Source organism: Acidiphilium sp. PA, assembly GCF_026191915.1.
Classification (GTDB): domain Bacteria; phylum Pseudomonadota; class Alphaproteobacteria; order Acetobacterales; family Acetobacteraceae; genus Acidiphilium.
Genome location: NZ_JAIMBY010000009.1, coordinates 1 through 113317 on the forward strand (window position 1 = coordinate 1; position 113317 = coordinate 113317).

A 113317-nucleotide genomic window follows, 5' to 3' on the forward strand; every position below is an offset into this window, starting at 1 on the left:
GCATGCTCTATGAATTGATCCCGAACATGCCGAAGCACCGGCTACTGCCCCTGATGCGGCGGTTCACGGAAATGCTGCGCAGCAGCGGCATATTCGGCAATTCCATGCCGGCTACGTAATGAGGGGATGAGTGAGGTAATTCATCGCTGTCCGAAACCGATGCGGCGGCCGGCAACTGTCCAATTGTTGGCATGTGTTCTCCTTCAATCCGCAGTAATTGGCTGACCGGCCGGGCTGGTCAGCGGTACGCCGCCCAATGTTGTAATCGCGGTCGGCGGTGCCGGGACCGAAGCAAGCGCCACGACTGGCAATCCAATGCTGCGCGCCAAGCTGCGCCCACATACTGTCGAAATTCCAATCGTCACGGTGTAACTCGTGCCGGCTTGGCCACCACTCAGCCACAGGACAGCCCGAGTTCCATCCGCAGCGGCCGATGCCAAGGTCAGATCACCTGGATTGTCGGGGGAAATCGCAACGCTCATCGTCGCGATCGTATCGCCTGGATTACCGGTCAGCGCAGGTGCGATCTCGAATACATAATCCAGCGTGTCGCCAGGATCCTTCTCAGGCCATGTCAAAGGCTGTGGCGGCAGCAAGGCCAGGCCGCGCGGGGTCGGAATAAAGCCCTCGATTTCGATTAGCCTTGCCGATGAAACCTGCCAGGCATGGTTAATCTGCGTTGTCGTTCCGCTCATGATGGCTGATCCCGCTCAATATTCGACGATCACGCGACCCGGCGCCCCAGCACCACCCGGGCTTCCCGCCGGATTACTGGTCGAAGTTGTGGTGCCGCCGCCGCCGCCGCCGCCGCCAAATCCTGTCGCCGCGAACCCGGCAACCGGCCCGCTGGCACCCCGGCCGCGACCGTCACCGCCACCGTCGCCACCGCGGGACGCGATCGTTATGCCGTCACAGCCCATTGCCCCTGCTTGAACGATCCGCGCGCCCCGACCGATGCCCCCAGCACCGCCCGCCGTTGCGAATAGCGCGGTGGTACCGCCCTGCCCACCGCCGCCACCCGATGCCGACAAATAAGCCCCGAAACTCGATGTCCCGCCGTCCCCGCCATCGCCTACGCTGGTCGGCGGGATCCCGGCTGAGCCAACGCTAACAGCGATCACTTGCCCGGGGACCAAGCCACCAATCACATCGATTGCGGTGCCACCCTGGCCGCCGCCGCCGCCCGGCAAGGTCGCGTGATAGCCGGCAGCACCACCGCCGCCCATCGCTGTAACCTTCACTTGGGAGACACCGGCCGGGACCACAAAACTGCCAGATGATTCAAAAACCTGCATCGAAGAAAAACCGGGACGCAGCTGTGGCAGTTTGAAACTTAAAAACGGCGCGGTTGGTATCGTCACGATATCCGCAGCTGTGATCGCGGTCTGACCATAATTGACCGTAACCACATACAACCCGACCCATCCTGCATCGACCGCCGGCGTCGTCTGCGTCCCAGCTCCCGCGGCGGCTCCTGGCTTGACCTGCAACTGCACCCGTTCGATCCGAACGGTATTCTGCGCCCCACCGGAGTTATTAGGTCCGGAGTATGGCACGGTAGGATTGGCAGCATTCACATATGGCAGCACCACAGGTACGGTGTCGAGTTCCGAAAACGTCGCTTCGATCAGATAATTGACCGACTGGCCGGAACTGCTGGGCGCCGCGAACGTGAATGTCACCGGATCGAGGTTAACCCCGGTCTTGACCGTCTGTTCCGTCACATCCGCCGTCAGGCTACCGTAACCATTGGCATCCACGGGCCCATACTGCGTAATCGAACCAGGCGCGACCGTAACCGTCAATGAGGCAGGCACAGTCGGCAGACAGGCCAACCCATCGGCGACGACGTCAGTACCGAACACCGCTGCGTTCAGCGCACCGATACCAACCAGCACGTTACGATTGATGTTCAGAATATCCGTATCGAGCGGAATGGCGCCCGGATAGACGATCGTGCGATCCATGAAATATCCCTTGATTGATAGCGAAAACGTTTCGAAACCCAAGCCTGCTCAGTCGGAGAGCCGGGTCCAAGCAACACCGTTCGCCGGCAATACGCCGACAATGGCAGCGTAGATCTCGGCATCCGTGATCAAACCGGGATCGTCGACCAGATCGCTCCACGCCATCGGCGCGGTCGCATAACCCCCTGGTCCATAGTTGTAGCCACCATTATTTCCCGAGGCCGTGACAACCGGACGATACGCGGTTACGAAGCATTGATACGGCAAGATCACACTACCGTAGCCGCCCCGTGTGTTGTAGCCGAGCGTATTACTTGAATAGCCGCCGGTATCCCCGGTGTTGAACGGTTCGAAAACAACAGGCACCCGGCCGGTCTCGACCACCAGTGCCGTAATCAGCGCGTCCCTCGTCGCACGCGGCGCCAGCAGATTTGACCTGATCCGTGCGCCGAACGCTGCATCGGTCTCACCAGCCCGTCTTGTTAACGCCGTACCGAAATAATCCTGTGCCGCGATATCCAAAAATGGCCCGTTCGCAGTCGCAATCCGCGTCTGTAGTGCGGCAAACCCAATCAGCGAATATAGAGTCGACCAAGCCGCAGCAATGCCACCGAGCACGGCATCGAGCACTGGCGTAGCATCACCAAACCACCGTACTGGCAATACTGCTTTCAACCGCCCCAGCATGTCGGCTGAACTACCGGTCGGAACCTGTGATCCGCTCATCGCTCAGGCCACACTAACCGTGCCGACCCGCACGGCACCAAACAACGGCGGCACCAAATCTGCCGTCGCGCCGTTCACGATCGTATCGGTCACGTTAACAACAGCGCTCGACGCGTCGTAAGCGATCTGCGCAAGCCGTGAGTAAGGCAACCCAGCCCCCACTGGAAGCGCCTCGATGTAGGCGGAAATTGCGTTGCTCACAGTTGCAATCACAAACTGTGCTTGCGCCCCCGGCGCAAGCGTCAGTGTCATCGATATATTGGCATTAACTACCACCGGACCCTGCACTGCAAACCTTGTGCCCACCGGCCGCACTGCGTTCACCGCGGCAGCAACGCTTGCCAACAACCCGGCCGGCGGCGCTCCGGTCCCGTTATCGACCGTAACAACAAAGCTGCCCATGCTCACGGCGCCCGTCTGATCAACATTCTCGGCAATCGAAACCGACAGTCCCTGCTGCACACCGGCTACACTTTCCTCGATCGCACCCGGTGTCGCGCGTGACAAACTGGCCAGATAATTGCCGAATCGGGCCTTGAATGCCGCGTCGCTTTCTGCGTCCAGTCCGCCGGTCATCGGTGCGGCGTTGCTCACGGTATCGATCCCGGGAATAGCGCTTGTCAGCAGCCCAATCGTCCCAGCAAGCACGTCGCCTGCCGCCCCCGGCACCACAGCCACCACCGGCACATCGATCGAGGCGATGCCCGCTGCCAGTCCATAACCGCCCGCAGCAGCGCTGTAGGCAGGGTTGCTCGTATCCGTGCTGACGATGAAACTCTGGCTACCATCGCTGGTCATCACCGTCGTTCCAATCGGCACGAAAGCCGATAGCACGGGCGCAAATCGACCGAATGTCACGACGCCGGCCGCCGCCGAGGCCGGCAATCGCACGAACCCGAAATCGGCCCCGAAACTGTCACAGTCAGTCCCGCTGCTGGTTGCCAGTCGCGTTGTCTGCAAAACCTCGACGATCAACCACTGCAACCATAATCCAAGCGACGCGTTCGCCTCCAGAATCGCGCGCAACACCGAGCCAACTGTCAGATCCAACACCTGCGTTGCGGCCCCCTGCACGGCAGCCGCCATCTGCTCCACCATCGCGGTGAAATTCTGTAACGATAATGGCATGAAATATCCTCTAAATCGGAAAGCAACCATCCCGCGGGCGACGCCGCACAACCGTCTCAAACCGAACTGGACATCAGACGGGTAACGTCAGCGCGGTCGCCTGACCGGTCATTGCGTCCTGATACGCGATCGTGAGCGCAATCCCCGAGGTGCCGGTCTGCTCAAGCGTAATCTGCGGCAGAGGCGATTGCGCAACGCGAGCCTCTGCGAGAATCTGTGCTCGCGTCACAGCCCCAACCGCGCCAGCCGCCCCGGTTACACCAACAAACTGGCCTAATCCGGCACCGTAGGACAACTGCCAGATATAGTCGCCAGGATTAGTCAGGAGCCGGCGCAACACCCGTTGCTTGGTCAAGTCTGATCCGCTGGCCAGCGCTAGATCCCCCGACACGCCGATGGTCAGGTCGCCGCCAAACACCAAAGCTGCATCCGCCATCATACCACCACTGATGGTGCACCGGTCTGCCCACCCTGGGGATCGGCATGTACGTGCCCGTCGTAGGCCTGGCGGAGTCGATCGAGGCTGCCATGTGCACCCGCCAGATCCGAGATCTCACCACTTACCATCAAATCCCCCTGGATCGAGACCGTGCTTGCCTGCAACGCAATTGTGCCGTCATTCTTGAGCTTGATGAATGACCCGGTCTGATGCACCAACCAGAATTCACCGACCGGTGCCCCCGGCGGCGGCTCGGTATCCGACCAGACGCGACCGATCACCACGGCCTGCTCGGCATCGCCCTCCTGCCCAAGCACCATGACTTGATCCCCCGGCGACAATGGCGCCGCCATGCCCCAGCCAGCACCAATCCACGAACTGAGCACCGGAAGCCATCCGGAAAGTGCATTCTCCGGTTGCAACATTACCCGCGCGGCGTAGGCGGATGCATCGAAACTCGCGACGATACCAAACCGCGCCTGACCGCTCATCCCGTCCAATGCCGCGGCACGCGCCTTCACAGCATTCCAGAATCCATCCATCATGCCACCTGCAATGCTTCAAAACGCTGCACGAAGCCCTCCCGAATATCGATACTCCGCTCGATAGTCCGCACCACGTACGACGTGTCGAATTCTGTTCCGGTGCCTTGCAAGGTGAACAAACTATCTGGCACCATCGTCAGTTCCCCAGGCATACTGGCCCGAAGCAACACCGCCTGTGCCGCCAGCGCCGCCTGCCGCGCCGCTGCCTCCCGATTCACCTCCGCTTGAGTCAGATTAGGCCGCACCAGCGTCACGCCACCGGCGGTGGCGCCAGAAGGCCCCGCTGTGGTCGAAAATCGTTGCTTTAACTTGGGATTCCAGCTGGTTACGGTCACCGGCGGTGCCACCAGGCCAAAGGCACGATCCACCACCAAGGTCAGTAAATCACGCCCGAACATCACCAACGAGGGCGGTGTCGGTGCTGGAGGACCAAAAGTGAGCACAGTCCCGATCACGGATAACGAATACCGTTCGAGTGCCGCCAATCCCGCAAGTAAGTCCCACCGCGTCGCATGCCGCGTGTGCATGCCCAAGCCGGTCCGCATATGGGCCAGCTCATAATACTGCCCAACCGGCGTGGTCGTAGCCGTCACATTCGCCGCCAGCCCCGCCTCCGACGCGAACGCTTCGGCAATCTGGCTGGCCGTATGATTGGCAAAGCTCTGACCGACCTCGGCGTCAATCAACCGGGCCGACAAATCCCGCCCCGAGAGCACGATATGCCCGGCTCCGAAATCCACCGCAATATTGTCGATCTGCCCTGTCAATATGGGATCGCCCGGTACAACCCCACCACCCAGCCCGATTGCAATCGTCACAGTGCCACCCTGAAGTCCAGAAAACACTGCCGCCCCCCCCGGGGTCGCGCCGGCAGCGAGCATCACCCGAAACCGGTCGGCTGCGAAATGCCCACACTGCAAGAGTTCCAACCGTTCGGCCCCGGCGACCGGCACGCCACCGATCGCCACCGTCAGCGACACCGGACGCGCCATAACCGCCGATGCAAGCGTGTCAGACATTCGGAACACCACCTGTCGCCAACGGATCAACCGGCGGTAGCGCCAAGGTCACCACCCCACTCAAAACCGGGTCACGCAGACCATTCGCCTGCGCAATCCGGATCCACTGCGTGGCATCGCCCAGATACTGCGCCGCGATCGCGAATAAATTACCGCCGACCACCGTCACCATGGTTTCGCTCATAACGCTCCCAATCCGATATTCACCGCAGCCCGTCCGAGGTATGCCTGTGCCGCCGCGGCACCCGCCAGCGTCGACGATGCGGCGCCCAGGGTTGTCAATGCGCCAATCGGCTGCGCCGCGCCCACCCCACCTGAAAAAAGAGCCGTCGCCCCGCTCAGCGCCGATCCAGCCCCGCTCACCGCCGCCGCAAGGCTCGCCTGGCCCGCTGCGATACCAGCAGAACTGCCCGCGGAAACACCCGCCAGCGAAATACCGCTCAATCCGCCAAGTCCGGCCGCACTCGCAATATCAAGCCCGGCCTGTGCGAGCGCGGTGGGTATCGCCGTCACTAGATTCTCGACAGACAACAAGGTGATCTGAAACGGGATCCACCAAGGCTTCTGATACGTCGCCGTGAAAGCGGTTATCACGACGCTGAACGCGAATCCGTCCCATGCGAGCGGCAGGGTTGCACCAATGTTCAGCGCCACGTCCAGCGCTTGCGCCCGGAGCGCCGCATCCGGTCCGGAAAATGTCCCGCCGAACGTAATCTCTCCCGCTGCTGCACCGAGCACATCCACTATGCGGCTCCCACCAACCGGCTGATGCACCGCCAATCGCTGCGTACCCCCAAACTTGATCTCGGCCGGTACCTCGAAATCCCGAAATGCGACACCACCAAGCGTCACCGCAACCGATGTCATGCCAGACTCCTGATTTCAAAACCCCGGTTTTCGTCCCGGAAATATCGGCGAAAGTGCGCTATCGAACCCGGTCACGCCCGAAGGCGGCCGCCGTCCCTCATCCGCAAACAGATCACGCACCATCCGCGCCATATCGTCCGGCACGAGCGCCGCACCGCCTAACCGCTCACCAAAGGGTCGTTTAGTCTCGACCGGCCGTACCGTCTGCCCATCAAGGGTCCGGCCCACCAGACCCTGGTGGGTGACAAGGCCGCGCCGCTGTTCGTCACCCTTAATCGTTGCGCCGAGATCCGAGGGACCGCGCCTATCAAAGCCCCGATCGCCCAACTGCCCACCCCGATCCCGCGCCACCGGCGCCATCGCCCGTTTACCAACCCCGCCACTTTGAGGCGCATCCTGATATCTCAGTATCAGGCGGCGCGAAGCAAGCACAGGCGGGATTGTCCGGATCTTTCGGACAATCCTTCTTGCACGATATCCGCTAACCCGATGATCAATCCGTCGCGCCACCATCCCCGCGGACTTGTCAACGCCACTCGCATCGCCATTGGGCAGAGCGCCACCAAAAAGAAACCGCGGATCTGTCTTTCTAAGCTGTGCCGCGACCTCAACCCATCTGATTCGCCCCGGCGTGACTCCCCGCAGACCCCCAGCCCATGCCTGCACGTCGGGTCGCGCACGCCCCGACCGAAAGCCTTCAAACGGCGAGTTTGAGCGCCGTACGCCCCCCCCAACCGATCCTCTGACTGACCTAGTCCGCCGCATCCCGAGCCCGATGCCACTGGCATGGACCACATCATACGGGCGCATTGCAGCGAGGTGAAAGGTCGTACCGGGCGATGGACGCAAGGTCTGCCCGAACGCAGCACCGGCGCTGTCACGCCCTGGCTTGAAGCGCGCCGGACGCACACGAATTGTCCAAACCCGGCGCGGCGCCAACCGCAGCCCCAGCCCCAACGATTTCGCCAAACGCCGACTAGCTGTCCTGACAAACCGCGCATAGCGAGCGCCAGCCCGGTCCCGCGGCACGATCATGGCGTCCCCCACAGCATGGTCTTCCAATCGAATTCCAGCCCATCCAACTCGCCACACGCCACAACGAATGCCAAGCGTTCCGCCTCACCTAACGAAAACGCCACATCAAAAGGCACCCCACGCCCGACCAGATACAGGCAGTCGATCAACGCGGGGTGCCGGCTCAGTTTCCCGCCAGCGCCTTCACCGCACCAGCGTCATCACCATCGAGCGCAAGGGCGACCGCTTCAATGCCCTCCTCACCCAACCGCTCGACCGCATGTTCGACCGCCGCCTCGCTCGCCGGAAACAGCAGTGGCACGCCATCCACCGCCGTCACCGAAGCCGCAAGCGATGCCACACCGAGATACGCGTCGTTCATAGACAAATTCGCGCCCAGGGCCTTGAACAGACGCAACCGGTCCAGCATCGTCAGCGTTCGCAGGCTCAGCTGCCGCCCGCGCGAATCCTCGATCACACGATCGCTCATACCCGCTTCCTGGTCGATGCGAAGAAATCGAGCTTCTGGGCAACCGGGGCATCACCCCGGTACATGCCGGCCGAGCTGAGCTTGAATACCACGCCCTCGTACTGATAGGTCGATGTCGAGCCATCGACTTCACTGACATACTGATAGAGCGTACCCGGCGAGATCGCCTGCCCCGCCAGGTACGCCTGCTCGATCTGCGCCATGAAATCATCCGCGACCGATGTGCCCCGATCAAGCGCGAAACTGCCCTGCCACCCGCGCGGCAGTTCAGCACCCAGCTGCACCCCATCGAGCCGATCGATCCGGACGCTCTGCGTCACCTGGCTCACCTCGAATCCGGTGACGAACGCCAGATCGATGCGACCAAATGGTCCCATGCGTGGACGGCCCGTTGAGTTCAAGTGGGAATTTGCAAGATTTGATGGCGGTTCGAAAGCGGTCATGCGTTCGGCCTGTATATGCGGCAACATGGCCGCCGGCCCAGATGGGTTCCGCGAGCAACATCCAAACATAACCGCGGCATATAATATGCCGGGGACCTTCGCGGATTTTGTTGCTCGTCGGTTCGACCGATCATCATCTCTTGCTCTGCCCTTAAACCCTCGGCACCGGCGCGCGGATCAGACTGCTACCGGCTGACGCCGATACGCTTCACCCCGCGCCATCATGGCCCAGATGATCCGGGCCATCTTGTTGGCCAGAGCGATCGCCGCGACCTTGCGCGGCCGCCGCTCCAGCAATTGCAACAGCCAGGCGGTTGCCGACTTGCTGCCTGGCTTAGCGTAGCGGATCACCGCCATTGCCCCAACCACGAGCAACTGTCGCAACCTCTCATTGCCTGCTTTACTTATCTTTCCCATACGATGCTTGCCGCCGGTGGAATGTTCGCGCGGGGTCAGCCCAAGCCAGGCGGCAAAATGTCGCCCGGTCTCAAAGTTCGCTGGGTTCACGCTCAGCGCCATGGTGATCGCGGTGATTGGTCCAACGCCTGGAATCGCGACCAGGAGCCTGCTCACCGCGTTAGCCTTGTGCTGTTCGAGCAGCTGTTTCTCGAGCATCTCGATCTTCGCATCGAGATCAGTGATATGCCGGCCCATCTGCTCGAACATCGCCTTTGCAATTGCTGGAATTGCCTCCTCAGTAGACAGAACGGCAAGCAATGCTGTGACGTTCGCGCAACCCTTAGCGGCAACAATACCAAATTCCGCCGCGTGTCCCCGCAACGCGTTGATCGCCTGGGTCCGCTGGTTCACCATGAGTTCCCGATGCTTCACAATGATCGTCGCGGCTTGCTCCTCTGCCGATTTGACCGGAACCGTGCGCATGGTCGGACGCGCTGCCGCTTCACTGATCGCCTCCGCGTCATTTCGGTCATTCTTGCTGCGCTTAACGAAGGGCTTCACATATTGCGGTGGGATCAACCTCACCCGGTGGCCCATAGCACCGAGCACTCGCCCCCAATGGTGCGAGCCAGCGCAAGCTTCGAGAACCACCTCCGTCGGTGCCAGTTTGGCGAAGAACGGTTCGACCTGAGCCCGCCTGATCTCGCGCCGCAGTACCGGGCGCTCCTGGTCATCGCCCCCGTGGATCGTAAAAACATGCTTGGACGTGTCGATCGAAATGCGTTTAAATTCCATTGGGCGGCCCTTTCATTGGGTTGGTTGATCGACCCTATATTGGCACATTCGATGCCGTTGGGCCGTCCACCCCAACATAACCACGATCTGACAGTCATTGCCGACTGAAAAACTGTTATATGGCATGCTCTATTGTCCTCACACGGTTCCCAGCGGCAATATCTGCTGACTGACCTGCACGGTCTGTCCGCCTTCGACATTGACGATGAATTTTTCATTGATTGCCTGGTACTGCACCTGCACGTCTGCCTGCACGTACCCCAGACCCGTGCGCGAGGGCGGATTGTTCGAGATGTCGCAGACAACGGCAAAAGGCAACGTGCCGTTGGTCGAACCCAACATGCCCTGACCCAGCATGGCGTTCAGAAACGACAGTAACGTCGAGCGAATATTCTGGAATAGCGTGGTATTGACCAATTGGCCGACATACCCGCCCATCCCAGCCGACAGCGTGTCGGCAATATAGTTAGTCATCCGGGTATAATTGTCACCATTCGTAGCAGTGTTGGACGATGAATTATGGCCGCCCCGCACGCCCCAGAACGCGCCACCCGGCTGCGGGTTACTGATGACGTCAATCCCGGCCGAAAGCAGTGCCGCGAGGTCCGCCATCGAATACGTATTGCGGGTCCCGGCGACCGCCTGCCCGGACTTCTGACTCCCGACTACTCCATACAGCGGCTTGTTCAGCGACGACTGCTCCGGGGACAAATTCGCGAGCCTCCCGGCAACGAATCCCTGCGGCGAAACGAGACGCGTGATGCCATTCGCTTGATCATACCACCACAGCCAATCGCCAAACATCAGCTTCGCAGCATAAGAATCGATACCCGCAGTCTGCTTTGTCAAAACCGCATTCGCAATCGTATCGCCAGGCGGTCCCGCGAGGATCATGTAGCAGCCTTCGTCGAGTCCGAACGCAACCTCAGTGCTCCATTGTGTCGGATCATCAAGATCAGCGAGCACAATGATGCTGCAACCCTGGCCCCGTAGGGCATACATCCCCGATCGGGGCACCACATCCTGGCCAATGACCATCCCCGAGGTCATGCCAGTCGCACCGTCGGTGCCCGGCGAACCAGCAAGGAATGGAAAAGCCCCTACCGATGGCGCCAAGGAGGACGTTCCGGCACTCGCCACGACCAGACGCGATGCACCGCGCATCGGGCCCGTACCGACATTGATCGCACTCGCCACTGCCTGCCAAAATGCGGCTCCACTGCCGACAATGTTGTCGAATACCTCCGGCGTCTGCCCCGGCAACGCGATCGTCACCCTCCAGGAATTCGCCGCCGATCCGACCGAAACAGTGGCAACCAGCGCATTGCCCAGGCTCCCGGTATACAAAGCCGTCAAGGTCAGCGCACCCAGGATCGAGACTGACGCGGCTGTATCGGTCCCGTCGGTCACCCGCACGCATCGGAAGTTTGAAGCCCCCTGCTGCACACCGATGGCTACGACTGTCCCGATATCATACTGACGCGCCATTACCGGACCAAACGCGGTCGCGTAGTCACCCATCGAGCCCACGATCATCGGCTCGTTCACCGGCCCCCAACTCGCACTTCCAACCACACCCAGCACATTGGTCGGCACACCATTGAGCAACAAGCTTTGCGGCGGCACGATCTGCACGTACAAATCCGGCACGATCAATGCGGTTGTATTCAACGCACCCGCTTGTGAAATCGGCATTGCTCAGCCCTCCGCCATGACGCGTACGACCGATTGCGCATGGCCATCCGCCACGACCTTCGCCATCGCCGCCGGATCGGTAATCATGTCACCCCGTTTGAAGCCGCTGAACGGCTTCACCACTACCATCTTGATTGTCATGAAATCTCCTTAACCGGATATACCGGCAATAAACGCGCCATTCGCTTCGATATCGCCAATTCCAAACAGCATTGCTGGCGTGATCGCAGCCAAAGTTGTTGGGTATTCGACAGTGTAAATCAGATCACGCCGATAGAGCGCGGCATCAGCACTCACGTCCGTGGTCGTCCCGCCAGCAAAAACCAGATGTCCGCAAGACCCATCTGCCAGCGGAATGAAATTTGGAGTGGCCAATGCCTGGTCGATCACGGCCGCCGCAGAATCGCGCGTTAGCGGATCCCCGCACCATAGTGAAATCCGAAATGCCTGGACCTGCCGCTTGATCTCCTGCAATGCCACCCCACCCGCAACCACCCGTGCAGTAAACAGCCGCGCTGCCGGCACCGTCACGGTCGTGCCGGCATAATCGACCAACCATCCCGCCGCGCGCAGCTGCGCCGCCAGGTTACTTGCAACCGTCGGCGGCGTGTCCCGCGCCTGCACCGCATAGGGAAAAATCGCCCCGTCAACCGCAATTCCGGCCAGTTGCCCGGCCACGCACACCCCCGCGAAAGTCGCCGCGCCGTTCCCAATCGTCACCGAAAGTGTGGCAGGTACCGGCGCCACAGCCTGCCACACCCGGGGAAACCGCGTCGTATTCTTCACGACCGTGTCGGCCGTGAACACGGTTGCATGCATCACCCCCTGCGCCAGATCAGCCTCCAGCGCCGGCCCGTTTGGCAGTCCCCGATATACCCGGCATGTCACAAGACCCCCAGGCCCCGCCACGGCCGAGACCTCGCGCGTTCCGTTCGGATAAACCGCATTCGCGACCAGTGCGGCCAGTGCGTTTTCAACATCCGCCTGGTCTGCCATCACATCACACTTTCGGTCAGCGCGAGCCGCCAGATCCCGCCATAAGCGATCACCGCATCCACCACGAATTGCCGCCCCCGCGCGTCGCGCACAATATCGGCCACCTGTGGCGCAAGCCCGGCAACCGCTGCAACCGCACCCACGTACCCAGGCAGCTTGGTATCATCCGGCAAGCCGACCCGCCCACGATCACTCACGCCACCTGGCAAGAGCGCCGCCGGAAACCCCGCAAGGATGGCGGTCGCCGTCCCCGACAGAACTGCCCCATACGGATTAACCCCCGCCAGCACCTGCGAACCTGGCCGCCACAGGGTCACCGTCTCATTGCATTGCACCCCCAGCACCGGCGCCGGCGGCTCGTTGGTCGCCACGAGCATGACTCCCAATGGACCGGCAATGTAATCTCCCGCCGTGACGTAAGCCTGATCCAGCACAAGCTGCCGATACGGCACGCCGAACGGCGCCGGCCCCCGCGCCGAACCCGACACCGGCACCGATAGTACCGCGAGCCGAACCGTCCGGTTCGCGGCCACGATCGGGCAAGCCCCGTCCCGCGGTCGGTACGCATCACAGATCACACCCGCCTTGCGCGCCGCCATCCCCCCGCCATACGCGATGCGGTCCGCTAGCCTGACACCGTCCATGCGGTCCTCAAACAATCAAAGTGATGCCGGCAGATTCCAAGGCAGGCCCCGGCGGCACACCGATGAAACCACACAGCCGCCGCCGCCACCCATCGAACAGCGCATCGCGATCGCGCACTTCCCGCTGGTTATGCTGCCAACTCGCCGCCGCATCGGTATCAAGATTGCCGCTCGCCAGTGGTACTGCCGCCTCCAGCCCGTTCAAGGCAGCCAGGTAATTCACCACAACCACGACTTCGGTCGGAGCAAAATTATTCATGCGGTACTCGAGCGAGCCATAGGCCTGGAAAAACCGCCAGGACTGAAATCCAGACGCCCCCGCGCCATAGGCAGGGTAGCCACAGAACCGCCGCACATCGACCTTCTGCGCCTCGGTCAGTACGCCAGGCGCGCTGTCATAGTTGCCCGACATCTCAATACACCGAACCATCACCACGCGTGAAAAACACCGATCCGGTGCCCGATCCCAGTACTGCACTGGCGGTCGTCGCCAGTTGCCCGGCATCCACCAGCATTCTCGCGCCAGGGGGCACGGGAGTGTCACTCACCCCCGCGGTCACGCCCGTCATGCCGAACCGCACGAAGGCAACCGATCCGGCCGCATTGTACACCAGCACGCTCGATCCCCCACCGACCAGCGCGACCGAAGCTGCACTGGTCGACCCGGCCACCGAAGCCGTCCCTGCTGGTCGAAACGGTAACGAAGCTCCTGACGACATGATCGATCTCCCTCAGCCGATATGCTCGATCATCACCGCCCGCTTGAAATTCGCATTGGTCGCGGTCGGCACCACGACCGGCGTGGTCGTCGTATCCGAAGGTGCACAGAACCCGCCGATCCAGTACCAGGACTGCGCGATGATCTGCTGCAACCGATCGATCGGCTCACGCGTCACCATCGCCACACTGTCGATAATGTTCACCAGTGCATCCTTCGGTGCCACATCCTCGGCCCCGATCCCGGCAAAATCCGCCTCGATCAACGCACCTTTCCCGCAGATGATCGGTCGCCGTATAGCCAGACCACCCGAATTCGAGATCGGCTGGACGATCGCCTCGGTCGTGGTGATAAACCGCAGGCCGAGGAAATCATTGACCATCCCCTGACGGAACACGGGGTTGTTCGAGGTCGCACCCTGAAACAACTGCCGGAAGTCAGGATCGGAAAACAACTGCCGCGCTGAAACCGGGTCGAGATAACAATTATACGCGCCGTCAATTTCCGGCACCGCATTCTGCCGCAACGAAGCGACGGCATCCAGCAGCACCGACATCGTCAACGTATTACCCGCCTGCAAGGCCGATGTCGTGAGCAAGCCGGAAGGACGGATAATCTTGCTTGCCGTTGCGGCAATCACCGGATTACCGGCTGTGCCGTCACTGACAACAACGTCAGTGGCAAACGTCAGTTGGCCCGAAAGACCACCCGGTGTAGATGATGTATTGTTCAAATCCGGCGTCACCGAAATTATCGAATACACGCTGCTTCCCACCGTCACCTCCAACGGATAGGAAGCCGAGACCGCCGTCTGCACGCCATTGACATAAATTGTCGTGAACCCGCGCACATCGTCAACGGCAATCGTCGGACCGGGGCTGCCCAGCGTGGTCAGCACACGAGTGTTGCCGCCAAAATACGGTGCGAACAAAGCGTTACGTGCTAACTCATCAAGGCTGCGCGCCGCCTGCTCGCCATTCGTCGACGCATTCTGTAGAAACTGCGACGCGATTCCCACGCGGCTCGTTACCATATTCAAGTCCTGTGTCGCCGCATAGAAATTCAGCGTCACAGTATATTGCTCGACACCCCAACCCTGCGGCGTCAAACCATTGTCCAGATTCGTATTTGTGCTGGCCGCCAGTGGGGTCGTGACGGATGGTTTCAACCCTGCCCTGGTCTTGGTCAGAGTCTCGCCGATCCCGACCGCGAAACTCTCGCGATCCGCCACCATCCGATAGCCCAGCCGCGACCGCAACGCCTGCTCGAACTCACGCTCGAGAAACCCCTGCTGAATAATCGGCTGCAAAGATGCCGGAAAATTTGAAATACCCATGTTTGTCCCCTTGCGATGAACGCAAAAAAACGCGCTTCCCATGGAAGCGCGGCGAAAGAAGAAAGGTGTTCTTTTTTATGAAAAAGAACCAAAAAAACTTCCGTTAGGTCAGACTGCAGAATTGGAATGGTGCTCACCCAGACGAACGAGAGATTTGCCTCTTCGCTCGAAAAAAGATGCCCCTTTCACTAACTTCCCGCCCGCCGCAATAGCGCAGCCCGCGCCGACCGCCACTCTTCTTCACTCAACTCCCGCGCGTGCCGCGTCCGCAGCGGCTCAGCCCGCGGCACCGCCGCCGTCGAGGATGACGACCCGACCCCGAACAACCATGGCTTGGCGCGCTTCAGCGCGGCCATGATACCGGCCGGATCGGTAACCGATCCGTCATCGGACAACGCCACGGCATCCAGATCAATCAGCTTCAATCCATCAAGATCAACCATCCCCGCGCGCACAGCCTCCACCTTGAGCTCCGCACGCTTCAGCCGCTCACCGGATTCCCGCTGAACCGCGCCCAGTGCCCGCTCGGCCGCCTCAGCGCGCGCCTGCCAATCAGCCGGCGGTGATCCGTCATCACTTCTGTCTTCACTCATGCCACATCCTGTTGAGATTGATCTTGTTCCGCAACAATTCGGTCAAGTTCGGCTGCCACATCGACCACCGCATGGCTCGACGCGAGCGATTTCACAGCCGTCTCGCGCGACATCTGCCCGGCATTCACCAACGTCGCAATCGCCTGCGCCTCCTTCAATCGGTCATCCGCTGAAGCCGGATACCACCGCGGCCAGCGTAAACTCAGCCGCACATCCGCATCCACATCGGGCATCGCCTGCCCCATCACCCGAATCGCAAATCGCGCGCGTGCGCGCAGCACCATGCGCAGCAAAGCGAGCAACCCACCCTCGCCATACGAAATCCGCAGATTGTCCGCGAGCCAGATCAAACCCTGGTTCATCAACTCCAGCGCCCGACCCGATTGTGCCGCACTCAGCCTGTCCGCATTGGCCCGGTTACCGTGCACGCTTTCCAGCGCCATCTCGCGCAGGGTCCGCACATAGTCGATCACTGCCGCCGAAGCCGTGCCACCAATCTCCAGGAGCTTCGCATCACCCTTTTCGGAAACAATCAAGGCATTTCCGGCACCTTTGACCAGTTCACGATCAGTCGTAACCGGCTCCTTAATCAACAGCGTCGGATCAGACGCATATTTCAAGCCACGTCCGGCCTGCGATAACTGATAATCGATCTCGATGCCGGTATCGATTGCCGCCCTGAACGTGCAGGCGCCGTCGACCCCGTCGCCACCCGGCAAGTTCTTGATCCACACGATCGGCACGAACCCCAGCCCATGCCGCACACTCCGCATTTCGTCGATCTGGGGCGATCCCTCATCAACAACGGCTTGGGGCAAAAACCAGGTCTCACCGCCCCCGTCCCAAACCCGCTGAAACCAATAGAATTGCGCCGGATCAACGTCGGGATATCCCTGCGCCAGCAACTCGGCTCCACGGACCTTGTAGCGCTCCGTGACCGATGCCAGCGTGTCCGGCGCATCCTCTTGCCATACCGGCGTCAGATGCTGCGTCTCCAACACTGAGCAGAACAAACGCCCTTTCAAAACCCGTAACAGAATCGCGACCGATCCAACCGATCCGCGCAGCGCCGCGTCGATCATCACTTCGTTCAGGCGGCACTCGCGCATCACATCGCCGAGTAACGCTTCAATCGCCGGATCTTCGCACACAATTGCCGGAAAATGCCCGGCGCTGAACAGCAGGGCCACCGAATCTTCGACCACGATGCGGCACAGCCCGTACCGAACCGATGGCCGGCGTGCGCGCAGCGGAATATACTCGCCGGCACCGTTTCGCTCATCGCCGAATGCGTACGGCAACGCGTCGTAAATCGTTCCTTCCAATACCCGCCGATAGAGTTCAATCCGCCGTGCCCTGGGCGCCAGCAGCGGATCGGCAGGGATCGTCTGACAGATCGTTTCAAACATCGCCTATCGCCCCATCAGAGTATGCAGAGCCGTCCGACTGATCACAGGCATCTCCCCAATCGTCGTAACTGCCCGGGACAGCGCATCGACCTGGTCATCCTTGTCTCCGTTCGGAAATAATTGCAGTTCTTCAATAAAGTCGGCGGTCCAGCGAGCCTCAACGAGCAACATGTCACCACGGCCGATCACCGCTGAGGACTGCAGGGCTCGCACCAGTTTTGAACCCGTCTCCGGGCTCGACACGACGTTGAAACCTGAAAGCGCGCGCTTCAAATAAGCAATTTGCGCCACGCCGGCCTGCCCGGGGTCCTGCGCCAGAGAGATGGTCGTCGCGGCGCCGTCGCCACGCGCGGTCTCCACCAATAACCGCTCGACCTCTGCCGGCCCCACCCGCATCCGAATGACGTCCAGCACCACCAACCGCCCGTCCTCCAGAGCCCCCAGTTTCAGCCCCACGGTCCAGTCAGGATCACGACCCGGCGAGGCAACAGTCGCGGCAAGATCCCACGCTCGCACCGTTCGCGCCACTGCAGGCGTCCCCGTAAACCGGCCAAGCAGCGGAACATCAAACGCCGCACATTGATCGAGCGTGGGGCTTTGCTGATAGAGCGCGCTGAAAACCCGTTTACCGACTGTATCGCGCCGGCGGATGATTTCCGCCGTGGTCTGCCACTCAGGCCAGAGCGCCTCGCCAAGCACCCGGCCCAACGGATCATCGGCCTCGGCCAGCGCCGGAAACCGGAGCGTGGACCAGTTTTGGTCTTCCTTCATCAATCGGCCCGCCAGATCATCAACATGCCAGCGTGTCATGATCAGTACGACCCGTCCCCCCGGCTTCAGCCGCGACAGCAATTCCGCCCGATACCAATCGAACAGCGAGCGTCGCGCTACCTTGCTATCAGCTTCCGCCCAAGACTTGATCGGGTCATCGATCAGGATCAGGTCAGCCCGCCGCCCGGTAATCGGCCCGCGCACACCTGCCGCGAAATATTGCCCACCACCGGTGAGCGAAAAGCGCCCGGCCGATCGGCTGTTCGCCTCGAGGGCCAGACCAAATGGCGCTCCTTGCTCGGCAATCACACCGCGGAGCCGCCGGCCGAAATGTTCCGCGAGCGAGGCGGTATGGCAGGCGGCGATCACCTCGCTCTGCGGTTTGAAAGCAAACCAATATGCCGGGAACAAGACCGACGCATAGGTCGATTTCGCCGCTCCCGGTGGCATCTGTACCATCAGACGATCAGTTGACCCATCAGCCACACGCTGCAGAGCGTCGATCAATACTAAATGATGCCGCGCCGGTTTGTGTCCCCATGCCGCACACATGGTTTCGGCAAAAGCCCTGAAGCCCTTCATGCCATCCGACGGGGCCCCAGGGCCAAGATCGTCGTCGCCTGCCGAACACCTCAACGCTGTGTCCGTACATAAAACCTCATCATGAAAGAATGGATAGCCCAACTTGGGGTGGGTGGGAAAGCAAAAATAACTTACTGTTAGAATTTATTTTTCCGACCCTGAAAACAGCCCAGCGAATTTGATTCATTGGCAGGCCTCATTGAAAGCCGAACGCCACCCCAACCTCACTACGCACAACCAACGTGCTGCTCGGCGGTTCGTAAAAGCCATTGTTCAACGCGGAGCCCGCATAATTGAAATGCCGCACCCCGAGACCGGCGAACAGGTGCAGCGCATTGCTCAACTCCCAGTCGGCACCGAGATGAACCGTCTCTTCACCGCTGGTGCCAAATTCTGCCGCAAACCCCAAAGCCGGCGCGGAGGCACGCCCGCGAACAACCGCAAACCCTGCTGCGGTGGCCGAAATCACCAAGCGATCACTTAATGCAACGTCGAACCGTGCGCCGGCACCTGCGATCCCCGCGCGGTAGAACTCAGCGTACCCACCGGCACCCCCGACATCGCGATACCATGTCTGATATCCAGCTGCGACAAACGGAACGACATCAACGACCGTTGACAGGGTCAACGCTCGCCCCAATCGCACTTCAACCGTGTTGAAACGGGCGTGATCGGTCGAGTCATACGGCGACAATCGCGGTACCGCATGGCCCTGGATAAATCCATTATAGCTCAGCGGACCGCCGGCAAAGTCATACACCAGGCCCGAATAAATGCCCGGTAGTCCCAGCAGTGGTCCCAACCGCGATGCCTCTGCGGTAAACCCCGGCAACATGCCGCTTTCCCGGTCCGATACACCACCGAAACCCTCGCCATACTGTGTACCTTGCATGACAAACCCAAGCGCTACCCGGGTTTCCGCCGCAACGACGGTTGGGTTGAGCGCGGCTGGCACTCCATCGGCCCACGCGACGATCCCTATCATCGCCAACAGAAACCGCACGCTCAAAAATCGAAAGATGAATGCCAACCGACTCATTGCTCGCCCTTGGAAGACGAGCGCTTTATCGCACTGACTCGTTAAAACTTACTGACGAAGCAAGGCCGGGTATTCCAAAAACCATCACCGTGTCCACCGCGCAACGCTAAACGTCCGCGGCGTCCACGTGAGCTTCTGATGCCCGAGCTTACTGCAACGTCAACAGACTGCCATGTCGCATCTCACTGGGCGAGATCAGCGACGCGGAACCTACCCGTACCGAATGCAACCGTCCCTCGATCTGCCGCGCCCAAAAGGCCAAAAATCTGTTCAAAACAGGATAGCGCGGCGCAATGTCCAGTTCCTGCCAGACAAAACTTTGCAGGACACCCGGGTGGTCCGGCATATGATACAAAATTTCCGCCGTTGTCAGCCGATACCCTTGCAATTGCTTACTCAAACTCATGGCTTAACCCTCACGAAACTGTTGAAAAAGCCCCGCGCCACCGCGCCCTCCGTTTCATGAACATGGCATGACAACCGGGGGGTCTGGCAAGAAAAATCGGCGATATCAATGCATTAGCACTCAGCGCCTCGAAGTGCTGCCGGGCTTGACATATCACTACCCAAGATTTAAACCGCTGGCACTCTCCCGATGAGAGTGCTAGCAGCGCTTGATGCCTCTTTAGGGTCAGCGCGGGCTGAGCCGTTTACGTCCGTAACCAAATCAGGAGCGATCCGATGAAATTCCGTCCCCTCCACGACCGCGTGGTCGTCCGCCGGCTGAACGCCGAGGAAAAGACCGCCGGTGGCATTATCATCCCCGACACCGCCAAGGAAAAGCCGATGGAAGGCGAAGTCATCGCCGTCGGTGCAGGCGCGCGCAATGAAGCTGGCGCCATCGTGGCGCTTGACGTCAAAGCCGGCGACCGCATCCTGTTCGGCAAATGGTCCGGCACCGAAGTCAAGCTCGACGGCGAAGAGCTGTTGATCATGAAGGAATCCGACATCATGGGCGTCATCGAAGGTACCCCGGCCGCCAAGAAAAAGGCCGCCTGAACCTTCCCGATCCCATAATTTTCTAAAAGGAACATAAACATGGCTGCTAAAGACGTTCGTTTTTCAGCCGATGCCCGTGAGCGTATGCTCCGTGGCGTCGACGTTCTCGCCAACGCGGTGAAAGTTACCCTCGGCCCCAAAGGCCGCAATGTCGTGCTCGAAAAGAGCTTCGGCTCGCCGCGCATCACGAAAGACGGTGTGACCGTCGCGAAGGAAATTGAGCTTTCCGATCGCTTCGAGAATATGGGCGCTCAGATGGTCCGCGAAGTCGCTTCGCGCACCAACGACCTCGCCGGTGACGGCACCACCACCGCCACCGTTCTCGCCCAGGCCATCGTCCGCGAAGGCGTCAAAGCCGTCGCTGCCGGCATGAACCCGATGGATCTGAAGCGCGGCATCGACAAGGCCGTCATCGCTGTCGTCGAAGAGCTGAAAAAGCGCACCAAAAAGATCAACAACCCGACCGAAACCGCCCAGGTCGGCACCATCTCCGCCAACGGCGAAGCCGAAATCGGTAAGATGATCTCCGAAGCGATGCAGAAGGTCGGTAACGAGGGTGTCATCACCGTCGAAGAAGCCAAGGGCATCCAGACCGAGCTCGATGTGGTCGAGGGCATGCAGTTCGACCGCGGCTACGTCTCGCCCTACTTCATCACCAACCCGGAAAAGATGGTCGCGGACCTGGATAACCCCTATATCCTGATCCACGAAAAGAAGCTCTCCGGCCTCCAGCCAATGCTGCCGCTGCTCGAATCCATCGTCCAGTCCGGCAAGCCCTTGCTGATCATCGCTGAAGACGTCGAAGGCGAAGCCCTCGCGACCCTGGTCGTGAATAAACTCCGTGGCGGCCTGAAAATCGCAGCCGTCAAGGCACCGGGCTTCGGTGATCGTCGCAAGGCGATGCTGGAAGACCTCGCGATCCTCACCGGAGGTCAAGTCATCAGCGAAGACCTCGGCATCAAGCTGGAAACCGTCACGCTCGCCATGCTCGGCCGTGCGAAGAAGGTGTTGATCGAGAAGGAAAACACCACAATCGTCGAAGGCGCTGGCAAAAAGGCCGACATCACCGGCCGCTGCAACCAGATCCGCGCCCAGGTCGAGGAAACCACCTCGGACTACGATCGCGAGAAGCTCCAGGAACGCCTCGCCAAGCTCGCTGGTGGCGTCGCGGTTATCCGCGTCGGTGGCGCGTCGGAAGCCGAAGTGAAAGAGCGTAAGGATCGCGTTGATGACGCCCTGCATGCAACGCGCGCAGCCGTCGAGGAAGGTATCGTCCCTGGTGGCGGTGTTGCCCTCGCGCGCGCCTCGCTGGTTCTCTCCAAGGTCAAGGCCGATAACGACGACCAGCGCTTCGGCATCGACATCATCCGCAAGGCAATCCTGGTGCCGATGCGCCAGATCGCCGAAAACGCTGGTGAAGACGGCGCCGTGATTTCCGGCAAAGTGCTCGATAAGGATGACTACGGTTGGGGCTTCGATGCCCAGTCCGGCGAGTTCAAGGATTTGGTCAAGGCTGGCATCATCGACCCGACCAAGGTCGTCCGTACCGCTCTGCAGGACGCCGCCTCGGTGGCCGGGCTGCTGGTGACGACCGAAGCCATGGTCGCCGAACGCCCCGAGAAGAAGTCACCCCAGGGTGGCGCCGGCGGTGGTATGGGCGGCATGGGTGGCATGGGCGATATGGATTTCTGATCCACGTCCATCCGCTGATATGGCAGAAAGGCCGTGGAGAAATCCACGGCCTTTCTTTTTGCCAAACCGCCTCCCCACGTTGCACCGGTTTTGAAACCATGAAAAAGTTCCGGGAATGGAAAAAGACCGTCTGGCCGCCTTCAGCGATGGCGTCATCGCCGTCATCATCACCATCATGGTACTCGACCTGAAAATCCCCCACGGTACCAGCCTCATGGCACTCGCAACCGCCGGCCCGACTTTCGTCAGCTACATCCTCAGTTTCATCTACGTAGCAATCTACTGGAACAACCACCATCATTTCTTCCAGCTCGTCCCGCGCGTCACCGGCGCAATCCTCTGGGCCAATTTGCACCTGCTGTTCTGGCTGTCACTCATCCCCTTCGCCACCGCCTGGCTCGGCGCACACCACACCGCCCCCATCCCAACCGCCCTTTACGGCCTCGCCCTGCTGATGCCCGCCGTCGCCTGGTACATCCTGCAAACCACCATCATCCGCGCGCAAGGCAACAATTCAGCCCTCTCCAAGGCTATCGGGCGCGACCTGAAAGGCAAAACCTCCCCCATCCTCTACACCATCGGAATCATCCTCGCCTTCATCGATACCGCCCTGGCCGATGCCCTCTACGCGATGGTCGCCCTACTCTGGCTTATCCCGGACCGCAGGGTCGAACAGGCAATCCCACGAGAAGACTGATGCTGATCACGTCGTGGCGCACCCCTCAGGCGATCCGCCGCTCAAGCCGGAAGGTCAACATTGCAGCGCCCAGGCCCAGCACCGCCATCAAGGCGCCCACGAGTGGCAGATCCACATAGCTTACGCCAGCGCCCAGCGCCGCGCCGCCAAGCCACGCCCCTGCGGCATTGCCCAGGTTAAACGCGCCCTGATTGATGGTAGACGCCAGGTTCGGTGCATCCCGCGCATAATCGATCACGCGCGTCTGCAAGGGCGATACCATTGTGAACACCGCAATCCCCCACACCAGCAGCACGCCAACCGCCAGCACACCATTGAAACTTAACAGCCACAGCGCGACCAGGATCACCGCCAGCGCCGAAAACGTCAGCATGATCGTCCGGGCCGAATGCCGGTCCGCCAATCGCCCTCCAAGCAGGCCACCGGCCGTCAAGCCCGCCCCGAATATCAACAGCGCAACGCTTACCCAATGCGGCGAAAGGCCGCTCACTTTTTCGAGCAGCGGCGCGATATAGGTGAATACGCTGAACAGGCTCATCGAACTCAGCACGGCCATCAGCATCGCCAGCAAGACCTGTGTGCGGCCCAGAATCCGCACCTCGTTCAGCAACCGCCCGCTGCCGCCGGGCATGCCCTTCGGCAACAAAACGGCAATCGCCGCCATCGACAGCAGCCCGATTGCCATCACCGCCCAGAACGTCGCGCGCCAGCCTGCCGCCTGCCCCAGAATCGTCCCCGCCGGCACACCCAACACGTTCGCCATGGTCAGGCCGAGAAACACCAGCGCGACCGCCCGCGCCCGTTTTTCGCGCGGCACGAGATCCGCCGCGACCACCGAGCCGATCCCGAAAAACGCGCCATGCGACAGCGCAGTGATGACTCGCGCCGCCATCATCGTCCAATAACCTGGGGCCAGCGCGCACAGCGCATTGCCCAGCACGAACACGCCCATCAGTGAAATCAGCGCGGTCCGCCGCTGCCATCGTCCCACCAGGACGGCTACGAACGGTGAGCCGAACGTAACCCCGAGCGCATAGGCAGTTACCAGATATCCGGCTTGCGGCACCGATACTGCAAAATCCCGCGCCAACTCGGGCACTAGGCCAACAATCACGAACTCGCTGGTGCCGATCGCGAAACTCGCGACGATCAGCGCTATCAAGGGTAAGGGCATACGCAACCGAAAAAAGTGAAGCGCGCAGAAGGCGCTACTTTTTCAAAAAACAGAAGCAGAAAACTTCTGTTAATTTCGCGTCTGAGGGTTGTCGAAACGCGGGGAGCGCAGGCGCGCGAACGCATCACCCAGCGCCGCCGCCAGATCCCGCCGCTCCGCCTCGCCGAGCGCCATGCCGACGATATGCCGCCCCTCGCGGTTGGCGATCGACAGGATCGGATTGCTGCCGGCGTTTTCTTCGAGTTGCACCCGCAACCACCCTGGCGCCATCGAAACCTGGGTCCGTCGCCCGCGCGGCGTTGTTCGGGTAATGGTCAACCCGTCCGCGGTGAGCAGAATCACCTCCGAAGCCCGCGCGCCGCGCATGTTCATCGAGTACAGGACAACCGCGAGGATCAGGTCGGCCCCATTGAACCCGATCACCGGGAACGCCCCAAGAAAATACATCAGGCTGGTTACCAGCAGCGATCCGGCGGCCATCACGGCGAACACCACATACATCCCGCGCCGGCTCATGCTGCGATGCGGCGTCAGAATGGCTTCGAAAATCGGGGGCGGCCCCAGGTCAGCGGCGATCGTGTCGGACATATCGCTAAATTCGCATCGATTTGACCGACCGCAAGAGCCGAGCCCGACTTGCCAAACCCACCCCGTCCCGACAGTAATCCGCCATGCCGACCGCACAAGCGCCAAAACCCAGACAAATCAAACCGAAATTGATGAAGCGGGCCGATATCCCGCTGTTCCTCACCGCCATCAGCCAGAACAACCCGACGCCCCAGACCGAACTCGTCTATTCCACCCCGTTCACCCTGCTGGTCGCCGTCGTCCTCTCCGCGCAGACCACCGATGCCGCGGTCAACAAAGCCACCCCTGCCCTGTTCGCCGAAGCGCCCGATGCCGCCGCCATGGCCGCCCTGGGGGCAACCGGCATCGCGCGGCACATCCGCTCGATCGGCCTCTGGCAGGCAAAGGCGAAAAATGTCGCCGCTTTGTCCCATCTCCTGCTCGAACGCCACAACGGCAACGTCCCTGCCGATCGCGACGCGCTCGAAGCGCTGCCCGGCGTGGGCCGCAAGACCGCCAACGTCGTGCTCAACGAAGTGTTCGGCCACGCCACCATGGCGGTTGACACGCACATCTTCCGCCTCGGCAATCGCACCGGCCTCGCGCCGGGAACCAATGTCCGCCAGGTCGAAGACGGCCTGGTCGCCCGCATCCCACCGGCGATGCTCCGCCCCGCCCACCACTGGCTGATCCTGCACGGTCGCTATATCTGCAAAGCCCGCAAACCCGAATGCTGGCGCTGCCCAGGTGCCGCGTGGTGCCTTTACAAACCCAAATCCACCTCCGCCGCATCACGATCTCCGGCCGCGACATCGAAAGCCAAATCATGACCGCCGCCACTCCCACCTACCGTCTCGAAAAATCCCTGGGTCTGATCGCCATCGTCGCCTCCGCTGTGACGCAGGAATACGGTGCCGGGATCAATTTCGTGGTCATCCAGAGCATCGGGGTCTATCCAGCCATAAGAAATCTTGTCCCGTTGGCAATGTTCGTCACGGGCGTCGTCATCTTTCTGAAAGTATTCCTGTATGCGCGCTTTTCGCAGGCCATGCCGCGCGCGGGGTCGTCTTATGTATGGACGGTCCGTGCCCTCAACCTGCCGCTCGGCTTTATCCTTCATTTCGTCTGGTGGGCGAGCATCACCGCTGCCATGGGCTTCATTGCGTTCGCCTTCGGCAATTTCCTTGGCAATGCTCTGATCGCTGCCGGCATTTCGGGTGGCCATGCCATCCTGACGCCGCTCGGTCACGTCGTCACCGGCCTCGCCGCCCTTTGGTTTATCTACGGGATTCATATCGCCGGCATCCGCGACTACGGCCGTCTCGTCACGATTCTACTGATTCTCGTGGCGCTTACCGCTCTCGCCGTCTGCATCATCGGGTTCACCACCAGCCCCGCCACCTTCGTCAGCACCGCAGGCGCCCGCACCGGCCTCACCTTGACCGCACCACCCCATCCCGGCCCGTTCGATGCCCACGCGTTTCTGGCCGTATGCACACTGTTCATCTTTGCCTATGGCGGATTGTCCGGCGCACCCGCTTTGTCCGGGGAGACCCGCGATGCCGAACACACCATGCCACGCGGCATCCTGCTCGCCTGGGTCACCTCCGTCATCCTGTTCACCCTGGTCAGCGCCGCACTGCTCCATGCCGCGCCGTGGTGGGCCGCCGAGGCCTTGATCAAGCACAAACACGCCAATCTGGTCACGGCGCCGGGAATTCTCGGGCTTGCCGCCCCGCATGACGTTGCTGCCGTCATCGGCCTGATCATTGCCCTCATCGTCGGCAAAACCCTCGCGCCGCAAATGGTCGTCACGTCCCGCATGCTGTTCGCCTGGGCCGAGGATGACCTGCTGCCGCCGATCTTCGCGCAGACCTCGCGTCGTCATGCGCCGGTCGCAGCCCTTACGCTCACTGTAGTGCTCGCCTCGCTGTTTCTCCTGCAAGCCACCTATATCGGCTGGGCGTTCGGCGTGGTCGCCCGGTCGATCACCATTCTGCTCGTCTGGCTCGCCGTCGCGGTCGCCGCCCTCAATCTTCGGCTCAACCCGCGATTCCGAACCAGCCCATGGTCGCACCCCTTCCGCAACTCAATCTTCACGATCCCGATTGCACTGCTGTCAATTGTCGTAACCCTCGCGTTCATGCGTTCCGTCATCATCCTGCCGCACGCACCGTTCTATGTGCAGCCCTTGTTCCAGGGCGGGGTCATGGCGATCATCGGCGCAGTGCTCTACCTGCGCGCGAAAGCCGCCCATCCGGACCTGGCCGAAACCACCGCAAGCCTCCCCCTCGAATAGCCACCCTTCCAACCACCGCCCCAACGCCATATACCGGGGCACCATGGACGCCAGCCTCTCCTTCGTGAAAATGCACGGCGCCGGCAACGACTTCGTCGTGCTGGACGCCCGCACGCACGCCATTCCGCTCACGACCGCCCAGGCCACCACCATCGCCGACCGAAGGCGCGGCATCGGCTGCGATCAGATCATCCTGATCGAAAACGCACCGACGGCCGACGCCTTCATGCGTATCCTCAACGCGGACGGCTCGGAATCCGGCGCCTGCGGCAATGCCACCCGCTGCGTCGCCGCCCTGCTCGCGGCCGAAACCGGGGCGCGCACCCTCACCATCCAGACCAGCGCCGGCATCCTCGCCGCCACCATCAAAGGCCCCAACCTCGTCGAAATCGACATGGGCGAACCCCTGTTCAACTGGCAGGACATCCCCCTGCTCGAACCGATGGACACACTCAACCTCCGCCTCGCGCTCGGTCCGGTCGAAAACCCCGCCGCCTGCTCGATGGGCAACCCCCACGCGACGTTTTTCATCGAAGACTTCAAGCATCTCGCGCTCGACAGCATCAGCCCCCGCCTCGAACACGCCCGGATCTTCCCCGAACGCGCCAATATCGGCTTCGCCCGGATCGACGGACCCGACCGCATCCGCCTGCGCGTCTGGGAACGCGGCGCCGGCCTTACGCTGGCCTGCGGCTCCGGCGCCTGCGCCGCGCTGGTTAACGCGCACCGCCGCGGCCTCGCCGACCGGCGCGCCGAGATCGAAATGGACGGCGGCAGCCTCACCATCACCTGGCGCGACGACAACCACGTCCTGATGGAAGGCCCGGTCGCCCTGGTCTACGAGGGCACCATCGCCCCAGAGCTGCTACCCGCATGAGCATCGACATCCTCACCTTCGGCTGCCGGCTCAACGCCTTCGAATCCGAAGTCATGCGCGGCCACGCCGAGGCCGCGAACCTCACCGATACCGTGATCGTCAACACATGCGCCGTCACCGCGGAAGCCGAACGCCAGGCCCGCCAAGCCGTGCGCCGCGCCCATCGCGCCAATCCCGGCGCCGATATCATCGTCACCGGCTGCGCCGCGCAGATCGACCCGGACTCCTGGCGCAGCATCGCCGGTGTTACCCGTGTCATCGGCAATGTCGAAAAACTCACGCAAGCGGCCTGGACCGCGACCGAGCCGGTCCTGGTCGCCGATATCATGCAGGTCCGCCAGACCGCAGCCCATCTGATCGATGGCTTCGGCAGCCGGTCTCGCGCCTTCATCGAGGTTCAACAAGGCTGCGATCATCGCTGCACCTTCTGCATCATCCCCTACGGCCGCGGCCCGTCCCGCTCGATCCCGATGGGCGCAATCGCCGCTCAAATCCGCACCCTGGTCGCCAACGGCTATCGGGAAATCGTCCTCACCGGCGTCGATCTCACCTCCTATGGCGCCGACCTGCCCGGCACACCTAAACTCGGCCACCTCGTCCGCCGCCTGCTCGCCGCCATTCCAGACCTGCCGCGCCTGCGCCTGTCCTCGATCGACCCCGCTGAAATCGACGATGATCTCTGGCACGTGATCGAACACGAACCCCGCCTGATGCCGCACCTTCACCTTTCGGTGCAGGCCGGGTCGGATATGATCCTCAAACGCATGAAACGCCGTCACCTGCGTCACCACGTGATCGAAGCCACATCCCGCGCCCGCGCGCTGCGCCCCGGCATCGCCTTCGGCGCCGACCTGATCGCCGGCTTCCCGACCGAGGATGAAACCATGTTCAACGACAGCCTCCGCCTGATCGACGAAGCCGGACTCGACTACCTGCACGTCTTTCCCTACAGCGCGCGCAAGGGTACGCCGGCCGCCCGCATCCCCGCGCTGCCGATGGCCGAACGCCGCGCCCGCGCCGCCCGCCTGCGCCAGGCCGGCGAACGCCGCGCCGCCGCCCGCTTCAAATCCATGATCGGCAGCACCATCACCGCCCTCGCCGAATCACCCTCGAACGGCCACTCCGAGACCTTTGCACCGGTGCGCTTCGCCACCAACGCCGTCCCCGGCAGCCTCGTCACCGGCCGCGTCACCGGCGCCGATGCCACCTCGATCACCCTGGAAACCGCATAATGGCGCTCGGCTTCTTCTCCCGCCTCAAGGCCGGCCTCTCCCGCAGCACCACCAAACTCACCACCGGCATCGCGGACACATTCACCAAACGCAAACTCGACGAGTTTGCCCTCGAAGAACTCGAAGAATTGCTGATTGCCGCGGACCTCGGCCCAACCGTCGCCGCCAAAGTCATCCGCGCCTTCCGCCGCGCCCGGTTTGGCCAGGATGTCTCACCGCCGGAAATCCGCGCCGCCCTGGCCGATGAAATCGCCAAAATCCTCGCCCCCGTCGCCCAACCACTCACCATCGACGAGACCAAAAAACCCTTCGTCATCCTGATGGTCGGCGTCAACGGCACCGGCAAAACCACCACCATCGGCAAACTCGCCCAAATCTATGCGGATGCCGGGCAGAAACCCATGCTGGTCGCAGGCGATACCTTCCGCGCCGCCGCCGTCGAACAACTGCAAATCTGGGGTAACCGCGCGCAGGCGCCGGTCGTCATCGGCGCACAGGACGCCGACCCCGCAGGACTCGCCTTCGACGCCATGACCCGGGCCGAACGCGAAGGCGCCAAAATCCTGCTGATCGACACCGCCGGTCGCCTGCACAATAAAGCGGCACTCATGGAAGAATTGCGAAAAATCATCCGCGTCATCAAAAAACGCGATCCGACCGCCCCCCATGCAATCCTCCTCACCCTCGACGCCACCACCGGCCAGAACGCACTCACCCAGGTCAAAACCTTCAAAGACATGGTCGACCTCACCGGCCTGATCGTCACCAAACTAGACGGCTCAGCCCGCGCCGGCGTCGTCGTCGCCCTCGCGGAATCGACCGGCCTGCCGATCCACGCTGTTGGCGTCGGCGAACAAGCCGCCGACCTGCGCCCCTTCGACCCCACCGAATTCGCCCGCGCCCTCACCGGTGCCGATCCGGTCTGATACTTCAGGGGTTCCGGAAGTGATGGCTAACTAAGGAAAGCCAGGGGCTTTGCCCTGGCACTACTTACCGTCACGACCACCCGCAACACCCCCTCAGTACAGCGCCGACCGCGCCCGGGGGGGCACGCGCGTGTACTGGGCCGCGAGGCGCAGGAGGCTTGGGAACGTGCCGGCGAAGCCGAACAGGACACGTTGCGCCAGCGGCATGCGAGCGAGGCGATAGAGGGCGGCGGCGCGCCTGACCTGCCCGCCGATGTCGCGCTGCAGGGCGCGGTGATAGACGGATGCGGCATGTCCGGCGATGATCGCCGTTGTGGCGCGGGTTGCGCTGTGCAGGGCAATGGCCATCCCATCGCCGGTGAACGAGGGGATCACCCCGGCCTGGTCGCCCAGGCGGTATACGCGGTCCGGATCGTTCGCGGCCGCCCGGTGGACAAAGCCGTAGGGCACGCGAAAAATCGTCAGCGGTTGATCGAGCAGCGGCGTGGCGCCGATCAGCCGGTCCGCCAGCAGGGTGTTGCCTTTTACTAAATTGGCCAGCAGTGCTGACCACGTACCGCCGACACGCTGCAACCGCGCCCGGTCGACCAACAGCGACAGGTTGGCCATACCGTCCTCGACCATCTGCAACCCCGCGTAGCCGTCGTCGAACAGGATCAGGTCGATATGACCGGCCAGCGCCTGCCGCGCCGCCGGGTTCAGCCGGAAATACATCTTGAACCCAACCAACGCGTCCGGTTCGGCCGTCTGCCGCCGCACGCCGCGCAGATCGTGCTTGCCGGTAGCCAGCAGCAGCAAATCCGGGCGGATTGGCGCCTCTCCCGCCAGATCCAGTCGCAACCCGTCGCTGCAATCCGCGCCGCGGACGGCGACGCCGCGCCGCACGACCGCGCCGCATAATGCCGCGTGGTCGAGCAACGCCGCATCGAGCCGCCGCCGGGTGATCCCCAATCCCTCGAATGGCAGCCCGACGCACACCGACGCGTCATCGCGCACCAGGCGCAGCCGTGAAATCCGGTGGCCACCCAGCGCCGTGACATTAAAACCGATCGCCACCAGCGAAGCCTGCGCCTCGACGCTCAGAAACTCCCCACAAATCTTGTGTGCCGGCGCCGCATTGCGCTCGAGCACGGTGACATCCCTGCCCGCTCGCGCCAGCGCAGCGGCGGCGGCAGCACCCGCCAATCCCCCGCCGGCCACCACGATCGACGTCATGGCAAGCTTGATACGCCGTAGCGGAATGGAAACTGCCAGCGAATATCACCCTGCACGTCCGCCGCTGCGAGCGCTGCCTGCCAATCGGCCCGGCGAAAACCTCGCGCGATCGAAACCGTTCCGTCGGAAGCCACAATCCGGTGCCACCCCATCAGCCGCGCCAGCACCCGAAACCCGTAATACGGCACCGCATGCCGATGCAGGTCCGTGATGTACCACCCTCGTTGCGCCGTCCGATCCAGCCAGCGCAAAAACTGCACCAATTGCCGGTCATCCAGATGATGCGTGAATTGCGACGTCACGATGAAATCGGGTTTCGGGTCCGGCGCCGCCTCGAACACATCGCCGGTGCGATAGACAATGTCCATGCCTGCCGGCGTCGCCGCCCACGCGGCCGCGGCGCTGCGCGGATTGAGATCGATCCCGCTCAACCGCATCGCAACGCCGCGCTTGTCCGCCCAGCGTGCAATCGCCCGCAGCAAATCTCCATCGCCAAACGCGACATCAAGAACTGAAACCCCGCCCGCCGGCGCCACCGCGGCCAGCCAGCGCAACACCGGTCGGTGCGTGAACGTCACCCGGTTCACCTTTGCCAGATCGCCGATGCAGCGTGCATAAACCGCAGGATCAAGTCCAGGATCGTCCATGATTTCGGGTTCGGTACTGCGGTAGGTCAGGGTCATGCGATATCCCGTCAGCAAGCAAAACGAAGCAAAAGCCGCCTTGTTCCAGGGCGAACGGTGTGGCGCACCGTCACACCACGCTGAACCGGAATGTCTCGGCCACCATACCGGGGCCGAACGCCATCACCATACCCCGCGCGCCCGCCGTCGCCCGCTCCATCATCCGTTTGAGCACGAACATCACGGTCGCCGACGACATATTGCCATGCGCCGCAAGTACTGCGCGGGACGATGCCAAAGCCTCGGGGGCGAGGCCGAACCCGGACTCGACCGCATCGAGCACCGTGCGACCGCCGCCATGCACAGCCCATAAATCGACTGCCTGGGTGCCTTCGCCGCGCAGTAACCCGCCTGCATCCGGTCGCGCCAGGTCCGCGCGCAGCGCCTGGGCAATCTTGCCCGGCACCCCGCCAGAAAGATGCATCAGAAACCCCTGCGCCCCGATATGCCAGGTGATCAGGTCCTCCGTTTCGGGAATCGTTGTCGCCCGGAAATCCGCCATCGCGAACCCTCCGGGCTCTGCGGTCACCAGCGTCGCCGCACAGCCATCGCCGAACAGCATGAACGTCAGCGCGGTTTCCAGGTCGTCTGTCTCCTGCAGATGCAGGGTGCAGAGTTCGAGGTTGACGACCAGAACCCGCGCCGCTGGATCGGCCAGCACCGCCGCCTGGGCAATCCGCAGCGCCGGTACGGCCGCCGAACACCCCATGAATCCTACCAAGGTCCGCTGCACATCCGCCCGCAGGCCCAATCGCCACGCAATATGCTGATCCAACCCTGGTGCGGTGAACCCCGTGCACGATGCCACGACGAGATGCGTAATCCCATCCGCCGCTCCATCCAGCCCCAGCGCCTCGATCGCCTGACCGGCCAATTCCGGCGCGGTCCGCTCATATTGTGCCATCCGCTTGCCGATATCGGGAAATGCGCCACGCCGGTAGAAATCCTGCGCATCAACCTCCCCGTCGACGAGATCGCCCATCGCCAGATGCGAATACCGATGTCCAATGGCCGCGCGCTCCGCCATCCGCGAAAATACCGCGGCCTTGCGCGCGTCCAGCATGGTACGTGCGTAATCAACAAATCCTTGATGAATATCGTTCTCCGGCACCGCAGTGCCAATCCGGTTGATATAGGCCGTGGTCATTGCGCTCGCTTCCATGAGGTTAACGCGGCACACCGCACCGTCCTCAATAAATGAGCATCGTCAAGGCAAAGACAAGCAAGCAGTATCAAATCGATCCATCGCACCCGGCGAAGCACACCACCTACCAACCGTGATGGTGCCAATGATCGCCGTGATATGCCGGATATCGACGCGTTGGCCGTGAATTATCCGGCACGGACCCCAGATACCGCCGGTACGCCGCCACCCAATTCCCGGCCATCATCGCCTGCGCCTGATGGAGGGATAACTGATGCCGGCATACCAGCCTAACCATCCGCGCCTCCAACCGATCCTTGGCATAGGAGCCCCATTCGCCCGGTCCAAAATGCGGCTCCGGCCACAGGTTGAGTGGTGAATCCGGCGACCCTCCCAAATCGAGCGGAATGAGGTGATCCTCCTCGTATTTCCAAGGTCGGGTATCCGCATAACCATAAGCCCGGATCTGCGATTTTTTCAGCCGCTCGGTATACCGCACCCCCGGTCGCACGGATTTCGTCCAACCTCGTACGCAAATCGTCTGATCGATCGTCCCCGCCGTCACAGCCGGATTGATCGCCCCGGGCGTCATCGCCCGATCTGGCAACGAAGCCGCCGGCAAGATACCATGCGTCCAACCCATCGCCGGCAGTAACAGCGCAAAAATGATGAATAAAATCTTCACACGCACTCTGTAGCGCAAATGTCTTAAGATCAGGTTAGCGCCGCCAACCCTGTCCGCAACCGATCCATCGCGCATGCCAGTTTCTCCGGACTCTGCGCAAAACACACCCGCAAATGCCCTTCCCCCGCAGCGCCGAACGCGATCCCCGGCGCTATCGCCACTTTATGATCCAACACCAGGCGCCGCGCCAACGCCAGACTGTCATCGACACCATCGATCCGCGCGAAGGCATAGAAACTCGCCGCCGGTGCCTGCAATTGCACCCGGTTCAACCCCGCCAGCCCCTCCAGCACGATCGCCCGCCCGCGCGCACAGAAATCGCGGAAATCCGCCACGAAATCCTCGCACTCCAGCGCCGCCAGTGCCGCCTCCTGCGAATAGGGCGCCACGGTCGAATGCGTCGCCTCGGTCAATTCGCCCATGGCATCACGCAGCCCCGCCGGCACCACCAGCCAGCCCACCCGAAACCCGGTCATCGCCCAGGTTTTCGACACCGAATTCGCCACCATCACCCGATCATCCGCCCGCGCATGATCCAGCACGGAGGGTGCTGCCACAGCCCCATCGAAGGTCAGGCGCGAATACACCTCATCGGAGAGGAGCCACACGCCATGCCGCCGGCACAGCGCCAACACGCCTGCCACCTCGGCATCGCTCGCCATCCAGCCGGTTGGATTGTTCGGCGAATTCAGACAGAACACACGGGCGCCGGCCAACACCGTGTCGAGCCGCGTCAGATCAAGCCGAAACCCGCCCGCGCCATCCTCATCCAACCCAAACCGCGTCACCTCCGCCCCGCGAGCCAGAGCCGCACCGGCCAAATTCGGCCACTCCGGCTCATGAATCACCACGCGATCCCCGGCCCGCACGATAGCGGCAAACGCCACCGCAATCGCCGCCATACCCGAAGCGGTCACCAGAATGCGCCCTTCCTCCACCGGCAACCGATGCAGCCCCGTCAGATAATCCGCCAGCGCGGCCCGCAACGCCGGTTTGCCACGGCTATCGACATAATGCGTATCACCCGCCGCCACCGCCCGCATCAAAGCCGCCGTCGCCGCTTCCGGCGGCGCGAAATCGGACTCGCCGAACGCCAGATTGACCACCGAAGGATCACCGAACGCGATCCGCCCGATATCGCCGATCTTCGAGCGCGGAATCTGCGAAATTCCCATCAGATCCTTCATCCAACCCGTCCCTCCATCCTGATGACCCCAAGCTCCGTCGCAACCGCATCCAACCGCTCATCCCGCGGCCCTACCGGTACGGCCGGAACTTCCTGGCACGCAAATCCGCAACCCAACCGAAACGCACCGGGCAACCCGGCCAGCGTCCGATCGTAATATCCGGCCCCATAGCCGAGCCGATTCCCCGCCCGATCGAACGCCAGCAACGGCACCAGCACGAAATCCGGCACCACGACATCTCCGACCGGATGCGACGTCCCGAACCGGCCCGCCAGCAGTGGCTCCCCTGGCGCCCAGCGCCGGAATATCAGCGGCAACCCGCGCTTCGGCGTTTCCGGCAAGCACAACGCGTGCCCTCGCGCCACCAGCGCCAGCATCAATGGTCGTACATCGATCTCATCATCGATCGGCCAGAATCCCGAGACGATCGCACCCGCCGCGGGCGCGCACGCATTCATCACCAAATCAGCCAGCCGTGACCCTACTGCAGACCTGAAACCGCCACGTCGCGCCATCGCAACGCGACGCAGGCTTGCCTTTGCAGCAGCTACCGATACATCATCCACGGAAATACATTTGAAAGTGCGAAGCCACCCTGGCCGTTGACGATGTCATCCTCCCAAGGCCTGCAGAGCAGGTGGGCGCCGGAAATACCGGAACCACGGTTCCGACAGAGCCAGCTCCCTGGGAGTACTTATTGGCCCCGGGGATGAACGTGCCTGACGCACCGGGCAGCCTCGCCACCATAACTTAGGACTCTGCGAGGTCCGCTGCAATCTCCTCCGCCCGCGCGGCAATGCGCCGCAGCCGCGCGTTATGCTCGGGTGAGGCGGACTTGGTCGGGCTACTCGCCTTAGCCTTGTCCAGCGCCGCCTTGGTATCGTGCAATTCATCGGCGAGCAGTAGCGACGCCAGGACCAGCAAGCGCGATTCGCCAGACTGCCCACCAATCGCCTTGATACTGGTAATCCGGCGATCGATTTCGGATGCCATCTCCGCCAAATGCGGTTCCTGCCCATCCTCGCAACTGACGGCGTATGAATATCCGTTGATCCGAATGGTTACCTGCGCCATGTCACCCGTGCTCCGTTTCGCCGATCGATGCCAGCGCATCGCGTAACTGCGCGATCAACCGATCAAGCGCCTGCGCAACATCCATACGCGTGCAGGCCGACGGCGTCGTATCGGTTCGCGCCGTCCGCGCGGCAATCTGGCCCAGGGCAGCCTCCAGGCGGTCGAGTGTGTCGATTTCGGTTTCCGGCTCAGTCATGCGATGACTATCGGAGATTTTGCGTTACATGGGAAGCCAGTCGAACCGATCAAAATAACCAACCCACCAAGGGATCAATGCTCCACTTCTTTCACCACGCGATGGAACCATGGATTGCCACCTACGGCAGCCTCGCCGTCGCACTCCTGGTCCTGCTCGAAAGCCTCGGACTGCCGCTGCCCGGCGAAACCGCCCTGGTCTCAGCCGCGATCTATGCCGGCACCACACACCGGATCGATATCTTCATCCTGATCGCCAGCGCTGCTCTCGGCGCCACCATCGGCGGCATTCTCGGTTACTGGATCGGCCGGCGGGCCGGCTACCCGACAATCCTGCGCCACGGCTCGCGCATCGGCCTGACCGAACGCCGCCTGCTCGCCGGCCGCTGGCTGTTCGCCAATCACGGCGGCAAAATCGTGGTCTTCGGCCGCTTTTTCGCCGTGCTGCGCGCCCTCGCCGCCCTGATTGCCGGCGTCACCATGATGGACTGGCGGCGCTTCATCGTCTTCCAGAGCATCGCCAGCATCCTGTGGGCCACCCTCTACGGCGGTGCCGCCTATTGTTTCGGTAAACAGATCGAACACGTCGCCGGCCCGATCGGGATCGCGATCGCACTCGCCATCGTCATCACGGTCATCGTCACCGTCCTGCTGTTCCACCGTCACGGCGACCGGCTCGAACGCCTCGCCGCTGCCCGCGCCCGCCACGAGCAACCATGAGCAATCACCTCGTCATCGCCGGCCTCGGCTTCTCCGGCCGCGCCATCGCCATCGCGGCGCGCAACGCCGGCTTTCGCGTCACCGCCACGGCACGCGACCCGGCCAGCAAGCACGCCCCGGCAGGCATCACCCTCATCCCCTTCACCGAAGCCGGCCCCGCTATCGCCTCCGCTACCCACCTCGTCGTCACCGCGGCGCCGACCGAAACCGGCGATCCGGTCCTGACCCTGCACCAAACCAGCCTCGAAGCCGCCACCCACCTGCGCTGGATCGGCTATTGCTCGACCACCGGCATCTACGGCGACCACGGCGGCGGCACGGTCGATGAAACCACCCCGCCCGCACCCGGCACCGACCGAACCCGCCGCCGCGTCGCCGCCGAAACCGCCTGGTTGGCCTGGTCGAACCGCTGCGCCATCGACATCATGCGCCTCGCCGGCATCTACGGCCCCGGCCGCTCGGTGCTTGACGATCTGCGCGAGGGCACCGCCCGCCGGATCGACAAACCCGACCATAAATTCAGTCGCATCCACGTGGATGACATCGCCCACGGCACACTCGCCGCCATCGCCACCGCCACAACCGGCACCCGCACCCTGAACTTCAGCGACGACGAGCCCGCCCCCAGCGCCACCGTCATCGCCTACGCTGCCGACCTACTCGGCATCGAACCGCCCCCCCTGATCGCGTTCGACGATGCCAAACGCAGCATGTCACCTATGGCGCTCTCCTTCTGGGGCGAAAACCGCGTCGTGCTGAACCAGCGCACCAAAGCGAGCCTGAATTTCGCCTGGCGGTACCCGACGTATCGCGAGGGCCTGGCGGGAATACTTGAGAGCGAGCGCGGGACGTCAAGTGAGTGAAGCAAGCACTGCTTTTTTGTAAAAAAGCAGCAAAAAAACTTTCTTTAATTCAAGGTACGGGCGTTTCCAACGGCACAGCCCCAGATAAACAAAAGTTTTTTGCTTCTTTTTTACAAAAAAGAAGTCCTATCCTCCCTTATCCTTATTCTCGCCCTCATGAATTTCCTCGGCCACAGTCCCATGATTCAACAGCGCCACCAGTGCCACGCCGCCCAAAATATTTCCAAGCAAGGTCGGCGCCAGAAACCCTCCAAAATACTGTCCCAGCGAAGCCGTACCGGTCAGCACGGCATAGGCCGCCTCGGCCGACCCCGCGACCACATGGGATAGCTTGGCGATCGCAACCACATAGGTAATCAGCAGCACGGTCAGCAGCCGCGCCGATCGCGCGCTCGGCAGAATCCACACCATCAGCGCGATCAACCACCCGGCAAACATCGCCTTCACGAACGTCACACCGAATGCGGCATGCACCGCCTCGCGCCCGATCACCCCCAGCGAGTCCACCACCGCACCCGAGAATACGCCATGTACCAGCAACAGCGCGGCAAACACCCAGGTTCCCACCAGATTCGCCACCAGCACGATCGCCCATAACCGCCCGATCGCCACCGCCGTCGCACCATCCCGCCGCGTCAACAGCGGCAGCACCGCAGTCAGCGTGCTCTCGGTGAACAATTGCTGCCGCCCCAGCACCGCGATGATAAACCCGACGCTATAGCCAAAACTCGCGATAAGATGCCGCCACGTGCTCGCCGGCAGGTCCGCGCGGATCAACGCCTCGGTCAGAAACGAAAATCCCATCGACAGGCCGGCCGCAAACCCCGAAAGGGTCAGCGCGCCGTTCGATCGCTCAAGCTCGTCTTCACCCTCTTCACGGATGATTTCGTGAATCACCAGCGGCCGCAATCCGGAATGCTGCGCCGCCTGCGACTGCTCGCCCTGATCCAGATGCGGCGAGTCCGATCCAGCAGCCTTGGAGCCCTCAGCCACAACAAACCCCGATCATCATGCGTTTCACCCCGTTGGATGCGAAGCACATGATGATCGGTCTGGTCAGACTCAAGATCATATCAGCAACGGTTTGCTAGCGCAGTCTCCTAAGGCTAGGCCGCCAAAAGGAGCACCGCTTTTTTGTAAAAAAGCAGCAAAAAACTTTTTTAATCTGGGCCGTGGGCGGTTTCACCAGCAAGACCCTACGAATAAACGTTTTTTGCTTCTTTTTTTACAAAAAAAAGGAAGTCCTAACCTAACCCTTATACCGCGCTAAACTCCCGGCAATCGCCGCCTCGGCCGCCGCACGACCCTCCCAACCGGTCACCTTCACCCATTTCCCCTTTTCGAGGTCCTTGTAGTGGGTGAAAAAATGCTCGATCGCATCGCGCGTAATCGTCGGCAACTGCGAAACCTCGCTGATATCGCTCCATTGCGGGTGGATCTTGTCATGCGGCACGCAGACGATCTTTTCGTCCATCCCCGCCTCATCCTCCATCCGCAGCACACCGATCGGCCGCGCCCGGATCACCGCACCCGGCACCACCGCCGCCGGCGTCAACACCAGTGCATCCGCCGGATCACCGTCATCGGCCAGCGTCCCCGGGATGAACCCATAAGCCGCCGGATAGGCCATCGGCGTGAACAAAAACCGATCGACCATGATCGCCCCGCTATCCTTGTCGACCTCATATTTCACCGCCGACCCCTGCGGGATCTCGATCACCACATGAATATCCGACGGGGGCGCCTTGCCGGCCGAAAGCTTGCTCACATCCATGGAAACACTCTCCTGCTAATCCCGCGCGCCTCATACAAGCCCAGCCCGCCATTGCCAATCGCCCCCCTTGCCCAGACCGAGCGGCTTGCTCATACAGGCGCGGTGTGCGCCGGTAGCTCAACTGGTTAGAGCGGACCGCTCATAACGGTTTGGTTGCGGGTTCAAGTCCTGCCCGGCGCACCACGCAATTAGCGCAAGGCCAACCGGCTCAGGCCCGCTTGCCAACCGGCAGCGTCACCAGCCCGAACGGAAAGAACCGATCACAGCCTTGCAGCTTCAACGACACCGCCGCATCGATGCCCCGGGCGCGATGCGACGCAGCCAGCGCGGCGAGCGTCGCGATCGCGGCACTACGCTCGGCATCCTCGGCACACACGTTGAGGAACCCCGCCTCGGCGGGCTTCGCGGCATCGGCCTGCCGCCGCAGGCGCCGGGCACGTGCATCGACCTTTTGCGCACGGAGACAAAGCTCAATCGCCCGGGCAAACGCCTGCTCACTCATCCGGCGCAACGTCGCCTGGAACACCACCGGGTCTGTCGCATTCAACTCGGCAATCCGCTCCCGCGCCTCGGTCTCAGCCACATCGATCAGGTCAAACGGCAGGATATCGAGCCCATACCGTTCCGATAGCAGATCCGCCTGCATGATGTCCGGCTCCACCGCAATCAACGCATCAAGATCAAAGCAGCGTAACTCCCGGGGAAATCTGACGACATTTGTATCAGTATAGGTCAAAAACACGGGTGGTTCCTTGTTCGGTTTTGTTGAAATCGGCAGGACGGATGTCGAACACGGCCAATTTTGTAACAGATGAAGAACAAAAATACGAAATCACGATTCGCGTACTGCCCACGGGCATGAAGGCGCTATGGTTCCGGTGGGTGCAACGCTGCGGTTCATCAAATGTCCAAAATCTGGTTCGATACATGGATTATGCGACTGTGACTACGCAATTGCGGTCCGCTTGGATGTGATCAACGTCACATAGCAGCACGAGAAGGGTCGCCCGCCCTTGCCGCCCCAACCGAACCGCGCGACACATGAAAACGAGGAGACGGCCCATGAGCGAAACAATCCACCATCTCGCAACACGCCATACCGGCCCCGCCGCAATCGGCGCGCCGGGCCAACCATGGCTCGACGGCACCGGCCTCGCCACGCTGGTCCGCGCCACATGCGCCACGCTGAACGCCCACGGCATCGGCCGGGGCGACCGCGTCGCGATCGTGCTGCCCAACGGCCCGGCAGCCGCCACCGCCTTCATCGCCATCGCCGCCATGGCGGCCGCCGCCCCGCTCAACCCGGCCTATACCGAGGCGGAGTTCGAATTCTACCTGGACGATCTCCGCCCGCGCGCCGTCATCGTGGCAGCCGGCGCCGCATCGCCTGTCCGCACCGTCGCATCCCGGCTCGCCATCCCATTGATCGAACTCACCGAAACCGCCCCCGCCGGCGCCTTCACGCTCGATTGTACAAGCCTGCCCCAAACCCCGACATCCCGTCCCGGCCCCGCCGAACCGGACGACGAGGCCCTGGTCCTCCACACCTCCGGCACCACCGCGCGGCCGAAAATCGTGCCGCTTACCGGCCGCAACCTCGCCGCATCCGCCCACCACATCGCGACCAGCCTCGCCCTTAGCGCCGATGATACCTGCCTGAACGTGATGCCGCTGTTCCACATCCACGGCCTGGTCGCCGCAACGCTCGCCTCTCTCGCCGCCGGCGCGCGCGTCTGCTGCACGCCGGGCTTCAACGCCTTCCGCTTCGCGACCTGGCTGCACGACGTCCAACCAAGCTGGTACACCGCCGTCCCGACCATGCATCAGGCCATCCTGATGCGCGTGCGCGGCGAGGCCGAGGCTATGCGCGCCGCCCGCCTGCGCTTCATCCGCTCCTCCTCCGCCTCGCTGCCGCCGCAGGTCATGGCCGAACTGGAAGACGTGTTTGCCGCCCCGGTGATCGAGGCCTACGGCATGACCGAGGCCGCTCATCAAATGGCCGCGAACCCGCTGCCGCCACGCCCCCGCAAGCCCGGCTCGGTCGGCCTGCCCGCCGGCCCCGAAATCGCCATCATGAACGACGCCGGCACCCTGCTCGAGCACGGCGCCACCGGTGAAGTCGTCATCCGCGGCCCCAACGTCACCCTCGGCTACGCCGGCAACCCCGAAGCCACCGCGCGCGCCTTCACTAACGGCTGGTTCCGCACCGGCGATGAAGGCCGCCTCGATGCCGATGGCTATCTGCACCTCACCGGTCGGCTCAAGGAAATGATCAACCGCGGCGGCGAAAAAATCAGCCCGCTCGAAATCGACGTCGCCCTCCTCGATCATCCGGGCGTCGCCGAAGCCTGCACCTTCGCCGTGCCCCACGCCAAACTCGGCGAAGAGGTCGCCGCCATCGTGGTACCGCGCCCTGGCAGCACCCTCACCGCGCAGGACGTCCGCGATTTCGCCGCCGCCCGCCTCGCACCGTTCAAAGTGCCCCGCCAGATTCTGATCATGGATGCCATCCCCAAAGGCGCCACCGGCAAGGTCCAGCGCATCGGCCTCGCCCAGCGCCTCGGGCTCGTCGCCGCATGAGCCGGATCTGCGTCTTCGGCGCCGGTGCCATCGGCGGCCTGGTCGCAGCAAGGTTGCAGGCCGCCGGCACCGATGTGTCAATCGTCGCGCGCGGCCCCCATCGCGCCGCCATCGAGGCGAACGGCCTGATCCTGTTCTCCGGCGGCGAACGCATCGTCACGCACCCCCGCGTCGCCGACGCAGCCGACCTCGGCCCGCAGGATTACGTGCTGATCACGCTGAAAGCCCAGGGCATCGAACCCGCCCTGCCGCAACTCCGCCCCCTGATCGGCCCCGCCACCACCATCATCGCCGCCATCAACGGCATGCCCTGGTGGTACACCCACGGCCTGCCCGCCCCCTTCACCAATCGCCGGATCACCGCGGTCGATCCCACCGGCGCCGTCACCGAGGCGCTGCCGCCCGGCCAGACGCTCGGCTGCGTGGTCTACCCCGCCGCCGAAATCCTCGAACCCGGCGTGATCAACCACACCTACGGCGACCGCTTCGTGCTCGGCGAACCCGACGGCACGCGCACCGACCGCGCCGAGACCATCAGCCGCACTCTGATTGCCGCCGGGCTGAAAGCACCGCTCCGCCCGCGCATCCGCGACGATATCTGGGTCAAGCTCTGGGGCAACATGGCCTTCAACCCGATCAGCGCCCTCACCGGTGCCACGCTCGACCGCATCACCGCCGACCCCGGCACCAGCGCCGTCGCCCGCGCCATGATGGCCGAAGGCCAGGCCATCGCCGAAGCGCTGGGTGCCCGCTTCAGCATCGATCTTAACAAGCGAATCGCTGGCGCCGCCGAAGTCGGCGCCCATAAAACCTCGATGCTGCAAGACCTCGAACGCGGCCGCCCGATCGAAATCGAAGCCCTGCTCGGTGCCGTGGTCGAAATCGCCGGCTGGGTCGGAATCCCGGTCCCGATCAGCACAACCATCCTCGCCCTCACCCGCCAACGCGCGCAGCGCTAGCTAGGACCTCGCTCAGCCCGCGATCCCCAGTTCCGCCACCATGATATCCCGCATGATGAATTTCTGGATCTTGCCGGTCACCGTCATCGGAAACCCCTCGACGATGCGGATATGGCGCGGGATCTTGTAATGCGCGATCTGCCCCTCGCAGAACGCCGCGATCTCCTCAGCCGTCACGCTCTCGCCCGCCGCCGGCTGAATCCACGCGCACGGCACCTCGCCGAACCGCGCATCCGGCACCGCGAACACCGAGGCCCCGGCCACTTTCGGATGACGGAACAAAAACTCCTCGACCTCGCGCGGATAAATATTCTCCCCACCCCGGATCACGATATCCTTGCTGCGCCCCACGATGGTGCAATACCCCTCGGCATCGATCACGCCGAGATCGCCGGTATGCATCCACCCTGCCGGATCAATCACCTCGCGCGTCTTCTCCGCCTGATCCCAGTACCCGAGCATTACCGAATACCCGCGCGTGCAAATCTCGCCCCGCTCACCCACCGGCACGATCCGCCCCTCTGGATCGATAATCTTGACCTCCAGATGCGGATGAATCCGCCCCACCGTCGCCACCCGCCGCTCTGCCGTATCATCCACCGCCGACTGAAAACTCACCGGCGATGTCTCGGTCATGCCATAGCAAATGGTAATCTCGGGCATATGCATCCGCTCCATCACCCGCCGCATCACCTCGATCGGGCAGGACGTCCCGGCCATAATGCCACCCCGCAGCGATGACAGGTCGAATTCGCCAAACGCAGGATGCTCCAACTCCGCAATGAACATGGTCGGCACACCATACAGATGCGTACACCGCTCCGCGCTCACCGCCGCCAGCGTCGCACGCGGATCGAACCCCTCACCGGGATAGATCATCGCCGCCCCATGCGTCACCGCCGCCAGATTACCCATCACCATGCCGAAACAATGATACAGCGGCACCGGGATGCAGATCCGGTCCCCCGCCCGCAGCCCGATCCCCTCGCCCACGAAAAATCCGTTGTTCAATACATTATTGTGCGACAAGGTCGCTCCCTTCGGCGCGCCGGTCGTCCCCGAGGTGAACTGGATGTTGATCGCATCATCAAACTGCAAATCCAGTCGCAACCGCGCAAGCACTGCGCGCGCTGCCTCGGTCGCCGCGGCGGCCACATCGTCGAACCGCATCATCCCCGCCGGCGCCGGCCCATCGCCGATCACGATCCGCAAGCGCAGATGCGCAAGCCGTGCCGGCGGAATACTCTCCAGCATCGCAACGTAATCGCTGCTCTTGAACTGCCGCGCCAGCACCAGCGCCTTGCACTGCACGGCATTCAAGGCGAATTCCAGCTCGGAAACCCGATACGCCGGATTGACCGTGACCAGGATCAACCCCGCCTTGGCCGAAGCGAACTGCAATACCGCCCAGGCGACATTGTTCGGCGAAAAAATCCCGATCCGGTCGCCCCGCTCAAGCCCCAATGCAATCAACCCGGCCGCGCACGCATCAACCTGCGCATTGAACGCCGCATAATCCAGTCGCACGCCCTCGGAACAAGCAACCAACGCCTCCCGTGCCGGATGCGCCCGCGCCGCCGCCTCCAGCGCCGCCCCAATCGTCACGCCAAGCCGCGGCGTTGTGCTCAATCCCTGGACATAGCTGGGTGTCATGACGTCACTCCGATTTTTGCTGGAGCCTAGACCACGGATCACCGCGTGGGAATGCCGACGGCGAGACAGCTCAGCATCACGATTCGCCATTTACAACCGAGCCAAACGAACTTATAAATCGATTAACCCGACCGGGTTGCACGGTAAACACGTCCAATTCAATCAATCCGACAAACAATGTCATGCGGAGGAACCAATGAATCGTCGCCACAATCGGCCATCCCCTGCCCGCGCGCTGAAATGCCTGCTCGCCGCCGCCACGGCCAGCACCATCGCTCTGTCCGCCGGTGTCCCGGCCCACGCCGCAGCGCCCAAGACCCGCGTCGCCATCATCGTCCGTGACTTCGGCAACCCGTACTGGCGCGCATTGCGCGACGGCGCCGTCGCCGAAGGCAAAAAACTCCATATCCCCGTCAGCGTGCAGGCCGGCGCCACCGAAACCGACTCGATCGGCGAAAACGCCAAAATCTCGACCATGGCGAACGAAAACTTCACCTGCTTCGGGGTCGTTCCGGTGAATGCCACCAACATCATCACACCACTGATCCCGGTGTCGAACAAACACATCCCGATCATTAACCTCGACAGCGGCCTCGACCCCGCCGCCGTCAAAGCCGCCGGCCTCACCATCACCAGCTTCATCGGCTCCGACAACACCAACGCCGGCCAGATCGCGGGCGCCTACATGTTGAAAATGCTGCATGACAAAGGCAATGTCGCCATCCTGCAAGGCATCCCCGGCGAAGAAAACGGCATCAACCGCGATAATGCCTTCCGCAGCACAATCGCCGGCAAACTCACTGTCGTTCAGGCCGAAGCCGCCGACTACGAACGTAGCCGTGCCCTGACCGAAGCCGAAGCCATGCTGCGCGTCCACCCGAACCTCAACGGCATCTTCGCCGCCAACGACGAAATGGGCCTCGGCGCCGCGCAAGCCATCGCCAACGCCGGCAAATCCGCCACCATCAAAGTCGTCAGCATCGATGGCGTCAAAGAAGCCCTCGAATCGGTCAAATCCGGCAAACTGTCCGGCACCGTCTCGCAATACCCCTACGCCGAAGGCGAAATGGCCGTGCAGGCCTGCCACCAACTCGCCATGGGCAAATCCATCCCCGCCCACGTCACCGCACCCATCAAACTGATCACCCCCGAAAACGCCGCGAAAGCCCTGAAATCCTTCCCCCGCCCCTTCTTCACCTTCACCGACCCGTTCGGCACACCCTGAGACCGATGCTCATGGGGATTGGCGTGTCGGCTGAGCAAGGCCAGGGGGCTCTGCCCCCTGGACCCCCGTTAAAGGCGGAGCCTTTAAAATCCACTAGTTTTAGGCAAGGGGAGGGCGCTACCTCGGTAGCTCCGTCGATCTGGCCTGGACAGCCGCCCCCTTGCCTAAAACTAACGGGTTCTAAGGGCTCCGCCCTTAGCGGGGTCGAGGGGCAGAGCCCCTCGCCTTCTTCGTCCCACAAGCCAACCCCCACAACCATAGGTCTAAGCGTATGACCAACCGGGTGGGGGTGATGCTGCGGGACCCGGGGTTTTGGGGGGACAATGCGGCGTTGATCGGGTTGGTGGTGATTGGTGCCGTGTTTTCGGTATTGACGCCATTTTTCCTGACCTGGGCGAACATCAGTGACTTGCTGGTATCGGCGTCAATTTTGCTGGTGTTGGCCACGGCGCAGCAGTTTTCGATTGTCACAGGCGGCATCGATCTGTCGATTGCGGCTAACCTGCCTTGGGCGGCGGTGGTATTCGGGCTGGCCTACAATGGCGGGGTGGGCATGCCGGTTTCGATCATCGCGGCGATCCTGGCGGGTACGCTGGTCGGTGTGGTGAACGGTCTGGTGATCGCGAAGCTGAAGGTGAACGATTTCATCGCAACGCTGGGCATGCTGGGCGTGATGAACGGTGTCGCGCTGATCGTCAGTGGCGGGCAGTCCTTTGCGGTGAACAGTCATTTCCTGCAGAGTCTCGCTCTGGGTTCGATCGGCCCGATCCGGTATTTCTACCTGATTGCGATTTTGATCGCGGTGGGCGCGCATCTGTTGTTCACCCACACCGCGTTCGGCACGCATGTGCTGGCGACCGGCGGCAACCGTGATGCCGCCCGCAACATGGGCATTCCGACCGACCGGATGAAAATCGCGGTCTATGTGATCGATGGTGCGCTGGTCGGCTTGGCGGCCATTTTGCTGGTTGCGCGCACCGGTGGGTCCGACCCGTCCTTGCAGACCTCGCAATTGCTGACCTCGATCGCCTCGGTCGTGCTCGGCGGCAGTTCGCTGTTCGGCGGCAGGGCGGCGGTGCTCGGCACGGTGGCCGGCGCGCTGGTGCTGACCACGCTGTTGAACGGGTTCACGCTGCTGCAGGTGTCGGAATATTATCAGCCGATGGCGGTCGGCATCGTCGTCATCGCCGCCGCGGTTCTGAGCCGGTTGCAGAAATAATGACCCCCATTCTCGAAATCCACGATCTGAAAAAATCCTTCGGCGCGGTCGAAGCATTGCGCGGCGCCGAACTGATCTGCCCGGCCGGCGAGGTCACCGCCCTGGTGGGTGACAACGGCGCCGGCAAATCCACACTGATCCGCTGCATCACCGGCGTGCACCCGCCCGATGCCGGCACGATCGCCTTCAAGGGCGCGCCGACCCATTTCACCTCCCCGACCGAGGCCCGTGCGGTCGGAATCGAAACGGTGTATCAGGATCTCGCTTTGGTCGAAGATCTCACAGTGTGGCAGAACATGTATCTCAACCGCGAGCTCAAGCGCGGCATCGGCCCGTTCCGCTGGCTCGACCGGCGCCGCATGATCGCTGAAACCCATGCCAAGCTCAGCCGCCTCCTGGTCAACATGCCGCCGGTGCGCGCCAAGGTGCGTCGCCTGTCGGGCGGTCAGCGTCAATCCATCTCCATCGGCCGCGCGGCAAGCTGGGGCTCGGCTCTGGTCATCATGGATGAGCCCACCGCTGCACTCGGCCTGCGCGAGCGCGGCGCGGTCGAAACCCTGATCGGCAATCTGCGCGGCGAGGGCATCGCGCAACTGGTCATCAGTCACGATCTCGAGCAGGTCATGCGCATCTCCGACAGTGTCTGGGTCATGCGCGCCGGCCGCACCATCGCGCATTGGCGCACGCAGGAGGTCGACCGCACCCGCATCGTCGCCGCCATCGCCGGCGGCCAGGTCTGATCGGCCGGTGAAGCGCGCCCGCGGTCCAACCCTGCGCGATGTCGCAAACAGTGCCGGCGTCTCTACCGCCACGGTGTCGTTCGTCCTGAACAACACCAAACCGGTCGCCCCGGAAACCCGCGCCCGGGTCGAGGTCGCGCTGGCCGCGCTCGACTACCGGATCAGCCCGTCCGCGCGCGCCCTGCGCACCGGCCGGCACCATGCAATCGGGCTGCTCCTGCCCGACCTCGCGAACCCGTTCTTCCCCGCCCTCGCCCAAGCCGTCACCGATGCCGCATGGGCGCGCAATCACGCCCTCATCCTGGCCAGCAGCGGCAGGGATCCGGCAACCGAGGCCGAAGCCCTGGCCGCCCTGGCCGAACGCGCCGACGGCATCATCTGGATTCCCAACACCGATGCCCCGCATCCCCTGCCCACCGGCCCCACCGTGATTCTCGATCGTCCCAGCCCGGCCCTCGCCGCGTTCGACAGTATCAGCGCCGACCACCGTGCCGGCGGCGCTTTGGTCGCCGCCGCGTTTCGCGCCCAGGGCCGGCACCGCATCGGCCTGCTCGCCGGACCCGCCGCCTCGCCGAGCGCAGCCTCGCGTATCGAAGGCTTCCTTGCCAACGCCGCCGGTCTCTCCCTCATCTGGCACCACGAACTGCCCTTCACCTTCGCCTTGCCAGAAGCCGCCACCGCCTGGCTTGCCGACCCGCGGCTTGATGGCGTGTTCGCTGCCAGCGATGTCGTGGCGATCGGCGCCCTGCGCATTCTGCGCAGCCTCGGCCGCATCGTGCCGCATGATGTCGCGGTGATCGGTTTCGACGATATTCCTTGGGCCGCGCTCACCGAACCCCCGCTCACCACCATTCGCCAACCCGTCACCGCCCTCGGCGCACAAGCCGTCGCCACCCTGTTCGACCGCATCGCCCACCCCGACCGCGCCGCGACCCAGCACCGCCTGCCGGTCTCCCTGATCGAACGCCAATCCACGCCATGATCGTCCTCGGCAGCGCGAACATGGATATCGTGGCCCGCGCCGAGCATGCTCCTGCCGCCGGCGAAACCGTGCTCGGCCGCGACTACGCGCTCTACCCGGGCGGGAAAGGGGCCAACCAGGCCGTCGCCGCCCGCCGCGCCGGTGCCGCGATCACCTTCATCGGCAGCCTCGGCCAGGATGCCTACGGCGAAGCCCTGCTACACGCCCTCACCGCGGAAGCGATCGACTGTGGCGCCACCATCCGAACCGCCACTCCCACCGGCATCGCCATCATCACCGTCGAAGCCGGCGGCGAAAATCGCATCATTGTCATCCCCGGCGCCAACCACGACCTCACAGCCGACCGCCTGCCGCCGACCATGCCGCCCGCCACCATTCTGCTGACCCAGCTGGAAATCCCCATCCCCACCGTCCTCGCCGCCGCTGCCCGCGTCCGCGCCACCGGCGGCACCACCATCCTCAACGCCTCCCCGATCGCCGGGATCGACGCCGCCACATCCACCCGCCTGTGTGCCGCCGCCGACATCCTGCTCGTCAACGAAACCGAAGCCGCCGCCCTGCTCGGCCTGCCACGTCTGAATGACACCGCCGGTGCCGCCGCCCGCCTCGCCACCGGCCGCCGCGCCGCCGTCATCACCCTCGGCGCCGATGGCGTCGCCTGGGCCAGCGAACAAGGCACCTTCGCCCTGAAACGCCACGACGTTCCCGTAGTGGACACCACCGGCTGCGGCGATGCCTTCGCCGGCGGCTTCGCCGGTGCGCTCGAACGCGGCGCCACCCTCGCCGATGCCGTCGCCTTCGGCAACGCCGCCGGCGCCCTTGCCGCCACCAAACCGGGCGCGCAACCGGCCATGCCCACTCACGCCGAAATCAACGCATTGCTCAGCACCTAAGGACATCACCATGCTCCGCGGCCTCGATCCCCTGCTCACCGCCGATCTGCTCCATGCCCTGCGCGCCATGGGTCACGGCGACACCATCACGATCGTCGATGCCAATTTTCCCGCCGCCGCCTGCGCCAAACGCCTGATCACCGCCCAGGGCAGCGATGCCAGCGCCATGCTCCGCGCAGTCCTCAGCGTGCTGCCGATCGATGATTTCATCCCCCACCCGCTGCTCACCATGCAGGTCGTCGGCGAGCCCGCAACCATCCCCCCCGCCGTCGCCGAACTCCGCGCCATCGCAACCGAAGCCGGCGCCGCACACGCCCAAATGGCCACCACGGACCGGCACGATTTCTACCGCATCGCCCGCGAAAGCTTCGCCATCGTCGCCACTGGCGACCGCCGCCTTTACGCCAACATCGCCGTTACCAAAGGCGTCATCCGGCTCGCCTGAGCAAAACACATGAGCAAAAATCAACATTCATTGCAGTCATGATGCCCTGACGCCACATCAACCCGTCAGGGCCGAGCCGGCTCAAGGGGAATTCTTGATGACACGGGCGCCGAAATCATGACCCGACGCGGCAGAACCGCTCTCGTCGCCACCGCAATTCCGGTCGCGGCAATCGTCCTGCTCGCCATTTTCTGGAACTGGGACTGGTTCATCCCGATCGTCGACTCCCAGGCCTCGACCAGCCTTGGCCACAAAGTCACCATCAAACATCTGCACGTTGCGCTCGGCCGCGTCACCACCATACAAGCTGACCAGGTCGTCGTCGCCAATCCCCAGGGCTTCCCCGCCCACGCGCCGCTCGCCGCCATCAGACGCCTCACCGTCAGCATCAATATCATCGACTACATCTTCCACGGCCGCACGGTTATCCCGGCGATCAACCTCGACCACCCGGTGATCGATGCCGTCGCGACGCCGCAAAAATCCACCAACTACAGCATGCCCGCGACCAAACCGGCCGCCAAACCCAGCCCCTCGCCCGAAATCGGCACACTCTCGATCGAAGCCGGCAAAGTCCACTTCGTCGATCCCGCCCTGAAAGCCGATGTCCACCTCGCCGTGAAAACCGAGCCCGCCACCGGCGTCGTCGCCCGATCAGGCCAGACCCAGCAACTCGCCGCCACGGCCCATGGTACCTACAACCAGCAACCGATCACCGGCACCCTCACCGCCGGCACGCTCCTGACCCTACGCAGCACCACCCAACCCTTCCCGATCGACCTCACACTTGCCAACGGCGCCACCCACGTTGCGCTGATCGGCACCGTCGCGAACCCGCTGCACTTCGCCGGCGCCAACCTCCACCTCACCCTCGCCGGCACCAACATGGCGGATCTCTACGCCCTCACCGGCATCCCCATCCCCGCCACGCCGCAATATCGCATCACCGGCAACCTCGCCTATCACCCCGGCGACATCGACTTCACCGATTTCCACGGCATCGTCGGCGACAGCGACCTCGAGGGCAGCATCCACGAAAACCCCGGCGCCGTAGTCGACCACGGCACAGCCAAACCCGTCGTGCGCATGAATCTGACCTCCAAACGTGTTGATCTCAACGACCTCGGCGGCTTCATCGGCACCAAACCCGGCGGTGTCCACGAAGCCGGCATCAGCCCCGCACAACGCGCCGCCATCGCCAAATCCCAGGCCGAGCACAGCAACCTGCTGCCCGACAAACCCTTCAACCTGCCTAAACTCAAAGCCGCCAATATCTATCTGACCTATAAAGCAGCCAGCATCGTCGGCAGATCGATGCCGCTCGACCGTCTCGCGGTCAATCTCAGCATCGTCAACGGCGCCATTTCCCTCCACCCGGTAAGCTTCGGCGTCGGCACCGGCCAGATTGCGGGCAACATTCGCCTCACGCCACAGTCCGGCAAACAAATTCATGCGGTCGCCAATGTCGATTTCGACAACGTCAACATCGCCACCCTGATGGCCGCTACCCACGTCTTCAAAGGCGGCGGCCTGCTGCAAGGCAAAGCCAGGCTCGATGCAACCGGCAATTCCATCGCAAGCTGGGCCGGTAACGGCAACGGTGGCCTCGCCCTCTACATGACCGGCGGCAACCTCAGCGCCCTGCTCGTCTCACTCTCCGGCCTTGAATTCGGCAACGCCCTGATCGCCGCCCTCGGCCTGCCCCACCAAACCGATGTGCGCTGCTTCGTCGGCGACTTCGCCCTGACCCACGGCCTGCTCAGCACCCGCACCATGCTGCTCGATACCGGCACCGCGATCGTGCGCGGCGGCGGTAGCGTCAACCTCAAAACCGAAACGCTCGACTATCACATCCAGTCCAAACCCAAACACTTCAGCATCGGCTCACTCCCTTCGCCGATCAACATCACCGGCACCATGAAAAAACCCAGCATCGGCCCCGCCAAGGGCCCCATCGCCCTCCGCGGCGGCGCCGCCGTCGCCCTCGGCATCGTCGCCGCCCCGCTCGCACTCATCCCCACCATCCAGTTCGGCACCAAAGACCCCCACGTCTGCGAAGCCCTGGTCTCCTCCGCCGAAGCCCAGGTCCGCACCAACCAGCCCGGCAAACCCAGCCACCCCACCCCACCCCAAACTCGCCCCAACCCCACCACATCCCAACTCAACCGCCAGGAACTCACCAAAACCCACCACCCCTGACCGCACAACACCAACCCCTCGGTCTATGTGTGCGCTGGAGGACGCGGGTGGAGAAAAGCAAGATCAGAGGGCAGAGCCCCTTGCCTTCCTCCCACCCAAATCCCCCACCTCAAGCATAGGCCGAGGGATTGAAATCATTGGCCAGGTGGCCGGTGGGTTTGATGAATTCGTAGGCAGCGCGGGGGATGAAGCGGCCGCTGCCGGGTTCGGCGGTTATGGTATTGTTATGCATCACGATGATCCCACGCCGCAGGGTGGTGATGGGCGTTCCGGTGATGATCTTCCCTTCGTAGGGTGTGTAATCGATCGCGTGCTGCATGATCGCATTGGTCAAGGTGATCCGCGCTGTCGCATCCCACAGCACGATATCGGCATCGGCACCCGGGCTGATCCTGCCCTTTCGCGTCAGCCCGAACAGGCGCGCGGGGTTGAAGGCAGTCAGACGCACGAAGTCGCTGGCGCTGATCCGCCCGGTGGCGACACCTTCGCTGAACAGCAGCATCATGCGCGCGCCAAGGCCTGGCACCCCGTTCGGAATATCGCGGAACGGTGCGTCGGCGCCTGCGCTGCGCTTCCCGGCGGTGCCGTCGAAGCAATAGCCGCTGTGATCGGAGGAAATCACATCAATGGTCCCGCGCCGGATCTGCGCCCAAAGCCCGGCGGCGGCATTGGCGTCGCGCGGCGGCGGGCTGCACATGAATTTCGCCCCTTCAAAACCCGGCCGGTCCATATCGGCGGCGGTGAGCGTCAGATATTGCGGGCAGGTTTCCGCCCAAACCTTCAGGCCGCGCGCCTGCGCCCGGGCGATTTCCTCGGCGACTTCACTGCACGAGACATGGAAAATCTGAATCGGCTGATCGACCAGTTCGGCCAGCGCGATCGCGCGCATGGTCGCTTCCCGCTCCACCGCCACGGGTCGCGACCAGGCGTGATATTTCGGCGCCGTCAGCCCGGCGGCGAGCAGGGCCTCGGTCATCCAGCCGATCGCGTCGTAATTCTCGCAATGCACCGTCACCAGCGCGCCATGCCGGCGTGCGGCAGCGAGAATGCGCAGAAACCCGCGATCGTCGACATGGAGCGGGTCGTAGGTCAAAAACACCTTGAGGCTGCGAATACCCGCCGCGATCAGGGCCGGAATCTCCTCGTGGATCACCGCATCGGTCGGATCGGTGATGATCTGGTGAAACCCGTAATCGATCATGCCGCGCGCCGCCCGTGCCTGATATTCAGCAAGGCTCGGCCCGATCGCACGCCCCTTGAACTGGGTGGAAAACGTGATCGCCGTGGTCGTCCCCCCGGCAAAGGCCGAGGCGCTGGCGGTAATGAAACGCTCCTCATCCGTCGTGCCGTCCGCACGTAATTGTTCGATATGGCAATGGGTATCCACCCCGCCCGGCAGCACCAGCAACCCGGTGGCATCGATCACCCGCCCCCCGCGCAGATCCTGCCCGACCGCCGCGATCGTCTCCCCGATGATCCCGACATCGGCAGCAAACTGCTCCGCCGCCGTCACCACCGTGCCGCCCTTGATGACCGTGTCGTACATGACCCCCGTCCTGCGTTGCCGCCTCGAATTATGGCGCAGAACGCAGGCCGGTTCCAATCCGTCGCGCGAAGGCACGCGCCACCCTCACCGCGCCGCCATCACCCCCATTGCCGAAGGACAGCGCCCCGCGCGATGCCGCACCGCCGCCGAAGGCGCCACGACCGTCCGGTGCAGCAGCGGCGCCAACCCGCGCGCCACGGCAATCGAGTGCAGATACTGGCAAGGCTGCGCCAGATGATCCTCGCTGTCGTAAAAATCCGCGCGCGGATACCGGCTACGATCAGGCAATTCCAGAAAACGCCCGCCATGCCTCACGAACACGGCGCGGACCGCGGCGATCGTCGCATCCGGCAGCGCCACCGTGTCGAAATCGGTCGGCAACCCGCCGATCACGATCACGCCGCGCGCCACCTCGGCACGCACGAAGCGCGCGATGATCGCGGTGCCATAGCCCTGCCTGATGGACCGCGCCCGCGGGTCCACCCGATGCAGCAGCGCCAGAAACGCCGGATCAGCCGTCGCAAGCGTGGTGCCCACCCGGTCACCTTCCGCATCGAACTGCGCGGCGAGCAATGCGCGCGGATGCCCCATGCCCGCTGCATGCGCCGCCATTTCCACCAGCGCCTCCAGCCCATCCGGCATGGTGCTGCCGAACGCGCCGGCCACGAACCGCCCCGCGCCAAGCCGCCACAGCAACGCCCGATCATCGTGAAACAGCCACGCGCCATCGATGCTCATGCGATTCTGCGCCGGCGTCACATCATATTGCTGCAACTCCAGCGGCAGATACACGACATCGCCCGCATGCAGCAGCGCCGCCCACTGCGTGAACAGATCATCGAGCCCGATCCCGACCGCGACGCCGCCGTTCTCGCAATTCATCCCCAGCATCGCCCCGATCACCCGGCACGAATGCGAATACGGCGCGTTCGACCCCGCCAATATCACCAGCTTCGGCGATGCCAGCGCCGCGCCCCGCGCCAGCTTCGCCGCCATTTCATGCCGCAACATCCCGACCGACAGCGGCCGATGCAACACGAGCCCGAACGCCGCCAGATACAGCGCGATCGAGGCCAGGGCGCAAACCACCAACCGGCGCATCAGAACTGAAAATAAATGAAGGGGCGTGCAAACGGCGCGAAAAACAGCGCCTGCACCGAAAACGCGAACCCCGCGACCAGCGCCGCGTTCCGTCCCCGCTCGCGCAGCGTATGAATATCCGGCGCGAGCAGAATAATCCCCCAGGTCAACGCCAGCAGTGCCGCGGCCTGCACCACACTCATCGTCCGCGCCGCCCCCAGATACGGCAGCACCGGCACAGCCGTCACCACATGCCGCAAGATCGGCAACGCCCTGACGATCATCGCCGGCAGCAAAACGCCCGCGGCCCCACACAACCCGCGCAGCATGATCCAGCAGGCCCGCAGATTATCCGCCCGAAACGGCACCCAGGCAATCAACACCGCCAGCACGGTCACCGCCTGCGCCACACCCGCATGCAGGCGCCAACCCGTCCGCCGCCATTGCTGATGCACGATCAAATAAAGCCCATGCAGCCCGCCCCACGCCATGAACCGCCACGCCGCACCATGCCATAAACCGCCCAGCAGCATCGTGATCATCAAATTCACATTGCGCCGCACCGCGCCATGCCGGTTGCCGCCCAACGGGATATACAAATAATCCCGCAGGAACCCCGATAGCGTCATGTTCCAGCGCCGCCAGAAATCGGCAATGTCGCGCGCCTGATACGGCGAGCGGAAGTTCAGCGGAAACCGCACCCCCACCATCCGCGCCAGCCCGATCGCCATGTCCGAATAACCGGAAAAATCGAAGTAGATCTGCGCCCCATACGCCAGCAGCGCCACCCACGCCTCAACCAGCGACAGCGAATGCCCCGCCCCCGCCGCCCGAAACCCCGGATCGGCAAACCGCGCCAGACTGTCCGCCAGCACCAGCTTCTTCGCCAGCCCCAGCAAAAACACCTCGAGCCCCGCCACCAGATCATCCCGCCGCACCCGCCCGGTCAGCGCTGCAAACTGCGGCACAATCTCCCGTGGCCGCACGATCGGCCCCGCCAGCAAATGCGCGAAAAATCCGACGAAACACGCATAGTCCAGAAACCCGCACACCATCGTCTCGTCGCGGTACGAATCCACCAGATACATCACCTGCTGAAACGTGAAAAAACTGATCCCCAACGGCAACACAATGCCCAGATCAGGCGCCCGCACCCCAAGCCACCCCGCCCCGGTCGCCGCCAGCAACCCCGCGTATTTGAACCACGCCAGCAACCCCAGATCCGCAACCAGCCCCCCGACCAGCCATCGAAACCGCCACCGCCCGCGCGACCGGCGCATCACCCGCACCAGCCCATAATTCCCAATGATCGACCCCACCAACAAAGGCACAAATACCGGCCGCCACCAGCCGTAAAACACCAGACTGGCCGCCAGCAAAACCACCAAAGCAGCCCGCCCGCCCCAGCACCAACCCGCCACCACAAAACCCGCCAGAAACAACGGCAAAAACCCAACCACAAACACCGATGAGTTGAATAACACCGAAAACACTCGCCAAGGTTGCAGGTCACCATGTCACAACCCATCACCCATTTCCAGCATTTTACCGCCCGGCAGGTTGGTGCTGGGGAGAGAAAGAAGGCGGGGGGCTTTGCCCCCTCGACCCCCACTAAGGGCTTAGCCCTTAGAACCCGCTAGTTTTAGGCAAGGGGAGGGCGACACGGGCCAGATCGACGGAACCACCGAGGCAGCACCCTCCCCTTGCCTAAAACGAATGGATTTTAAAGGCTCCGCCTTTAACGGGGGTCCAGGGGGCAGAGCCCCCGCCTTCCTTCCCTCCAGCACCCGCCCGGCCGGTTGGTACAATGCGGGAAACCGGTGCTATAGGCTCGCTGCACTTGGGACCGTTGCCATGACTGACGATTTACCGCCTCATCCAGCGTTATTACCTGTGGGGTTCACTGATTTATTACCGCCGGATGCCGAGGCTGAGGCGCGTCTGACCGAGACGTTGACGGCGTGTTTTGGCGCGCACGGCTATCAGCGCGTCAAGCCGCCGTTGGTTGAGTTCGAATCGACCTTGTTTGCCGGCTCGGGTGCGGCGGTGGCGGAGCAGACGTTCCGTTTCATGGACCCTGAGTCCCAGCGCATGATGGGTTTGCGCGCGGACACCACGCCGCAGATCGCCCGGATTGCCACGACCAGGCTGGCGGCGGCGCCGCGCCCGCTGCGTCTGGCCTATGCCGGGCAGTGCTTGCTGGTGCGGGGTTCGCAACTGGCCCCTGAGCGTCAGGTGGCGCAGGCGGGCATCGAGTTGATCGGCCCCGACCTGCCGGAGGCGGATGCCGAGATCATCATTGCCGCTGCAGCGGCGTTGGAAGCGGCGGGTGTGGCGAGCATCAGCATCGATCTCACAATGCCGCCGCTGATTCCGGCGCTGCTGGGCGACACTTCGGTCCAGCCCGCTTTGGTCCGCGCCCTCGATCGCAAGGATACCGCGGCCATCGCGGCCCTGGGCGGCGCGCTCGCCCCCACCTTGCGCGCCTTGCTCGAAGCCGCCGGCCCCGCCGAGCCGGGCATGGCGGCCCTCGCCGCAATCGCCTTGCCGCATGCGGTGCGTGGCCTGGCCGATCGGCTGGCTGCAACCATCGCCGCCATCCGCCATCGTGCGCCGGCTTTGCGTCTGACGATCGATCCCGTCGAGTTCCGCGGCTATCGCTATCATACCGGCGTCGCGGTCACCATTTTCGCCCCCGGCCGCCAGGCCGAGCTTGGCCGTGGCGGGCGGTATCTGTGCGACAACGGCGAATCCGCGACCGGCATCACCTTGTATCCGGACACGATCCTGAAAGTCGCCCCGCGCCCCGCCGCGCGGCCGCGCCTGTTCTTGCCGGCCGGCACCTCGCCTGCGGTGGCGCAGGCGTGCCGTGAGCAGCAGTTCGCCACCATCGCCGGCCTGCTGCCGGCAGCGGACGACATCGCCGAGGCCAAGCGCCTGCTCTGCACCCATGTCTGGCGCGATGACCGCGCCGTCGCTCTTCAAGGAACCTGATCCATGGCAAACGTCACCATCATCGGCGCGCAATGGGGCGACGAGGGCAAGGGCAAGGTGGTTGACTGGCTCGCCTCCCGTGCCGACATCGTCGTCCGCTTCCAGGGCGGCCACAATGCGGGTCATACGCTGGTGGTCGGCAACCAGACCTACAAGCTCTCGCTGCTGCCATCGGGCCTGGTACGCGGCAAGCTCGGCATCATCGGCAACGGCGTGGTGATCGACCCGGTCGCCTTGCTGGCCGAAATCACCCGCATGCGCGATCAGGGCCTGACAATCTCGCCCGAAACCCTCCGCATCGCCGACAACGCCCCCCTCATCCTGCCGGTCCACGCCGCGATCGATGCCGCGCGCGAAACCGCCCGCGGCGACCGCAAGATCGGCACCACCGGCCGCGGCATCGGCCCCGCGTACGAGGATAAAGTCGCCCGCCGCGCCATCCGCGTCTGCGACCTCGCGGAGCCGGAAACGCTCGATTGGCGGCTCGACGAGTTGTTGCTCCACCACAACACGCTGCTCGCCGGTCTCGGCGCCCCCACGTTCGAAAAAGCCGCCCTGCGCGACCAGCTGCTCGCCCTCGCGCCGCAGATCCTGCCCTTCGCCGAACCGGTGTGGGAGCGTCTCGCCGCCGCCCGCAAATCCGGCGCGCGCATTCTGTTCGAAGGTGCCCAGGCCGTCATGCTCGATGTCGATCACGGCACCTACCCGTTCGTCACCTCGTCCAACACCGTCGCCGGCCAGGCCGCCGCCGGGTCCGGCATCGGCCCGGATGCGATCGGCCGCGTTCTTGGCATCGCCAAGGCCTATTGCACCCGCGTCGGCTCCGGCCCGTTCCCGACCGAGTTGTTCGACGAAACCGGCCGCCAACTCGGCGAGCGGGGCCATGAATTCGGCACCGTCACCGGCCGCCCGCGCCGCTGCGGCTGGTTCGATGCCGCCCTGGTCCGCCAGGCCGTGAAAGTCGGCGGCATCACCGGCCTCGCTTTGACCAAGCTCGACGTGCTCGATGGCATGCAAACCCTGCAAATCGGTGTCGGCTACCGGATCGACGGGGTCGAATTCAAACATCTACCCCCCGGCGCCGCCGCTCAGGCCAAGGCCGAGCCCATCTTCGAGACCATCGAAGGCTGGCCCGGCTCGACCCGCGGCGCCCGCTCCTACGCCGAACTCCCCGCCCAGGCGATCAAATACGTCCGCCGCATCGAGGAACTGGTCGAATGCCCGGTCACCCTGCTCTCGACCAGCCCGGAGCGCGACGATACCATCCTGATGCAGGACCCGTTCGCCGACTAGGCGGACCGCGCCGCGTTTTTCACCGCGAAAGCCAAGCTTTCCGCCCATCCCGGAGACGCCCATGTCCACCGCATTCGAAGCCCTCGTCATCCGCAAGACCGAAACAGGCCAGATCTGCGAACCCGCCACCATCACCGAAGCCGAGCTGATGGACGGCGACGTCACGGTCGCCATCAGCCACTCCACCGTCAACTACAAGGACGGCCTCGCCGTCACCGGCCGCGCCCCGATCGCCCGGCGCTTTCCGCTCATCCCCGGCATCGATTTCGCCGGCACCGTCACCCAGTCCAGCCACCCGCGCTTCGCCACGGGTGATACCGTCCTGCTGAACGGCTTCGGCGTCGGTGAAACCCACCACGGCGGTTTCGCCGCCCGCGCCCGCGTCAACGGCGACTGGCTGATCCACCGCCCTGCCGGCCTCTCCGCCGCGCAAACCATGGCGATCGGCACCGCCGGCTACACCGCCATGCTGAGCGTCATGGCACTGCAGACCGGCGGCCTCACCCCGGCAGACGGCGATGTCCTGGTGACCGGTGCCGCCGGCGGCGTCGGCTCGATCGCGGTGGCATTGCTCGCCCGCGCGGGCTTCCGCGTCATCGCCTCCTCACGGCGCGCCCAATCCGAGGCCGCCTACCTGCAAAACCTCGGCGCGGCCGACATCATCGATGCCGCAACCCTCGCCGCTCCCGGCAAACCCTTCGCCAAGGAACGCTGGGCCGGCGTGATCGACTCGGTCGGCAGCCACACCCTCGCCAACGCCTTGGCCCAGACACGCTACAACGGCATCGTCGCCGCCTGCGGCCTCGCTCAGGGCAGCGACCTGCCGACCACCGTCCTGCCCTTCATTCTGCGCGGCATCACCCTCACCGGTATCGATTCCGTGATGGCGCCGCGCGCCAGACGCGAAACCGCCTGGGCCCGCCTGGCCACCGAGCTCGACCTCGCGACGCTCGGGGCCATCACCACCACCATCGGCCTCGCGGGCATCCCCGCCGCGGCCGAGGCCATCACCACCGGCCAGGTCCGCGGCCGCATCGTGGTCGCCCTATAGGCAAAAAAAAAGCGGCACTTTCGTGCCGCCAAGTTTAGGGAGGAAACGTCCAAGAAAGCAGACGGCGACAGAGCGCCGTTGCTGTTAATCGATATAGCGCAGTCCTTCGCGCCTGAAAACTTAAATTTGTGCAATGCAGCATGTCAGTTTTCGAACATCCGGAAACCCATCAGCGACACGTCGTGCCCCGCCCCGTCCTGCAGCCGCCCATACGCCGCCAACTGCCCGGCCAGCTGATGCAACCGCACCGCCCAAGCCATGTCGATTACCTGAAACCGCTCCGCCAGATCACCCAGCCACGCCACATAGCGCGGCACATGCGCCGCACAGAGCGCCCCGATCCCGCGCGCCACCGGATCATCCCAATCCCACTGCCCGGCCGCAATCGCGCCGATCCCGCCGAGCTTCGGCCCATGAAAATGCAGAATCCCGGCATGCGGATCATACGGCCAGTACGGTTTGGCGTTCAGCCCCGGGTCCAGCCGATCCCAATACCCGCGAAACGCCTCGTTCAGCGCAACCTGATCATCGAACTGCGCCCCGCCATCCCCATCCAGCCTGGCGTTGATCACCGCCTCGAACCCCGCCTGGGCCGCCCGCATGGCCGGCAGGTTCATCACCATCACGCCCGCATTGAAATAATTCCACGCATCCGGCGCAAACTCCGGCGCCGCCGCGAACACGCGCGGCCGGATCGCACCGAAATCGATCGGCCGCAGAAACACCACATCACAATCCGTATACAGCGCAAACGCAGCATCCCGATCGACCACGGGAATCGCCAGGCGCAACCAATGCCCCGCCGAATGCGCCCGAAAACTCCCCCGCGCCGTCGCCGCCGCCATCGCCTCACCGCACGGCGGCACCGCATCGATCACCCTCACCCCCCGCTCTTCCATCCATCGCGTGCAGTCGCATCGCGCCCCATAATAAAGCAGCCGCGGCTCCAACCCGGGACACAACCGCGACGACATCACCGCCAGCTGCGCCAACACCCCCGCCTCACCCCGCGCTCCAGCTTCATCGAGTGCAAAATACCAGCGCATCGTCACCCCTTCGCAGCCACCGCCAACACCACCTATACTCCGCCGATGCGCATCCTGATCACCGGCTTCGAACCGTTCGACGGCGATACCATCAACCCCTCAGCACTTCTGGTCGATTCCCTCGCCTCCACGCCGCCGCCCGGCGCCACCCTCATCCCGCTCGTCCTGCCCTGCGCCTTCGCCCCGCTCCACCACACGCTGCAAACCGCGCTCGAAACCCACCGGCCCGATATCACCATCAGCTTCGGCCTCGCCGGCAACCGCCAAGGCATCAGCCTCGAACGCGTCGCCCTCAACATCATCGACGCCCGCATCCCCGACAACGAAGGCAACGCCCCGATCGACGAACCCGTCCTCCCCGGCGCCCCCGCCGCCTACTTCACCACCCTGCCGATCAAGACCGCCATGGCCGCGCTCCACGCCGAAGGCATCGCAGCCCATATCTCCCAAACCGCCGGCACCTACGTCTGCAACGCCACCGCCTTCATCACAATGCACCTCGCCACCACCCGATACCCCGCCATGCGTGCCGGCTTCATCCACCTCCCCTATCTGCCGAGCATGCCCGCCGCCCAGGCCGGCGCCCCCGCGCTCGACCTCGCCACCCTCCACCACGCCGCCAGCCTGATCGTAAAAACGTGTCTTGAATGCAACACCGACCAGCGAATTACCGGCGGCGCCGTCTCCTGAGATTGCCCGGCACCACACCATTGGCTACATGCCTCTACGTCACCCTGGGGACAAAAAAATGCCCCGTCGGTAAACCGGCGGGGCAAGTTAACAGGGAGGCTTCACGTCTGGGAGACGTTGGGACCCGAAGGTCCCCATCCGGCCGGTAAGGGCCGGATATCGAACGACACAAGCACAACAACCTGTGTCGAATTCCACGGCTGCGGTAACAACCTACGCAAGAGATATGCCCTCTGTAGCGTAATGGAAGTCCCGTTTGTGTGAACCCGCCATGAAATTGTCGCATATCCACAATTGCCACCCTACCTGTGATCGCATGTCTGACGGATGGGATGGGGCGTGTCGGAAGGAAGAAGGCGAGGGGCTCTGCCCCTCGACCCCGTTAAAGGCAGAGCCTTTAAAATCCATTAGTTTTAGGCAAGGGGAGGGCGACCCAGGTCAGATCGACGGAAAGTCCGAGGCAGCGCCCTCCCTTTGCCTAAAACTAGCGGGTTCTAAGGGCTCCGCCCTTAGCGGGGGTCCAGGGGGCAGAGCCCCTTGGCCTTTCTTCTCCCAACACGCCCCATCCCCTCGGTCAGACAACCTGTCCACAGGCATGGAGGTTCGTGGTGAGTGAGCGGTATGACGTTATTGTTATCGGGTCCGGGCCGGGTGGCGCGTCGCTGGCGCAGCGTCTTGCGCCGACCGGCAAGCGGATTCTGATCATCGAGCGTGGCGACTATCTGCCGCGCAGCCAGAAGAACTGGGATTCCCAGACGGTATTCGTCGATGGGGCGTATCAGACCAAGGAGACCTGGTACAACCGCAAGGGCGACCGTTTCCAACCCGGGCTGCATTATTTCGTGGGCGGCAACTCGAAGGTCTACGGGGCCGCCCTGTTCCGACTGCGCGAGCGCGATTTCGAAACCCTCGTCCATAAGGACGGTATATCGCCGGAATGGCCGGTCAAATACGATGTGTTCGAGCCTTATTATGCCGAGGCGGAGCGTCTCTTCCACGTCCACGGCAAGCGTGGCGAGGACCCGAACGAGCCCTGGTCGAGCGGCGATTTCCCCCATCCGCCGGTCAGCCACGAAGCGCGGATCGCGGAACTGTCCGCCAGTTTCACGCGCGATGGCCTGCACCCGTTCCATCTGCCGCTGGGCATCCTGCTCGACGAACGCGACGGCAAGCCCACCCCCACCAGCACCTGCATCCGCTGCGATGCGTTCGATGGTTATCCCTGCCTGCTGAACGGCAAGGCGGATGCGCAGGTCATGTGCATCGACCCCACGCTGGCGCTGCACCCGAACGTGACGCTGCTGACCAACGCCTATGCCGAAACCCTGGAAACCGATGCCAGGGGCCGCAGCATCACCGGCGTCAACGTCATTCGTGATGGCGTACGCGAGCGGTATGAGGCGGATATCGTCGTCTCCGCCTGCGGCGCGCTGAGTTCGGCCCTGCTGCTGCTCCGCTCGGCGAACGATGCCCACCCGACCGGCCTTGCCAACGGCTCGGACCAGGTCGGCCGCAACTACATGCGCCACAACCAATCGGTCCTGATGGCGCTGCTGCGCGAACCCAACGACACCGTCTTTCAGAAAACCCTCGCGGTGAGCGATTTTTATTTCGGCGCGGATGACTGGGATTATCCGCTCGGCCTGATCCAGATGTGCGCAACCTCGCACGCCGACCAGATCCGCGGCGAATCCCTGCCCTCATGGTTGAGCTTCCTGCCCGAAATGCCGTTCGAAACCATGGCCCGTCACTCGATGGATTTCTGGCTCTCCTCGGAAGACCTGCCCCGCAGCGAAAACCGCATCACCCTTGCCAACGACGGCCGCGTCTTCCTCGATCTTGAGCCGAACAACATGCAAGCCCACCACCGCCTCAAGAAAAAACTTGAAGCCGCAATGAGCAAGGCCGGCCCCAACCTCGCCATGCTCGACCGCTCACTCTACCTCGGCAAAAACATCCCCCTCGGCGGCACCGCCCACCAGGCCGGCACACTGCGCTTCGGCACCGACCCCACCCAATCCGTGCTCGACCTGAACTGCAAAACCCACGAAATCGACAACCTATACGTCACCGACGCCAGTTTCTTCCCCTCGATCGGCGCGGTAAACCCCACGCTGACGATCATCGCCAACGCTCTACGGGTGGCGGATCACATCAAGCAGAGGATCGATCCATAGGAGCGTCTAGGCAGGAAGTAGTTCTTTTTTGTAAAAAAAAACCAAAAAACTTTTATAGGCACGCGACCTGATAAGCTTGACAGTATAGGCAAGCCGGTACGATCGCAAAACTTGGGTCAGGAAAAATAACATATGTCCAAGCCGGCCATTTAGGCAAACCCGATACCGAGCTTGTCTGCGTAAATCGGTGCATACGGACCGATCCGCGACGCGTCTGGAATATACCCGCCCCGATGTGTCAGGATTCTTTACACATGCACTCGTGTCGTTCCGTTATGATATTGAATTCCCATCGAAAAATTTCTGGCACGCCTTTTGCTGGGTTCTTTTATTGCTATGATCCGATTGAAAAACTTCAACGAAGGGAACCATCGACCATGCCGATCAACCGCCGGCTAACCCGGCCACTGATCCTCTCCGCGGCAAGAACCGGCTTCGTCTGCGGCGTGCTGGCAATGCTCGCGCCGCTGGCGCAAGCGGGCACCATCGGCACCGGACCCACCACCATCAAATACACGGGCGCCATCGTCGATTACACAGTCCAGACGGCCGGAACTTATCAAATCCAAGCCATCGGCGGCGGTGGCGATGGAGGTAACGGCGGCCTTGGTGGCGGCGGTGCAACCATAACCGGCGATTTCAGCCTGACCGCCGGCGAAATCCTGGCGATCCTGGTCGGGGGTGGCGGCCAATCATTGGGCGGCGGTGGCGGCGGCAGCTTCGTCGTCGCACCGGCCAATACGCCGCTGGTCATCGCCGGCGGCGGCGGCGGCAAATACCGATCGAATGGCCACAGCGGTACCGGCGGTAACAACGGTACAAGCGGTCTCAGCACGAATACTGGCTACATCAAAGGTGGCACCGGCGGATCCGGCGGCGGCGCCTTCTTAAACGCCTTCAATGGCACCGGTAGCGGGGGCGGCGGATTTAACGGTAACGGCAAGTTCGGCGGCAGCAATACCGGTGGTGGCAGCAGCTTTTTGAATGGCGGTGCCAATGGGCAAGGCGGCGGCTTCGGCGGCGGTGGCGGCGGCACCGGTTACAGTGGCGGCGGCGGCGGCGGCGGTTACAGCGGTGGTGCTGGCGGTGCCCCAATCGGATCCTCCGGCTACGGCGGCGGCGGCGGTGGATCGTTCCTGGCCAGCGATGCTACCAACCCCGTACTGGTCGCCGGCGCATCCGGAGCCGAGAGCGGCGCCGGCGCAGACGGCCAGGTAACGTTCAAACTCCTGTCGCCCATACCCACCGCCGTGCCGGAACCGGGGTCGCTGGTGTTACTCGGTACCGGCTTGGTCGGCATCGGCCTGATCAGCCGTCGCCGCACCCGCAAAGCGACCCGCTAGCCAACGCCCGGCACAGGCGCCCGCGAATCGGGCCGTGGTGCCGGATGATTGCCGGCAATCAAACAGGCGAGGGCCGACATCACATACTGTCGGCCCCAACCACCGCGATATAACCTTGCGCCGGGGGGGGCCATGCACGGCCTCGCGGAGACTAGCCTTACCGGACCGCCCGGTCATCGAGATAATGCCCATCCGGATCACGCACGACCCCATCAACGCCCGCCACCAAAACCCGCGTCGCCACCACGTCACCCAAAGCCCAACGCCCCGCACCAACCCCCGGCGGCGCCCGATACTCCAACAACTCCAGATGCGGCGCCGCCTGTCGCGGCACCGAAAGTGCCGTCACCACCACCTCCGGCGCCTCCAACCCATCGAGCGCCGCCTGCGCCACCCCGACATTGACCGATCCACCTGACCACTCAAACCCCAAACGCCGATAAAACGCCTCACTCCGCGCCGTATCCGCCACCACGATCGCCGTATGATCGATCCCGCGAAACAACGCCCCCTCACCAAGCCAGCACGCCGGTGCACCACCCGCCGGAAACGCCAGCAACTCCAGCGGATGCCCTTCGGGGTCGCGAAACTTCCACGCGGTCACCCCGCCCGATGAGGCCGGCAACAGCTGCGGCCCGCCGATCGAAACCGCGATCGCACCCGCCGCCAACGCCTGTCGATGCGCCGCCGCCATATCATCCACAACGATCGCCATATGCTGAAACCACGGGTCATTGCTCGCCCATGGGCGCGGATAATCCACCCCGGTCGCCGCTTCCAACACCACCCGCTGCGCCCCCAACGCAAGCGGCCCGCCATCACCAATTCGGTGAAACCCCAGCCCCGCGCAATAGAAATCCGCAAGCCCCACCACATCCCGCGCCATCAGCACCACACCCGCAATCATGGTACCTGCACCCCGCGCGTATTCAGGAATACCGCGTACAAAACCTGCGACCCGCCAATGAACAGCCGGTTCTTGTGCAGCCCTCCGAACGTCACGTTCGAAACCCGATGCGGAATCAAAACCTTCCCCAGCAGCACCCCATCCGGCCCGATGCAATGCACCCCATCGGCGGCGCTGGTCCACACATTGCCGTCCTCATCGATACGGAACCCATCGGCATAACCAGGCGTCACCTTATGAAAAACGCCACCACCCCGCAGCGTTCGCCCATCCCCGCCAACCTCGAACACGCGGATGAACTGGCGCGGCTCCGGCTTCGTCTGATCACCCGTCTCACTGACGTACAACAACCGCTCATCAAGCGAGAACGCGAGGCCGTTGGGACCCTCGAAATCATCTGCCACCACCCCAATCTCGCCACGGTCCGGATCGAACCGGTACACCGCAGGCGGTTGCTCCGAACTCTGCCGCCCTCCCTCATAATCGGTCAGCAGCCCATACAACGGGTCGGTGAACCAGATCGTCCCGTCCGACTTCACCACCACATCATTCGGTGCATTCAATCGCCGCCCGGCATGATGTCCGACAAGCCGCACCACCCGCCCATCATGCTCGGTCCGATACAGACACCGCCCATGATGCGAACACGCAATCAACCGCCCCTGGCGGTCCCGGGTCTGCCCGTTCGCATAATCCGACGGGGCCCGATACACCGACACGCCATGATCCTCACTCCACCGCATCGTCCGGTTGCGCGGCAGGTCCTGAAACAACAGGCAGTCCGCATCACCCATCCACACCAAGCCCTCGATCCACCGAAACCCGCCCGCCAGAACCTCCAGCCCGGCATTCGACAACACATAACGGCCAAACCGCGGGTCGATCACCTCGAACACACTCATGCAAACCGGCACACCTGCCCGATCGTCGGCGCCGCATCGAACTGCACCACCATCAACACGGCCGGCTCATCGCCGATCGTGCCCGATTTATGTCCCTTCCGCCCCCCGATCTCCCGCGTATTCTGATCCTCGCCAAACGAAACCTCGCCCGGCCCCATCTCCACCCGCGTCCCATCCATCGACTCGACATACCATCGCCCCGATAACGGAATAATCCACTGCGGCCGGGGATTCTCATGCCACTCCCCCACCCAGCCCACCGGCTGCACCGTCACCATCACCGTCATGCCGCCATGCATCCGGCTGCCTTGCCACTGCGGCGCCGCTCCGGCCCCCATCGCCTTCATGACAAAATCCGTCATCACACACCGCGTCTGATGACTGACCCCCTCAGCATCCGTCCATAAATGCCAATACGGCACACGCGGCGTCTCGTCCGTCATCCGATCTGCTCCGATGGTGGGTGGGGGTGCGGCTGAGGCAAGGGGAGGGCGACCCAGGCCAGATCAGCGGAAAGTCCGAGGCAGCGCCCTCCCCTTGCCTGAAACTAGCGGGTTCTAAGGGCTCCGCCCTTAGCGGGGTCGAGGGGCAGAGCCCCTCGCCTTCTTCACCCCAACCCCCGCCCCCGCCCGCCATCGGCTCAGGGCCGGTATGGCAGATACGGGTGGGTGGAGCTGAGCGGGTGCGTGAACAGGCTATTAGTGCCATGGATTGTGGTACCGAACGTTATCAGCAGGAAGCCGCCGGCGAGCGAAAAGTTTTTCAGGAAATCCCAGAACAGATCACGGCCATGGCTGGTGCCTGCGTGCCAGAAATCGCCGGGCTTCCAGAACTGCTTGAACAGACCGGCGGTGGCCATGCAGTAAAGGGCCAGGATCAATGCCGAGAGCCGATCGGCGATGCCGGTCAGCACGCCGAGCGACATCACGATTTCAATGAACAGGCCTACCAGGATGGAGGCGGTAGCGAGCAGTGGTACGCTAAAAATCTGTTTTGCCTGCCCTACGGCGCCGTGAAAGTTCAGAATTTTATCGAGCGCGCTGAACGGAAAAAACAGCATGACCAGCAGGTACCGCACCGCCAGAGTGATCAGCATTGGCTCGTACCTTTATCTTGTTCCGACACGATCGGGATATGGTCGCCCCGATCATGCCGGACAAGCCAACACCCGATCACGCGGCGCGGCGCACCGGTTGATGCTGCAACAATGTGATGAAGGCTTTGTTGAAGGCCGGCAGATCATCGGGCTTCCGCGAGGATACCAAATTATGATCGACCACCACTTCCTGATCGACCCAGCGCGCGCCTGCGTTCAACAGATCGGTCTGCAGTGACGGCCAGGACGTCATGTGCCGGTCCTTGACCGCATCCGCTTCGATCAGTGTCCACGAACCGTGGCAGATCACGCCAATCGGTTTCTGCGTGTCGGCAAAATGCTTCACGAACGTGACCGCTCGCGGCATGGTGCGCAGTTCATCGGGGTTGGGGACACCGCCGGGCAGCAGCAGCGCGTCGAATTCATCGGGCTTGGTGTCGGCAAGGCTGCGATCGACTTTGACGCTGTGGCCCACATCATGATGGTTCATCCCGATGATTTCGCCATGATGCGGCGCCACCACAAACACCTGCGCTCCGGCGTCCTTGAGTGCCTTCAGCGGCGATTCCAGTTCCGCAAGTTCAAACCGATCCGATGCGAGGATAGCAATTTTCATTGATTCGAGTGTCATGCGACTCTCCTTTTTCAGAAACAACAGGCTTCTGAAGGTCAGAACCGCAGGCCAGAGATGCAAGCACTGATCCGCGAAGTGTCCGATTGTTCACCCGGCGGATGGGTGGATCGCACCAAGCCTATTGTTGCCCACGCAGCAGCGCCAGAATGCTGTCCAACTGACCCAGGTTCTCATAAGCAAGGTTGACCGAGCCACTTTTACCGTTGAATTTGATCCGCACCCGCAACCCGAGGAGTTCGACCAGCTCACGCTCCAACATGCGCGTGACCGAATTCACATCTGCCCCCAGCGGTGCGGGCGGCGCCGGTTTCGGTGTCATCGCCGCCGCGACCATCGCCTCGGCCTGGCGCACCGTCATCCGGTTCGCAATGATCGCGCGCGCTCCGGCCTGCGGGTCCGGATGCTGCATCAGCGCGCGGGCATGTCCCGCACTAAGATCACCCGATCGCAACGCCGTTTGCACGTCACCCGGCAGGTTCAAAAGGCGCAGCATATTCGTGATATGCGGACGGGATTTGGCAACGGCAGCCGCCAGATCATCCTGGATCATACCAAATTCATCGAGCAACCGCTGATAGCCCTCGGCCTCCTCGATCGGGTCGAGGTCCTGACGTTGCAAATTCTCGACCAACCCGGCCGCCATCGCGTCCGTGTCGGAAAGGTCCCGCACCAGCACCGGCACTTCGTGCAGCCCGGCGCGCTGTGCCGCCCGCCAACGCCGCTCTCCGGCGATAATCTGATACTGTCCTGGCTGCCCCGGAAACGACCGCACCAGCAAAGGCTGCAAAACACCACGCGATTTGAGAGAGGCGGCAAGTTCCTCCAGCGCATCCTCATCCATCGCCCGGCGCGGCTGAAACGGGCCGGGGTGCAGACTGGCAATCGCCAGATAACGCGCCCCGTCCGCCGATCCGATGCCGGCATCCATCGCCGTGTCTCCCATCAACGCGGCCAGACCCTTACCCAGTCTGCGCGGCTGTTCCTTCAAACCCATATCACGCCGCCCCCAAGCTGGCCGGCAATGTCTGCCGTCGCAAAAACTCCACCGCTAGGCTTACATAGGCCTGCGCCCCCGGCGATCGATAATCATACAACAGCACCGGCTTGCCGTGGCTCGGCGATTCCGTCACGCGGATATTGCGCGGAATCGCGGTCTCGAACACATCGGCCTTGAAATATGCCCGCACATCGTCCGCCACGGCCTGCCCCAGATTGTTGCGCCGATCGAACATCGTCAGAACCACACCTTCCAGGGCCAGGCGCGGATTGAGCGTGCGGCGTACCAGATTGATCGTTCGCATCAACTGACTGATCCCCTCCAGCGCAAAGAACTCGCATTGCAACGGAATCAACACCGAAGACGCTGCAACCAGAGCGTTCAATGTAAGCAGGCCCAAGCCGGGTGGGCAATCGATAAACACATACCCAAACTGCCCATCCAACCCCGGCTCGGCCAACGCCCGTGCGATCAGATGTTCCCGGGAGTCGACCTGCGCAAATTCCAGATCGGCGCCGATCAAATCCTCAGTCGCGGGAATCATGAGCAAACCCGGCACCTCGGTCGGCAGCACGAGCGAGGCGGCGGGCGCCTCCCCTGTCAACAAAGCGTAACTGCCCAGCCCACGCTCGTCAGCCCCTATACCAAAGCCGGTGCTGGCATTGCCCTGCGGGTCCATGTCGATCAGCAAGACCCGCTCACCACTCGCCGCCAGCGCGGTCGCCAGATTGATCGCGGTCGTGGTCTTGCCGACCCCGCCCTTCTGATTGGCAATGGCGATAATCTTAGCCTGCACGGCGCACCTCGGAAATGCGAAGAATCATGGCGTCCGGGTCCGTCTGGCTGGCAAACCGCTCCACCACCATCCGCCAATCGGCCGCCGCCGCCGCGATCTCGGCCTCGGCATTGCGACCCTTCATGAACAAACAAACCCCTCCGGGCGCCAGCAACGGCACGGCATAGACCAATAAATCGGGCAGCGGCGCCAAGGCCCGCGCCATGACCAACGCGACCGGCGCAATCCTCGCCATCTCGATCCGCTCCGCCACCACGGTTGCGCTCAATCCCAATGTCGCCACCATCGTTTGCAAAAACGCGGCCTTGCGACGATCCGCCTCGATCATCGAGACATGAATATCCGGCCGTTCGATCGCAACCACCATGCCAGGCAACCCGGCACCCGACCCCAGATCGATCGCCCGCGTCACCCCCGCCGGTATCAGCGGCACGATCTGCCGCGAATCCAAAATATGCCGCTCCCAGATCGCCTCATCGTTCGCGTCCTTGCGCGCGATCAGATTGATCTTGTCGGTCCATTTTTTGATCGACGCCGAATAGGTCCGAAGTGGTTCATTTGTTTCACGTGAAACAAAGGTCTCAGAACGGACCTTTTTATCGCCCGCCGTCAGCATCAAGCCGCCAACGCGGGAGATTTGCGGAGCGCCGCGAAAATCGCCCCCATCGCCGCCGGTGTCATGCCTTCCAGCCGCCCCGCCGCCCCCAGCGACGCCGGTCGCACCCGCTCCAGCCGACCGACCAGCTCCGCCGACAAGCCGCCAACCAAACGATAATCGAACGCCGCGGGAATGCTCACGGCCTCATCCTTCGCTCTCGCCCGGATCTCGCCAGCCTGTCGGTCCAGATAGCCAGCATACAGCCGATCAGCCGCGACAATATGTGCCGCCGCAGCCCCTGCCGCCTCGCCGCGCTGCGCCAGATCGACCGCTTCCCGCAGCGCTACGAACGCCGCCTGTCGCTTGGTCCCGACGCACCCCCAGCCGATCCCCAACGCCGTCAGCCGCAAATCCGCGTTATCCGCCCGTAAACTCAACCGATGCTCCGCGCGCGACGTGAACATCCGGTACGGTTCGGTCACGCCCCGTGTCACCAGATCGTCGATCATGACCCCGATATACCCCTCGGCGCGCCCCACCGTTACCGCATCGAGGCCGCCGGCCCGCCGCGCGGCGTTGAGGCCGGCCAGAATGCCCTGCGCCCCCGCCTCTTCATATCCGGTGGTGCCATTGATCTGCCCGGCCAGATACAGTCCCGGCAGCGCCCGCAGCGCCAGCGCATGATCGAGCGCACGGGGGTCGACATAATCATACTCCACCGCATAACCCGCCCGCAGCAGGATGGCCCGTTCCAGGCCCGGCATGGTGTGAATAAACGCCTCCTGCACCTCAGCCGGCAGGCTGGTCGAAATGCCGTTCGGATACACCGTGCCGTCATCAAGTCCCTCAGGCTCCAGAAACACCTGATGGCGCGATTTATCGGCAAACCGTACCACCTTGTCCTCGATGGAGGGGCAATAGCGGGGTCCAACCCCTTCGGTTCGGCCGCCATACACGGCCGAGCGATGCAGGTTGGCGGAAATGATGGCGTGCGTGGCCGGCGTGGTTTCAGTGATCCGGCAGGAAATTTGCCGATTGGTTACGGTGTGCGTCATCAAGCTGAACGGCACCGGCGCCGTCTCGCCCTGATCCTCCGGCAGGTGGTCCCAATCGATCGAACCGCGATCCAGCCGGGCCGGTGTGCCAGTTTTCAGCCGCCCGAGTGGCAGGCCGAAGGAGAGTAACCGCGCCGCGAGCGCGTTCGACGCCGCGTCGCCCACCCGGCCACCTGCTTCGGTCCGCTCACCGAAATGCAGCACACCGCGCAAAAACGTCCCCGCGGTGAGTACCGCGGCACGACAGGCGAGCCGCTGGCCGGAACCCGTGATGACCGCGCGCAACGCGCCATCGGGACCAATCTCGAGATCCGCCGCCTCACCTTCCAGCACCGTCAGACCATGCTGGGCCGCGATCATATCCTGCATCGCCGCGCGATACAGCGCGCGATCCGCCTGCGCGCGCGGCCCCCACACAGCCGGCCCTTTGGTGCGGTTGAGCATTTTGAAATGGATGCAGGCGGCATCCGCCGCGCGGCCCATCAGCCCGTCCAGCGCATCGATCTCACGGACCAGATGCCCCTTTCCGATGCCGCCGATCGCCGGGTTGCACGACATCTCGCCGATGCGATCGGCGCGATGCGTCAGCAGCGCCGTCCGCGCCCCGACGCGCGCCGAAGCCGCCGCTGCCTCGCAGCCCGCATGGCCGCCCCCGATTACCACAACATCGAAGTCCATATCATTCACGTTCATGCCGGCCCTATAGCATCATTTGCCGATGCAGAAGCTGGAAAACACCTGATCCAGCACATCCTCAACCCCAATGACGCCAACCAGCCTCGCCAACGCATCGGCGGCCGCCTGAAAATCGGCCGCGCGCAACTCGGGTTCGGCAACCGCCCTCGCCCGCTCTAGCGCCGTTGCCATGTCGCGCAGGCAGGCAATCTGACGCGGTCGTGGCAATGCAGGCCCGGCGCCGCGTGCCACCAACGCGGCGACGTGGTCGGATAGCACGGCAACCAGCGCCGATACACCGGCACCGGTATGCGCGCTCACCGCCAAGGCACCCGCCGGACACGCAGCAGCCAGATCGGCCTTCGTCGCAACCAGCAACGCGGGCACACCAGCCGGCGCCGCCGGCACCACGAAATCCGGCGCGGCTGCGCACACGATCAGAAAATCCGCGCGCCGCGCATGGGCCTCCGCCCGGCGGACGCCCTCTGCCTCGATCGCATCCACCGTCTCGCGCAAACCCGCGGTATCGACCAGCCGCACCGGCACGCCGCCAAGGTCCAGCCGCACGCCGATTGCATCGCGCGTGGTGCCCGGAGTGGCGGAAACGATGGCGACATCCTCACCCGCCAGCGCATTGACCAACGTGGATTTTCCCGCATTCGGCGCGCCGAGCACCACGATATCGATACCCTCGCGCAACCGCTCGGCCGCGACGCCCGCGCCGATTGCCGCCCCGATGTCGTGGCGCAATACATCGATCTCCGCCAGCATCGCCGCTTCGACCTCCGGAGGCAGATCCTCATCGGCAAAATCAATCAGCGCCGCCTGCCGTGCCATCAACCCGACCAGACGGTCCCGCCAGGCCACGATCGCGGCACTCATTGCACCACCGGCCTGATCGAGCGCCAGAACCCGCTGCGCCTCGGTCTCCGCAGCGATCAGATCGGCAATACCCTCCGCCTGCAACAGATCGAGCTTGCCATTGCCGAACGCACGCCGGGAAAATTCGCCCGGTTCCGCCGGCCGCGCGCCAAGCGCGATCAACCGCGCGGTCAACGCTGCCACGACGGCCCGGCCGCCATGGGTATGCAATTCCGCATAATCCTCGCCCGTGACACTCGCTGGTCCGGGAAACCGGATGAGCAATCCCTGGTCGATCAGCCGGCCCGCACCATCGTGAAAGCGGCGCACACTGGCACGGCGCGGCGGCGAAAGCGCACCGCTCAACGACTGCACGATCGGATCAAGCCCCGCTCCACTCAGCCGCACCACCGCGATCGCACCACCAACACCACTGGCGGTCGCGAAAATCACATCGGTCATTTCGCCGGCGCCACCTCGGCCGGCAACATCAATTCGGGAATCGGCCTTCCATCACGAATATCCTCGGTCAACACACGGTCCACCGCCACCGTGTCCGCCACACGATACCAGGTGCCACGCGGATAAATCACCAACACCGGACCATGCTCGCAACGGTCGAGACACCCCGCCGCGTTGATCCGAACCCCGGCCAAACCCAACTCCTTCGCCCGCGCCTTCATGTAATCCCGCAGCTTCTCCGACCCCTTCTCGCCACACGATCCCCGCGGATGACCCGGCGGACGATGGTTGCCACACACAAACACATGGTGACGAAAATAAGCCGGCGGGATCGCGTCATCGGTCATCATGTGCACTCGCGCTTTCGGTGTTGGCTGCTATCTATTAGGGGCGGACGTGGTGAGGACGGTAAGCAAGCAAGGCCAGGGGCTCTGCCCCTGGACCCCGTTAAAGGCGGAGCCTTTAAAATCCATTAGTTTTAGGCAAGGGGAGGGCGACCCAGGCCAGATCGACGGAAAATCCGAGGCAGCGCCCTCCCCTTGCCTAAAACCACCGGGTTCTAAGGGCTAAGCCCTTAGTGGGGGTCGAGGGGGCAAAGCCCCCCGCCTTGCTTGCTTACCATCCCCAACACAACCCTACCCTACCAGATACCATCCAACATCGGAAAGTCCGTGGACACATGACCAGTAATACGCTTGCCGCTGCTTCGTCGCCTTACTTACTGCAACATGCCGACAATCCGGTGCATTGGCAGATGTGGTTGCCGGCGACGTTGGCGCGGGCGCGTGAGGAGGGCAAGCCGATTCTGTTGTCGATCGGGTATGCGGCCTGTCATTGGTGTCATGTGATGGCGCATGAGAGTTTCGAGGATGTCGAGACGGCGGCGTTGATGAACGAACGGTACATCAACATCAAAATCGACCGTGAGGAGCGGCCTGATATCGACAGTATCTATATGGGTGCGTTGCAGGCGATGGGCGAGCAGGGTGGCTGGCCGCTGACGATGATTCTGACGCCGGATGGGGCGCCGATTTTCGGGGGGACGTATTTTCCCCCCGAGCCGCGCTGGGGCAGGCCGTCGTTCCGCCAGGTATTGGCGGGTGTTGCGGAGGCGTGGGACAAGGATCGGGAAAAATTGCTGATCAGTGGTGCGGCGCTGATGCGGCGGGTGACGCGCCAGGCGGAGCCTGCGGCGGGCGGGCGCTTGGCACCGGCCGATCTTGAGTCGGTGGCGGAGCGGTTCATCGCCATGGTGGATTGGGAGGATGGCGGGTTGCGGGGTGCGCCGAAATTTCCGAACCCACCGATTTTCCGATTTTTATGGAGCGAATATGCCCGCTCCGGCCGGCATGAAGCGGGCGCGGCGGTGGCGTTGATGCTGGCGCGGATGGCGCAGGGCGGCATTTACGATCATGTCGGCGGCGGGTTCGCGCGCTATGCGACGGATGAGGCGTGGCTGGTGCCGCATTTTGAGAAGATGCTGTACGACAATGCGCAGATCCTTGACCTGCTGGCATTCGCGCACGCTGCCGAGCCTGATTTGTTGCTCGCGGCGCGGGCGGACGAGATCGTGACGTGGCTGACCCGCGACATGCTCGCCCGCCACGACGCGGCGCCGGATGGTGCGATGGCGTTTGCATCATCCGAGGACGCGGATTCCGAGGGGGTTGAGGGCAAGTTCTACGTATGGACGCGCGATGAAATTGCCTCGGTACTGGGCGACGATTTCGCGCGTTTCACCGACCATTACCCTTGCCCTGCGGCGGGCAATTGGGAGGGGCACATTATTCTGACCCGCGCGACGCATCCCGAGGAGGACGCCGTCGAGCAGGATCTCGCGACGTTGCGCGACCGCTTGCGCGTGGCACGTGACCAGCGGGTGCGGCCTGGGTGGGATGACAAGATTCTGGCGGATTGGAACGGGCTGACGATTGCCGCCCTGGTTCACGCCAGTGCGGTGTTCGGCCGCGGTGACTGGTTGGCGCTGGCAATGCGGGTGTTCAGGGCGGTGGAGGCGCTGCTCGGGCGGCCGGATGGGCGGTTCGATCATGCGTATCGACGCGGGGCGGTTTCGGCGGCGGGGCTGCTCGACGACCAGGCCGGGATGCTGCGCGCGATGATCGGGCTGTATGAGGCGACCGGCGACGCATCGTATATGGCGCGGGCGGAACGTCTGGTTGCGCTGACGGCAGCGCATTTCGGCGACGGTGCGGGTGGGTTTTACGCCAGTGCGGACGATGCGGTGGATCTGCCGGGCGGCATGCGGCCGCGCGCCGCGACCGACAACGCGACGCCGGCCGGCGCGGGGCTGATGGCGGAGGCTTATGCGCGGCTGTATCATCTGACCGGCAAGTCCGCCTATCGGGACGCCGCGGCGGCGCTGGTGAGCGCGCATGCCGGCGAGCGGCGCAATCTGCCGGCGTATCCGACCATTCTGGCGGCGGCGGCGCTGTTGGAGGAAGCGATCGTGGTGGTGCTGACCGGCGCGCGGGAGGATGCGCGGTTCGAGGCGTTGCATCTTGCGGCGCGGGCGGGGTTCGATCCGGCGGTGGTGATTCTGCCGGTGGGCACGACGGCGGATTTACCGGCGGATCATCCGGCGCAGGGCAAGACCAGTGGTGCGCCGGCGGCGTTCGTGTGCCGTGGGCAGGTTTGCAGCCTGCCGGTGCATGATGCGACCGCGCTGCGGGCGGCGATGGGTCGGGGTGATCGTGCGCCGGAGTAGCGAAGGCTGCATTTTTGTAACAAAGGCGCAAAAAGCGCTCTGTCTCCGAGGTGCGGGTGTTGGAACCGGCGTGTACCCGGCTCGGCCCGGTTCCGATCCTGCGCGTTTCCGCGTAGAACGGCCCGAATTGATAGGGATGTCTGACATGATTGATGAAGCCACAATTCGCGCCCGGATCGGCCAGTTTCGCGCGGCAGACGGGGCGGTGGTGCCGCCGGCGATGATCGACAGCGTTGCGGTGCGCGATGGGCTGGTGCAGGTGGCGCTGGCGGTGACGCGGGCCGAGGCGCCGCGGCTGGAGCCGCTGCGGCTGGCGCTGGAACAAAGTCTGTCGGCCCTGGAGGGCGTGCGGAATGCGACGGTGATGCTGACCGGGCCGCGCAGCGCGGCGGCGCCGGCCGAGCAGGCAGCGCCCGGGTTGCTGAGCCAGGTGAAGTCGATCATCGCCGTGGCATCGGGCAAGGGCGGCGTGGGGAAATCGACCGTCGCGGTCAATCTGGCGGTGTCGTTGGCAGCCAGGGGGTTGAGCGTCGGGCTGCTGGATGCGGATATTTATGGACCATCGCTGCCGCGCATGCTGGGAACCAGGGGCAAACCCGCGATGGAGGGCAGCAGGCTCGTGCCGGTCGAGGCCTGGGGGTTGAAGGCGATTTCGATCGGGCATGTGGTAGCCGAGGAAACCGCGATGGTATGGCGCGGGCCGATGGTGCTGAATGCGCTCATGCAGTTGATGACGCAGGTGGCGTGGCCGGCGCTCGATGTCATGGTGATCGATCTGCCGCCGGGCACCGGAGATATCCAGCTTACATTGGCGCAGCGGTTGAAACTGACCGGGGCGGTGGTGGTTTCGACGCCGCAGGACATCGCGCTGCTCGATGCGCGGCGTGGGGTTTCGATGTTCCAGCAGGTGCGGGTGCCGGTGCTGGGCATTGTGGAGAACATGAGTTTTTTCTGCTGCCCGAATTGCGGTACGCGGACCGAGATTTTCGGCCACGGCGGGGCGCGGGCGGAAGCGGCGCGGATCGGCGTGCCGTTTCTGGGCGAGGTGCCGCTGCTGCCGGCGATTCGCGAAACATCGGACGCGGGCACGCCGATTGCGGTGAGCGCGCCGGGCAGCGAGGCGGCGCGGGCATTTATGGCGGTGGCCGAGGCGGTGATGGCGCAGATGGGCGGCGAGCGCACGGCCGGGCCGCGTATCGTGATCGAATGAGGCGATGGCGGCGATCGGGTTTTATCATCTGACCCGGACCGATGTGGCGGCTGCCTTACCCGCTTTGCTCGGCCGTACCCTTGCGGCGGGGCAGCGCGCGGTGGTGCGGGCGACGGATGCCGGCCTGATCGAGGCGCTCGATGCATCGCTTTGGCTTTCGGCCAATCCGGATTGGTTGCCGCATGGCACGGCGGCAAGCGGGTTTGCCGCGGATCAGCCGATCTGGCTGACCACAGGGGCGGATGTGCCGAACGGGGCGAAATTTCTATTTCTGGTCGATGGTGCCGCCGCCGATTTGGCGCGGTTCGAGCGGGTATTCGATCTGTTCGATGGCAATGACGCGGCAGCGGTGGCGGCGGCGCGGGTCCGTTGGCCGGCGGCAAAGGCGGCGGGGCACGAATTAACCTACTGGCAGCAGACGGATCGGGGTTGGTCGCGAAAAAATTAGGCGGATCTTAAATATTTTGGGTGATCATCGCGGCAGGTGACCAAGAGGGTCTTATGTCGGTGGTGGATGCGGAAGCGTTGTTCGATATCGGGAATCGCCACGATGCGTGTGGCGCGTTCGATGCTGCTGCTGCGGCGTTCGATGCGTGTGCGGCGCTGGTACCGGACAATACCGCGGTGTTGGTCAATCTCGCCAATGTATTGGTGAAGGCCGAACGGTTCGGCGAGGCCGCTGCGGCGTATCGGCGATATCTTGCGGTGGTGCCGGGGGATGTCGATCGCTGGTTCGCATTGGGCAACGCGCTGCGTCAGGCGGGATCGTTGATCGAGGCGGTCGGCGCTTATGTGCAGTGCCTGCGCCTCGCGCCATCGTTCGGGCCTTGCCATGTCAATCTGGCGGGCAGTTTGCGGGCGCTCGGGGTGTTGGATCAGGCGCAGATCATGGCGGAGACGGCGGTTGAGCTGATGCCGCGCGATGTCGACGCGCTCGCCTGCCTGGCGGGGCTGCTCTACGATCAGGGTGCGTTCGAGGAAGCGGTAGAGCGGTACGGTCAGGCGCTGGCGGTGGCGCCGGGACACGCCGGGGTGTTGAGCAGCCTGGCCAACGCGTTGCAGGGAGCCGGGCGGCTGGATGCGGCGCTGGTGGTGCACGAGCGGGCGTACGCGACGGCGCCGGATCAGGCGGATTATCGGTACAACCGGGCGCTGAGCCTCCTGGCGGCCGGCGATTATGAGCGCGGCTGGGCGGAGCATGAGTGGCGGCTGCGGCGGACGCGGGCGATGAACGGCGCCATCGACCGGGGTGAGGCGTGGGATGGCGGCAGCCTGGCCGGGCGGACGATTTTGCTCCATGCGGAACAGGGGTTCGGCGATACGATTCAGTTCGTGCGCTACGCGCCGATGGTGGCGCGGTTGGGCGCGCGGGTTGTGCTTGAAGTGCCGGCGCCGCTGGTTCGGTTGATGGGGTCGGTGGCCGGCGTTGCGCAGGTGGTGCCGCGGGGCGAGGCGGTGCCGGCGTATGACACGCATTGTGCGCTGATGAGCCTGCCGTGGCGGTTCGGGACCGTCGTGGCGACGGTTCCGGCCGCGATCCCGTATCTGGCGGCGGATGATCGGGCGGTGACGGATGCGGTGATTGCGCCGCTGGCGGGCCAGCCGGGGGATCGGCGGCCATTGGTCGGGCTGGTGTGGGCGGGTGGCACGCATCTTGACGATATGGATTCGCATCTGATCGATCGGCGGCGCTCGATTCCGGCGGCGGCGCTGGCACCGTTGGGCGAGGTCGGACTTGTGCGGTTCATGTCTCTGCAAAAACCGGCGACGACGATGCCGGCCATCGATATGATCGACCCGATGCCGTGGGTCGAGGATTTTGCCGACACCGCGGCGGTGATTGCGCGGCTCGATCTGGTGATCGCGGTGGATACCGCCGTCGCGCACCTGGCCGGGGCGATGGGCAAGCCGGTGTGGTTGCTGTCCCGCTACGATGGTTGCTGGCGCTGGGGCGACCGGCAGAGCGAGACGCCCTGGTATCCGCGGATGCGGATTTTCCGCCAGGCGGCGCCGCTCGATTGGGACGGGGTGATCGGCGCGGTGGTCACCGCGCTCAACGCCTGGGCAGTGAGCGAGCGGAGCGCAGGCTGATGCGGCGGGCTATGCGGGGGTGCATCCGTTGGTTCTGGTCAAAGCTGGCTGGACCGTGCCGGCGTTGCGGCCTTGGGCGATTGCAGCCAGCCGATCAGGGCCGGGGCTGCGAGGATGAGACCCAGCCCGTTCCAGATCAGAAACTCCGTGTTGGGCAAGCCGGAAATCAGGATGCTGCCGAGGGCACCGATGGCGAGTGCCGCGCTCGGCAGCCAATCACGCCAGTCGCGCACGGCTGGCATATCCCGCGCTGCGAGCCGCCAGAGGGCGACGACGACGGGTACCGCGAAAATCGCGAACGGCGCGTCGCGGTAGCGCGGGTCGAACACCAGAAATGCCTGGACGATCGCCGCGGTGAACACGAAGCCGAACCAGACATGATCGAACCGCCGCGCCGCCGCGGTGCGCCAGGGAAAACGTCCGGCCAGCGTGCCGCGCAGCAGCCCGATCGTTTCGGCACCGCCGGCTGCCGGCAGCGCGGCGCCGAGCACGGCGCGCCGCACCGCGAACCAGGCGAGCGCGGCCTGCGCGGGCAGGTTGACCAGCGCGCAGACGATCAATGCATCGTCATAGAGAATATGCCAGGTGACCGCGCCGGCGTATGCCAGCGCGTTGCCGAGCCCGAACGCGAGCGCGATGGCGCCGGATTTGGACGCCCTGCCGATGATCGCGAGCCCGACCGCGAGGATGATCGCGATGCCGGCGTAAAGCGGCCAATGGGGCATTTCGACCACCGGGCCGGAGAGCGGGAATTTAGGAGCGCGCTCGGCGTTCCAGATGCCCCAGTTTGCGCCGGCGATGCCTTCGTCGTGATATTTCCAGTTCTGGTCGAAGGCTTCGATCAGATTGTAATCGACGTGATCCCGGTCCGCCAATGTCACGAATTTGCGAAGAAACACCGCCTCGTTGACGCGGGAGGGCGCCGCATCACCGCGCCAGCGACCCCGGCTGGGCCAGCCGGTTTCGCCGACCGAAATCCGCTTGCCGGGGAACAGTGCTTCGGTTTTCGCGATGGTGCGGCCGATCCGAGCAATTGCGGCATCGACGTTGACCGGCCGGTTCTGCCAATAGGGCAGCAGATGGATCATCACGATATCGACGTGCTTGGCGACTTGCGGAAACGCGAACCAGAAACTCGCGACATCGGCGTAGGCGACCGGTTGTTTCACCCGCGCCTTTACGTAATCGATATCCTTGATCAGATCAGATGGGGACAGATCCCGCCGCAGCAGCACCTCGTTGCCGACGACCACTCTGGTATCGGTGTGCGGATGGGCGTTCGCCTGGGCGATGCCCGCGGCCATTTCGCGCGCGTTATCCGCTTTGTTCGAGCCGAGCCAGATCCCGACCCAGACTTTCAATCCGGCCTGTTTCGCCAGCGCGCCGATATCGTAATCGCCCTCAAGCGAGGAATACGTCCTGATCCCGTCCGCATGGCGTGCCACCAGCTTCAGGTCCTGCGTCACTTGCGACGCGGTGGGGAAGCTTTTGGTCAAGGGCGATTGCCAGGCGCGGAACGGCGCGTAGGACACCGAATGAAATCGCGCATCCGGCATCGAAACGCCGGCCGCCTGCGGCCGGTTGGGCCAGTACCAGGCGGCCAGTGTCAGCAGGCCGAAAATGAACACCAGATAAGGTCTTGCCGATCGCATCGGGCGCAGGCTTACAGGAGCGGTGGCACGGCGAACAGAGCCTGGCATCAACCCGCCGCGGGATCATCTTCCCGGCCGATAAACAAGATGGCACCGGTGGTATCCGCGCGGATCACGTACAGAAACGGATGAGCCGCGTTAAATATGATCGGTGGCGGCGCATCGGGGTTTGCCGCTGAAGCGGAAACTGCCTCCGTCCCGGTCGCCGCCATTGCTTTCGTGCCTTTTTCGTCGACAGTAATCGCCGCCTGCTGGACGACATCATCGAGCACCAAGGGGGCGTTTCGGTCGTCGGCTATGCCGGTAAAATTGGCGCCGGGTGAAAAAGCGGCCGGCATGCCGAGCGATTTCAGAACATTGGCCAGTCGGATCTGGCTGTGCGCGGCGAAACGCGGCATCGTCACGACGACTTCAGGGGGATTTTCGGAGATTTCATTCTGCATCTTTAACCAGCGATCGAGCTCGGCGGTACTGAGTCCGGCCTCGATACGGTCGAGCGCGGATGCCTGATTCGGCAGGATGATGATCATCGATGCCGGGCCATCATAGTCGAAGCCGCAGGATTTTTACGCCGTTGGCCTGGGCGATCAGCAATATGCCGGTCTGGTGCATCATCGGCACCAGAACCGACCGCGACCTCGCCACATGGAACGGTCCTGGCTTGGTCAGAGTTTTTGTCGAAAATCTCCTCGATAAACCAACGGGCCCGGAAATAGACCCCGTTGGTCAAAATCATGCGGGTCCGGGGTGACAGCGTGTCCGGATCGATCAAATGATCGATCCGCCAGGCCGTCGCCCGTTTGACCCATTGGTTGATCCGGGCGGCCGCTTCCGCCGGTTGACCGAAATCCACCCGATCGACCCTGCCGGCGAAATCCTGCTTTACTGCTGCGATGTAGCGCGCCTCGACCGGGTCATACGCGGAAGTCCAGACCGCGTTGGCGGCATGGAAATGAAAATCCATCGGCTGCTGCCCGCCAAACATATCAATCGGTGCGAAATCTTGGCCGAACCACGATTGCAGGCGGGGTCCGGCGCTGCCGCCGTCGATCCCGTTGAGATGCAGTACACTGGCGATCTGCGCCGCGGTATTTGCGCGGGCACCGAGTTACGCCATTCCGATCGCTGAATAGAGGCTGTAGGGTGAGAAAAATAAATTGCCTGGATGGTGGCGCACCTGGGCAAACACGTCGAATGCAAAGTGGGTCTCGGCGCGCACAAGCGGAGGAACCGGCTTCGGCGCGGCCTGCGCGGGGGCCGCTACGGCAATCAGGCATGCGGCCGCGACCGCTGCCATCATGGGAATCAATGTCAAGGACGCCTCCGCTGTTACGGCTCAGTGTGAAAGGATTGATCCCACATCGTGATAAGACCCTCCACGCCGAACCCGGGAGCACGCACAATGTCCGCCGATGGACTGACCGATGCCGCCATCCGAACCATCCTGACCACCACACGCCGCGTCGCCCTGGTCGGCGCTTCGGCCAATCCGGCACGGCCGTCGAACGAAGTGCTGCGTAGTCTGCTCGTCCGCGGCTACGACGTCACGCCGGTCAACCCCGGCCTCGCCGGACAGACATTGCACGGCCGCGTCGTCGTCGCCTCACTCGACGCCGCAGCCCCGCTCGATATGGTCGATCTGTTCCGCGCATCCGATAAAGTCCTGCCCGCCGTGCGAGATGCCATCCGCCTCGGCGCCCGAACCATCTGGATGCAACTCGGTGTGATCAACCACGAGGCCGCCACCCTCGCCCGCAACGCAGGACTGACAATCGTAATGAACCGCTGCCCGCTGATCGAAATCGCCCGGCTTAGGATCGCGGAGAGGTGAGGGAGAGTAAGCAAGGCGGGGGGCTTTGCCCCCTCGACCCCCACTAAGGGCTTAGCCCTTAGAACCCACCAGTTTTAGGCAAGGGGAGGGCGACCCAGGCCAGATCAGTTGAACCACCGGGGCAGCGCCCTCCCCTTGCCTAAAACTAATGGATTTTAAAGGCTCCGCCTTTAACGGGGTCCAGGGGCGGAGGAGCCGAAGGTTCCAGCGATGCTCTTCATCGCTGGAATGGCTCCGGAGGGAGAGCCCCTGGCCTTGCTTGCCCTCCCTCACCTCACTCCACGGTCCCGCGCCGGATGATATCCGCGCCGAATTTGGCGCGGATAGTGTCCATGGCTTGTTGCCGTGCGGCGCGGCGTGGGCTTTCCTGGTCCATCAGGTCGCCGTGGTCGGCGAGGTTGGCGGGCACCAGCCGGGCCGCGCCGATGCCGATCAGCCGGAATGCGGGTCCGGCGGCCTGGTGCACGATGGGTTTGGCGGCTTCGAATATGGTTTCCGGCAGCTGGGTGGGGGCGGTCAGGCGGATGGCGTGGGTGTGGGTTTCGAAGCGGGCGGTTTTGAGTTTCAGGACGAGTGCGGCGGCGGCGAATTGTTCTGCGCGCAGGCGCCGGCCGAGTTTTTCGCAGAGCGGCCAGAGGGCGCGGCCGAGCAGGATGGGGTCGGTGATGTCGTTCCCGAAGGTGGTTTCGGCGCTGATCGATTTGGTTTCGCGTACGGGGTCGACCCGGCGGTTGTCTTCGCCGCGGGCGCGGGCGACCAGGGCTGGCCCGTCATCGCCCAGGCGCTCACGCGCGGTTCGTGGATCGAGCGCGGCGAGCTGGCCGATCCGCGTCATGCCCAGGGCGGCGAGTTTGCGGACCAGGGCGGGGCCGATGCCGGGCAGCGTTCCGAGCGGTTCCGGGGCGAGGATCGCGGCGGTATCGGCGCCCAATATGGCGAAGCCGCGCGGCTTGTCGCGCTCGGCGGCGAGTTTGGCGCGCAGGCGGTTGGCGGCCAGCCCGATCGAGACGGTGACGCCGACCTGGGTCTCGACATCGCGGGCGAACCGGCTGAGCACGGCGGCGGGCGGTGCGCCGTGCAGCGCTTCGGTGCCGGCGAGGTCGAGGGCCGCCTCATCGATCGAAAGCGGCTGCACCAAGGGGGTCAGGCGTTGCATCATGGCGCGAATTTCGCGCGCGACGGCGCCGTATTTTGCCAGATCGGGGCGGATCACGGTGGCATCCGGGCAGAGTTTCAGGGCCTTGAACATCGGCATCGCGGACCGCACGCCGGACAGGCGCGCGACGTAGCAGCACGCGGCGACGACCCCGCGTGTGCCGCCGCCGACGATCACCGGCCGGTCGCGCAATTCCGGCCGGTCGCGTTTTTCAACGCTCGCGAAAAACGCATCGCAATCGATATGCGCGATCGCCAGCGTGGCTAGCTCGGCATGGCTGATCAGACGCCGCCCGCCGCACTGTGGGCAGGCGCCACTGAGTTCGGCGCCGGGTTGGATCAACACGGCATCGCAATCGCGGCAGAGCGTGGGCATCGGTGCCGAGGGTAAGCCAAGTCGTTGGGCTCGTTAATGGGCGGAAATCGTCTTGCCGCCGGTCGGGGGAGAAAAAGGCTTCTTTTTTGCAAAAAAGAAGCAAAAAACTTTTTTTATCTGGGCTGTCGGTGCGTCCGCTTGGCTCAGGAGTGGTCCTTGGTGGTTGCGACCTGGCTCATTTCCGGTGTTTGGGCCTGGCGCACCAGCCAACGGAGGTCGCGATAGCCCATTGCGCCCGGTACGCTGCTCTGTCCGATGTAGACCATCGGTACTTCCTGGATTCCGAGGGTTGCACCGCGCTGCAAGGCGGCATCCACGGCGCGGACGGTTGCGGAGCGGGTAAGGTCGCGCATGAAGCGGGGCACGTCCAGGCCCAGCTGGGCTGCATCCGCCCGGAGCAGTGGCAGGGTGGGCAGGGCGGCTTGACTCATGAGGAGGGTCTGCATCGCTTGGAACCGCCCCTGTTGCCGCGCGGCGACCAACGCCTGGGCGCCGAGCTTGCTCTGCCAGCCCAGAATCGGCACGTCGATCGGGACGTAGCGGATCTGCTTGTCCCGTGCGATCAAACGCTCGATCCGCCGGTTCATGGCGCGGCACGGGCCGCATGACGTGTCATAGAAATCGACGATGGTGATCGACCCGTTCGGGTTCCCGAGGACGACATCCCCCGGCCGAACCAGACTTGCCGCGGAAACGATGCCGGCGATCGGGGGTGCTGCTTTCGCACCGCCCATCATACCGACCATCACGACCATAACCGTTGCCAACCACCCGCGTGCTCGCATGACAAGCCTCCAATAAACCATCTATCATCATCCGAAATGACAACATGTTCCAGTTTTTGGTGATTGTCTTTATAAAATAATTTAATCTCTCTGCGTGAGTAACTCCGGCTTTTTACGCGCCCCGGTGGTACCCTACCAAGGGTGAACAGCGCCTTAACGCACTCGAAAATTGTTTAACTTGACGTAAGCGGCAATCGGCTCAACGATCACGCGAGGAGGATCATCATCATGAACGTCACCACCCGCATCGCGCCCGGCGCGAGCCCGCATCCTGGCATCAGTGCCGAAGAATGGCAGATCCGCTGCGATCTGGCCGCGCTTTATCGGCTCGTCGCGCATTTCAAGATGACCGATTTCATCTACACCCATATCAGCGCCCGTCTGCCCGGACCCGATCATCATTTTCTGATCAACGACTACGGCACAATGTTCCATGAGATGCGCGCCTCCGATCTCGTGAAGATCGACCTTGAGGGCAATCGCATCGAAACCCCCGGGATCACTGCGGCGAAGGTCAATCAGGCGGGGTTCACCATCCACTCCGCCATCCATATGGCGCGGCCGGATCTGATGGCCGTGATTCACACCCATACCGCCGCCGGCATCGCGGTTGCGGCGCAGGAACAGGGGCTGCTGCCGATCAGCCAGCATGCGATGAAATTCTATGGCTGCCTGTCCTATCATGGCTATGAGGGCATCGCGCTCGATCTGGATGAGCGGGACCGCATCGTTGCCGACCTCGGCCAGAACAAGGCGATGATCCTGCGCAACCACGGCCTGCTGGTGGGCGGGCGGACCATTCCCGAGGCGTTCCACGAAATCTATTTCCTCGAACGCGCCTGTCAGGCGCAGGTCGCCGCGCTGTCCGGCGGGGCCAAGCTGGTGATTCCGCCGCGCGAGGTTTGCGAGCACACCGCCGCGCAATTCGCCCGCGACACCGATAACCGCATGGCGCATTACGAAATGGCCTGGCAATCCGCCTTGCGCCTGATCGAGGCCGACGGCGACTATCGCACCTGAGCGGGCGACCCGGCGCCGATCGCGGTGATCAGCCGGGGAAGACCACGGTTTTGCTGCCGCTGATGAAGACGCGCCGTTCGAGGTGGAACAGGACGGCGCGGGCCAGCACGCGGCGCTCGATGTCGCGTCCCTTGCGGACCAGGACTTCGGGCGTATCGCCATGGGAGATGCGTTCGACGTCCTGTTCGATGATCGGGCCTTCATCGAGCGCGGTGGTGACGTAATGCGCGGTGGCGCCGATCAGTTTGACGCCGCGGGCATAGGCCTGGTGATACGGTTTGGCGCCTTTGAAGCCGGGCAGGAACGAATGGTGGATATTGATGCAGCGGCCGGCGAGTTTGGCGACCAGCGCGTCCGACAGCACCTGCATGTAGCGGGCGAGGATGACGAGTTCCGCGCCTGATTCGCGCACGAGGCGCCAGATTTCGCCCTCCTGTTCCATTTTGGTGTCCGGCGTGATCGGCAGATGGTGGAACGGAATGCTATCGAGGTCGAGATGTTCGTAGGTGCCGCGTTCATGGTTGGCGATGATGCCGGCGATGTCCATGGGCAGTTCACCGGTGCGCTGGCGATAGAGCAGATCGACCAGGCAATGATCGAAGCGCGACACCAGGATCATGGCGCGTGGCCGGTGCGTGGGGTCGGTGATCGCCCAGTTCATGCCGAACTGGGAGGCGATGGGGGTGAAGTCGGCCGGCGGCAGGGTGGTGCCGGGGTCGAGCGGGGCGAAGACGACGCGCATGAAGAACTGGCCGCTGGCGCGATCGTCGAATTGCTGGGCTTCGCGGATGTCGAACCCGTGTTCGTAAAGAAAATTACCGACCGCGCCGACGATGCCGGGGCGGTTGTGGCAGGACAGGGTCAGGATGGCGGTGGTCATGGGTCGGCATCGCTCCGTGGTTCGGTTGAGGCGATGCTGGCAGATTTGGGACGCTTGCGTGAGAGGGCAGCACCGTCTTTTTTGTGCGTGGCCGCATGCCCGCAAAAGACCCGTGACCCAGATTAGAAAAAGTTTTTTGCTTCTCTTTTTCAAAAAAGACGCCCTACCCTTCCTTGCCCCACGCGGCCCGGCGTGATCGAATCAGAGCATGACGATAACAGCGCGGGCGTCTCTAGCAGGTGTAATTGGTTGGCCGGTGGCGCATTCGCGTTCGCCGTTGCTGCATGGCACCTGGCTGGAACGGCATGGGATCGATGGGGCGTATGTGCCGCTGGCGATCCGGCCGGAGGATTTCGCGACCTGTGTGCCGGCTCTGGCGCGGATGGGGTTTGCCGGCGCCAACGTGACGATTCCGCACAAGGAGGCGGCGTTTGCCTTGTGCGATGAGCTGGCACCCAGCGCGCGGCGGGCGGGGGCGGTGAACACGCTGGTGTTTTCCGACGGGCGGATTGTGGGCTCCAACACCGACGGGGCGGGGTTCATGGCGAATCTGCGGGCGCATGGCGTCGATCCGGCGGCGGGGCCTGCACTGGTGCTCGGCGCCGGGGGTGCGGCGCGGGCGATCGGCGCGGCGCTGCTCGATGCCGGGGTGGTCGTGCATTTCTGCAATCGGACCGGGGAGCGCGCGGCGCGGCTTGCGGCGCAGATCGGCGGCGGTGTGATCGGGTGGGACGATCGGGCGGCGGCGCTGGGGGATCACGCGCTGGTGATCAACACGACATCGCTCGGCATGGCGGGGCATCCGCCCCTCACGCTCGATCTGGCGCGGGCGCCTGCGGGTCTGGCGGTGGCGGATATTGTGTACGTGCCGTTGGAAACGCCGTTGCTGGCGGCGGCGCGGGCGCGCGGGCTGCGGACGGTCGAGGGGTTGGGGATGCTGTTGCACCAGGCGGTGCCGGGGTTTGCCGCGTGGTTCGGGGTGACGCCGATGGTCGATGAGGCGCTGTATCGCGCGGTTGCCGGCGATTTGCTGGCGTGAAGGTGATCGGCCTGACCGGCGGGATCGGGATGGGCAAATCGACGGTGGCCTCGATGTTTCGCCGCCGTGGCGTGCCGGTGTTCGATGCGGATGCGGTGGTGCGCCGGCTGCAGGCGCCGGGTGGCGCGGCGCTTCCGGCGATTGCAGCCGCGTTTCCCGGGGTGGTGCGCGGCGGCGTGCTGGATCGGGCCGCGCTGCGGGCCATGGTGCTGGCCGATGGCGCGGCGCGGCGGCGGCTCGAGGCGATCATGCATCGGATGGTGCGGCGCGCGGAGGGGCGGTTTCTGGCCGCGGCGCGGCGCCGGCGGGTGCGGGCTGTGGTGCTGGATATTCCGTTGCTGTTCGAGACCGGTGGTGAGCGGCGGGTTGATGTCGCGGTGACGGTTTCGGCCCCACGATCGGTCCAGGTGGCGCGGGTGCGCCGGCGCGGGCTGGCCGAGGCGGAGATTGCACGGATCATTGGACTGCAGATGCCGGATGCCGAGAAGCGCCGGCGGGCGGATATGGTGATTTTCACCGGATTGTCGCGCGGGGCGACAGTGCGGGCGGTGCAGCGGTTTATCGCGCGGGTGTTGCCGTGCCGAAGATTGAGCTGATGCTGCCGGTCAGCCGGGCGGCGGCGGGCCGGGCGATCTCCTGCAGCGGCGTGGATCAGAGCAGGCCGACAAACTCCGTTTCGAGTTTGTTCCGGTCGGAGGCGATGCCGATATGCTTGGACTCGCGCTTGGCTTGATGCGCGACTTCCATCAACGCGATGGCCTGGCGGATCACATCGGTCTTGGTGGCGCCGGCGGAGGCGGCAATGGCATCGAGCCGGTCGTTCAACTCGGGTGAGACCAGCAGGTTCAGACGTACTTTCTCGGCCATGGTGGATCTCCTTGGTAGTTATTATATGTATAATCAGGTGATTTTTATGTCAATAATATATGTATAATCGACGTCGATCATGCTGGTTGAACCGGAGTCCATGCCGGCGCAAGACTCGTTTATGACGCGCTCAATTCTGTTCGACACCGAGACCACCGGCCTCGATCCGCTGCACGGGGATCGGGTGATCGAGGTCGCCGCGATCGAGTTGTATAACGATCTGCCGACCAATCGTACGTTTCACCGCCTGATCGATCCCGAGCGCGATATTCCGGGCGATGCCAGCCGGATCCACGGCATCACCAACGCCGACGTTGCGGGCAAGCCGAAATTTGCCGAGATCGCTGCCGATCTGCTGGCGTTTTTCGGTGATGATCCGCTGGTCGCGCATAATGCCGCGTTCGATTTCGGGTTCCTCGATGCCGAGTTCGGCCGGATCGGGCAGCCGCCGCTGGACCGGGGCCGGATGATCGATACGCTGGTACTGGCCAAGGCGCGGTTTCCCGGCATGCCGAACAGCCTCGATGCGCTATGCCGGCGGTTCGAGATCGATCTGTCGGCGCGGACCACCCATAATGCGCTGCTCGACTGCAAATTGCTGGCGGAGGTCTATGTCGAACTCACCGGCGGGCGGCAGCGCGGGTTCGACCTTGCAGCCGATGCGGGGCTGACGCTGGTGGAATATCAGCACAGCGGCACGCGGACGGCGCGGTTGATGCCGGTGAGCGACGATGACCGCGCCGCGCACGACGCGTTCGTGGCGACGATCAAGGATGCGGTCTGGCGGCGGGAATAAGGGCTCTTTTCTCTCAAAAAGAGCCCTGTCTTTACCTGTTTATGGCCCAGATCGCGAATGCGTAATTGGTCGCCATCAGTTTGAGCGCATCGAACCGCCCCGCAGCGCCGGCATGGCCGGCAGCCATGTCGATTTTCAGCAGGATCGGCGCATCGCCGGTTGTGAAATCGCGCAGTTTGGCGACGAATTTGGCCGGTTCCCAATAGGTCACGCGCGGGTCGGACAGGCCGCCGGTCGCCAGCAGCGGCGGGTAGGCGCGCGGTCCGATATTGTCATAGGGCGAATAGGCGGCAATCGTGTCGTAGGCGACCGGATCGATCAGCGGGTTGCCCCATTCGGGCCATTCCGGCGGGGTGAGCGGCAGCGTATCGTCGGAAATTGTGTTGAGCACATCGACGAACGGGACCGCCGCGATCACGCCGGCCCACAGATCGGGGCGGAGATTATAGACGGCTCCCATCAACAACCCGCCGGCGGACCCGCCATGAGCCACGATGCGGCCGGGTTTGGTGTAGCCCTGCGCGATCAGATGCTCAGCCACCGCGATGAAATCGGTGAAACTGTTCATTTTCTTCGCGCCACGGCCGTCGAGAAACCAGTTCCAGCCTTTCTCGGTGCCACCACGGATATGCGCGATCACATGGATCCAGCCGCGATCGACCAGGCTGAGGATGTTTGACTGGAACCATGGCTCGATCGCGATTCCATACGAGCCGTAGCCGTACAGATGCACCGGCGCCGATCCATCGAGCTTCGTGTCCCGGTGCAGCAGTATGGTGACGGGAATCGTGGCACCATCCGCCGCGGTCGCGGTCAGGCGGCGGGTTTCGTAGTGCGCCGGATCGTGACCGGAGGGGATTTCCTGCGATTTCCGCAGGGTCCGCTCACCACGCGGGATATCGTAGTCGAACCATTGGCGCGGCGTGGTCGGCGATGAATAGATGTAGCCGACCGTCGCGGTGTCGAACTCATAGCCCGGATCGAGGCTGAGCACATACGCTGCCTCGTCGACCGCGATGGCGGTTTCGGTGCCGCCACGCGTGCGAATGATGATGCGGTTGTTCGCCTCGATCCGCTCGACCCGGATCAGATAATCCCGCAGAACCATGGCAGAAACGATGAACCGGCCCGGCCGATGCGCCACGATGTCGCGCCATTGCGCGCGGCCCGGGGCTGCCAGCGGTGCCTCGACCAGTTTGAAATCGACCGCGCCATCGGCATTAGTGCGGATTACCAGCCGATCCGCCCAGTCTTCGACCTCATAGCGCAGGCCCGGGGTGCGGGGCTCGATGACGACCGGCACCGCCGTCGGGTGATCGGCCGGGATGCGCCAGACCTCGCTGGTTTCCTGGTTGCCGCACGTGATGAAGATCGATCCGCCGGAGGATGACGCCTCGACACCGATGAAAAAACCCTCGTCCGGTTCCTCATAGACCAGATCATCCCTGGCCTCGCCGATCGCGCGGCGGAAAATGCGCGTGGGGCGGCCATTGTCGTCGCGGAAGGTCCAGAACAGGTAGCGCGAACAGGGTGACCATGCGAAATTGCCGGAGCAGGATTCAATCGGGTCGGGCAACAAGGCGCCAGTCGCCAGCGATTTGACGCGGACCTGATACACTTCCGAACCCTGTGTGTCCTCCGCATAGGCGAACCAGGCATGATCCGGGCTGTGCCGCGCGCCGATCACGCGGTAATAGGCATGGTCCTTCGCCTCTGCGTCGGCATCGAGCAAAATCGTCTCTGCGCCGCCTGCGCGCGGTGTGCGCGCATAGACCGGATGCTCGGCGCCCGCATCATACTGCCGATAGTAGGTGAACGCGCCATCCGGCTTCGATACCGACGCATCATCCGGCTTGATGCGTGATTTCATTTCGGCCCGCAATGTTTCCTGCAGGCTGTCGGTGCCGGCCAGCACACCGGCAGTATATGCGTTTTCCGCGAGCAGATGCGCGCGGATATCCGCACGCAGCGCCCCGGGGTCACGCAACACCGCCTGCCAGTTGTCGTCCTTCATCCAGGCATAATCGTCGGTCCGCGTGCGGCCGAGCTGCTCGATCCGCTTCGGCTGACGCACCGCAACCGGCGGCGTAAGGGACGGCATCACAACGTCGTTCATCGGAATATCCTCAAAATTCGGGTCATCATCGCCCGCATCCAGCCCGCCACGCAACAGACCCGGCCAGGATCGCCGCGCCAGCAGTTGCGCCCGGATCAACAGCACCGTAAAACACGGGACAGCGCGGGTATGATGTAATGGTAGCCTGTGAGCTTCCCAAGCTCGACGCGCGGGTTCGATTCCCGCTACCCGCTCCAGATCGACGGATATCTGGCTTGATTGGCTGACCAAGGAGACGGTCATGGGGCTTTGCCCGCTGGCCTCCGTTAAAGGCGGCGCCTTTGCAATCCATTCGTTTCAGTCCACGGGAGGGCGAAGCGCCTTGGCCTTCTCTTTATCCCGCCGATCGTGCCAGTTTTCCATCATCCGCAGCACGGCGGCGGCGGTTTCTTCGATCGAGCGACGGGTGACGTTGACGGTGGGCCAGCCGCGACTTGAGCACAGGCGGCGGGCCCAGAGCAGTTCGGCTTCGACGGCGTCTTCATCGATATAGTCTTCGTGATCGCGTTGAAAGGCCGCCCCTGGCGTGGTGCTGGCGCCGAGCAGGCGAAGGCGGTGGCGGCGGATTTCGATCAGGGGGGCGGCGTCGATGAACAGACCGATCACGGGGCAGCGTGGTTCATCGAGCACATCGGGGACGGCGATGCTGGGGACCAGCGGGATATTGGCGGCTTTGACGCCGCGATTGGCAAGGTAGAAGGCCGTCGGCGTTTTCGAGGAGCGGGAGACGCCGACCAGAATGACATCGGCTTCGGCGAGGCCGCGCATCGCCTGGCCATCATCGTGCGAGAGTACGTAGTGCATGGCGTCGATCCGGCGGAAGTAATCGGCATCGAGCACGTATTGCCGCCCAGGCGTCGCGCGGACCGGGGTGCCGAGCTCATCGGCCAGAAGTTTGAACACCGGGTCGAGCATATGGAGCAATCGCAGGCCGAGCCGTTCGCACGCCTGGGCGAGCTCGCCGCGCAGGGCTTCATCGACCAGGCTGGACAGAACCGGGCCGCGTTCGGCTTCAATCCCTTCGAGCACGCGGTGCAATTGCAGGCGCGAGCGGATCAGGCTCCAGCGATGCAGGTGGATATCGGCCCCCTCGAACTGCGCGGTCACCGCACGGGCGACGGCGTTGAGCGTGTCGCCGGTGGCATCCGAAACGAGGTGGAGATTGAGCCGTTTACCGTCCATTAACTTCTTCATAGCGTGGATAACTCGGCGCCGGATAGGGCCGCCGGTGGAGAAGTGGGATAACTCCGGAATCCCGATTCGCTGTGGATTGTTGTGAGCGGGTGTTTATGCGAATGTGGAAAAATCCAGGGTTTGACGTAGAATCAGCCGATTAAAAGCGGACTCTGGCTGTGGATAAGTTTGTGTATTGTTGTGGGGTGAGCGGGGTTCCACATGATTCACAGGGTTAACTTCCACAACCATTTCTTAATCTAAAACATTTAAAAGGTAGTCCGGGTCCATGACGGGGAAAATGATCGATCGGCCGGTTTTGCAGGTGCTCGCAGGCGAAGCAATCTGGCCGCCACCGGTCTGGCTGATGCGTCAGGCGGGGCGGTACCTGCCGGAGTATCGCAAGCTGCGGGCAACCGCGGGCAATTTCATTGCCCTGAGCACGACGCCGGCCATGGCAACCGAAGTAACGTTGCAACCGGTCCGCCGCTTCGGCATGGACGCCGCGATTCTGTTCAGCGACATTCTGATCCTGCCCTGGGCGCTTGGGCAGAAGCTGCGTTATGCCGAGGGTGAAGGTCCGCTGATGGAGCGGATCGAGGACGTCGCCGGGCTGGATGCGCTCGATCTGAACCGGTTGAAGCCGGGCACGGAATCGGTGATGGAGACTGTTTCGCGGGTGCGGGCCGATCTGCCGCCGCGCTGCACCTTGATCGGGTTTGCCGGCAGCCCGTTCACGGTTGCGTGCTACATGCTGGATGGCAAAGGCGGCAATTTCGCGCGGACGATGCAGTTGATCTACAGCGATCCGGGGCTGGTGGCCGCGGTGATCGAGCTGGTGACAACCGCGACGGTGGATTATCTGTCCTGGCAGATCGAGGCCGGGGCGGATTGCGTGATGCTGTTCGATTCCTGGGCCGGTTTGCTGCCGCCCGATCTGTTTCGTGCGCATGTGATCCATCCGACGGTCCGGATTGTCGATGCGTTGCAGGCGCGGCACCCGGATGTGCCGATCATCGGATTTCCGCGTCTCGCGGGGTTGATGGCGCTGCCCTACATCGCCGAAACCGGCATTGCCGGGTTCGGCATGGATACCGGCACGGATGCGCCCACCCTTGCCCGATTGCTGCCGCGCAAAGTGGCGTTGCAGGGAAATCTGGACCCGTTGCTGTTGCGGGCGGGCGGGGTTTCGCTCGATCATGCGGTGGAACGAATCGCCCGCGAAATGGCCGGCATGCCCCATATTTTCAACCTTGGCCACGGTATCGTGCCGGAAACGCCGCCCGAGCATGTCGCCACGTTGATCGAACGGCTGCGGTCGCTCGAACCGGCACCGCTTGAGGAATCCCCGCGAGCCGCTACTTCAGGTTCATGAACGACACCGAACCCGTCCTGCCCGCGCGCACAGCGATTGTTCTGTTCAATCTGGGGGGCCCGGATGGGGCGGACAGTATCAAGCCGTTCCGGGTCAATCTGTTTTCCGACCCCGCGATTATTCGTGCGCCGATCTTCATCCGGTTCTGGCTGGCGCGGCTGATCGCGGCCTCGGCACAGAGCAAGGCGGAGGAAGGCTATGCGCTGATGGGCGGCAAATCGCCCTTGCTCGAACTCACCCAGCGCCAGGCGGATGCGCTGGAGGCGAGCCTGCCGGGGTCGAAATGTTTCATTGCGATGCGCTACTGGCACCCGTTCGCCGGCGAGGTGGCGCAGGCGGTGAAGGCCTGGGCGCCGGAGCGGATTTTGCTTTTGCCGCTCTACCCGCAGTTTTCCACCACCACCACCGGCAGTTCGCTGGCCGATTGGCACGACGCGGCGGCAAAAGCCGGTCTGGTGGTGCCGACCACGACGTTGTGCTGCTGGTACGATGATCCGGCCTTTGCCGCGGCAATCGCCGGGCTCGTGATGGGCACGCTCGCGACCGCGCGGGCGGAACTGCCGGCGGGCACGCCGATCCGCCTGCTGTTTTCAGCGCATGGTCTGCCGGAGAGCATCATCAAGGCGGGCGATCCGTACCAGGAAGAGGTCGAGGCCTGTACCGAGGCGGTGATGGACGTGATTACCCGCGCCTTGGGCGAACGGGTCGACTACCAGGTATGTTTTCAGTCGCGCGCGACGCCGCAGCAATGGATCGAACCTTCGACCGAACAGGCGATCGAGAAGGCGGCGCATGACGGCACGGCGGTTGTCGTGATTCCGATCGCCTTCGTTTCGGAACATATCGAGACCCTGGTCGAACTCGATGTCGAGTATCGCGAGGTTGCCGAAAAACTTCACCTGCCTGGATATTACCGCGCGCCGGCGCCGAACGACGACCCAGCGTTCATCGCCGCCCTGGCGGGGATCGCGCGCCGGGCGATTGCGCATGGCGATGGTTTATGTTCGCATCGCGGCGGTCGGTCCTGCACTGTGCGCAACAGCGATTGCCCTTGGGCGCGGTATCGGGCACTCGTGGCGGCATGAGCCGAAAATTCGACCTGGTGATTTTTGATTGTGACGGCGTGCTGATGGACAGCGAGATCGTCTCGGCGCGCGTGGTCGCGGCGGATATGACCGCGCATGGGCTGCCAACCACGCCTGAAGCGGCGATGGCGCGGTTTGTCGGCACGTCGCTGAGGAATATGAAACCGATCATCGAGGCTGAGCGCGGCGCGCCGCTGCCCGATGATTGGAACGACCGCATGGTGGCCAAAATTGCCGAAGCGATGGCCGCGGAGGTCTCGCCGATTCCCGGGGCGCGCGCGGTGCTCGAACGGTTGAACGCGCTGGGCATTGCGTGGCGGATCGCATCGAATTCGGCGGATGAGGAAATGGCGGCGAAATTCGGCAAGACCGGGTTTCTCGATCTGACCGCCGGGCGCACGCATAGCGCGCCGCGTCTGTTCGCGCGGGGCGGCCAGCCGAAGCCGGCTCCCGATGTGTTTCTGGATGCCGCCCGCGCCGAAGGCGTGCGGCCGGATCGCTGCGTGGTGATCGAGGACTCCCCACCGGGCGTGATCGGTGCGGTGGCAGCGGGTATGATTTGTTACGGATTTGCGCCGCATGGCGACGGGGCGCATCTGCGCACGGCGGGGGCGCATGGCATCATCGATCGGCTCGATCTTGTGCCGGGTCTGGTGATGGCCGCGAGCGTCAACGCATGACGATCGGGTTTCTGGCTCCTCTCTATCGCTGGGAGCTGGCGTTTCACGTGATGTCGATCATCGCGTGGATGGCTGCGCTGTTCTATCTGCCGCGTCTCTATGTATACCATTGCCAGGTCGCACCCGGATCGCTGGAGTCGGCGCGGTTCAAGGTGATGGAGCGGCGGTTGCTCAAACAGATCGCGACACCGGCAATGATATCGTCCTGGGTGTTCGGCATTCTGCTGATCCTGACGCCAGGCGCCATTTCATGGTCGGCGCCGTGGTGGTGGGTGAAGTTCGTCAGCGTGATTCTGATGAGCGGGTTTCACGGCGCGCTGTCGAAATGGCGGAAGAACTTCCTGAACGATCGTAACGTGAAGCCCGAGCGGTTTTATCGGATCGCCAATGAGGTGCCGACGATCCTGATGGTGATCATTGTCATCATGGTGTTTGTCCAACCGTAACGTTCGCGGGTTCGGGCTCGTTCGTCTTTTCCACGACAACATTATGCCGGATCGGCCGGCGCCGGCGTGTTGCCGATCCGGTACGGGCGTACCTGTTGTACGATATTCAAAGCGCGTGTCGGTTCCATTCAATACATGAACGGCTCTGCAATTGAAGAGTGCTGCCGTGGCCGACCCGAAACAAAAAAGGTCGCCGCAGTGGGCAGGGGTTGGTAACAAGGGTAACAAACGAACGCGGCTTGGCTCTCATTCACTGTTATCGTGGAGGTCTTTTGGCGTGTTTATAGTGTTGGAGCAAGGCCGTTACTGCAGTGCGCTGCTGCGCGACTTGCATGATTGCGGCTGTGGAACGCGGCTCGACCCCTGCTTACGCCCTGGGCAAACACTCGGCCGGCGGCATCCGGCTCAACGTTTTTCTTTGCACGGTCTGGCTTGGTAGGGGGTCAGGCGGTTCGAACGTCGCACGTCAGACCGTGTCGACGGATGTTTTGACTTTCAAGGACGACAATCAATCAAGAACAGTGAGGCATCAATCTAATGAAACGGATATCAATGCGCGCGCTTCTTTGCGCGGGATTCGGCGTCGTGGCGATGACGGCCGCGGGTGGTGTGGCACAGGCTCAGGTCAGTGTACCGAAAATGAAGATCGATGGTGGCCCGCTCGGCACGCTCGATCTGAGCGGCGGCATCGACGGGTTTTTCTACGGCTACTCGGGTGCCGGTACCAACAGCTTGTTCGGCAACGGTAAATCGGTTGGCGCCGAACCGCGGGTTGCCGACATCAAGGTGGTGAAGCCGACCGGACTTGTGCAGTTCACCATCGAAGTCAAACCCGATGATTCGGTTTATTTCGGTATCCACCCGAGCCCGATGACCGCGACCACCTTCACGCTCGGGCCGGTATACGCCGCGTACGTGACGCTTGCGCCGACGCCGGCGCTGAGCATTTCGGTCGGTCAGATCTATTCGCTCGAAGGCTGGGAGTCTTCGACCGACTGGAACAACGCCAATCTGATCGATTCCTCGCTGTACTATGTCGAGAACTCGTCGAGCCGCGGCGTGTCCGCAACCTACACCGTGGGCAAGCTCTCGGCCACGGTGAACTATGGCGACGGGTTCGACAGCGGTGTTTTCAACGTGGTGCAGGGGCTTGCCACCTACTCGTTCGATGCAAACAATGCGCTCTCGCTTTACGGCACGGTGAATTTCGGCCGGACCGGGCCCAATACATTCGCGTATGGCAACGGGACGACCGGCATCGGTTATCCGGGCTATAATGCAGCCTATGTGAATTCCAACATGGCCGGCGCGTACTACGACTATACCAACGGCAATTTAAACCTCATCCCCGAAGTCCAGTATGTCTACTCAAAGGTCGACCATAAGATCGGCCTCGACAAATTCACCAGCAATTTCGGTGCCGAGCTGATTGCGAACTACACCTTCCCGAAAACGCCATGGTCGGTCGGCGGCATGGTCAATGCGTTCTCCAATGTCGGCCCGCAGGCCTGGTATCTGAACGCACATTCGGCCGGCGTTGCGGTCGGTATCACGCCGACTTGGCAGAAGGGTCATTTCTTCGTGCGCGGTGAGGCAGGGTTGCTGCATCTGACCAGCATCGGCTCGGGCCCGGCGTTCGGCAGCAACGGCACCGGCCGCAACCAGGTGATCGGCATTCTCGGCGCGGGCTTCGTATTCTGAAACCGGTGGTCCCGGAACGGTCCCGGGACCCATGATTGCGACGGACGGCAGGGCGGCGTATCGAACGAGGTGCTGCCCTGCCTGAAGTTCAACCTTTCGAACATCGAGGATAACGACATGATTGATGCTTTCACGCCCGGCCGCCGTACCGTTCTGAAGCTGGCCGGGGCGGGCGCTGCCGGCGCGCTTCTGCCGGGCGTCGCCGGGGCGGCTTACCCCGCCGCCCTGGTCAAGGCGGCCAAGGCGGAAGACGGTCTGAATACCATCGCGCTGCCGCCCGACTGGGCGAACTATGGTGCGATTATCAGCACCTTCGAGAAAAAATTCGGTATCTCCATCAAGAATGCGGCACCCGACGATACCTCGGCGCAGGAGCTCCAATCGATCCGCTCGCTCAAGGGTCAGTCGCGCGGGCCCGACGTCGTCGATGTCGGCCTGTCGTTTGCGCTCGATGGCGCGAAAGAGGGGTTGTTCCGCCCCTATAAGGTTTCGACCTGGAGCAGCATTCCGGCGTCGATGAAGGACCCCGGTGGTCTGTGGTACGGCGATTACTTCGGCCTCGTATCGTTTGGCGTCAACATGTCGGTCGCCAAAGTGGCGCCGCGGACCTGGGCTGATTTGAAGAAGCCGATCTACAAAGGCATGGTTGCCCTCAACGGCAGCCCGCTCGGCGCTGGTGCGGCGTTCGCCGCGGTGTTTGCAGCGGCGCTGGCAAACGGTGGTTCGCTCGATGACATCATGCCCGGCATCGCGTTTTTCGCTGACCTCGCCAAACGCGGAAATTTCGATCCTTCGGCAGCGACCTCGGCGAGCCTGGTCTCCGGCCAGACGCCGGTGGTGGTCAACTGGGATTACCTCAACCTCGCCCAGGCCAAGGGTTCGAAGACGATGACCAAGATCGAGACGATTATCCCGGCCGATGCCAAGCCCTATGGCGCGTTTTATTGCCAGGCGATCAGCAAATTTGCGCCGCACCCGAAGGCCGCTGAATTGTGGCAGGAATTCATCTATTCGGATGAAGGCCAGTTGCTCTATCTCAAAGGCTTCGCGCACCCGGCACGCTTCTCGGAAATGGCGAAATCGGGCGCCATTCCGAAGTCGATGCTGGCGGAACTGCCACCGGCGAAACCCTATGGCGAGGCGCTGTTCGCGACGATCGAACAGACCAAGAAAGCGCAAGCCGCCCTCACCGCGAACTGGACGAAAATGGTCAAGGCGTGAGCCTGCGGCCTACCAGACCCGCCGGGCCGCTTGCCCGGTCCGGCGGGTTGTTCACCCTGGTCTTCATGGCGCCGTTTCTGCTGTATGTAACGGCGTTCCTGATCCTGCCGACCTTGATGCTGCTCGCCACCGCGTTTCTCGGCAAGCACGGCCCGACGCTGCATTACGTCGCCGCGCTGGGCGAAGGGCAGACCGTCGTTGCGTTCCGCAATTCGATTGAACTATCGGCATTGGCCGCCCTGGTCGGGCTGTTGGTCGGCGGGCTCGCCGCCTATTTCGTGCTGCGCCCGGGCATGCCGCGCGGATTGCGCTCGCTGGTCACCACCTTCGGTGCGGTCGCCGCGAATTTCGCCGGCGTGCCGCTGGCGTTTGCGTTCATCGCGACACTCGGCAGCCTCGGCATGATCACGGTCTGGTTCAAGGACATTGGCGTCAACCTGTACGGCATGGGGTTCACGCTCTATTCGATGCCGGGACTCGTGCTGGTGTACGCCTATTTCCAGGTGCCGCTCATGATCATCGTCATCACCCCGGCGCTCGAGGCGCTGCGGCGCGAATGGCGGGAGGCGGCGGAGAATCTGGGTGCCTCCACCTGGGACTACTGGCGGCACGTCGGTCTGCCGATCCTGCTGCCTTCACTGCTCTCGGCTTATATTTTATTGTTCGGCAACGCGTTCTCGGCCTATGCGACCCCCTATGCGCTGACCTCGGGCATCGTGGCGCTGGTGCCGGTCGAGATCAGCAATGTTCTGTCAGGCAACGTGATGGTATCGCAACAGACCGGTGCCGCGCTCGCGCTGGGGATGATCGTGGTGATGGTCGTGGTGATGGGTATTTACGCGCTGATCGCGCGCCGGGTCGGCCGCTGGGTGAAGCGATGAGCCGGCGAACCCATAATCTGATCCCCGGCCTCGGGCTCGGCGTAATCGGACTGTATTTCGTAATCCCCCTGGTCGCGACCGGCGCGTTCAGCCTGTGGGAGGGCGGCGACAAATACGGACTCGCCGCCTATGCGGCGCTGATCCATCAACCGAAACTGTGGCAGAGCCTCGGGCTTTCGGTGCGGCTTGCGATTCAAACGATTCTGGTCGGGCTGGTGGTGCTGGTGCCGGCGGTGTTCTGGCTCAATCTGCGGGTCCAGCGGCTGCGGCCGTTGTTCGATTTCCTTTCGGTGCTGCCCTTCGTGGTGCCGCCGATCGCGCTGGTCGCCGGCATGACCACGCTATACACCGGGCCGGACTGGTTCGTCGGCACGGCGAATTATCTGGTGGTGCCTTATGTGATCCTGGCGCTGCCCTACACCTATCGTGCGCTCGATGTCGGGATGCGCGCACTCGATCTGAAAACATTGACCGAAGCCTCGCAGAGTCTCGGCGCCGGCTGGATGACGTTGATCTTCCGCGTGGTGGTGCCCAACCTGACCACGGCGCTGATCGGTGCTGCGCTGCTGACCATCGCGATCGTGATGGGGGAGTTCACCTTTGCCAATATCCTGCTGTTTAATACGTTTGCGGTCTATATCGACTATGTCGGCCAGACCTCGGCAACCCAGGCGGCGGCGCTGACCTTGCTGAGTTTTCTGATCACCTGGTTGGCCATGCTGGGCGTGTTGTTCACCGGGCGTGGCGGGCGCGGCCAGGTTCAGATCGGTGGGGCGCGCTGATGAGCTATCTGCAGCTTGATGCCGTGGCGAAGCACTACGGCAGCCGCACCGTCCTGCGCGATGTCTCGATCGATCTGAAAGCCGGCGAGTTCGTCTCGCTGCTCGGCCCGTCCGGCTGCGGCAAGACGACACTGTTGCGGATCGTGGCGGGGTTCGATCAACCCGATTCGGGCCGCGTCGTGCTGGAGGGGCGCGATATTTCGGGCCTGGCGCCGGCAAAGCGGCAGATGGGCATGGTGTTTCAGGCCTATTCGCTGTTTCCCAACATGACCGCGCAGGAGAACGTGCAATTCGGCCTGCGGGTGCGCCGGCAGGATGCGACGACGCAACAGAAACGCGCGCGCGAGTTGCTCGAACTGGTCGGCCTCGGCGAGCATGCCCAGAAATATCCGCATCAGCTCTCCGGCGGGCAGCAGCAGCGCGTCGCGCTGGCACGTGCCTTGGCAATCAGCCCCGCCCTGCTGCTGCTCGATGAGCCGCTGTCCGCCCTGGATGCCAAGGTGCGGGTACAGCTGCGCGATGAAATTCGCCGGATCCAGCAGGAAACCGGTGTCACCACACTGTTCGTCACCCACGATCAGGAGGAGGCGCTGTCGATCTCGGATCGGGTGGTGGTGATGCACGATGGGGTGCTCGCACAGGTGGGCGAACCGGCGGCGATCTACGGCGAGCCTGCCAATATTTTCGTGGCCCGGTTCGTCGGTGCGGTCGCCGAACTGCAAGGCGTGGTGGCGGATGGTTCAGCCGGCATGGTCACCGTGCTGGGCCGGCAGGTTGCGGCAAACCGCGCGCGCGGCATGGCGGCGGGAACGCGGGTCTACTTCCTGCTTCGCCCCGAAACGGTGCGGCTGGGCCCGCCGGATGCCGCCGGCATGCTGCACGGTACGGTCATCGCGCGCACCTTCTACGGCGCGCTGACCAGCCTGAAAGTCGAAATCGTCGGCGGCTCCGATTGCGTCACCGCGGCGATGGCCAGCGGCGACGCCGTGAACATCGCAATCGGCAGCACAGTCTCGATCAATTGGGACCCAGACTCCCCCCGGCTCCTCGTCGCCTGACAAATAAAAGTTTTCTGGTTCTTTTTTACAAAAAAGAACAACTTGCTTACCCCTGCTCGAAGGACTGCCCATGACCCCCCTACCCCCCGGCGCCATCGAAGCCGCCAAAGCCGCGGCGGACGCCGCGGGCGCCGTCATCCGCCCGTATTTCCGCTCCGGCATCACCGCCGATGACAAATCCGACGACAGCCCGGTCACAATGGCCGATCGCGCCGCCGAACAGGCGATCCGCGCGGTGATGGCCGAGCGGTTTCCAACGTTCGGCGTGATCGGCGAGGAATTGGGCGACCAGCGGCTGGGTCGCTTCAACTGGGTGATCGACCCGATCGACGGCACCCGCGAATTCATCACCGGCCGGCCGACTTTCGTGACGCTGATCGCCCTGGTCGAAGACGGTGTGCCGGTGCTCGGCCTGATTGACCAACCGGTGATCGGCGAGCGCTGGCTTGCCGCGGCGGGCACGCTCGATTTCACCAGCCGGTTCGGCGGCCGCATCGGCTGTCGCAAACGGACCGCGCTGGGGGCGGCGGAACTGTCCTGCACCGGACCCGAATGGTTCGATGCCGATCAACTCAGAGCGTTTCACCGGCTGGAAGCCGCATGTCGCCGCACGTCCTGGGGCGATGACGCCTATGCCGCCGGGCTGGTGGCACTCGGCGAGATCGATGTGATCGCCGAGGCCGGGCACAAGCCGTGGGACTGGGCGGCGTCGGTGCCGATCATCGAGGCGGCCGGCGGCATGATGTGCGACTGGTCCGGCAACAAGCTGCGTCTCGATGCCGCCCATGATGGCACGGTGCTGATCCTGGGTGATCCGTCGCTGCGCGATGCGGCCCTCGCGGCGTTGCGGGGCGGCTGATGCTGATCGCGCATCTGACCGATCTGCACGTACGCCCGTTCGGCCGGGCGGCCAACCGCGTGGTCGAGACCAATCTGATGGTCGAGCGGGCGATGCGCCAGGTCGCCGGCTATGCACCCGCGGCGGTGATCATCACCGGTGATCTGACCGAGAACGGATTGCCCGAAGAATATACCGAATTGCGCCGCCTGCTTGAGGGACGGCTCGCCTGCCCGGTCTATGTGGTGCCCGGCAATCACGACCGGCGGGGATCGCTGCGCGCCGCGCTCGGCGGGTGGCCGGGTGTGGGTGGCGGCTCTGAATTCGTGCACTACGCGACGGATATCGGCCCGCTCCGCCTGATCATGCTCGACAGCGTGGTACCGGGTGCCGGCCATGGCGAACTCTGCAGCGAACGCCTGGAATTTCTGAAAACCGAGCTCGATGCGGCGCAGGATCGGCCCGTGCTGATCGGCCTGCACCATCCGCCCTTCATGACCGGCATTGCCGCGATGGACGCAATTCCCCTGCGCGCGCCTGAGGCATTGCTCGCACTCATTGCCCGGCACGGCCGGGTGCTTGCGGTGCTGTGCGGCCATCATCATCGGGTGATCATGGCGCAGCACGGCGGGGCGATGCTGCTTGCCGGTGCCGCGATCGGCGGGCATCAGAGCGAGCTGACCTTCGACGCCACGGCACGCCCTTATTTCTACCTCGAACCCGGCGGGTATTTCCTGCTGCGCTGGGATGGATCGGCGCTCACCGCCAACCTGGCAACGATCGGCGATTTTGCGGGACCGTTTCCCTTCGCGGTGGATGCGGATTACCCCGGACGGACCATGGCTTGAGGAGGATGACGATGCGCGAACAAAACGCGGCGAAACGGCCGAATATCCTGATCATCATGGCGGACCAGCTCGGCGCGCGCGCCCTGCCCGCCTATGGCAACAAGGTTGCGTTGACGCCGCGGATCGATGCGCTGGCGGCAGCCGGCGTGGTGTTTGAAAACGCCTATTGCAACGCGCCGCTATGCGGCCCTTCGCGTTACGTGTTCATGTCCGGCCGGTTGGCTTCGAACATCGGCGCCTACGACAATGCCGTGGAATTTCCAGCAACCTTGCCAACCTTCGCGCATCACATGCGCCAGGCCGGCTATCGGACGATCCTGTCCGGCAAGATGCATTTCTGCGGCCCGGACCAGATGCACGGGTTTGAGGAACGCCTGACCACCGATATCTACCCCGCCGATTTCGGCTGGACACCGGATTGGACCGATTTCGAAACCAGGCTCGACTGGTATCACGACATGAGCTCGGTGCGCGATGCCGGCCTGTGCGTGCGCACCAACCAGATGGATTTCGACGACGAGGTGGTCTTCGCCGCGCGCCGCAAACTGTTCGATATCGCCAGGGACGAGGACGACCGCCCGTTCTGCATGGTCGTCTCCCTGACCCATCCGCACGATCCATTCGCGATGACCGCCGAATACTGGAATCGGTACGAACCCGATGCGATCGATATGCCGCGCTACCGCCCCGATCCCAGCACACTCGATCCCCACTCGAAACGAATTCGCCACGTGTGCAATACCGATCGCGAGCCGGTGACGGAAGCCAACATCCGCGACGCCCGCCACGCCTATTACGCCGCGATCTCCTATGTCGACGATCAGATCGGCAAAGTGATGACGGCGCTTGGCGAATGCGGCCTCGCGGACCGCACCGTCACGATGGTCACGGCCGATCACGGCGAAATGCTCGGTGAGCATAATCTCTGGTACAAAATGGGCTTCTTTGAAGACGCCTGCCGCATTCCCCTGATCGTGCACGCACCGGCACTGTTCGCCCCCGCCCGCATCGCTGCCTGCGTATCGTCGGTCGATATCCTGCCGACCCTCACCGACCTCGCCGAAGCCATTACCCCGGCCGCGCAAGGATTGACGATCGATGGCCGGTCTCTGCGCGGCCACCTGACCGGCGCCGGCGGGCACGACGAGGTGCTCGGCGAATACATGGGCGAAAGCGCCATCGCGCCGATCGTGATGATCCGGCGCGGCGACTTCAAATTCATCCGCTGCCCGGCCGACCCCGACCAGCTGTTCAACCTCCGCGCCGACCCCGACGAGCGCACCAACCTCGCCACCAATCCGGATTACACCCAAACCGTCGAAGCGCTTCGCAACGAAGTCACACAGCGCTGGAACCTCGCCACCATCCACGCCGACGTGCTGGCAAGCCAGGCACGCCGGCGCTTCGTCAACGCCGCCCTGCGGCACGGCACCTATCAACCCTGGGATTACCAGCCGATCGTCGATGCCTCGGAACAATACATGCGCAACCACATCAAACTCGCCGACCTCGAACGCCGGGCACGATTCCCGCGGGTTGGGGGGCAGTGAGGCGAAGAAGCAACGCCAGGGGCTCTGCCCCTGGACCCCGTTAAAGGCGGGGCCTTTAAAATCCATTAGTTTTAGGCAAGGGGAGGGCGACCCAGGCCAGATCGACGGAAAGTCCGAGGCAGCGCCCTCCCCTCGCCTAAAACTAGCGGGTTCTAAGGGCTGAGCCCTTAGTGGGGGTCGAGGGGGCAAAGCCCCCCGCCTTGCTTCCTCGCTTCACCGCCCCTACCCGTGCGCATGACCCAACGGCATCGTGCAATGCAGAAATGCGTTTTGGTGATTGGTGGGGTGTCTGATATAGGTTCGTCTTCGGTCATGTTCGCACAATTGTGACCGGTTCGGAGATCGGTGATGGGTACGCAGCCAAAACCGGCCTTACGGCGGCATGAAACGAGGCCGCTTTCGGTCGGACTATTGCTCGCGCAGGATTTTACGTTGTCGGCGTTTTCGTTGTTTGTCGACACGTTGAGGCTGGCCGCCGACGAGTCGGATTATTCACGGCCGATCCATTGCCGCTGGACCATCATGGCTGAGACCGATGCGCCGATCCGGTCGAGTTGCGGGGTTGAGGTATTACCTGGCAGTGGGCTGATCGATCCGGCGCAATTCGATTATGTCGTGGTGGTTGGCGGTATTTTGCACAATCACCCGAAGGCCAACACCGCGTTGTATGCTTATCTGCGGCGGGCGGCGGCGCTCGATGTCAAGTTGATTGGCATTTGCACCGGCAGTTTCATTCTGTGCCGGGCCGGGCTGATGGAGGGTCGGCGGGTCTGTGTGAGCTGGCTGCATTATCAGGATTTCCGTGATGAATTTCCCGATCATGCCGTGATCGGTGACCGGTTTTTCGAGGTCGACGGCGATCGGATCACGTGTGCCGGCGGGGCGGGGGCGGCGGATCTGGCGGCGGCGTTGGTCGAGCGGCATCTTGGCAGCCGGCTGGCGCAGAAACCCCATCAGGTTCTGTTGTTGACACCGATGCGCGGCACCGAAGGTGTGCAGCCGCACCCGCCGATGGCGCATGACGTTTCCGACGAGCAGGTGCGGCGCGCCTTGCTGATGATGGAGCAGAATCTCGGCAATCCGCTGCAGATTTCGATGATCGCGCAGCGGCTGGAGCTATCGACGCGCCAATTGGAGCGGCGGTTCGATGCGGCGTTGGGCAAGCGGCCATCCGATCTCTATCGTGAACTGCGGTTGCGGTATGCTCGCTGGCTGCTCGAGACCACGACGCGCTCGGTGACCGACATTGCGCTCGATGCCGGCTTTTCCGATTGCGCGCATTTTTCCCGCCAGTTCAAGGCGTTGCACGGTCTCTCACCTTCGTTTGCGCGGCCGGCATTGCGCCGCGAAGCGACCGAGTCGACCTGGGGAGACCATGACCGGGTTGCGATCGGCGCTTCGGAATGTGCAGGCCAACGCCCGTTTTGACGCATGATCAGAATGCATGCCTGGTATGATACCATTCAATGATAAACTGACGGGTGCATGTCGCAAAATCTAAAGACGACGATGAGACGACACGTCAGTATTTGCCGGCTGATCTGCGGTTTTTTTGAAAGTCATCGCCATGTCGGATGCCGCTGCCGTATCGATTGCTGATCTCATCGCCCGGCGCCGCGCCGGCTATATGCTGGAGCGGCCATTCTACACGGACCCCGCGATCTTTCAGACCGATCTCGATCTGATTTTTGGCCGGCATTGGATTTTCGTAGGTGTGGAGCCGGATATCGCAGAGCCTGGCGATGTCATGACCGTCAACATCGGCGACAATGCGATTCTGATCTGCCGCGATGACGATGGTGCCATCCACGCGATGCACAATGTCTGCCGCCATCGTGCCGCGCGGCTGGTTTCGACCGAGACCGCCACGGTCGGGCGTCTGGTCTGCCCTTATCATGCCTGGACCTACGGGTTGGACGGCGCCTTGCTGCACGCCGACCACATGGGTGATGATTTCGATCCATCCTGCCACGGTCTCAAGAAGATCCACATCCGGTCGCTCGAAGGGTTGCTGTTCGTCTGTCTGGCCGAGGCGCCGCCCGCCGATTTCGACGCGATGGCAAACATCGTCGGCCCCTACATCGCGCCGCATCAGGTCGCGAATTGCAAAGTCGCCCATCAGATCGATCTGATCGAGGAGGGCAACTGGAAACTCACGATGGAGAACAATCGCGAGTGCTATCATTGCTCACTCAACCATCCCGAACTCACGGCCTCGATCTTCGAATACGGATTTGGTTTCGATGCCGATGAAAGCGATCCCGCACGCATCGCGCAGCGCCGGAATTACGATCTGATGGTGGAACAATCCTGTGCCGCGTGGGACCGTGCCGGGTTTCCGTCCACCGAAATCGGACAATTGGACAACGTGGTGTCCGGCTACCGGATCGGCCGCATGCCGATGGACCGCGATGGCGAGTCCCAGACGCTCGACACCAAGGTGGCGTGCCGCAAGTTGCTCGGCCAGGCCAAGGAAAAACGGCTCGGTGATCTGTCGTTCCATACCCAGCCGAATTCGTGGCATCATTTCATGAGCGATCATATCGTCACCTTTGCCGTCCTCCCGCTGGGACCGGATCGCACATTGCTCCGCACCAAATGGCTGGTCCATCGCGATGCGATCGAAGGCGTCGATTACGATCTCGACAATCTGGTCCAGGTCTGGCGCGAGACCAATCTGCAGGATGGCAGGCTGGTCGGCTTGGCGCAGGCCGGGGCCGCGACCGGCGGCTACACGCCGGGTCCGTATTCGCCGCAAACCGAAGGCCAGGTGGAGCAATTCGTGAACTGGTACGTGCAGCGGCTGGCTGCTCATCTCGCATGAGCGTGGCGGCCCAGAGTATCGCGCTGCGGGATGGTCTGCCGGTCTGGAATGCCGAGATCGATGACGAGCTGGTCTGCGTCGCCGTGCGCGATGAAACGCCGGATGTCCGCACCTTCATCTTCGCGCCGCGCACGCCGGCGCGGTTTCACTATCTGCCCGGCCAGTTCCTCACATTCGATGTGCCGGTCGATGGCGGCAGCGTCAATCGGTGCTATACCATCGCCGCCACGCCGACCCGCCCGGACCGGATTTCGATTACCGTGAAACGCCAGGCCGGTGGCGTGGTCTCGCCCTGGCTGCACGAGCATGTGCGCCCCGGCGTAGCGTTGCGCGCGGTCGGGCCGATGGGCGATTTCAGTTTCGTTGCAGCCCCGGCAGAGTCTTATCTCTTCCTGTCCGGTGGGTCGGGGATCACCCCCCTGATGTCGATGACGCGGGCGCATCACGATCTCGCACCCGAGGCGGATATCGTGTTCCTGCATTTTGCGCGCACCCCCGCCGATATTATTTTTCGAAACGAACTCGCATCGATGGCGCAGATGATGCCGAATTTGCGCGTCATCACCGTCTGCGAGGCCGATGCACCCGGCGAGCGCTGGGGCGGCCTGCGCGGCCGGGTGAGTGCCGCCATGCTGGCGCTGCTGGTGCCCGATCTGCCGCTGCGCATGGTGTTCGATTGCGGGCCGGCCGTGTTCATGACCGCGGTGCGGACCGCGCTCGGCGCGCTCGATTTCGACATGAGTCGCTATCACGAAGAAAGTTTTGACTTCGGCACGATAACGGAAACCCCCGCACCGGCCGAAGCGACCGCGCCGACCGCAACGGGGTTTGCGGTCAGTTTCAGCAAATCGGGCCGCAGCATCGCGGTCGGCGCCGACCAATTCGTGCTCACGGCGGCGCGCAGCGCGGGCATGCGGCTGCCCTCGTCCTGCACCAAGGGCATGTGCGGCACCTGCAAGAGCCGGCTGATCTCCGGGCAGGTGGATATGCAGCACCAGGGTGGCATCCGCCAGCGCGAGATCGACCAGGGCATGATCCTGATCTGCTGTTCCCGACCCCTGTCCGATCTGGTGATCGAGCGCTGATCATGAACATCGCCCGGCTCGCGCATTTCGGTTTCCTGACCCTGCCGGATTATTCGATGATCGCGGTGACCAGCGCGATCGAGGCGTTGCGCATGGCCAACCGCTGCGCCGGCCGCACCATTTACAGCTGGACAGTCTACGGTCTGGATGACACGCCGGTTGCCGCCAGCAACGGCATGACCATGGCGCCCACCGCAGCGCTCGATCAGGCGAGCCGCGCCGCCCCGCCGGATCTGCTGTTTGTCTGCGGCGGGGTCGATGTCCGCAGCGTGGTCGGCCGGCCGCTGCTCGCCGCCCTGCGCCGCGCCGCGCGCGATGGCGTGCCGCTCGGCGCGTTGTGCACCGGCACCTTCGCGCTCGCCGAGGCCGGCCTGCTCGATAGCTACCGCTGTGCCGTGCACTGGGAAGATGCTGCATCGATGCGCGATGCGTTTCCCGCGATCGAACTGGTCAATGAATTATTCGTGCTCGACCGCAACCGCCTGACCTGCACCGGCGGCATCGGCCCGCTCGACATGATGCTCTATTTGATCGAGGCGAAGCTCGGCCGCGTGGTGGCCGAGCACGTCGCGGTCACCTTTATTCTCGATCGCATCCGCACCAGCGGCGAGCGTCAGCCGATCGCAGCCCAGGACCGCGCCCGCTCCGACCAGCCGACCCTCGCGCGCGCCATGGCGATGATCGAGGATCAGATCAACGAACCGCCGAAACTGACCGATATTGCAGCGCGCCTCGGAATTTCCCTGCGCCAGTTGCAGCGCCTGTTTCGCGCGCATCTGGGTGAAAGCCCGGCAAGTTTCATCAAGGCGCTGCGACTGCAGCGCGCGCAGGCCATGTTGCAGGCGCGCGAAATGCCGGTGACGGAGGTGGCCATGGCGTGCGGCTTCGGCTCGAGTGCGTATTTCGCCAGCGCCTATCGGGCGCATTTCGGCTATTCACCGCGCGCGGAACGCCAGTTGCGCGCCATCGCTGCCGTGTCGCGCAGCGCCATGCGCCTGTCATGAGCGCCAGTACCGAAGCGCTGTTCCGCCCGCTCACGCTGCGCGGCCTGACCATCCGCAACCGGCTGATGAGCACCAGCCACGCGCCGGGCTACGGGCGCGACGGCAAGCCGCAGGAGCGCTATCAGCTCTACCACGCCGAAAAAGCCAAGGGCGGCATCGGCCTGACCATGTTCGGCGGCTCATCCTCGGTATCGCTCGACAGTCCGGCCGCGCCTTGGAATCAGGTTTCGGTCGCCGATGACAGCGTGATCCCCTATTTCCAGCAATTCGCCGATCGGGTGCACGCGCACGGCGCGGCGCTGATGATCCAGCTGACGCACATGGGCCGCCGCACGCGCTGGGACACCGAGCACTGGCTGCCCACCATCTCCGCCTCGCCGTTGCGCGAACCCGCCAGCCGCTCGATCCCGCGCGAAATGAGCCAGGACGATATCGACCGCGTGGTGCACGATTTCGCTCAGGCCGCCCGGCGCGCGCGCGAAGGCGGGCTGGATGGCTGCGAAATCTCGGCGGCCCACGGCCATCTGGTCGATCAATTCTGGTCCCCCTCAGTCAACCGCCGCACCGATGGCTATGGCGGGTCCCTGCTCAACCGCATGCGCTTCGGCTTCGAAGTCCTGGCGGCGATGCGCGCGGCCGCCGGCGATGATTTCGTGATCGGCATGCGCATGTCGGGCGATGAATTGTTCGATGAAGGGCTGAGCGGCGAGGATTGCGTCACCATCGCCGCCGAGCACGCCAGGCGCGGCCTGGTCGATTTCGTGAACGTGATGGGCGGCCAGGCGCGCGACCATATGGCGCACGCCGTCTCGCTGCCCAACATGGCGTTTCCGGTCGCGCCGTTCCTGTATCTCGCGAGTGCGATCCGGCGCGAGGTCGAGGTGCCGGTGTTCCACGCCCAGCGCATCACCGATTTCGCAACCGCCGCGCGCGCCGTGGCCGAAGGCCATGTCGATATGGTGGCAATGACGCGGGCACACATCGCGGACCCCTATATCGGGCGCAAGCTGCTGGAAGGCCGCGCGGACGACATCCGCCAGTGCGTCGGCGCCGGCTATTGCATCGACCGGATCTATACCGGGGCCGATGCGCTGTGCATCCAGAACGCCGCGACCGGGCGGGAAGCGACCATGCCGCACGTCATCGTGAAGGCGGCCACCCTGCTGCGCGTCGTGGTGGTCGGCGGCGGGCCGGCCGGGCTTGAAGCCGCCCGCGTCTGTGCCGAGCGCGGCCATCACGTCGTGCTGTTCGAGCGGGAGGCCACGCTGGGCGGGCAGATCAACATCGCCGCCAAGGCCGGCTGGCGCGAGGCGTTGTCCGGCATTCCGCGCTGGCTGGCGGCACAGGTGCGCAAGCTGGGCGTCGATATCAGGCTGGGCGTCGCCGCGGATGCCGCGCTGGTATTGGCCGAACGGCCGGACATCGTCGTGGTGGCAACCGGCGGGGCCGCAAACCCGGGGCTGATGCCGGGGGCCGATCTGGTCACCACCACCCAGGCCGTACTGCG

General features: G+C 63.6%; 114 protein-coding genes, 2 tRNA genes and 1 pseudogene (1 of these 117 cut by a window edge). 53 read left to right on the top strand and 64 right to left on the bottom strand.

Annotated features, from left to right (window positions below):
* Positions 1-203: 203 nt before the first annotated feature.
* The 25 genes from AruPA_RS11845 to AruPA_RS11965 form a co-directional block, all read right to left on the bottom strand.
* A complete protein-coding gene (locus AruPA_RS11845; RefSeq protein WP_265636913.1) occupies positions 204-695 on the bottom strand; it encodes a hypothetical protein in 492 nt (163 codons plus the stop codon).
* 15 nt (positions 696-710) lie between these two features.
* Complete coding sequence (locus tag AruPA_RS11850; RefSeq protein ID WP_265636914.1) at positions 711-1967, bottom strand: hypothetical protein; 1257 nt, start codon at positions 1965-1967, stop codon at positions 711-713.
* A gap of 48 nt (positions 1968-2015) precedes the next feature.
* On the bottom strand, positions 2016-2693 hold the full coding sequence (locus AruPA_RS11855) for a hypothetical protein (protein ID WP_265636915.1): 678 nt from the start codon (positions 2691-2693) through the stop codon (positions 2016-2018).
* Positions 2694-2696: 3 nt separating this feature from the next.
* The gene (locus AruPA_RS11860) at positions 2697-3791 is read right to left on the bottom strand and encodes a baseplate J/gp47 family protein (RefSeq protein ID WP_265636916.1); all 1095 of its coding nucleotides are present in this window, start codon (positions 3789-3791) and stop codon (positions 2697-2699) included.
* Positions 3792-3894: 103 nt separating this feature from the next.
* Complete coding sequence (locus AruPA_RS11865; protein ID WP_265636917.1) at positions 3895-4260, bottom strand: hypothetical protein; 366 nt, start codon at positions 4258-4260, stop codon at positions 3895-3897.
* Positions 4257-4802, bottom strand: a complete 546-nt coding sequence (locus tag AruPA_RS11870; protein WP_265636918.1) for a phage baseplate assembly protein V — start codon at positions 4800-4802, stop codon at positions 4257-4259. Before AruPA_RS11870 ends, AruPA_RS11865 begins: the two co-directional genes overlap by 4 nt.
* Entirely contained in the window at positions 4802-5824 is a 1023-nt protein-coding gene (locus AruPA_RS11875; protein WP_265636919.1) for a hypothetical protein, read from the bottom strand. Before AruPA_RS11875 ends, AruPA_RS11870 begins: the two co-directional genes overlap by 1 nt.
* Positions 5817-6008 (bottom strand): hypothetical protein, encoded by a 192-nt coding sequence (locus AruPA_RS11880; RefSeq protein WP_265636920.1) that lies wholly within the window; start codon positions 6006-6008, stop codon positions 5817-5819. The genes AruPA_RS11875 and AruPA_RS11880 overlap by 8 nt, the downstream gene beginning before the upstream one ends.
* Positions 6005-6691, bottom strand: a complete 687-nt coding sequence (locus AruPA_RS11885) for a hypothetical protein (protein WP_265636921.1) — start codon at positions 6689-6691, stop codon at positions 6005-6007. The genes AruPA_RS11880 and AruPA_RS11885 overlap by 4 nt, the downstream gene beginning before the upstream one ends.
* A gap of 15 nt (positions 6692-6706) precedes the next feature.
* Positions 6707-7051 carry a hypothetical protein gene (locus AruPA_RS11890; RefSeq protein ID WP_265636922.1) on the bottom strand — a complete coding sequence of 115 codons (345 nt, stop codon included), beginning with the start codon at positions 7049-7051 and terminating at the stop codon, positions 6707-6709.
* Positions 7052-7889: 838 nt separating this feature from the next.
* Positions 7890-8195 (bottom strand): hypothetical protein, encoded by a 306-nt coding sequence (locus AruPA_RS11895; RefSeq protein ID WP_265636923.1) that lies wholly within the window; start codon positions 8193-8195, stop codon positions 7890-7892.
* Complete coding sequence (locus tag AruPA_RS11900; protein WP_265636924.1) at positions 8192-8572, bottom strand: hypothetical protein; 381 nt, start codon at positions 8570-8572, stop codon at positions 8192-8194. The genes AruPA_RS11895 and AruPA_RS11900 overlap by 4 nt, the downstream gene beginning before the upstream one ends.
* Positions 8573-8815: 243 nt before the next feature.
* Positions 8816-9832: an IS110 family transposase gene (locus AruPA_RS11905; RefSeq protein ID WP_265636925.1), complete on the bottom strand. Its 1017-nt coding sequence runs from the start codon at positions 9830-9832 to the stop codon at positions 8816-8818.
* 138 nt (positions 9833-9970) lie between these two features.
* Positions 9971-11527: a phage tail protein gene (locus AruPA_RS11910; protein WP_265636926.1), complete on the bottom strand. Its 1557-nt coding sequence runs from the start codon at positions 11525-11527 to the stop codon at positions 9971-9973.
* Between the two features lie 3 nt (positions 11528-11530).
* A complete protein-coding gene (locus AruPA_RS11915) occupies positions 11531-11668 on the bottom strand; it encodes a hypothetical protein (protein WP_265636927.1) in 138 nt (45 codons plus the stop codon).
* A 9-nt stretch (positions 11669-11677) separates the two neighbouring features.
* Positions 11678-12346 carry a hypothetical protein gene (locus tag AruPA_RS11920; protein WP_265636928.1) on the bottom strand — a complete coding sequence of 223 codons (669 nt, stop codon included), beginning with the start codon at positions 12344-12346 and terminating at the stop codon, positions 11678-11680.
* A gap of 176 nt (positions 12347-12522) precedes the next feature.
* Complete coding sequence (locus AruPA_RS11925) at positions 12523-13167, bottom strand: hypothetical protein (RefSeq protein WP_265636929.1); 645 nt, start codon at positions 13165-13167, stop codon at positions 12523-12525.
* 7 nt (positions 13168-13174) lie between these two features.
* Complete coding sequence (locus tag AruPA_RS11930) at positions 13175-13579, bottom strand: hypothetical protein (protein WP_265636930.1); 405 nt, start codon at positions 13577-13579, stop codon at positions 13175-13177.
* A 1-nt stretch (position 13580) separates the two neighbouring features.
* A complete protein-coding gene (locus tag AruPA_RS11935; RefSeq protein ID WP_265636931.1) occupies positions 13581-13838 on the bottom strand; it encodes a hypothetical protein in 258 nt (85 codons plus the stop codon).
* A 60-nt stretch (positions 13839-13898) separates the two neighbouring features.
* A complete protein-coding gene (locus AruPA_RS11940) occupies positions 13899-15221 on the bottom strand; it encodes a DUF4043 domain-containing protein (RefSeq protein ID WP_265636932.1) in 1323 nt (440 codons plus the stop codon).
* A 188-nt stretch (positions 15222-15409) separates the two neighbouring features.
* Positions 15410-15814 carry a hypothetical protein gene (locus tag AruPA_RS11945; protein WP_265636933.1) on the bottom strand — a complete coding sequence of 135 codons (405 nt, stop codon included), beginning with the start codon at positions 15812-15814 and terminating at the stop codon, positions 15410-15412.
* Complete coding sequence (locus tag AruPA_RS11950) at positions 15811-17223, bottom strand: phage portal protein (RefSeq protein WP_265636934.1); 1413 nt, start codon at positions 17221-17223, stop codon at positions 15811-15813. Before AruPA_RS11950 ends, AruPA_RS11945 begins: the two co-directional genes overlap by 4 nt.
* Positions 17224-17226: 3 nt before the next feature.
* On the bottom strand, positions 17227-18576 hold the full coding sequence (gene terL, locus AruPA_RS11955) for a phage terminase large subunit (protein ID WP_265636935.1): 1350 nt from the start codon (positions 18574-18576) through the stop codon (positions 17227-17229).
* Positions 18577-18772: 196 nt separating this feature from the next.
* On the bottom strand, positions 18773-19579 hold the full coding sequence (locus AruPA_RS11960; RefSeq protein WP_265637057.1) for a hypothetical protein: 807 nt from the start codon (positions 19577-19579) through the stop codon (positions 18773-18775).
* Positions 19580-19763: 184 nt separating this feature from the next.
* Positions 19764-20021: an usg protein gene (locus tag AruPA_RS11965; RefSeq protein ID WP_265636936.1), complete on the bottom strand. Its 258-nt coding sequence runs from the start codon at positions 20019-20021 to the stop codon at positions 19764-19766.
* Between the two features lie 275 nt (positions 20022-20296).
* Here AruPA_RS11965 and groES point away from each other — a divergent pair, with 275 nt between their 5' ends.
* The 3 genes from groES (at position 20297) to AruPA_RS11980 (ending at position 23003) form a co-directional block, all read left to right on the top strand.
* Positions 20297-20614: a co-chaperone GroES gene (groES, locus tag AruPA_RS11970; RefSeq protein WP_029312329.1), complete on the top strand. Its 318-nt coding sequence runs from the start codon at positions 20297-20299 to the stop codon at positions 20612-20614.
* Between the two features lie 39 nt (positions 20615-20653).
* On the top strand, positions 20654-22306 hold the full coding sequence (gene groL, locus AruPA_RS11975; protein WP_265636937.1) for a chaperonin GroEL: 1653 nt from the start codon (positions 20654-20656) through the stop codon (positions 22304-22306).
* A gap of 115 nt (positions 22307-22421) precedes the next feature.
* Positions 22422-23003 carry a TMEM175 family protein gene (locus tag AruPA_RS11980; RefSeq protein WP_265636938.1) on the top strand — a complete coding sequence of 194 codons (582 nt, stop codon included), beginning with the start codon at positions 22422-22424 and terminating at the stop codon, positions 23001-23003.
* Between the two features lie 25 nt (positions 23004-23028).
* Here the strand turns inward: AruPA_RS11980 and AruPA_RS11985 are convergent, their stop codons facing one another.
* Positions 23029-24165, bottom strand: a complete 1137-nt coding sequence (locus tag AruPA_RS11985) for an MFS transporter (protein WP_265636939.1) — start codon at positions 24163-24165, stop codon at positions 23029-23031.
* Positions 24166-24246: 81 nt separating this feature from the next.
* Positions 24247-24765 (bottom strand): DUF2244 domain-containing protein, encoded by a 519-nt coding sequence (locus AruPA_RS11990; protein WP_265636940.1) that lies wholly within the window; start codon positions 24763-24765, stop codon positions 24247-24249.
* Positions 24766-24896: 131 nt separating this feature from the next.
* On the opposite strand from AruPA_RS11990, the gene nth reads away from it, so the two are divergent.
* Genes nth through ftsY form a run of 5 tightly spaced genes read left to right on the top strand, consistent with a single transcriptional unit; the run spans position 24897 to position 30078 of the window.
* Positions 24897-25574, top strand: coding sequence for an endonuclease III (gene nth / locus AruPA_RS11995; protein WP_265636941.1), 678 nt, complete (start codon positions 24897-24899; stop codon positions 25572-25574).
* On the top strand, positions 25571-27043 hold the full coding sequence (locus AruPA_RS12000; protein WP_265636942.1) for an APC family permease: 1473 nt from the start codon (positions 25571-25573) through the stop codon (positions 27041-27043). Before nth ends, AruPA_RS12000 begins: the two co-directional genes overlap by 4 nt.
* A gap of 43 nt (positions 27044-27086) precedes the next feature.
* Positions 27087-27920: a diaminopimelate epimerase gene (dapF, locus tag AruPA_RS12005; RefSeq protein WP_265636944.1), complete on the top strand. Its 834-nt coding sequence runs from the start codon at positions 27087-27089 to the stop codon at positions 27918-27920.
* A complete protein-coding gene (gene mtaB / locus AruPA_RS12010; RefSeq protein ID WP_265636945.1) occupies positions 27917-29152 on the top strand; it encodes a tRNA (N(6)-L-threonylcarbamoyladenosine(37)-C(2))-methylthiotransferase MtaB in 1236 nt (411 codons plus the stop codon). Before dapF ends, mtaB begins: the two co-directional genes overlap by 4 nt.
* Positions 29152-30078 (top strand): signal recognition particle-docking protein FtsY, encoded by a 927-nt coding sequence (gene ftsY, locus AruPA_RS12015; protein ID WP_265636946.1) that lies wholly within the window; start codon positions 29152-29154, stop codon positions 30076-30078. Before mtaB ends, ftsY begins: the two co-directional genes overlap by 1 nt.
* 93 nt (positions 30079-30171) lie before the next feature.
* Here the strand turns inward: ftsY and AruPA_RS12020 are convergent, their stop codons facing one another.
* From AruPA_RS12020 to AruPA_RS12055, 8 genes are all read right to left on the bottom strand, one after another.
* On the bottom strand, positions 30172-31293 hold the full coding sequence (locus tag AruPA_RS12020; RefSeq protein ID WP_265636947.1) for an NAD(P)/FAD-dependent oxidoreductase: 1122 nt from the start codon (positions 31291-31293) through the stop codon (positions 30172-30174).
* Positions 31290-31976, bottom strand: coding sequence for a methyltransferase domain-containing protein (locus AruPA_RS12025; RefSeq protein ID WP_265636948.1), 687 nt, complete (start codon positions 31974-31976; stop codon positions 31290-31292). The genes AruPA_RS12020 and AruPA_RS12025 overlap by 4 nt, the downstream gene beginning before the upstream one ends.
* Before the next feature lie 70 nt (positions 31977-32046).
* On the bottom strand, positions 32047-33123 hold the full coding sequence (locus AruPA_RS12030; protein WP_265636949.1) for a type III polyketide synthase: 1077 nt from the start codon (positions 33121-33123) through the stop codon (positions 32047-32049).
* Positions 33124-33244: 121 nt separating this feature from the next.
* Positions 33245-33805 (bottom strand): hypothetical protein, encoded by a 561-nt coding sequence (locus AruPA_RS12035; RefSeq protein WP_265636950.1) that lies wholly within the window; start codon positions 33803-33805, stop codon positions 33245-33247.
* Positions 33806-33834: 29 nt separating this feature from the next.
* The gene (locus AruPA_RS12040; protein ID WP_265636951.1) at positions 33835-34992 is read right to left on the bottom strand and encodes an aminotransferase class I/II-fold pyridoxal phosphate-dependent enzyme; all 1158 of its coding nucleotides are present in this window, start codon (positions 34990-34992) and stop codon (positions 33835-33837) included.
* A complete protein-coding gene (locus AruPA_RS12045; RefSeq protein WP_408858598.1) occupies positions 34989-35507 on the bottom strand; it encodes a 5-formyltetrahydrofolate cyclo-ligase in 519 nt (172 codons plus the stop codon). Before AruPA_RS12045 ends, AruPA_RS12040 begins: the two co-directional genes overlap by 4 nt.
* A 235-nt stretch (positions 35508-35742) precedes the next feature.
* The gene (locus tag AruPA_RS12050; RefSeq protein WP_265636953.1) at positions 35743-36066 is read right to left on the bottom strand and encodes a cell division protein ZapA; all 324 of its coding nucleotides are present in this window, start codon (positions 36064-36066) and stop codon (positions 35743-35745) included.
* A 1-nt stretch (position 36067) separates the two neighbouring features.
* Entirely contained in the window at positions 36068-36262 is a 195-nt protein-coding gene (locus AruPA_RS12055; RefSeq protein WP_265636954.1) for a hypothetical protein, read from the bottom strand.
* Positions 36263-36363: 101 nt separating this feature from the next.
* Here AruPA_RS12055 and AruPA_RS12060 point away from each other — a divergent pair, with 101 nt between their 5' ends.
* The gene (locus AruPA_RS12060) at positions 36364-36981 is read left to right on the top strand and encodes a DedA family protein (RefSeq protein WP_265636955.1); all 618 of its coding nucleotides are present in this window, start codon (positions 36364-36366) and stop codon (positions 36979-36981) included.
* A complete protein-coding gene (locus AruPA_RS12065) occupies positions 36978-37844 on the top strand; it encodes an SDR family NAD(P)-dependent oxidoreductase (RefSeq protein ID WP_265636956.1) in 867 nt (288 codons plus the stop codon). Before AruPA_RS12060 ends, AruPA_RS12065 begins: the two co-directional genes overlap by 4 nt.
* 126 nt (positions 37845-37970) lie before the next feature.
* On the opposite strand, the gene AruPA_RS12070 is transcribed toward AruPA_RS12065, so the two are convergent.
* Both AruPA_RS12070 and ppa read right to left on the bottom strand, forming a co-directional pair.
* Positions 37971-38837, bottom strand: a complete 867-nt coding sequence (locus AruPA_RS12070) for a formate/nitrite transporter family protein (RefSeq protein ID WP_265636957.1) — start codon at positions 38835-38837, stop codon at positions 37971-37973.
* A 256-nt stretch (positions 38838-39093) separates the two neighbouring features.
* Complete coding sequence (gene ppa / locus AruPA_RS12075) at positions 39094-39618, bottom strand: inorganic diphosphatase (protein ID WP_265636958.1); 525 nt, start codon at positions 39616-39618, stop codon at positions 39094-39096.
* A gap of 106 nt (positions 39619-39724) precedes the next feature.
* Between ppa and AruPA_RS12080 the strand changes: the two genes are divergently transcribed.
* A tRNA-Ile gene (locus AruPA_RS12080) sits at positions 39725-39801 on the top strand.
* A gap of 25 nt (positions 39802-39826) precedes the next feature.
* Here AruPA_RS12080 and AruPA_RS12085 read toward each other — a convergent pair.
* Positions 39827-40279 (bottom strand): hypothetical protein, encoded by a 453-nt coding sequence (locus AruPA_RS12085; protein WP_265636959.1) that lies wholly within the window; start codon positions 40277-40279, stop codon positions 39827-39829.
* Positions 40280-40680: 401 nt separating this feature from the next.
* Between AruPA_RS12085 and AruPA_RS12090 the strand changes: the two genes are divergently transcribed.
* Positions 40681-42198 carry an acyl--CoA ligase gene (locus tag AruPA_RS12090; RefSeq protein ID WP_265636960.1) on the top strand — a complete coding sequence of 506 codons (1518 nt, stop codon included), beginning with the start codon at positions 40681-40683 and terminating at the stop codon, positions 42196-42198.
* On the top strand, positions 42195-43157 hold the full coding sequence (locus tag AruPA_RS12095) for a 2-dehydropantoate 2-reductase (RefSeq protein ID WP_265636961.1): 963 nt from the start codon (positions 42195-42197) through the stop codon (positions 43155-43157). Before AruPA_RS12090 ends, AruPA_RS12095 begins: the two co-directional genes overlap by 4 nt.
* 12 nt (positions 43158-43169) lie before the next feature.
* Here AruPA_RS12095 and AruPA_RS12100 read toward each other — a convergent pair whose 3' ends face one another.
* Positions 43170-44810 carry an AMP-binding protein gene (locus AruPA_RS12100; protein ID WP_265636963.1) on the bottom strand — a complete coding sequence of 547 codons (1641 nt, stop codon included), beginning with the start codon at positions 44808-44810 and terminating at the stop codon, positions 43170-43172.
* Between the two features lie 196 nt (positions 44811-45006).
* Between AruPA_RS12100 and AruPA_RS12105 the strand changes: the two genes are divergently transcribed.
* The 7 genes from AruPA_RS12105 (at position 45007) to AruPA_RS12135 (ending at position 52513) form a co-directional block, all read left to right on the top strand.
* Positions 45007-46035, top strand: coding sequence for a substrate-binding domain-containing protein (locus AruPA_RS12105; RefSeq protein WP_265636965.1), 1029 nt, complete (start codon positions 45007-45009; stop codon positions 46033-46035).
* Positions 46036-46306: 271 nt separating this feature from the next.
* Positions 46307-47254 (top strand): ABC transporter permease, encoded by a 948-nt coding sequence (locus AruPA_RS12110; protein ID WP_265636966.1) that lies wholly within the window; start codon positions 46307-46309, stop codon positions 47252-47254.
* Positions 47254-47994 carry an ATP-binding cassette domain-containing protein gene (locus AruPA_RS12115; protein ID WP_265636967.1) on the top strand — a complete coding sequence of 247 codons (741 nt, stop codon included), beginning with the start codon at positions 47254-47256 and terminating at the stop codon, positions 47992-47994. The genes AruPA_RS12110 and AruPA_RS12115 overlap by 1 nt, the downstream gene beginning before the upstream one ends.
* A 7-nt stretch (positions 47995-48001) precedes the next feature.
* Positions 48002-48976, top strand: a complete 975-nt coding sequence (locus AruPA_RS12120) for a LacI family DNA-binding transcriptional regulator (protein ID WP_265636968.1) — start codon at positions 48002-48004, stop codon at positions 48974-48976.
* The gene (locus AruPA_RS12125) at positions 48973-49869 is read left to right on the top strand and encodes a ribokinase (protein ID WP_265636969.1); all 897 of its coding nucleotides are present in this window, start codon (positions 48973-48975) and stop codon (positions 49867-49869) included. The genes AruPA_RS12120 and AruPA_RS12125 overlap by 4 nt, the downstream gene beginning before the upstream one ends.
* Positions 49870-49879: 10 nt before the next feature.
* Entirely contained in the window at positions 49880-50314 is a 435-nt protein-coding gene (locus AruPA_RS12130; protein ID WP_265636970.1) for an RbsD/FucU family protein, read from the top strand.
* Between the two features lie 117 nt (positions 50315-50431).
* On the top strand, positions 50432-52513 hold the full coding sequence (locus tag AruPA_RS12135) for an AsmA family protein (RefSeq protein WP_265636971.1): 2082 nt from the start codon (positions 50432-50434) through the stop codon (positions 52511-52513).
* 109 nt (positions 52514-52622) lie between these two features.
* Here AruPA_RS12135 and hydA read toward each other — a convergent pair whose 3' ends face one another.
* From hydA to AruPA_RS12150, 3 genes are all read right to left on the bottom strand, one after another.
* A complete protein-coding gene (gene hydA / locus AruPA_RS12140; protein WP_265636972.1) occupies positions 52623-54059 on the bottom strand; it encodes a dihydropyrimidinase in 1437 nt (478 codons plus the stop codon).
* 84 nt (positions 54060-54143) lie between these two features.
* Positions 54144-55160 (bottom strand): hypothetical protein, encoded by a 1017-nt coding sequence (locus AruPA_RS12145; protein WP_265636973.1) that lies wholly within the window; start codon positions 55158-55160, stop codon positions 54144-54146.
* Positions 55160-56623 (bottom strand): MBOAT family protein, encoded by a 1464-nt coding sequence (locus AruPA_RS12150; protein ID WP_265636974.1) that lies wholly within the window; start codon positions 56621-56623, stop codon positions 55160-55162. Before AruPA_RS12150 ends, AruPA_RS12145 begins: the two co-directional genes overlap by 1 nt.
* Before the next feature lie 370 nt (positions 56624-56993).
* Between AruPA_RS12150 and AruPA_RS12155 the strand changes: the two genes are divergently transcribed.
* From AruPA_RS12155 to AruPA_RS12165, 3 genes are all read left to right on the top strand, one after another.
* Positions 56994-58133 carry an ATP phosphoribosyltransferase regulatory subunit gene (locus AruPA_RS12155; protein ID WP_265636975.1) on the top strand — a complete coding sequence of 380 codons (1140 nt, stop codon included), beginning with the start codon at positions 56994-56996 and terminating at the stop codon, positions 58131-58133.
* Between the two features lie 3 nt (positions 58134-58136).
* Entirely contained in the window at positions 58137-59426 is a 1290-nt protein-coding gene (locus AruPA_RS12160; protein ID WP_265636976.1) for an adenylosuccinate synthase, read from the top strand.
* Positions 59427-59487: 61 nt separating this feature from the next.
* On the top strand, positions 59488-60477 hold the full coding sequence (locus AruPA_RS12165; RefSeq protein ID WP_265636977.1) for an MDR family oxidoreductase: 990 nt from the start codon (positions 59488-59490) through the stop codon (positions 60475-60477).
* Positions 60478-60620: 143 nt separating this feature from the next.
* Here the strand turns inward: AruPA_RS12165 and AruPA_RS12170 are convergent, their stop codons facing one another.
* The gene (locus tag AruPA_RS12170) at positions 60621-61523 is read right to left on the bottom strand and encodes a hypothetical protein (protein ID WP_265636978.1); all 903 of its coding nucleotides are present in this window, start codon (positions 61521-61523) and stop codon (positions 60621-60623) included.
* Between the two features lie 45 nt (positions 61524-61568).
* Between AruPA_RS12170 and pcp the strand changes: the two genes are divergently transcribed.
* The 3 genes from pcp to AruPA_RS12185 all read left to right on the top strand — a co-directional run bounded on the left by pcp (position 61569) and on the right by AruPA_RS12185 (position 65733).
* A complete protein-coding gene (gene pcp, locus AruPA_RS12175; RefSeq protein WP_265636979.1) occupies positions 61569-62213 on the top strand; it encodes a pyroglutamyl-peptidase I in 645 nt (214 codons plus the stop codon).
* Positions 62214-62821: 608 nt separating this feature from the next.
* Positions 62822-64390 (top strand): GMC oxidoreductase, encoded by a 1569-nt coding sequence (locus AruPA_RS12180; protein ID WP_265636980.1) that lies wholly within the window; start codon positions 62822-62824, stop codon positions 64388-64390.
* A gap of 233 nt (positions 64391-64623) precedes the next feature.
* Complete coding sequence (locus AruPA_RS12185) at positions 64624-65733, top strand: PEP-CTERM sorting domain-containing protein (protein ID WP_265636981.1); 1110 nt, start codon at positions 64624-64626, stop codon at positions 65731-65733.
* A 157-nt stretch (positions 65734-65890) separates the two neighbouring features.
* Here AruPA_RS12185 and AruPA_RS12190 read toward each other — a convergent pair whose 3' ends face one another.
* The 11 genes from AruPA_RS12190 to AruPA_RS12240 form a co-directional block, all read right to left on the bottom strand.
* Positions 65891-66640 (bottom strand): VOC family protein, encoded by a 750-nt coding sequence (locus tag AruPA_RS12190; RefSeq protein ID WP_265636982.1) that lies wholly within the window; start codon positions 66638-66640, stop codon positions 65891-65893.
* On the bottom strand, positions 66637-67542 hold the full coding sequence (locus tag AruPA_RS12195; RefSeq protein ID WP_265636983.1) for an SMP-30/gluconolactonase/LRE family protein: 906 nt from the start codon (positions 67540-67542) through the stop codon (positions 66637-66639). The genes AruPA_RS12190 and AruPA_RS12195 overlap by 4 nt, the downstream gene beginning before the upstream one ends.
* Positions 67539-67904 (bottom strand): cupin domain-containing protein, encoded by a 366-nt coding sequence (locus tag AruPA_RS12200; RefSeq protein ID WP_265636984.1) that lies wholly within the window; start codon positions 67902-67904, stop codon positions 67539-67541. The genes AruPA_RS12195 and AruPA_RS12200 overlap by 4 nt, the downstream gene beginning before the upstream one ends.
* A 278-nt stretch (positions 67905-68182) precedes the next feature.
* Complete coding sequence (locus tag AruPA_RS12205) at positions 68183-68638, bottom strand: DoxX family protein (RefSeq protein ID WP_265636985.1); 456 nt, start codon at positions 68636-68638, stop codon at positions 68183-68185.
* A 76-nt stretch (positions 68639-68714) separates the two neighbouring features.
* On the bottom strand, positions 68715-69269 hold the full coding sequence (locus AruPA_RS12210) for a type 1 glutamine amidotransferase domain-containing protein (RefSeq protein WP_265636986.1): 555 nt from the start codon (positions 69267-69269) through the stop codon (positions 68715-68717).
* A gap of 121 nt (positions 69270-69390) precedes the next feature.
* On the bottom strand, positions 69391-70266 hold the full coding sequence (locus AruPA_RS12215; RefSeq protein WP_265636987.1) for a ParB/RepB/Spo0J family partition protein: 876 nt from the start codon (positions 70264-70266) through the stop codon (positions 69391-69393).
* A 1-nt stretch (position 70267) separates the two neighbouring features.
* On the bottom strand, positions 70268-71065 hold the full coding sequence (locus AruPA_RS12220) for a ParA family protein (RefSeq protein WP_265636988.1): 798 nt from the start codon (positions 71063-71065) through the stop codon (positions 70268-70270).
* A complete protein-coding gene (gene rsmG, locus AruPA_RS12225) occupies positions 71055-71681 on the bottom strand; it encodes a 16S rRNA (guanine(527)-N(7))-methyltransferase RsmG (protein WP_265637058.1) in 627 nt (208 codons plus the stop codon). Before rsmG ends, AruPA_RS12220 begins: the two co-directional genes overlap by 11 nt.
* Entirely contained in the window at positions 71681-73411 is a 1731-nt protein-coding gene (gene mnmG, locus AruPA_RS12230) for a tRNA uridine-5-carboxymethylaminomethyl(34) synthesis enzyme MnmG (RefSeq protein ID WP_265636989.1), read from the bottom strand. Before mnmG ends, rsmG begins: the two co-directional genes overlap by 1 nt.
* A gap of 15 nt (positions 73412-73426) precedes the next feature.
* Positions 73427-74716 carry a tRNA uridine-5-carboxymethylaminomethyl(34) synthesis GTPase MnmE gene (gene mnmE, locus AruPA_RS12235; RefSeq protein WP_265636990.1) on the bottom strand — a complete coding sequence of 430 codons (1290 nt, stop codon included), beginning with the start codon at positions 74714-74716 and terminating at the stop codon, positions 73427-73429.
* A complete protein-coding gene (locus AruPA_RS12240; protein ID WP_265637059.1) occupies positions 74713-75063 on the bottom strand; it encodes a ferredoxin in 351 nt (116 codons plus the stop codon). Before AruPA_RS12240 ends, mnmE begins: the two co-directional genes overlap by 4 nt.
* 332 nt (positions 75064-75395) lie before the next feature.
* Between AruPA_RS12240 and AruPA_RS12245 the strand changes: the two genes are divergently transcribed.
* The 4 genes from AruPA_RS12245 to AruPA_RS12260 all read left to right on the top strand — a co-directional run bounded on the left by AruPA_RS12245 (position 75396) and on the right by AruPA_RS12260 (position 80742).
* Positions 75396-77441 (top strand): thioredoxin domain-containing protein, encoded by a 2046-nt coding sequence (locus AruPA_RS12245; protein WP_265636991.1) that lies wholly within the window; start codon positions 75396-75398, stop codon positions 77439-77441.
* Positions 77442-77586: 145 nt separating this feature from the next.
* Positions 77587-78651, top strand: coding sequence for an Mrp/NBP35 family ATP-binding protein (locus tag AruPA_RS12250; RefSeq protein WP_265636992.1), 1065 nt, complete (start codon positions 77587-77589; stop codon positions 78649-78651).
* 4 nt (positions 78652-78655) lie between these two features.
* Complete coding sequence (locus AruPA_RS12255; protein WP_265636993.1) at positions 78656-79099, top strand: DNA polymerase III subunit chi; 444 nt, start codon at positions 78656-78658, stop codon at positions 79097-79099.
* Between the two features lie 53 nt (positions 79100-79152).
* On the top strand, positions 79153-80742 hold the full coding sequence (locus tag AruPA_RS12260) for a tetratricopeptide repeat protein (protein WP_265636994.1): 1590 nt from the start codon (positions 79153-79155) through the stop codon (positions 80740-80742).
* 38 nt (positions 80743-80780) lie between these two features.
* Here the strand turns inward: AruPA_RS12260 and AruPA_RS12265 are convergent, their stop codons facing one another.
* From AruPA_RS12265 to AruPA_RS12280, 4 genes and pseudogenes are all read right to left on the bottom strand, one after another.
* Complete coding sequence (locus AruPA_RS12265; protein WP_265636995.1) at positions 80781-82394, bottom strand: glycosyl hydrolase family 17 protein; 1614 nt, start codon at positions 82392-82394, stop codon at positions 80781-80783.
* A gap of 47 nt (positions 82395-82441) precedes the next feature.
* Positions 82442-82924, bottom strand: coding sequence for a serpin family protein (locus AruPA_RS12270; RefSeq protein WP_265636996.1), 483 nt, complete (start codon positions 82922-82924; stop codon positions 82442-82444).
* Positions 82921-83490: pseudogene (locus AruPA_RS12275) on the bottom strand (serpin family protein); the annotation flags it as partial. The gene AruPA_RS12270 and the pseudogene AruPA_RS12275, both read right to left, overlap by 4 nt.
* A gap of 12 nt (positions 83491-83502) precedes the next feature.
* A complete protein-coding gene (locus AruPA_RS12280; protein WP_265636997.1) occupies positions 83503-83709 on the bottom strand; it encodes a hypothetical protein in 207 nt (68 codons plus the stop codon).
* Positions 83710-83796: 87 nt separating this feature from the next.
* On the opposite strand from AruPA_RS12280, the gene AruPA_RS12285 reads away from it, so the two are divergent.
* A complete protein-coding gene (locus tag AruPA_RS12285) occupies positions 83797-84225 on the top strand; it encodes a CoA-binding protein (protein WP_265636998.1) in 429 nt (142 codons plus the stop codon).
* A gap of 274 nt (positions 84226-84499) precedes the next feature.
* Here the strand turns inward: AruPA_RS12285 and AruPA_RS12290 are convergent, their stop codons facing one another.
* Both AruPA_RS12290 and AruPA_RS12295 read right to left on the bottom strand, forming a co-directional pair.
* A complete protein-coding gene (locus AruPA_RS12290; RefSeq protein WP_265636999.1) occupies positions 84500-85756 on the bottom strand; it encodes a DNA polymerase IV in 1257 nt (418 codons plus the stop codon).
* Between the two features lie 143 nt (positions 85757-85899).
* A complete protein-coding gene (locus AruPA_RS12295) occupies positions 85900-86541 on the bottom strand; it encodes a thioredoxin domain-containing protein (protein WP_265637000.1) in 642 nt (213 codons plus the stop codon).
* Between the two features lie 228 nt (positions 86542-86769).
* Here AruPA_RS12295 and AruPA_RS12300 point away from each other — a divergent pair, with 228 nt between their 5' ends.
* Positions 86770-87561 carry a class II aldolase/adducin family protein gene (locus AruPA_RS12300; RefSeq protein WP_265637001.1) on the top strand — a complete coding sequence of 264 codons (792 nt, stop codon included), beginning with the start codon at positions 86770-86772 and terminating at the stop codon, positions 87559-87561.
* Positions 87562-87589: 28 nt separating this feature from the next.
* Here AruPA_RS12300 and purU read toward each other — a convergent pair whose 3' ends face one another.
* Positions 87590-88441 carry a formyltetrahydrofolate deformylase gene (purU, locus tag AruPA_RS12305; RefSeq protein ID WP_265637002.1) on the bottom strand — a complete coding sequence of 284 codons (852 nt, stop codon included), beginning with the start codon at positions 88439-88441 and terminating at the stop codon, positions 87590-87592.
* Between the two features lie 208 nt (positions 88442-88649).
* On the opposite strand from purU, the gene AruPA_RS12310 reads away from it, so the two are divergent.
* On the top strand, positions 88650-89480 hold the full coding sequence (locus AruPA_RS12310; RefSeq protein WP_265637003.1) for a shikimate dehydrogenase: 831 nt from the start codon (positions 88650-88652) through the stop codon (positions 89478-89480).
* Positions 89477-90076 (top strand): dephospho-CoA kinase, encoded by a 600-nt coding sequence (gene coaE, locus AruPA_RS12315; RefSeq protein WP_265637004.1) that lies wholly within the window; start codon positions 89477-89479, stop codon positions 90074-90076. Before AruPA_RS12310 ends, coaE begins: the two co-directional genes overlap by 4 nt.
* A 55-nt stretch (positions 90077-90131) precedes the next feature.
* Here coaE and AruPA_RS12320 read toward each other — a convergent pair whose 3' ends face one another.
* Entirely contained in the window at positions 90132-90347 is a 216-nt protein-coding gene (locus AruPA_RS12320) for a ribbon-helix-helix protein, CopG family (RefSeq protein ID WP_265637005.1), read from the bottom strand.
* 121 nt (positions 90348-90468) lie between these two features.
* Between AruPA_RS12320 and dnaQ the strand changes: the two genes are divergently transcribed.
* The gene (gene dnaQ / locus AruPA_RS12325; RefSeq protein ID WP_265637006.1) at positions 90469-91143 is read left to right on the top strand and encodes a DNA polymerase III subunit epsilon; all 675 of its coding nucleotides are present in this window, start codon (positions 90469-90471) and stop codon (positions 91141-91143) included.
* Between the two features lie 31 nt (positions 91144-91174).
* Here the strand turns inward: dnaQ and AruPA_RS12330 are convergent, their stop codons facing one another.
* A complete protein-coding gene (locus AruPA_RS12330) occupies positions 91175-93259 on the bottom strand; it encodes a S9 family peptidase (RefSeq protein WP_408858599.1) in 2085 nt (694 codons plus the stop codon).
* Between the two features lie 123 nt (positions 93260-93382).
* Between AruPA_RS12330 and AruPA_RS12335 the strand changes: the two genes are divergently transcribed.
* A tRNA-Gly gene (locus AruPA_RS12335) sits at positions 93383-93456 on the top strand.
* A 100-nt stretch (positions 93457-93556) separates the two neighbouring features.
* Here the strand turns inward: AruPA_RS12335 and AruPA_RS12340 are convergent.
* Positions 93557-94441: a pyruvate, water dikinase regulatory protein gene (locus AruPA_RS12340; protein WP_265637007.1), complete on the bottom strand. Its 885-nt coding sequence runs from the start codon at positions 94439-94441 to the stop codon at positions 93557-93559.
* Positions 94442-94733: 292 nt separating this feature from the next.
* On the opposite strand from AruPA_RS12340, the gene hemE reads away from it, so the two are divergent.
* The 17 genes from hemE to AruPA_RS12425 all read left to right on the top strand — a co-directional run.
* Positions 94734-95807, top strand: coding sequence for a uroporphyrinogen decarboxylase (gene hemE / locus AruPA_RS12345; RefSeq protein ID WP_265637061.1), 1074 nt, complete (start codon positions 94734-94736; stop codon positions 95805-95807).
* Complete coding sequence (hemH, locus tag AruPA_RS12350) at positions 95804-96892, top strand: ferrochelatase (protein ID WP_265637008.1); 1089 nt, start codon at positions 95804-95806, stop codon at positions 96890-96892. The genes hemE and hemH overlap by 4 nt, the downstream gene beginning before the upstream one ends.
* Complete coding sequence (locus AruPA_RS12355) at positions 96889-97572, top strand: HAD family phosphatase (protein ID WP_265637009.1); 684 nt, start codon at positions 96889-96891, stop codon at positions 97570-97572. The genes hemH and AruPA_RS12355 overlap by 4 nt, the downstream gene beginning before the upstream one ends.
* On the top strand, positions 97569-98018 hold the full coding sequence (gene hemJ / locus AruPA_RS12360) for a protoporphyrinogen oxidase HemJ (protein ID WP_265637010.1): 450 nt from the start codon (positions 97569-97571) through the stop codon (positions 98016-98018). Before AruPA_RS12355 ends, hemJ begins: the two co-directional genes overlap by 4 nt.
* Before the next feature lie 552 nt (positions 98019-98570).
* On the top strand, positions 98571-99719 hold the full coding sequence (locus AruPA_RS12365; protein WP_265637011.1) for an outer membrane beta-barrel protein: 1149 nt from the start codon (positions 98571-98573) through the stop codon (positions 99717-99719).
* Positions 99720-99836: 117 nt separating this feature from the next.
* Positions 99837-100940 (top strand): ABC transporter substrate-binding protein, encoded by a 1104-nt coding sequence (locus AruPA_RS12370; RefSeq protein ID WP_265637012.1) that lies wholly within the window; start codon positions 99837-99839, stop codon positions 100938-100940.
* Positions 100937-101821, top strand: coding sequence for an ABC transporter permease subunit (locus AruPA_RS12375; protein WP_265637013.1), 885 nt, complete (start codon positions 100937-100939; stop codon positions 101819-101821). The genes AruPA_RS12370 and AruPA_RS12375 overlap by 4 nt, the downstream gene beginning before the upstream one ends.
* Positions 101818-102603 carry an ABC transporter permease gene (locus AruPA_RS12380; protein WP_265637014.1) on the top strand — a complete coding sequence of 262 codons (786 nt, stop codon included), beginning with the start codon at positions 101818-101820 and terminating at the stop codon, positions 102601-102603. The genes AruPA_RS12375 and AruPA_RS12380 overlap by 4 nt, the downstream gene beginning before the upstream one ends.
* Positions 102603-103661 (top strand): ABC transporter ATP-binding protein, encoded by a 1059-nt coding sequence (locus AruPA_RS12385; protein ID WP_265637015.1) that lies wholly within the window; start codon positions 102603-102605, stop codon positions 103659-103661. The genes AruPA_RS12380 and AruPA_RS12385 overlap by 1 nt, the downstream gene beginning before the upstream one ends.
* Positions 103662-103731: 70 nt before the next feature.
* Positions 103732-104520 carry an inositol monophosphatase family protein gene (locus AruPA_RS12390; protein WP_265637016.1) on the top strand — a complete coding sequence of 263 codons (789 nt, stop codon included), beginning with the start codon at positions 103732-103734 and terminating at the stop codon, positions 104518-104520.
* The gene (locus AruPA_RS12395) at positions 104520-105347 is read left to right on the top strand and encodes a phosphodiesterase (RefSeq protein WP_265637017.1); all 828 of its coding nucleotides are present in this window, start codon (positions 104520-104522) and stop codon (positions 105345-105347) included. Before AruPA_RS12390 ends, AruPA_RS12395 begins: the two co-directional genes overlap by 1 nt.
* 11 nt (positions 105348-105358) lie before the next feature.
* Positions 105359-106897, top strand: a complete 1539-nt coding sequence (gene betC, locus AruPA_RS12400; protein WP_265637019.1) for a choline-sulfatase — start codon at positions 105359-105361, stop codon at positions 106895-106897.
* Between the two features lie 348 nt (positions 106898-107245).
* On the top strand, positions 107246-108325 hold the full coding sequence (locus AruPA_RS12405) for a GlxA family transcriptional regulator (protein WP_265637020.1): 1080 nt from the start codon (positions 107246-107248) through the stop codon (positions 108323-108325).
* A 139-nt stretch (positions 108326-108464) separates the two neighbouring features.
* On the top strand, positions 108465-109721 hold the full coding sequence (locus AruPA_RS12410) for an aromatic ring-hydroxylating dioxygenase subunit alpha (RefSeq protein WP_265637021.1): 1257 nt from the start codon (positions 108465-108467) through the stop codon (positions 109719-109721).
* Positions 109718-110806 carry a hybrid-cluster NAD(P)-dependent oxidoreductase gene (locus tag AruPA_RS12415; RefSeq protein ID WP_265637022.1) on the top strand — a complete coding sequence of 363 codons (1089 nt, stop codon included), beginning with the start codon at positions 109718-109720 and terminating at the stop codon, positions 110804-110806. Before AruPA_RS12410 ends, AruPA_RS12415 begins: the two co-directional genes overlap by 4 nt.
* 2 nt (positions 110807-110808) lie before the next feature.
* On the top strand, positions 110809-111810 hold the full coding sequence (locus AruPA_RS12420; protein WP_265637023.1) for a GlxA family transcriptional regulator: 1002 nt from the start codon (positions 110809-110811) through the stop codon (positions 111808-111810).
* Positions 111807-113317: the 5' portion of an NADH:flavin oxidoreductase gene (locus tag AruPA_RS12425; RefSeq protein WP_265637024.1), read on the top strand. The gene runs 529 nt beyond the window's last position; 1511 of the gene's 2040 nt are visible here — the first part of the coding sequence; the start codon lies at positions 111807-111809; its stop codon lies beyond the right edge, outside the window. Before AruPA_RS12420 ends, AruPA_RS12425 begins: the two co-directional genes overlap by 4 nt.

What these genes read in the sequence shown, in the direction of transcription:
- AruPA_RS12310 (WP_265637003.1), top strand. Translation starts at nt 88,650, where the DNA reads ATGACGATAACAGCGCGGGCGTCTCTAGCAGGTGTAATTGGTTGGCCG.
- pcp (WP_265636979.1), top strand. Translation starts at nt 61,569, where the DNA reads ATGCGCATCCTGATCACCGGCTTCGAACCGTTCGACGGCGATACCATC.
- hydA (WP_265636972.1), bottom strand. Translation starts at nt 54,059, where the DNA reads ATGTACGACACGGTCATCAAGGGCGGCACGGTGGTGACGGCGGCGGAG.
- AruPA_RS12055 (WP_265636954.1), bottom strand. Translation starts at nt 36,262, where the DNA reads ATGACTGAGCCGGAAACCGAAATCGACACACTCGACCGCCTGGAGGCT.
- AruPA_RS12415 (WP_265637022.1), top strand. Translation starts at nt 109,718, where the DNA reads ATGAGCGTGGCGGCCCAGAGTATCGCGCTGCGGGATGGTCTGCCGGTC.
- AruPA_RS12190 (WP_265636982.1), bottom strand. Translation starts at nt 66,640, where the DNA reads ATGATTGCGGGTGTGGTGCTGATGGCGCGGGATGTGGTGGGGCTTGCG.
- ppa (WP_265636958.1), bottom strand. Translation starts at nt 39,618, where the DNA reads ATGGATGTGAGCAAGCTTTCGGCCGGCAAGGCGCCCCCGTCGGATATT.
- AruPA_RS12065 (WP_265636956.1), top strand. Translation starts at nt 36,978, where the DNA reads ATGAGCAATCACCTCGTCATCGCCGGCCTCGGCTTCTCCGGCCGCGCC.
- AruPA_RS11875 (WP_265636919.1), bottom strand. Translation starts at nt 5,824, where the DNA reads ATGTCTGACACGCTTGCATCGGCGGTTATGGCGCGTCCGGTGTCGCTG.
- AruPA_RS12255 (WP_265636993.1), top strand. Translation starts at nt 78,656, where the DNA reads ATGGCGGCGATCGGGTTTTATCATCTGACCCGGACCGATGTGGCGGCT.
- AruPA_RS12000 (WP_265636942.1), top strand. Translation starts at nt 25,571, where the DNA reads ATGACCGCCGCCACTCCCACCTACCGTCTCGAAAAATCCCTGGGTCTG.
- AruPA_RS12265 (WP_265636995.1), bottom strand. Translation starts at nt 82,394, where the DNA reads ATGCGATCGGCAAGACCTTATCTGGTGTTCATTTTCGGCCTGCTGACA.
- AruPA_RS12125 (WP_265636969.1), top strand. Translation starts at nt 48,973, where the DNA reads ATGATCGTCCTCGGCAGCGCGAACATGGATATCGTGGCCCGCGCCGAG.
- AruPA_RS12100 (WP_265636963.1), bottom strand. Translation starts at nt 44,810, where the DNA reads ATGACACCCAGCTATGTCCAGGGATTGAGCACAACGCCGCGGCTTGGC.
- AruPA_RS12210 (WP_265636986.1), bottom strand. Translation starts at nt 69,269, where the DNA reads ATGACACTCGAATCAATGAAAATTGCTATCCTCGCATCGGATCGGTTT.
- AruPA_RS12380 (WP_265637014.1), top strand. Translation starts at nt 101,818, where the DNA reads ATGAGCCGGCGAACCCATAATCTGATCCCCGGCCTCGGGCTCGGCGTA.
- AruPA_RS12340 (WP_265637007.1), bottom strand. Translation starts at nt 94,441, where the DNA reads ATGGACGGTAAACGGCTCAATCTCCACCTCGTTTCGGATGCCACCGGC.
- groL (WP_265636937.1), top strand. Translation starts at nt 20,654, where the DNA reads ATGGCTGCTAAAGACGTTCGTTTTTCAGCCGATGCCCGTGAGCGTATG.
- AruPA_RS12090 (WP_265636960.1), top strand. Translation starts at nt 40,681, where the DNA reads ATGAGCGAAACAATCCACCATCTCGCAACACGCCATACCGGCCCCGCC.
- AruPA_RS12020 (WP_265636947.1), bottom strand. Translation starts at nt 31,293, where the DNA reads ATGACGTCGATCGTGGTGGCCGGCGGGGGATTGGCGGGTGCTGCCGCC.
- AruPA_RS12060 (WP_265636955.1), top strand. Translation starts at nt 36,364, where the DNA reads ATGGAACCATGGATTGCCACCTACGGCAGCCTCGCCGTCGCACTCCTG.
- AruPA_RS11855 (WP_265636915.1), bottom strand. Translation starts at nt 2,693, where the DNA reads ATGAGCGGATCACAGGTTCCGACCGGTAGTTCAGCCGACATGCTGGGG.
- nth (WP_265636941.1), top strand. Translation starts at nt 24,897, where the DNA reads ATGAAGCGGGCCGATATCCCGCTGTTCCTCACCGCCATCAGCCAGAAC.
- betC (WP_265637019.1), top strand. Translation starts at nt 105,359, where the DNA reads ATGCGCGAACAAAACGCGGCGAAACGGCCGAATATCCTGATCATCATG.
- AruPA_RS12130 (WP_265636970.1), top strand. Translation starts at nt 49,880, where the DNA reads ATGCTCCGCGGCCTCGATCCCCTGCTCACCGCCGATCTGCTCCATGCC.
- mtaB (WP_265636945.1), top strand. Translation starts at nt 27,917, where the DNA reads ATGAGCATCGACATCCTCACCTTCGGCTGCCGGCTCAACGCCTTCGAA.
- AruPA_RS12200 (WP_265636984.1), bottom strand. Translation starts at nt 67,904, where the DNA reads ATGACGGATTTTGTCATGAAGGCGATGGGGGCCGGAGCGGCGCCGCAG.
- AruPA_RS12025 (WP_265636948.1), bottom strand. Translation starts at nt 31,976, where the DNA reads ATGACCCTGACCTACCGCAGTACCGAACCCGAAATCATGGACGATCCT.
- AruPA_RS12420 (WP_265637023.1), top strand. Translation starts at nt 110,809, where the DNA reads ATGAACATCGCCCGGCTCGCGCATTTCGGTTTCCTGACCCTGCCGGAT.
- mnmG (WP_265636989.1), bottom strand. Translation starts at nt 73,411, where the DNA reads ATGAACGTGAATGATATGGACTTCGATGTTGTGGTAATCGGGGGCGGC.
- AruPA_RS12355 (WP_265637009.1), top strand. Translation starts at nt 96,889, where the DNA reads ATGAGCCGAAAATTCGACCTGGTGATTTTTGATTGTGACGGCGTGCTG.
- AruPA_RS11990 (WP_265636940.1), bottom strand. Translation starts at nt 24,765, where the DNA reads ATGTCCGACACGATCGCCGCTGACCTGGGGCCGCCCCCGATTTTCGAA.
- AruPA_RS12385 (WP_265637015.1), top strand. Translation starts at nt 102,603, where the DNA reads ATGAGCTATCTGCAGCTTGATGCCGTGGCGAAGCACTACGGCAGCCGC.
- AruPA_RS12145 (WP_265636973.1), bottom strand. Translation starts at nt 55,160, where the DNA reads ATGCGCCGGTTGGTGGTTTGCGCCCTGGCCTCGATCGCGCTGTATCTG.
- AruPA_RS11845 (WP_265636913.1), bottom strand. Translation starts at nt 695, where the DNA reads ATGAGCGGAACGACAACGCAGATTAACCATGCCTGGCAGGTTTCATCG.
- AruPA_RS11870 (WP_265636918.1), bottom strand. Translation starts at nt 4,802, where the DNA reads ATGGATGGATTCTGGAATGCTGTGAAGGCGCGTGCCGCGGCATTGGAC.
- AruPA_RS12040 (WP_265636951.1), bottom strand. Translation starts at nt 34,992, where the DNA reads ATGAAGGATCTGATGGGAATTTCGCAGATTCCGCGCTCGAAGATCGGC.
- AruPA_RS12410 (WP_265637021.1), top strand. Translation starts at nt 108,465, where the DNA reads ATGTCGGATGCCGCTGCCGTATCGATTGCTGATCTCATCGCCCGGCGC.
- hemH (WP_265637008.1), top strand. Translation starts at nt 95,804, where the DNA reads ATGAACGACACCGAACCCGTCCTGCCCGCGCGCACAGCGATTGTTCTG.
- AruPA_RS11965 (WP_265636936.1), bottom strand. Translation starts at nt 20,021, where the DNA reads ATGAGTTTGAGTAAGCAATTGCAAGGGTATCGGCTGACAACGGCGGAA.
- terL (WP_265636935.1), bottom strand. Translation starts at nt 18,576, where the DNA reads ATGAAGGGCTTCAGGGCTTTTGCCGAAACCATGTGTGCGGCATGGGGA.
- AruPA_RS11900 (WP_265636924.1), bottom strand. Translation starts at nt 8,572, where the DNA reads ATGGGACCATTTGGTCGCATCGATCTGGCGTTCGTCACCGGATTCGAG.
- AruPA_RS11895 (WP_265636923.1), bottom strand. Translation starts at nt 8,195, where the DNA reads ATGAGCGATCGTGTGATCGAGGATTCGCGCGGGCGGCAGCTGAGCCTG.
- AruPA_RS11950 (WP_265636934.1), bottom strand. Translation starts at nt 17,223, where the DNA reads ATGTTTGAAACGATCTGTCAGACGATCCCTGCCGATCCGCTGCTGGCG.
- AruPA_RS12320 (WP_265637005.1), bottom strand. Translation starts at nt 90,347, where the DNA reads ATGGCCGAGAAAGTACGTCTGAACCTGCTGGTCTCACCCGAGTTGAAC.
- hemJ (WP_265637010.1), top strand. Translation starts at nt 97,569, where the DNA reads ATGACGATCGGGTTTCTGGCTCCTCTCTATCGCTGGGAGCTGGCGTTT.
- AruPA_RS12030 (WP_265636949.1), bottom strand. Translation starts at nt 33,123, where the DNA reads ATGACCACGGCCTATATCAACCGGATTGGCACTGCGGTGCCGGAGAAC.
- AruPA_RS12395 (WP_265637017.1), top strand. Translation starts at nt 104,520, where the DNA reads ATGCTGATCGCGCATCTGACCGATCTGCACGTACGCCCGTTCGGCCGG.
- AruPA_RS12160 (WP_265636976.1), top strand. Translation starts at nt 58,137, where the DNA reads ATGGCAAACGTCACCATCATCGGCGCGCAATGGGGCGACGAGGGCAAG.
- AruPA_RS12050 (WP_265636953.1), bottom strand. Translation starts at nt 36,066, where the DNA reads ATGGCGCAGGTAACCATTCGGATCAACGGATATTCATACGCCGTCAGT.
- AruPA_RS12240 (WP_265637059.1), bottom strand. Translation starts at nt 75,063, where the DNA reads ATGACCGATGACGCGATCCCGCCGGCTTATTTTCGTCACCATGTGTTT.
- purU (WP_265637002.1), bottom strand. Translation starts at nt 88,441, where the DNA reads ATGACCACCGCCATCCTGACCCTGTCCTGCCACAACCGCCCCGGCATC.
- AruPA_RS11925 (WP_265636929.1), bottom strand. Translation starts at nt 13,167, where the DNA reads ATGGACGGTGTCAGGCTAGCGGACCGCATCGCGTATGGCGGGGGGATG.
- AruPA_RS12105 (WP_265636965.1), top strand. Translation starts at nt 45,007, where the DNA reads ATGAATCGTCGCCACAATCGGCCATCCCCTGCCCGCGCGCTGAAATGC.
- AruPA_RS12115 (WP_265636967.1), top strand. Translation starts at nt 47,254, where the DNA reads ATGACCCCCATTCTCGAAATCCACGATCTGAAAAAATCCTTCGGCGCG.
- AruPA_RS12260 (WP_265636994.1), top strand. Translation starts at nt 79,153, where the DNA reads ATGTCGGTGGTGGATGCGGAAGCGTTGTTCGATATCGGGAATCGCCAC.
- ftsY (WP_265636946.1), top strand. Translation starts at nt 29,152, where the DNA reads ATGGCGCTCGGCTTCTTCTCCCGCCTCAAGGCCGGCCTCTCCCGCAGC.
- AruPA_RS12330 (WP_408858599.1), bottom strand. Translation starts at nt 93,259, where the DNA reads ATGAACGACGTTGTGATGCCGTCCCTTACGCCGCCGGTTGCGGTGCGT.
- AruPA_RS12245 (WP_265636991.1), top strand. Translation starts at nt 75,396, where the DNA reads ATGACCAGTAATACGCTTGCCGCTGCTTCGTCGCCTTACTTACTGCAA.
- AruPA_RS11910 (WP_265636926.1), bottom strand. Translation starts at nt 11,527, where the DNA reads ATGCCGATTTCACAAGCGGGTGCGTTGAATACAACCGCATTGATCGTG.
- AruPA_RS12250 (WP_265636992.1), top strand. Translation starts at nt 77,587, where the DNA reads ATGATTGATGAAGCCACAATTCGCGCCCGGATCGGCCAGTTTCGCGCG.
- AruPA_RS12215 (WP_265636987.1), bottom strand. Translation starts at nt 70,266, where the DNA reads ATGGGTTTGAAGGAACAGCCGCGCAGACTGGGTAAGGGTCTGGCCGCG.
- AruPA_RS12300 (WP_265637001.1), top strand. Translation starts at nt 86,770, where the DNA reads ATGAACGTCACCACCCGCATCGCGCCCGGCGCGAGCCCGCATCCTGGC.
- AruPA_RS11880 (WP_265636920.1), bottom strand. Translation starts at nt 6,008, where the DNA reads ATGAGCGAAACCATGGTGACGGTGGTCGGCGGTAATTTATTCGCGATC.
- AruPA_RS12095 (WP_265636961.1), top strand. Translation starts at nt 42,195, where the DNA reads ATGAGCCGGATCTGCGTCTTCGGCGCCGGTGCCATCGGCGGCCTGGTC.
- AruPA_RS12205 (WP_265636985.1), bottom strand. Translation starts at nt 68,638, where the DNA reads ATGCTGATCACTCTGGCGGTGCGGTACCTGCTGGTCATGCTGTTTTTT.
- AruPA_RS12195 (WP_265636983.1), bottom strand. Translation starts at nt 67,542, where the DNA reads ATGAGTGTGTTCGAGGTGATCGACCCGCGGTTTGGCCGTTATGTGTTG.
- AruPA_RS12045 (WP_408858598.1), bottom strand. Translation starts at nt 35,507, where the DNA reads ATGGCGCGACGTGGCGGTTTCAGGTCTGCAGTAGGGTCACGGCTGGCT.
- AruPA_RS12390 (WP_265637016.1), top strand. Translation starts at nt 103,732, where the DNA reads ATGACCCCCCTACCCCCCGGCGCCATCGAAGCCGCCAAAGCCGCGGCG.
- dnaQ (WP_265637006.1), top strand. Translation starts at nt 90,469, where the DNA reads ATGACGCGCTCAATTCTGTTCGACACCGAGACCACCGGCCTCGATCCG.
- AruPA_RS11915 (WP_265636927.1), bottom strand. Translation starts at nt 11,668, where the DNA reads ATGACAATCAAGATGGTAGTGGTGAAGCCGTTCAGCGGCTTCAAACGG.
- AruPA_RS12155 (WP_265636975.1), top strand. Translation starts at nt 56,994, where the DNA reads ATGACTGACGATTTACCGCCTCATCCAGCGTTATTACCTGTGGGGTTC.
- AruPA_RS12295 (WP_265637000.1), bottom strand. Translation starts at nt 86,541, where the DNA reads ATGCGAGCACGCGGGTGGTTGGCAACGGTTATGGTCGTGATGGTCGGT.
- AruPA_RS11920 (WP_265636928.1), bottom strand. Translation starts at nt 12,346, where the DNA reads ATGCATGCAACCGTGTTCACGGCCGACACGGTCGTGAAGAATACGACG.
- AruPA_RS12370 (WP_265637012.1), top strand. Translation starts at nt 99,837, where the DNA reads ATGATTGATGCTTTCACGCCCGGCCGCCGTACCGTTCTGAAGCTGGCC.
- AruPA_RS12165 (WP_265636977.1), top strand. Translation starts at nt 59,488, where the DNA reads ATGTCCACCGCATTCGAAGCCCTCGTCATCCGCAAGACCGAAACAGGC.
- AruPA_RS11850 (WP_265636914.1), bottom strand. Translation starts at nt 1,967, where the DNA reads ATGGATCGCACGATCGTCTATCCGGGCGCCATTCCGCTCGATACGGAT.
- mnmE (WP_265636990.1), bottom strand. Translation starts at nt 74,716, where the DNA reads ATGACCGATGTGATTTTCGCGACCGCCAGTGGTGTTGGTGGTGCGATC.
- AruPA_RS12365 (WP_265637011.1), top strand. Translation starts at nt 98,571, where the DNA reads ATGCGCGCGCTTCTTTGCGCGGGATTCGGCGTCGTGGCGATGACGGCC.
- AruPA_RS12290 (WP_265636999.1), bottom strand. Translation starts at nt 85,756, where the DNA reads ATGCCCACGCTCTGCCGCGATTGCGATGCCGTGTTGATCCAACCCGGC.
- AruPA_RS11860 (WP_265636916.1), bottom strand. Translation starts at nt 3,791, where the DNA reads ATGGTGGAGCAGATGGCGGCTGCCGTGCAGGGGGCCGCAACGCAGGTG.
- hemE (WP_265637061.1), top strand. Translation starts at nt 94,734, where the DNA reads ATGATCGATCGGCCGGTTTTGCAGGTGCTCGCAGGCGAAGCAATCTGG.
- AruPA_RS12285 (WP_265636998.1), top strand. Translation starts at nt 83,797, where the DNA reads ATGTCCGCCGATGGACTGACCGATGCCGCCATCCGAACCATCCTGACC.
- AruPA_RS12135 (WP_265636971.1), top strand. Translation starts at nt 50,432, where the DNA reads ATGACCCGACGCGGCAGAACCGCTCTCGTCGCCACCGCAATTCCGGTC.
- AruPA_RS12185 (WP_265636981.1), top strand. Translation starts at nt 64,624, where the DNA reads ATGTGTCAGGATTCTTTACACATGCACTCGTGTCGTTCCGTTATGATA.
- AruPA_RS12270 (WP_265636996.1), bottom strand. Translation starts at nt 82,924, where the DNA reads ATGATCATCATCCTGCCGAATCAGGCATCCGCGCTCGACCGTATCGAG.
- AruPA_RS11940 (WP_265636932.1), bottom strand. Translation starts at nt 15,221, where the DNA reads ATGGGTATTTCAAATTTTCCGGCATCTTTGCAGCCGATTATTCAGCAG.
- rsmG (WP_265637058.1), bottom strand. Translation starts at nt 71,681, where the DNA reads ATGCTGACGGCGGGCGATAAAAAGGTCCGTTCTGAGACCTTTGTTTCA.
- AruPA_RS12405 (WP_265637020.1), top strand. Translation starts at nt 107,246, where the DNA reads ATGGGTACGCAGCCAAAACCGGCCTTACGGCGGCATGAAACGAGGCCG.
- AruPA_RS11930 (WP_265636930.1), bottom strand. Translation starts at nt 13,579, where the DNA reads ATGTCGGGCAACTATGACAGCGCGCCTGGCGTACTGACCGAGGCGCAG.
- groES (WP_029312329.1), top strand. Translation starts at nt 20,297, where the DNA reads ATGAAATTCCGTCCCCTCCACGACCGCGTGGTCGTCCGCCGGCTGAAC.
- AruPA_RS11890 (WP_265636922.1), bottom strand. Translation starts at nt 7,051, where the DNA reads ATGGCGCCGGTGGCGCGGGATCGGGGTGGGCAGTTGGGCGATCGGGGC.
- AruPA_RS12170 (WP_265636978.1), bottom strand. Translation starts at nt 61,523, where the DNA reads ATGCGCTGGTATTTTGCACTCGATGAAGCTGGAGCGCGGGGTGAGGCG.
- AruPA_RS12110 (WP_265636966.1), top strand. Translation starts at nt 46,307, where the DNA reads ATGACCAACCGGGTGGGGGTGATGCTGCGGGACCCGGGGTTTTGGGGG.
- AruPA_RS11885 (WP_265636921.1), bottom strand. Translation starts at nt 6,691, where the DNA reads ATGACATCGGTTGCGGTGACGCTTGGTGGTGTCGCATTTCGGGATTTC.
- AruPA_RS11905 (WP_265636925.1), bottom strand. Translation starts at nt 9,832, where the DNA reads ATGGAATTTAAACGCATTTCGATCGACACGTCCAAGCATGTTTTTACG.
- dapF (WP_265636944.1), top strand. Translation starts at nt 27,087, where the DNA reads ATGGACGCCAGCCTCTCCTTCGTGAAAATGCACGGCGCCGGCAACGAC.
- AruPA_RS11980 (WP_265636938.1), top strand. Translation starts at nt 22,422, where the DNA reads ATGGAAAAAGACCGTCTGGCCGCCTTCAGCGATGGCGTCATCGCCGTC.
- AruPA_RS11945 (WP_265636933.1), bottom strand. Translation starts at nt 15,814, where the DNA reads ATGAGTGAAGACAGAAGTGATGACGGATCACCGCCGGCTGATTGGCAG.
- AruPA_RS11865 (WP_265636917.1), bottom strand. Translation starts at nt 4,260, where the DNA reads ATGATGGCGGATGCAGCTTTGGTGTTTGGCGGCGACCTGACCATCGGC.